We start from the raw sequence: 113,169 nt of genomic DNA, 5'->3' as shown, positions 1-113,169 counted from the left end.
GGCGCGTTCGATGCCGATGCAGGTCTGCCCGGCGTTGGTCATCGCTCCCCAGACGCAGGCCTCGGCGGCGGCGTCCAGATCGGCGTCGGCGTCCACGATCATGGCGTCCTTGCCGCCGGCCTCCAGCAGCACCGGGGTCAGCGACTCCGCGCAGGCCGCCATCACCTTCTTCGCGGTGGCCGTCGAGCCGGTGAAGGCGAGCTTGTCGACGCCGGCCCGGCACAGGGCAGCGCCGACGTCGCCGAGGCCGTGCACCGCGGTGAGCACCGGATGCTCGGGCACCACCTCGGCGAAGCTGTCGACGAGCCACTGACCGACGACCGGGGTGTACTCGCTCGGCTTGAAGACCACCGCGTTGCCGGCCGCCAGTGCGTACGCGATGGAACCGATGGGGGTGAAAACGGGATAGTTCCACGGACCGATCACGCCGACCACGCCATGCGGCTGGTATTCCAGGTGCGCCGAGAATTCGGCCAGGACGAGCCGTGAGCGAACCCGCCGGGGGCCGAGCACCCGGCGGGCGTTACGGGCCGCCCAGTCGACGTGCTCCACCGCGGTCACGATCTCGACGAGTGCGTCGGCGGGCGGTTTGCCGCCCTCGGCGTGCATCAGGCCGGCCAACTCCTCCATCCGCTGCGCGAACAGCCGCCGCCAGCGCAGCAGCCGCTCCCGCCGCTCGGTGAAGCCGAGCCCTGCCCACCACTGGCCGGCGGCGCGTGCCCGCTCGACGGCACGTTCGACGTCCACCGCGGTGGCGACCGGAACGCGTCCCGCTTCGTCGCCCGTGGCCGGGCTGGTGGAGATCAGGTGGTTGCCCTGAACAGTTGGGGTGCCGGGGGGTAGCACAGCCGTCATGGCGGAAGTCTAGACGCGAGAATTACTCGCCGGTAGGGGTGGGGAAACGGGCGAATCCTCCCGGCCGTCCGGGTGGTTGAACCGGACGAACCTCGCGTCCGGCCGACAGTTCCGTTGCCGGCCGCCGTGGAAGATGTGAACACAAAGCACCCGGATGGTTGCCGGTACGCATCCGGCTGGATGGTGAAGGTGGACACCCGCTGGTGAAACCCTGATCCGGGATCGTCGCACGGGTGGAAGGACTGACTGTCCATGGAGGAACATCCGCAATTGATGCCGCTGTTGACGGTGGCCGCCGGGCCGATGCGGGGGCAGCGCTTTCGGCTGCCGCGTCGGCCACAGGTGATCGGTCGCGACCCGGCGGTCGACATCGTCGTGCACGATCCGCACCTGAGCCGTCGACACGTCGAGATCTGGCGGGCCGGGGAGGTTGCCTCTCTGGTGGATCTCGGTTCCACCAACGGCACCTGGGTGAACGACCGCCGGGTCACCGAGGTCGTCCGGCTCAGCGACGGCGACGTGATCCGGATCGGCGGTACCGAGCTGAGGTTCTTCGACCCGGGTGTGGCCCGGACGGACCCGGTGGGCCTGAGCTTCGAACTGCCCCGCCAGGAGCGGCGACCGAACCGACCGCTGCCCGCCACGGTCGCGACACCTGTGGTGCCCGGGCAGCCCGGCGCGGCAGCCGTGGTCGGCGTCCGCCGCTGACGACCGAACCTCGGTCACACGTCGGCCCGGCCGCAGATGGGTGCCGACCATATGGACCGGCGGTGTCGATCGTGGCAGCATGCCGCGGATGGAGACCCAGCAGCAGGTCGTCACCGCGAACGGCATCACCCAGGCCGTCCGGGTGGCCGGACCCGTAGGCGGCGTGCCGGTGCTGCTCGTGCACGGCAACTGTTCCTCGGCCGCCTTCTGGGAGCCGCTGGTGCGCCGCCTGCCGGAGACCGTCCGAGTGGTCGCGCCGGATCTTCGTGGCTACGGCGCCACGCAGACCGCCCCGGTAGACGCCAACCGTGGCCTGACCGACTTCGCCGACGACGTGGCGGCGTTGCTCGACGAGCCGTCGCTCTTCGCCGAGGGCGCCCGGCCCCTGGTGGTCGGTCACTCGCTCGGTGGCGGAGTGGCGATGCGCCTGCTTGTGGATCACCCGGACCGAATTGCCGGGCTGCTGCTCGCGGCACCGGTGTCCCCGTACGGCTTCGGCGCCACCCGCGACCTGGCCGGCACCCCGACCACGCCCGACCTCGCCGGCTCCGGCGCGGGCGCGACGAGCGGCGACTTCGTCGCGCGGCTGGCCGCCGGCGACCGTGGCGCCGAGGCGCGGACCAGCCCGCGCAGTGTGCTGCGGTCCGCGTACGTGGCGGACCCCGCCAGCCTCGGCGACGACGAGGAACTGCTGCTCGACAGCCTGCTCTCCACCGCCACCGGCCCGGACAACTACCCCGGCGACGCGGTGTCCTCGACGAACTGGCCGGGTAGCGCACCGGGTGGCCGTGGCGTGCTCAACGCACTCGCGCGTTTCCGGGTCGCCGAGGAACTGGTGGCCGTGACACCCAAGCCCCCGGTCACCTGGATCCGCGGTGAGTCTGACGTGATCGTCTCGGACACCTCGCTGTTCGATCTGGCGCAGCTCGGAGCGCTGGGCGTGGTGCCTGGCTGGCCCGGGGCACAGGCGTGCCCACCGCAGCCGATGATCGGGCAGATCCGTGCGGTGCTCGACAGGTACGTCGCCGCTGGCGGAAGCTACCGGGAGGTGGCGCTGCCCGGCTGCGGGCACAGCCCACACCTGGAGCGCCCGGCGGAGTTCGTCGCGGAGTTGCTCGCTCTCGCCGGGGTCGCTCCGGCCTGACCAGCCCGGAGCACCCGCCTACCCGCCAGGTGGGTAAACCGGGCATCGGTGACATGTGCCACGGCGCCTCGACAACCGTGCGTCACGTGGCAGACTCGCGCGCATAACCTTAGCGGCCGTTCATGTCGGGCCGTGTCGTTGCGGACAGGGGAGGCCGGGTCGTGGCGCGCGAGTTCACCAGCGTGGGTGTGGTGGGTCTGGGCACCATGGGTGCCGGCATCGTCGAGGTCTTCGCCCGTAACGGCATCGACGTGGTGGCCGTGGAGATCTCCGACGCCGCGCTCGACCGTGGGCGGGCGAACCTGACCGGCTCGACGGACCGGGCGGTGGCCAGGGGCAAGCTCACCGAGGCCGACCGGGACGCCCTGCTGGCCCGGGTCACCTTCGCCGTCGGTCTGGACGCGCTGCACTCGGTGGACCTGGTGATCGAGGCGGTGCCCGAGCACCTCGACCTCAAGCAGCGGCTCTTCGCCGAGCTGGATCGGGTCTGCAAGCCCGAGGCCATCCTCGCCACCAACACCTCGTCGCTGAGCGTCACCGAGATCTCCGTGGCCACCGCGCGCCCCAACCAGGTCGTCGGCATCCACTTCTTCAATCCCGCACCGGTGATGAAGCTGGTCGAGGTGGTACGCACGGTGGTCACCTCAGCCGACGTGGTGGCCGACGTGGAGGCGCTCTGCGGACGGCTCGGCAAAGTCGACGTGACCATCAGCGACCGGGCCGGGTTCATCGCCAACGCGTTGCTCTTCGGCTACCTCAACCACGCCGTCGACATGTTCGAGTCCCGGTACGCCACCCGTGAGGACATCGACGCGGCCATGAAGCTCGGCTGCGGACTGCCCATGGGTCCGCTCGCGCTGATGGACCTGATCGGCCTGGACACCGCGTACGAGATCCTGGACACCATGTACCGGCGTGGTGGCCGGGACCGCCGGCACGCCCCGGTGCCGTTGCTCAAGCAGATGGTGACCGCCGGGCTGCTCGGGCGGAAGTCCGGCCGGGGCTTCTACACCTACGAGCGGCCCGGTTCGCCGAAGGTCGTACCGGACGAGCAGACGCCGACCACGACGGAACCGGCAGTGACCGGCGCAGTCGTGACCAAGGTTGGCATCGGGAGCGCGAGGAGTGAGCTTGCGAGCCCCGCAGTCGTGACCAAGGTTGGCATCGTCGGTTCCGGGACGATGGCGACCGGGATCATCGAGGTCTTCGCCAACGCCGGCTACGAGGTCGTGTCGGTGACCCGGGGTGCGGAGCAGTCGGCCAAGGTCTTCGAGGCGGTGCAGACCTCGCTCAACAAGGGCGTGGTCCGGGGCCGGCTCAGCGAGGCGGACCGGGACGCCGCGCTCGGCCGGATCAACTGGTCGGCGACGCTGGACCACCTGGCCGACGTGGATCTGGTGGTCGAAGCGGTGGTGGAGGAACTCAGCGTCAAGAAGGCCCTCTTCGCCAGCCTGGACGAGATCTGCAAGCCGGGCGTGGTGCTGGCGACCACCACCTCGTCGCTGCCGGTGATCGAGGTGGCGATGGCCACCCAGCGCCCGGCCGACGTGGTCGGTCTGCACTTCTTCAACCCGGCCCCGGCGATGCCGCTGGTGGAGATCGTCCGGACGATCCGTACCTCGGCCGAGACCATCGCGACCGCTCAGGCCGTCAGTGCCACGCTGGGCAAGACCGGTGTGGTCTGCGGCGACCGGTCCGGTTTCATCGTCAACGCACTACTCTTCCCGTATCTCAACGACGCGGTGCGGATGCTGGAGGCCAGCTACTCCACCACCGACGACATCGACCACGCGATGAAGCTGGGCTGCGGTTACCCGATGGGCCCGTTCGAGCTGCTCGACGTGGTCGGCCTGGACGTGGCGCTGGCCATCCAGCGGGAGTTGTACCTGGAACTGCGGGAGCCCGGGTTCGCCCCGGCGCCGCTGCTGGAGCACCTGGTCACCGCGGGTTACCTGGGCCGCAAGACCCGCCGCGGCTTCCGCGACCACACCCGCCGCTGACCGGGGCACGGCAGCTCGACCGTACGCTTGACGACGTGAGTCCCCGTCGCAACCGTCCCCGCCGTGACGACGCGGTGCGCCTCGACACCGAGCGCGCCCGGCACGGCGTCGCCGCGGTCCAGCAGTGGCGGGACGGCGAGTGGCAGGTACGCGGCATCAGCGGCGGCGCGTCCACCAAGACGTACCGCTGCCCCGGGTGCGACCAGGAGATCCGGCCCGGCGTGGCGCACGTGGTGGCCTGGCCGGCGGACGGCCGGGGTGACCTGACCGACCGGCGGCACTGGCACACCGGCTGCTGGCGTGCCCGCGACCGCCGGGCCCCGGTCATCCAGCGCGGGCGCAACGCGCCCCGCCACGGCTGACGACGCGGCCCGGAGTCACCTTCGCGATCTTGGTCACGTCGAGAGCGGAGCGGTGGGCGGCACGGGACAATGGGCGGGTGAGTAAAGCTATCCGTGCCTCCTCGATCCTGCCGGGGCACCGGGAGGACATCGAACTGCACACCGCGGATGAGCTGCGGTTGGTCGGCGAGTTGGCCCGCCCGGTCGACCGGGAACCGGCCGCGACGCTGGTCTGCCTGCATCCGCTGCCCACCCACGGCGGGATGATGGACAGCCACGTCTTTCGCAAGGCGGCCTGGCGACTGCCCGCCCTGGCCGACCTGGCCGTGCTCAGATTCAACACCCGGGGCACCAGCAGCGTGCGCGGCACCAGCGAGGGCAGCTTCGACTCCGCCGTCGGCGAGCGCTTCGACGTCGCCGCCGCGATCGAGTACGCCGAGTTCCACGAACTGCCGAACGTCTGGCTGCTGGGTTGGTCGTTCGGCACCGACCTGGCGCTGCGCTACGGCTGCGACCCGGCGGTGACCGGCGCGATCCTGCTCTCCCCGCCGCTGCGCTACTCCGGCCGGTCCGACCTCGACCAGTGGGCCGAGTCGGGCAAGCCACTCACCGCGCTGGTGCCGGAGTTCGACGACTACCTGCGCCCGGAGCAGGCCCGTGAGCAGTTCGCGGCGGTGCCGCAGGCCGAGGTCGTCGGCGTACCCGGTGCCAAGCACCTCTGGGTCGGCGACGCCGAGACCGTGCTGGACGAGGTGGTCCGGCGGGTCAACCCGGCGGTGCCGGTGCCGCTACCGACCACCTGGGACGGCCCGATGGAGACCGGCGACGCCAGCGCGTACGCCGACCGGACGGTCGCCGCGTTCGCCGACACGCCGGTGTCCGGCCCACCGCAGCGCCGGGCCGACTGAGCTTCACCCGAGCGCCGGGCCTGAGGCCGACGCCGGTCTGCCCTGGCCGGCGGGTCAGCGGGCATCCTGGCGGGGGAGGATCACCTCACGCAGGATGAGCTGGATGGCGGCCACCGTCGGGATGGCGATCAGCGCGCCGATCACCCCCACCAGCGACACCCCGAGCAGCGCGGCCACCAGCGCCGCGACCTCGTTGACCTGCACCGAACGTCGCATGATCTTGGGATAGATGAGGTAGTTCTCGACCTGCTGGTAGATCACGAAGAAGATCACGCAGGCGATGCCGACCGAGAGGTCGGTGGCGAAGCCGACCAGGCTGACGATCACGGCACCGAGGGTGGCGCCGATCTGTGGGATGAGGTCGGTCACCGCGACCACCACCGCCAGCGCGAACGGATATGGCAGGCCGACGATCAGCGCGAACACGAAGGTGCTCGCACCGGCCAGGACCGCGATGGCGAGCGCGCCGACCATGTACGCCCCGACCTTGGTCAGGATCTCGTCGCCGATGAGTTGCACCCGCTGGCGACGGGAGCGTGGCACCAACGCGTAGCCGAGGTCGCGGAGCCGGTCGAAGTAGACCAGGAAGTAGATGGTCAGCACCAGCACGGTCAGCACCCGGAAGACGGTGCCGAAGAGCAGTTGGGCGCCGCCGAGCACCCCGCCCAAGGCCCGGCCGACCACGTCCGCGCTGGCCGCCTCCTGCGCACGCCGCATCAGGTCGAACCGCTCGACCAGGTCGTTCACCGTCTCGTTGCGGCGCAGTGACTCAAGGTAGCTCGGCAACTGCTCGATGAACTGCCCGGACTGGGTCACGATCGGCGGCACCAGCGCCAGCACCCCGGCGGCGAGCAGCGCCAGCACGATCAGCACGACCGTCGCGACGGCCAACCCGCGCGGGAACCCCCAGGACCGCAGCCGGATCACCGCCGGGTGCAGGCCCACCGCGAGGAAGAGCGCGATCACCACCAGGACCAGGATCCCCGCGGCGTTGCGCACCCCCAGATAGACCGCGTACGCGAGCAGCACGCCGAGCGCCCCGGTGAATCCGACCAGGAAACTGTTGCGTCGCAGGGGACGCCCGGGGGTGCCGAAGCGGCCGGAGTCCACCCCTTCCGGACGCTGCGCCCCGCCGGCCGTGGCGGTCTCGCCGGCTGGCACCGCGTTCCTCGTATCCCCGCCGGGGCCTGCCGTCCGCGCGCCCTCCGGCGTCACCTCCCGGGCTCGCGTCGCGTCACCTCGACCTGCCTCGGGCCGGTCGGGTTCGGCCGGTCTCGGCTCGGCCTCGTCGGGCTCGTGCTGTGCCATCCGGTCTCCCCGTCGGTCTTCCGGCGGCCGCCGGATCGTGCTGCCCCGGCCGGCGAGCGGCCTGCGCCGACCCGAGTCGGTGGTGCGGGCGCGCTGGCGAGCTGAGGGCGTGGGTGGCTCAGTGCGGGCAGCCGCCGCGGATCATGCCTGCTTGAGCCGGTCGACGAAGGACCGCCAGGTCGACGGGGTGAACGCGAGCACCGGACCCTGCCGGTCCTTGCTGTCCCGGACGGCCACCACGCCGGGCAGGTTGTCGGCCACCTCCACGCAGTCGGTGTTACCGCTGCGGGTGGAGGTACGCCAGGTCGCGCCGTTCAGGGACATGACTTCACCATCTCGTTGAGGAGTGCGATCGACTGCTGGCGGGACAGCGCCTCGTTGCGCACCGTCTCCCAGCGCGCCAACAGGGTAGCCAGATTCGCCTCGTTGTCGGTCGGCGCGGCGGTCAGTTGGGTCTCCTGACTCGCCACCCAGCCACCGTCCACACCTCGGGCCAGCGAGAACGAGCCGGAGAGGCCGATGTGCAGCCCGACGCTGAGCGGCACGACGTGGACGCTGACGTTCGGCCGCTCGGCGCAGGCGATCAAGTGCTCGATCTGGTGCGCCATGAGCGTCCGGAGACGCTCCTCCCGACGATGGAGGATGGCCTCGTCGACGACCGCTATGAGCTGCGGCGGGTCGGGCTGGTCGAGGATGGTCTGCCGGTCCAGCCGGGCGGCCACCCGCTGCTCCACCTCCTCGTCGCTGAGCAGGTCGTCGCAGCGGATCACCGCGCGGGCGTAGCCCTCGGTCTGGAGCAGCGCCGGGATCAGCGTCGGCTGGAAGACCCGGAGCTGCCGGGCCTGGCGTTCGGCGTCCAGCCAGGGCAGGAACCAGGACGGCTGTCCTTCCCGCTCGGCGATCCGCAGCAGCGACACCAGCAGCCCGCCGGAGGTCAGCACCTTGTCGGCCCGGGCCAGGAGCTGACGGTCGTACGGCCGGGCGCCGGTCTCGACGGCGGAGACCATGGACGCCGAGTAGTGCACCAGTTTCCCGAACTCCTCCTGGTTGTGCCCGGCGGCGACGCGCAGCCGGCGTAGCTGTGACCGGATCAGATCCGCCGTGGTCTGCTCCACACTGCCTCCACAATCGCCTGCCGAGAATCACTCGGCGTCCGTCGCCGGCCTCCGGGTCACGCACCAGGGCCACCACCAGCCTCGATGCCTTCCGACAGTAGCGGTCCCGTCACCAAACTGTCAGCCATGCCGGATTCGTTCGTTGCCCGGAGGGCGCGGACGGGTTCAGGCGGGGGCCGCTCGCAATCCCCCTGCGAGCGGCCCTACCCAGACCCGCTCCGGGAGCATCTGGTGCCGCTCCGGTGACACCAGATGTGTCCGGAGCCCTCCTCGCCGGAGATTGATGTGTCAAACGCGCGCGCCGCCGTGCCGGCTCGACCACCACACACCCCGCTACGGCCGACCTGGTGCTGCCGTACCGACGGGCAGCCCTGGCCCTGCGGGGAGGCGCGACTACTGCTGCGGGCGGAGTACGAACACAACCTGACCGGCCTGTCGATCTACCTCGCCGGCCTGATGCACGAGGCCATGCGCGACCTCTACCACCTCAACCCCCACGACGCCCCCACCCCGCCAGTCCTCTTCTCCCGCTTCCTCGCCTGGACCAGACCCCGCCGCCACCCCCCACCGACTCGCCGATCTTGCAGTTGTGGTCCCTGATTCGTCCACTGACGCCTGGTATGCCGCGACCACAACTGCAAGATCGCGGGTGCGGGTGCGGGTGCGGGTGCGGGTGCGGGTGCGGGGTGGCCTGGCCGTGCCTGGGACAGCGTCCTCGCCGACGTCAGCCGCCCTCGGCGGCGGCTCGCCGTTGGAGGTGGGCCGTAGCCGAGCCGGGCCAAGGCCCAGGGCGAGACGTCAGTCGGAGGTGACCTTGCTGGGCTTGGCGCTGCGCTCGTCGGTGGTCGGCTTGGTCGGGCGCTTGCCGTTCTCGCCGGTGCTGGTGATCTTCGTCGGGGTGGCACCTCGGCCACCCTCGCCGGGTACCGCCGCCACCGTCGGCTCGCCGTCCAGCCCTTCGCTGGCGGTGCCGCCGTCGACGCTTGTCGGCTCGGCTACCGGCTTGTTCGGCGAGGGATCCTCGACCGTGGTGACCGGTTCCGCCGCCGGCTTGGTCGCCGGCCCGGCATCGTCACCGCTCGGACGGTCACCGGCTCGGCCGCCCCCGGCCGGGGCCTCGTCGCCGGGGCGGGTGGCAGCGCCGCCGGAGGGAGCGACCGCCAGCGTGTCGCCGGAGGGTTGAGTGCCGTTCGTCGAGACGCCGGTGGGGTGTGCCCCGTTGGCGGACACTGCGGCAACCGCCGGTGGCGTCGAGCCGTCGGGCGCTGAGGTGGCCTGTAGCCGCAGGCCGAGCAACTTGCGCTCCAGATCGTCGGACTCCTGCCGGGACTTCCACGTCTCCTGACGCAGGTCGGCGAGCTGCTGCTGGGCCTTGGCGATCTCCAGCATCACCTGGGCGAGCTGCTGCCGGCCGGCTGCGGCCTCCTGCTGCGTGGCGGCGAGGTGCTGCTGGGTGGTGGCGAGGTGCTGCTGGGTGGTGGCCGCGTACTCCTCGAACTGGCGGCGGGACGCCGCGACGTGCTCGTCCGCCTCCCGGCGCACGGCGGTGACGTGCTCGTCCGCCTCCCGCCGGGTGGTCTCGGCGTACTGGTCGGCGTCGCGGTGGGTGCTGGCCGCGTACTCGTCGGCCTCACTCCGCACGGCGGTGACGTACTCGTCGGCCTCGCGTCGCTTCGCGGCCGACTCGGTTTCCGCCTGACGCAGCAGCTCACCGACCTGCTCCTCGGCCCGCCCGCGTACCGTGGCGGCCTCCTGCTCGGCGGCCTGGCGGATCTGGTCGGCGCCCTGCTCGATCTCGTTCTTCCGCGCCGTGTACTCGGACTCCAGCTGGGACCGCCGGGTCTCGAAGCCGGACTCCAGCTCGGCGGTACGGGTGCGGATCCGATCGTCCAGCTCGGCGTTGCGGGTCTTGTACTGCTTCTCCAGCTGATCGCGGCGGGCGGTGAACTCGCGTTCGGCGGTCGCCTTGCGCTCGGTCAGCTCCCGGTCGGCCGCCTCGCGTCGGCTGTTCACCTCTTTCTCCACCCCGGCCCGCCAGGCGCCCAGCTCCTGCTGCGCCTGCGCCCGGGCGTGCTGCACGTACGCCTCGGTCTCGCTGCGCATCCGCTGGGCGTACGCCTCGGTCTCGGCGCGGGTGCGCTTGGCCGCCTCGGTCGCCTGGGTGCTCAGCCGCTCGGCCTCCTGGCGGGCCTTGTTGCGGGCGGCCCGGCCGGCCTCGGCGGCGTCGTCGATGATCTGCTTGGCCTCCTGCTGGGCCTTGGCGTGGGTGGCCCGGCCGGCCTCGGTGGCCTGGTCGACCAGCCGTCGCGCCTCCTGCTGGGCCTTGGCGTGCACCTCCTTGGCGGCGTCGCGAAGCTGGGTCGCCTCCTGCTGGGCGGTGGCGAGCGCCTCTCGGGCCGCGTCGCGTAGCTTGGTCGCCTCCTGCTGGGCCCGGCTGTGGATCTCCTTGGCCGCGTCCCGGAGCTGCGTCGCCTCCTGCTGGGCCCGGGCCATGGCCTCCTGAGCGGACTTGCGCAGCCGGGCGGCCTCCTCCTTCGCCGACTTCGCGGCGGCCTCCGACTCGGCCCGGCGGGTCGCGGCCTGCCGCTCCTCCTCGGCCCGCCGAGCGGCCAGGGCGATCTCGAAATCCTTGAGCGCGGTGGCCGCCGCGACGCGGGCCTCCTCGATGATGTGCTCGGCGGCGGCCCGGCGGGCTTCGATCTCCTCGTTGGCGGCGGAGAGGATGTCCTCGGCCTGTTCCTCGGCCAGCGTGAGGATCTGCTCCACCCGCGGCCCGAGGTGTCGGAAGGCGGCCCGGTCGACGACCCCGACCTGCTTGCGCACCTGGGCGAGGTCGCGTTGCAGCACCTCGACCTGACCGGCCAGCTTGTGGATCTGGGTGTACGCCTGTTCCCGTTCGGCCGCGAGCGCGGCGATCTCGTGCTCCGCACGAGCGACGTATCGGTCGACCTGTCGTTTCTCGTACCCCCGCAGAGCGGACTCGAAGCTGGGCTCCGTGGTCACGTCCCCGCCGAGCGCGAACAGTTCCTCGCCGTGCGACATGCTCCCATCCTCACACGCATCGGGCCCTCCTGGGGCGATACGGACGCCCCTGTTGGGACCTACTTCACGGCTCGGGGAAGGCGACGCTGGTAGCCGGCCCGGGCCCCGCGAAACGCAGGGCGGCGCGGGGTGTCACCGGTCGCCCGATGTCACCCCGCGCCGTGGATCATGCCCCGGGTGTGATCAGCTGGTGGTTTCCGCGGCCACCTTGTCGTCCGCCCCGTCCGCCTTCTTGGCCGCCGGCTTGTCGCCCTCGGCAGCGGCGGCCTTGTTCGGCACGCCCGGAACGATGCCGGCCAGGCCGGAGAGCATCTGCCCGAGCTGCGAGGTGACGGCGTCCTTCTGCCGGGTGAGGTCCTCGACCTCGCGGCGCGCCGCCTGGGTGGTCAGCTCGGCCTCGGTGCGCGCCTCGTTGAGCAGGCGCTGCGACTCGGCGCGCGCCTCGTTCAGCGTCCGCTCGGACAGCGCCTTGGCCTTCTCCACCGTCTCGGTGGCGGTGCGCTCCGACTCGACCCGGCGGGCCTCGGCCCGCTGCTCGATCTCCTTGGCCCGGTCCTGCGCGGCGCGGGCCCGCTGCTCGGCCTCGTTGACCAGCTTCTGGGTCTGCGCGACCTGGGCGGCGTGCCGCTCCGACTCCTCGCGCTCGGCCTTCTCCCGCCGCTCCGCGAGCTGCAGCTCCAGGGCCTGGAGGTCCTTGTCGCGCTTGTCGCGGGCGTCGGTGAGCAGCTTGGTCGCCTCGGCGCGCTTCTCCTCGGCCTCGCGGGCGGCCTTGGCCCGCTGCTGGGTGATCTCGCGCTCGGCGGTGGCCCGGAGGGTGGCCACCTCGCGTTCCACTGTGGACTTCAGCTCGGCGACCTCGTGGGCGGTCACCGTACGCAGCTGCTTGGTCTCCCGATCCGCGTCGGCGCGCAGCGTGTCGGCCTCGCGGCGGGCCTGGACGCGCACCTCGGCGGCCTCGCGCTCTGCGGCGGTGCGGACGTTGCCCGCCTCCCGCTCGGCGGTGGCCTTCATGGCCGCGGCCTCGGCGCGTGCCTTGTCGGTGATCTCGCGCGCTTCGAGGCGGGCGGCGGAGAGGATCCCCTCCGACTCGCGCTTGGCCTCGTTGCGGTGGTCGTTGGCCTGCTCCTCGGCGAGCCGGAGGATCTGCTCGACCCGGGTGCCGAGGCCGGACAGCGTGGGCCGGCTGTTCTCCTCCAGCTGCTTGCTGGTGTCGGTGAGCTTCTGCTCAAGGGCAGTCAGCCGCTGCTCGGACTGCCGGAGCCGGCGCTGCGCGTCGTTGAGCGCCTGCTCGGCGTCGGCGCGGTCCTTGTTGGCCTGGCTCAGTGCGGCGTTGAGCCGGCCGATGAAGTCGTCGACCTGACCGGTGTTGTATCCGCGCAGGCCAACCGTGAAATCTGGCTGCGAGTTCGCGTTATCGAAGAACGCGAGAGGGGAGGACTGCTGCTGGGGCATTGGGACATACTGGCAGACTCCCTGGGGTGCTTCGCAAGAGCGTGCCGCCCTTTGCCGCCCGCATTACATGGTCAACTCCGCGCGGTGGCCGACCACCGGCGCGACATGCGATCTTGCCAGCTCCGGGGCGAGCTGGATGGCACGGAGCGTGACGTGGAAAAGGGCCGTGGCGCGGTGGCGCACGGCCCTTTGTTTCCGACGTCGCCCGCTCGCACGAATGGGCGTCAGGGCACCCGTGTGGAAAGCCAATCGGTGATCACCGAATGGCCATCGACGCCTCGGCCTTCAGGTCAGCGTCCACGGAACCGGTTGATGGCCTCGGCGTGGCGGGCGCGCAGCTCGGGGTCGCGTACGCCGAGTCCGTCCTCTGGGGCCAGACAGCGGACGCCGACCTTGCCCTGGTGGGCGTTGCGGTGCACCTCGTACGCGGCCTGGCCGGTCTGCTCCAGCGCGTACGTCCTGGACACGGTGGGGTGGATCTTCCCCAGCGCCACCAGCCGGTTGGCCTCCCACGCCTCGCGGTAGTTGGCGAAGTGGCTGCCCACGATGCGCTTGAGGTGCATCCAGAGGTAGCGGTTGTCGTACTGGTGCAGGAAGCCGCTTGTGGAGGCGCAGGTGACGATGGTGCCGCCGCGCTTGGCGACGTAGACGCTGGCACCGAAGGTCTCCCGGCCGGGGTGCTCGAAGACGATGTCCGGATCCTCCCCGCCGGTGAGTTCCCGGATCCGCTCGCCGAAGCGACGCCACTCGTCCGGATCCTGGGTCTGCTCGTCGGACCAGAACCGGAAGCCCTCGGCGGAGCGGTCGATGACCAGCTCGGCACCCATCCGCCGGCACAGCTCCGCCTTCTCCGGCGAGGAGACCACGCAGACCGGGATCGCACCGCCGTTGAGCGCCATCTGGGTGGCGTAGCCGCCCAGGCCGCCCGAGGCGCCCCAGATCAGCACCACGTCGCCCTGCTTCATGTTCGCCCCGTGGTGCGACACCAGTTGCCGGTACGCGGTCGAGTTGACCAGCCCGGGGCTGGCGGCCTCCTCCCAGCTCAGGTGCGCCGGCTTGGGCATCAGCTGGTTGGCCTTGACCACGGCCAGCTCGGCCAGGCCGCCGAAGTTGGTCTCGAACCCCCAGATCCGCTGCTGCGGATCGAGCATCGTGTCGTCGTGACCGGCCGCGTCCTCCAACTCGACCGACAGGCAGTGGGCCACCACCTCGTCGCCCGGGCGCCAGCGACTCACCCCGGCACCGACCCGTAGCACCACGCCCGCCGCGTCCGAACCGACCACGTGGTACGGCAGGTCGTGCCGGCGGGCCAACTCGGAGGTGCGGCCGTAGCGCTGGAGGAACCTGAAGGTGGACAGTGGCTCGAAGATGCTGGTCCAGACGGTGTTGTAGTTGATGGCGCTGGCCATCACCGCGACCAGTGCCTCGCCCGGGCCGAGTTCGGGTGTGGGCACCTCCTGGAGGTGCAGCGCCTTGCGCGGGTCCTTGTCCCGGGTGGTCATGCCGTCGAACATCCGGGTCTCTTCGGCCCGGACCACCACGCCCCGGTAGCTCTCCGGTACCGGCAGTCCGGCGACACCGGCCAACTCGCGTGCCGGGTCGGCCGACCCGTCCGCCGCCATGATGGCTTCGAGGATGTCCTGCACGGTGACCTCCGGTTCTCGCCGCTCGGCGGCGGGCCTGGGGCTGCCATCGTCGACGCTGGTCGGCGGCGATCACCATGTCGGCCGCCGCCACATCCCGCGCCTTCGGGCTACCTGTGAGGCCGGAGGTTACTGAACGGTAGCTAGGGTCGGAAGCCTCCTGTGAAAAAGTGCATCGGCCGCTGCGCGGAGGTGCATGCTCGCTCCGGCAAGCGCACACCTCCGTGCTCGCGGCGGTCGTGCGCGGCCCTTCGGATCAGTGCGCCGCGGCCGGTTGGACCAGCTCGATCAGCACGCCGCCGGCGTCCTTCGGGTGCACGAAGTTGATCCGCGAGTCGGCGGTGCCACGCTTCGGGTTCTCGTAGAGCAGTCGTACGCCACGCTCGCGCAGCGCCGCGCAGGCCGCGTCGATGTCAGTCACCGTGTACGCCACCTGCTGAACGCCCGGGCCGTTGCGGTCCAGGAACTTCGCGATCGTCGACTCCGGGGTCAGCGGCGCGAGTAGCTGGACGCAACCGCCCTCGGTGCTCGGCCCGACCGCCAGCATCGCCTCCCGGACGCCCTGCTCGGTGTTGGTCTCCGTGTGCACACAGCGCATCCCGAAGGTGCGCTGGTAGAAGTCGATGGCGGCGTCGAGGTCGGGCACCGCGATCCCGACATGGTCGATGCGGCGCAGCCCGATGTCTGTGACATAGTCGGCAGCGGGCTCGACGGGGGAGTTCTCAGGCATGACGTTAGTCTGGCCGAACAATCGTTAAGGCGTACAGGTCGGCACCCCTTCGGAGGCAGGTATGGCTTCGGTGATCGTCAGCGGCGCGCGGACCCCGATGGGGCGCCTGCTGGGCAACCTCAAGGACCTACCGGCGACGAAACTCGGCGGCATCGCGATCTCTGCCGCGCTCGAACGGGCAGGAGTCGCAGCCGACCAGGTGCAGTACGTGATCATGGGCCAGGTGCTCCAGGCCGGTACCGGGCAGATTCCCGCCCGGCAGGCGGCCGTCGAGGCCGGCATCCCGATGTCCGTACCGGCCCTGACGATCAACAAGGTCTGCCTCTCCGGGCTCGACGCGATCGCCCTGGCCGACCAGCTGATCCGGGCCGGTGAGTTCGACATCGTGGTGGCCGGCGGCATGGAGTCGATGACCAACGCCCCGCACCTGCTGCTCGGCCAGCGCGCCGGCTACAAGTACGGCGATGTGGTGATCAAGGACCACATGGCGCTCGACGGGCTGACCGACGCGTGGGACTGCTGCTCGATGGGGGAGTCCACCGAGCGGCACGGCAGCACCCGGAGCATCACCCGCCGGGAACAGGACGAGTTCGCGGCCAGCAGCCACCAGCGCGCCGCCGCCGCCCAGAAGAACGGCCACTTCGCCGAGGAGATCACCCCGGTGGTCATCCCGCAGCGCAAGGGTGACCCGCTGGTGATCAGCGAGGACGAGGGCATCCGGCCGGACACCACCGCCGATTCCCTGGCCAAGCTCCGCCCGGCGTTCACCTCCGACGGCACCATCACCGCCGGCAGTTCCTCGCCGATCTCCGACGGCGCCGCCGCCGTGGTGGTGATGAGCAAGGCGAAGGCCAAGGAGCTGGGCCTGGCCTGGCTGGCCGAGGTGGGGGCGCACGGCAACGTGGCAGGCCCGGACAACTCCCTGCACTCGCAGCCCTCGAACGCCATCCAGCACGCCCTGCGCAAGGGCGGTCTGGCCGTCTCCGACCTCGACCTGATCGAGATCAACGAGGCGTTCGCGCAGGTCGGTATCCAGTCGACCCGTGACCTCGGGATCAGCCCCGACAAGGTCAACGTCAACGGCGGCGCGATCGCGCTCGGCCACCCGATCGGCATGTCCGGCGCCCGGCTGGTGCTCACCCTCGCGCTGGAACTCAAGCGGCGCGGCGGCGGCACCGGCGCGGCAGCGCTCTGCGGGGGTGGCGGACAGGGCGACGCACTGATCATCCATGTTCCCGACCCCACCGAAACCGATCTGTGAGCGAGTCGAACACCCGCGTCCCGGCGGCGGCCACCGGTTCGGTACGCCGCAGCCGGGACGTTCCGATGCTTGTCGAACGGGCCCGCGACGGTGACCCCCGCGCGGTGGCCCGACTGATCACCCTGGTCGAGTCGGGCGACGAGACCGTGCCGGCCATCGCCGCGGCGCTCGCCCCGTACACCGGACGGGCCCAGGTGGTCGGCCTGACCGGCTCGCCGGGGGTGGGCAAGTCCACCACCACCAACGAGTTGGTCAGGGTGCTGCGGGCGCACGGGCACCGGGTCGGGGTGCTGGCCATCGATCCGTCCAGCCCGTTCACCGGCGGCGCGATCCTCGGTGACCGGGTGCGGATGCAGGACCATGCCACCGACCCGGGCGTCTACATCCGCTCGATGTCCAGCCGGGGGCACCTCGGCGGGCTGTCGGCGGCCACCCCGCAGGCGGTGCGGGTGCTGGAGGGCGCCGGCTGTGACGTGGTGCTGGTGGAGACCGTCGGGGTCGGGCAGGCGGAGGTCGAGGTGGCCTCGCTCGCCGACACCACGCTGGTGCTGCTCGCGCCGGGCATGGGCGACGCGATCCAGGCGGTGAAGGCCGGCATCCTGGAGATCGCCGACGTCTTCGTGGTGAACAAGGCCGACCGGGACGGTGCCGACGCCACCGTCCGGGACATCCAGGGCATGATCGCCCTCGGCGAGCGCGGTCCGGGCCAGTGGCGTCCGCAGGTGGTGCGGACGGTCGCCGCCCGTGGTGAGGGCATCGACGACGTCGCCGCCGCCATCGACAAGCACCGCGCCTGGCTGGTCGAGCACGACGAGTTGCGACGTCGGCGTGAGGCGCGGGCCGCCGCCGAGGTCGAGGCGATCGCGCTCGGCGTGCTCCGCGCCCGGATCGGCTCGCTGCGCGACGGTACGCAGCTGCCGGCGCTCGCCGCCGAGGTGGCGGCCGGTGCCACCGATCCGTACGCCGCGGCCGAGACCTTGCTCGCCCAGCTCGCCGGGTAACCGCGTCCACTGCGGACCGCTGGAGACGGTTAGGCTCGCACCGCCGCGCGGATGCGCGGGTACTGCGACGGCCGCTGGGGGACGCATGGACCACGAGATGACGCAGGAGTTGGCGATGACGCCGGACGCGGTGGCGGGCGGGCGTACCCACATCTCGGACGAGGTGGTGGAGAAGATCGCGGTGGCCGCGGCGAAGGCCGTGCCCGGCGTGGTCGAGCTGGGTGGCGACGTCGCCCGGTTCTTCAACGCGGTGCTGGACCGGGTGGGGCTCGACCAGGTCGGCGACGCGCGTCGGGGCTGCTCCGCGCACGTCACAAACGGCGGTGCCGTGATCAACCTGGTCATCGTGACCGACGCCGGGCATCCGGTGCCGGAGGTGACCACGGCGGTGCGGGTCGAGGTGACCCGGGCGGTCGAGGCGTACGGACTGCGGGTCGACGAGATCAACATCCGGGTGGACGACGTGGCCATCGACGGCCCGGCCGCCTGAGTTCGGGCAGCTCACGTTACCGGTCGGTACGAACTGCCTTATCGATCGTTCAGGTAAGGGCTCTACACTCGGTTGCAGTCGAGGACTCGAGGAGGAGCCCGGGGATGAACGCCGACGACATCGCAGCCGGGCGGGCCCGCTGGCAGGCCCGCTACGACTCCGCGCGCAAGCGGGACGCCGACTTCACCACGCTCTCCGGGATGCCCGTCGACCCGGTCTACGGTCCACCGGAGGGTGCCGCGTACCCGGGGTTCGAGCGGATCGGCTGGCCCGGGGAGTTCCCCTACACGCGGGGCCTCTACCCGACCGGCTACCGGGGGCGGACCTGGACCATCCGCCAGTTCGCCGGGTTCGGCAACGCCCGGCAGACAAACGAGCGCTACAAGATGATCCTGGGCGCCGGTGGCGGCGGGCTCTCGGTCGCCTTCGACATGCCCACCCTGATGGGGCGCGACTCCGACGACCCGCAGTCGCTCGGCGAGGTGGGCCACTGCGGGGTGGCGGTGGACAGCGCCGCCGACATGGAGGCGCTCTTCGACGGCATCGACCTGGCCGGGGTCACCACGAGCATGACCATCTCCGGCCCGGCAGTGCCGGTGTTCTGCATGTACCTGGTCGCCGCCGAGCGCCAGGGCGCCGACCTGTCGAGTCTGGACGGGACGCTGCAGACCGACATCTTCAAGGAGTACATCGCGCAGAAGGAGTGGCTGTTCGACCCGGAGCCGCACCTGCGCCTGATCGGCGACCTGATGGAATACTGCGCGGCTGAGATCCCGCGGTACAAGCCGCTGTCGGTCTCCGGCTACCACATCCGCGAGGCCGGCTCGACCGCCGCGCAGGAGCTGGCGTACACCCTGGCCGACGGCTTCGGCTACGTCGAACTGGGACTCTCGCGCGGGCTTGACGTCAACGTCTTCGCCCCCGGGCTGAGCTTCTTCTTCGACTCGCACGTCGACTTCTTCGAGGAGATCGCCAAGTTCCGGGCCGCCCGCCGGATCTGGGCCCGCTGGCTGCGCGACGTCTACGGCGCCACCAGTGAGAAGGCGCTCTGGCTGCGATTCCACACGCAGACCGCCGGCGTGTCGCTGACCGCGCAACAGCCGGTCAACAACGTGGTACGCACCGCCGTCGAGGCGCTCGCCGCCGTGCTCGGTGGCACCAACTCGCTGCACACCAACGCCCTGGACGAGACCCTCGCCCTGCCCACCGACGAGTCCGCCGAGATCGCCCTGCGTACGCAGCAGGTGCTGATGGAGGAGATCGGGGTGACGAACGTGGCCGACCCGCTGGGCGGCTCCTGGTACGTCGAGGCGCTCACCGACCGGATCGAGGCCGAGGCGGAGGAGATCTTCGCCCGGATCCGCGCGCTCGGTGGCGACGGCCCGCACCAGATCGGGCCGATGACCTCCGGCATCCTGCGGGGCATCGAGGACGGCTGGTTCACCGGACAGATCGCCGAGGCCGCGTTCGCGTACCAGCAGGCGTTGGAGAAGGGCGACAAGAAGATCGTCGGCGTCAACTGCCACACCGGAACGGTCGCCAAGGAGTTGGAGATCCTCCGCATCTCGCACGAGGTGGAGTTGGAGCAGCGCCGGATGCTGGCCGAACGCAAGCACGGTCGGGACGACTCCCGGGTACGTGCCGCGGTCGAGGCGATGGTGGCGGTGAGCCGTACCGGGGAGAACATGATCCCGGCGATGCTCGACGCCGTCCGGGCGGAGGCGACCCTCGGCGAGATCTGCGACGCGCTGCGCGCCGAATGGGGCGTTTACCGCGAGCCCGCACGGTTCTGACCTTCGCCCCATCAGGGCGGCTGGGCAGGGGTGACAGTGGCAACTGCGCGGGCCGAGGCTGATCCGAGTTCGGCGAACTGCGTGCGAGACTAGATAACCATGAGCGACCCACGGATCACCTCGTCGATCTTTACCCGCGGCGCGGTCGACCTCAGCGCGCTGCGCACCCCTGCCCCCAGTTCCACACCGGCTCCGGTTCAGGCCGGCCCGCCCGCCGGGGCGCCCGGCGGTGCCGTCGGCGGAGTCACAGTCGTCGACGTGACCGAGGCGACCTTCCAGTCGGAGGTCCTGGAGCGCTCGTTGACCACACCCGTCGTGGTCGACTTCTGGGCCGAGTGGTGCCAGCCCTGCAAGCAACTCTCTCCGGTGCTGGAACGGCTGGCGGTCGAGAGCGGCGGTGCCTGGGTGCTCGCCAAGGTCGACGTGGACGCCAACCCGAGGCTCGCGCAGATGTTCCGGGTCCAGGGCATCCCGATGGTGTACGCGGTGGTCGGCGGGCAACCCGTGGACGCCTTCTCCGGCGTGGTGCCCGAGGCACAGCTTCGTCAGTGGCTCCAGGCCGTGCTCAAGGCCGGCGGGGTGAGCGTGACCGAGCCGGAGGACCCACGGCTCAACGAGGCGGACGACGCGCTGATGAGTGGCGACCTGGACGCCGCCGAGCAGGCGTACCGCAAGATCCTCGCGGAAACCCCGGCGGACGCCGCGGCCGAGGCCGGGCTGGCTCAGGTGGGACTCGCCCGCCGGGTGGCCGGAGCCGATCCGCAGGCGGCGCTCACCGCCGCGGCGGCCGACCCCGACGATGTCGACGCCCAACTGCTCGCCGCCGACATCGAGGTGCTGAGCGGCCTGGCCGATCAGGCCTACCAGCGCCTGGTCGGGCTGGTGCGCCGCACCGCCGGCGACGATCGGGAGAAGGTCCGTCAGCACCTGATCGGCCTGTTCACCATCGCCGGGCCAGAGGATCCCGCAGTCGCCTCGGCCCGCCGGGCCCTGGCCAGCGCCCTGTTCTGAGTACCTGCCACGCCAGCGCGGGCCGGCGTGTCGCCGGCCCGCCCCCACACCACGAGGACGGGAGGCTTAGGTGAGCGCGAGGAGTGAGCTTGCGAGCCCCGCAGTCGCGAACGAAGGCGGCCCATGATGCGCCGGATCGCCGTCCTCGACGCGCCGAGCAACCTCGGTCTGCGCCCGCCGACGCCCACCTCCGTCCCCGGCTGCGGGAAGGCGCCGGGCGCGCTACGGGACCAGGGACTGCTGCCCCGGTTGCGCGCCCGTGACGCGGGCTGCCTGACCCCGCCCCGCTACGACGCCGGTGACTGGCGACCCGGGGACGGCGTCTGCCACGCGCGGGAGATCGCCGACTACTCTGCGGCGCTGGCCGACCGGATCGGCGCGATCATCGACCGGGGAGAGTTCCCGGTGGTCCTCGGTGGTGACTGCTCGATTCTGCTCGGCTCGGCGCTGGCCATGCACCGGCTGGGTGAGGCGGTCGGCGGCCGGATCGGGCTGGTCTTCGTCGACGGCCATTCCGACTTCCGACACCCCGGCAACGCCTCGTACGTGGGAGCGGCGGCCGGTGAGGATCTCGCCCTGGTGACCGGTCGGGGCCAGGCCGACCTGGCGGCGATCGAGGGCCGTCGACCCTACTTCCGGGACGTCGATGTGGTGGTGCTCGGCATCCGTGCCCAGGACGAGTACCGACTCGACCTGCAGGCCGCCGGGATCATCACCCGACCGGTGCCGGCGCTACGCGCCGAGGGCGCGGCGCGTACCGCCCAGTGGGCGCACGAGCAGCTGGCCGACTGCGCCGGCTACTGGGTGCACGTCGACGTGGACGTGCTCGACCCCGCCGTGATGCCGGCGGTCGATGCGCCCGATCCTGGCGGCATCGCCTTCGCCGAGCTGGAGATCCTGCTCGCCGGTCTGGTCGACACCCCGCACTGCCTCGGCGTCGAGCTGACCGTCTTCGACCCCGACTACGACCCGGACGGCGCGTACGCCACGGAGATCGTCAACACCGTGGTATCCGGCCTGCGCCCGGTGACCGCCCCCGGCTCGGCGCCACCTCGGCTGCGTCCCGAGGAGAGGCTCCGTCCCACCCCCGGCCCGCGCCGGGGCCCCGATCAACCCGGCCCACCGGACGCACCGGCGCCGGTCGACCGCGGTCAGGCCGACGACCATCGCCACAGCGACGGTCGCCGGAGTGGCAGTGGCGGCGGCACGGACGGCGGTGGCGCGGGCGACGGCAGTGGCGGTGTGGGTGGCGGCAGCGCGGGCGGCGGTGACCCGGTCGATGGTGGCCTGGCTGATCATGACCTGGCCGATGGTGGTGTAGCCGGTGGTGACCTGGGCGGCACCGCTTTCTCGACGGGGGCCACTCGCCCGGCGACCGCCACCGGCGGGCCGGCCGCCTGACAGAGCGCCGCCGTCTCATCCCGCCGCCGTTCCGGACAGCTTCAGAGTTGTTGCTGCCTGGAGGCCCGCTGACCCAGCAACAACCCCGAAGTTGCTTACCGGCGATCGTTGCGGGGGATCAGCGGCGGTGGGGGCTGAGGGGGTCAGTCGGGTAGGGCGCGGAGGAAGCGCTCGGCGATCGGTACTGCGGTGCCGCTGCCCGAGCCACCCTTCTCGACGAAGACGGCGAACGCCACATCGCCCTGCCAGCCGACGAACCAGGCGTGGGTGTTCTCCGGGTTGTCGTCGTACTCGGCGGTGCCGGTCTTGCCGTGCACCGGCTTGCCCGGCACATCCCGCAGGGCCGTGCCGGAGCCGCTGGTTACCACCTCGCGCATCATCTCCTGGACTGCCGTGACCGCCTCGGGCTTCAACTGCGGCCCCGATTCGGCTACCGAGGCCGGCGCCGGATCCAGCAACAGCTTCGGCGGGACGAACTGGCCCCTGGCCACGGCTGCGGTCGCCGCCGCCATGGCCAGGGGGCTGACCACTGTCGTACCCTGACCGATCGCCGCGGCGGCCTGTTCGGTGGCACCGCCACCGGCGGAGACCTTGCCGGTGAACGCGTCGAGGCCCAGGTCACCCCACTCGCCTTCCAGGCCCAGAGTGCGTCCGGCGGCGGCCAGACCGTCCGCGCCCAACTGGGGGGCGAGCGCGGTGAAGGCGGTGTTGCACGACTTGGCGAAGTCGGTGCGGAACGGCACCTCGCCGAGGGCGAAGTCATCGGAGTTCTTGAAGGAACGTCCGTCCACGACGAATCTCTTCGGGCAGGCGACGGTGGTGTCCGGAGTCACCGCGCCGCGTTCGATCAGCCCGAACGCGCTTACCATCTTGAAGGTGGAGCCGGGTGGCACCTGCGCGGTGAAGGCCAGGTTCTCCCCGGCGGCCCCGGGGCCGTTGGCGGCGGCGAGGACGGCACCGTCGCTGATCCGTACGGCCACCAGGGCGGAGCGCCGGCGTTCGCCGCGCAGTGCCCGATCGGCGGCGTTCTGGGTGGTCACGTCGAGCGTGGTGCGAACCGGCTGGCCGGGCTGGGGCTCACGGCGGAACACCTCGGTGCCGGTCGGTTCCACGGTCCCGTCCGGCCCGGGACGGTTGATCACGACGGCCAGCCCCGGTACGCCGCGTAGCCGTTCGTCCCAGCTGCCCTGCAATCCTCCGTGACCGACGAGGTCGCCGGCGGAGTAGCGGTCGGGGTGGTTGGCGAGGTCCTCGGCGTACGCCGGATCGACGCTGCCGAGCACCGCCCGGGCGAACTCGCGGGTCGGTGCGAGGTCCAGCTTGTCGGTCGGGAACTTCGTCCCCGGCAGGGGGTAGATGCGCGACTTGATCTGCCGGTACGCCTCGTCCCGAAGGGTGACCACCTCGACGAACGCGTCCGGTTTGGCCTCCTTCAGCCGTTTGGGGAGGTCCGACAGGTCGACCGGCGGGGTGATCGCCGGCCGGATGGCGCGGAACGCGGTGTCCAGTTCGCGGACCATGGCCTTGACGTCGGTCACCTCGCTGGGCCGCAACCCCACCCGGACCACGTCGCGCGGTGCCACGATCGGCTCGCCGGCACCGTCCAGCACGGTCGCCCGCGGCGCACGGTCCCGCCGCAGCCCCAACCGGTCACCCCGAGTGAGCTGTTCCTGAACGATCTGCGGCTCCCAGATCACCTGCCACTGGTCGTCGCTGCCCTGGCTGAGTCGCAGCGGACGGTCGTACGCCCAGAGCGTCCCGCCCGGTAGCGTCCACTCGGCGCGGATGGTGGCGGTGGCGGTGTCCCGGACCACCTCCGGATCGCCCTGGCGGGTCAGCGTGAGCGGAGCATCGACGAGCTCGCCGGAGAGCTCCCGGATCTCCCGGACGACGTTGGCTGCGGGAACCTTCGCGCCGGTCGGGTCGACGAAACCGACCGCGTTCAGGTCGCCCTTGCGCCAGCCGTCGAGGAATGCGTCGACGGTGCGCTGCGGGCCGTCCTCGCCCGAGCAGGCGACCAGACCGGCCGCTACGACCAGGCAGGCGACGACGACGGTCAGTGGCGACCGGCTGCGGCGTTGTCGGCGCGGAACGTACATCTCGTGCTTCCTTCTGGTCGGCTGCTCCGCACGCTAGTACGCCGGGGCGACGGCCACTGTCCCGGATGGGTCTGGTCAGGGGAAAAGACGGTCTCGTGACGGTGTGATGAACAACATCAGGCGGGGTACTCCGAACCCGGTCGAACCTCGTACCGCAACGGGTGAAAGGACGGCGTCGGAGATCCGGACGTCCGGCCGGTGGTCCGCCGACGGAAGCACCGATCGGTCGGCCTAGGCTTGGCGGCAGAGTGACCCACAGCGTTGTGGGTCGAGGGGAGTGGCACCGATGGACCGGCGTCCGGCGATCAAACCGGAACCCGACCTCCGGCAGGTTGACACCAGCCGGGACGACAGTTTCGACACGGCGACCGACGGGGACGGTTTCGGTCGGCTAGACACAGGTGTGACCGGGATGACCGGTTCGAGCATCGACACTCTCTACGACCTGGGACTACCGCCGGAGGCGCTGACCGACGACGCGGAGGACGCCGAGTTCGACGAGCCGGTGCCCAACGCCGAGCGCCTGGTGGCCCAGGCGGTGTCGCTGGCCGGTGACGATCATGATGCGGCGACCCTGGTGGGCAGGTTCTGGCGGTTCGCGCCGGACGAGGAGCTGATCGGGTTCACCGCCGAGGAGATGCTCGACGCCGCCCGCGCGCACCGGGAACTGGCCCGACAGCGGGTACCGGGTGAGTTGAAGCTACGGATCCACTCGCCCGACGCGGAGCAGCACCACAGCGTCATCGAGATCGTCACCGACGACATGCCGTTCCTGGTCGACTCGGTGACCGCCCTGCTCAACACCCACCATCTGGACGTCCACCTGCTGGTGCACCCGCTGGTGGTGGTCCGCCGGGAGCCGTTGGGTCGGCTGGTCGAGGTCGCCGCCGACGTGGAGCCGGACGACGCGATCTCCGGCGACCTGGTCGAGAGCTGGATGCGGATCGAGATCGACCCGGTCCGCGACCCGGAGGAGCGGGACAAGCTACGCCGGGAACTGCAACGGGTGCTGACCGACGTGCGGGAGGCCGTCGAGGACTGGCCGAAGATGCGTCAGCGCGCCCTCGCCCTCGCCGACGAACTGGCCGCCGCGCGCACCAGTGACAACCGGCCACCGGTGCCGGAGAAGGACATCACCGACTCGGTCGAGCTGCTGCGTTGGCTCGCGCACGATCACTTCACCTTCCTCGGGTACCGGGAGTACCGGCTGGTGCCGAATTCGGCCGAGGGTGGGCCGGCGCTGGAAGCGGTGCTCGGCACCGGACTGGGCATCCTGCGTCAGGACTCGCCGGACGCGCGGGCGCTGTCCTCGATGACGCCCGAGGCGCACGAGAAGGTCACCGAGAAGCGCCTGCTGATCATCACGAAGGCGAACTCGCGGGCCACCGTGCACCGCTCGGCGTACCTCGACTACATCGGCTTCAAGATCTTTGACGAGGACGGCGAGGTGGTGGGCGAGCGGCGCTTCCTGGGCCTGTTCTCCACCGCCGCGTACCGGACCAGCGTCCAGGAACTGCCGGTGGTCCGACGCAAGGTCGCCGAGGTGCTGGACCGGTCGGGCCTGAGCCTGCGCAGCCACTCGGGCAAGGATCTGATGCAGATCCTGGAGACGTACCCGCGCGACGAGCTGTTCCAGATCAAGACCGACGACCTGTACCACGCGGTCATCGGGGTACTGCGGATGGCCGGTCGCCGGCAGCTGCGGGTGTTCCTGCGCCGGGACGCGTACGGGCGGTTCATCTCCTGTCTGATCTACCTGCCCCGGGACCGGTTCACCACGCAGAACCGGCTGCGTATGCAGGACATCCTGCTGCGTGAGCTGAACGGTGTCGGGGTGGACTACACCACCCGGGTGACCGAGTCGATGCTGGCCCGGGTGCACTTCATCGTCCGTACCGACCCGACGAGCCCGCCCGGCGACATCGACGCCGACCTGCTGGCCGAGGAGTTGGCCGACGCCACCCGGTTGTGGGACGACGACTACCGGCTGGTGCTGGAACGCAAGCTCGGTGACGAGCAGGCCAAGCACCTGTTCGGTCGGTACGCCGACGCGTTCCCGGAGGGCTACAAGGACGGGCACACGCCGTACGAGGCGATGAAGGACCTGGCCAAGCTGGAGCTGTTGGAGGAGCCCGGCCAGCTGGAGATGCACCTGTTCCGCAAGCAGCTTGCGCCGCGTGCCGTCGGCCGGGGTCCGGACGTCGACGAGTCGATGGACGTGCGGTTCAAGGTGTACCGCTACGGCGAGCCGATGATGCTCTCGGCGGTGTTGCCGGTGCTGCACTCGCTCGGCGTGAAGGTGGTCGACGAGCACCCGTACGAGGTGGAACGGGTCGACGGTCGGATCTGGCTGTACGACTTCGGGCTACGACTGCCGGAGGGGCACCAGGAACTGGCCGAGGTGCGCCCGCACGTGGAGAACGCCTTCGCGGCGGCCTGGCGGGGCGAAGCCGAGGTGGACCGCTTCAACGAGCTGGTGCTGCTCGCCGGGCTGACCTGGCGTCAGGTGGTGGTGCTGCGGGCGTACGCGAAGTACCTGCGACAGACCGGCACGGTGTTTTCGCAGGACTACATGGAGTCCACCTTCATCGCGTACCCGCACCTGGCCACGTTGCTGGTGCAGCTGTTCGAGGCGCGGTTCGAGCCGGGGCCGGTCGACGCCGAGCAGCGTCAGCGGCGGGGCGCCGAACTGGTGGCCGAGATCCGCGCCGCGCTGGACGACGTGGCCAGCCTCGACCAGGACCGGATCCTGCGGTCGTACCTGAACCTGATCCAGGCCACCCTGCGCACCAGCTTCTATCAGCGGCCGGTGGGCGGGCGACCCAAGCCGTACGTGGCGTTCAAGCTCGATCCGCAGGCGATCCCCGAGCTGCCCGCGCCCCGACCGAAGTTCGAGATCTTCGTGTACTCGCCCCGGTTCGAGGGTGTGCACCTGCGGTTCGGGCCGGTGGCCCGGGGCGGCCTGCGCTGGTCCGACCGGCGGGAGGACTTCCGCACCGAGGTGCTCGGTCTGGTCAAGGCGCAGATGGTGAAGAACGCCGTCATCGTGCCGGTCGGCGCCAAGGGCGGTTTCGTGCTCAAGCAGAAGCCGGGTGACCGCGATGAGGCGGTGACCTGCTACAAGGAGTTCGTCTCGGCGCTGCTGGACGTCACCGACAACATCGTGGCCGGCGAGATCGTGCCGCCCGACGACGTGGTCCGGCACGACGGCGACGACCCGTACATGGTGGTGGCGGCGGACAAGGGCACCGCCACCTTCTCCGACACCGCCAACGAGATCTCGACGGCACACAACTTCTGGATGGGCGACGCCTTCGCCTCCGGCGGCTCGGCCGGATACGACCACAAGAAGATGGGCATCACCGCCCGGGGCGCGTGGGAGTCGGTCAAGCGGCACTTCCGCGAGATGGGGCATGACACCCAGAGTCAGGACTTCACCGTGGCCGGGGTGGGCGACATGTCCGGTGACGTCTTCGGCAACGGCATGCTGCTGTCGGAGCACATCCGGCTGGTGGCCGCGTTCGACCACCGGCACATCTTCCTGGACCCGGACCCGGATGCGGCCACCTCGTACGCCGAACGGAAGCGGCTGTTCGACCTGCCCCGGTCCACCTGGGAGGACTACAACGCCGAGCTGATCTCGGCCGGTGGTGGGATCTACCCGCGTACGGCGAAGTCGGTGCCGGTGTCACCACAGGTCCGTGCCGTGCTCGGGCTCGACGACGACGTCGACCAGCTCAGCCCGCAGGAGTTGATGAAGGCCATCCTCACCGCGCCGGTCGATCTGTTCTGGAACGGCGGCATCGGCACCTACGTCAAGGCGTCCAGTGAGACCAACGCTCAGGTGGGCGACAAGTCCAACGACGCGATTCGGGTGGATGGGCGCAACCTGCGCTGCCGGGTGGTGGGCGAGGGCGGCAACCTGGGCTTCACCCAGCACGGCCGGATTGAGTACGCCCAGGCGGGCGGCCGGATGTACACCGACTTCATCGACAACGCGGCCGGGGTGGACTGCTCCGACCACGAGGTGAACATCAAGATCCTGCTGAACACCGCGGTCGCCGACGGTGAGCTGAGTGTCCCCGAGCGGGACGAGTTGCTCGCCCGGATGACCGACGAGGTGGCGGAGCTTGTCCTGCGGGACAACTACGACCAGGCCCGGGCGATCAACAACTCCCAGGCCCAGGCGACCTCGCTGCTTCCGGTGCACCGACGGATGATCACGGAGCTGGAGCGTGCCGGCGTCCTGGAACGGTCGCTGGAGGCGCTGCCGCCGGACGAGGAGTTGGCGGTACGCACCGAGTCCGGGTTGACCGCGCCGGAGTTCGCCGTGCTGCTGGCGTACGTGAAGATCGCCCTGGAGAAGGAGATCCTCACCGACGGGCTGCCCGACGAGGAGTGGACCGGTGAGGTTCTGGTCAACTACTTCCCGACGCCGATGCGGGAACGGTTCGCCGACCGGATGAACCGGCACCGGTTGCGCCGCGACATCGTGACCACGGTGCTGGTCAACGAGGCGATCAACCGGGGCGGGATCTCGTTCGTCTTCCGGGTGGTCGAGGAGACCGCCGCGACGGCGGCGGACGTGATCCGGGCGTACGTGGTGGTCCGCGAGGTCTTCGGATTGCGTGAGCTGTGGGACGCGGTCGAGGCCCTGGACAATCGGATCGATCCGGAATTGCAGACCAACGTCTACCTCGACACCCGGCGGCTGCTCGACCGGGCGGTGCGGTGGCTGGTGACCAACCGCCGCTCGCCGATCGACGTGCCGGCGGAGATCGCGCGACTGCGGGACGGGATCACCCGGCTGCTGCCCCAGATGGAGACGCTCTTCTACGGCAGCGAACGCGAGTCGATCGCGGCGCACATCGACTCGATGACCGAGCGTGGGGTGCCGCGTGAGCTGGCCGAGCGCAGTACCCGGCTGATGTACAGCTTCGGTCTGCTGGACGTGGTGGAGACCGCCACCGGCACCGGGCGGGACGTCGGCGAGGTCGCCTCGGTCTACTTCGTGCTCTCCGACCGGTTCCGGGTGGACTCGCTGCTGTCCAAGATCTCGCTGCTGCCGCGCGAGGACCGGTGGCAGACGCTCGCGCGGATGGCGCTGCGGTACGACCTGTACGCCGCACTCGCCGCGCTCACCGCGGAGGTGCTGGACTCCACGCCGGGTGACCTGTCGCCGCAGGAGCGGGTACAGCAGTGGGAGCAGTCGAACGCCACCTCGATCCACCGCGCCGAACGGGCGATGGGCGAGTTCGACGAGTCCCGGGCGGACCTCGCCGCACTGTCGGTACTGCTGCGCCAGATCCGTACCCTGGTCCGCACCTCCGCCGCCACCTGACCACCCGGGGCGGTGGGGTCTGGGGTGGTGGGTCAGGGGATCAGCGAGGCGAAGACGATCACGTTGTCGGGATAGTCGCCGGTCGCCTCGTCGAACTGGCCGCCGCAAGTGATCACCCGCAGGCCCGGCCGGTCGCTGGGGCCGTACACCTGCTCGGTGGGGAAGGCGTCCTTCGGGTACGACGCCACCGAGTCCACCCGGAAGGTGGCCGTCCGGCCATCGGCCCGTTCGACGCTCACGGTGTCGCCGGGTTGCAGGGCACCGAGGGAGAAGAAGACGGCGGGACCGATCGCGGCCGAGTCGACGTGTCCGACGATGACGGAGTTGCCCGGCTCGCCCGGGCTCGGGCCGGGCTCGTACCAACCGGCGAGCAGCGCCTGGTCGAGCGGGGGCACCTGGACGGTGCCGTCGGGGTTGGTGCCGAGCGCCATGATGCCGGCGCGGACTCCGATGCGGGGAATGTTGATGGTGGTGGGGGTGGCGCGGGACAACCCCGTCGGTACCTGCTGCGCGCCGCCGAGGTCGGCTTCGGCGAGTGGGCCGTTCGGGGACGGATCGCTCGTCCCCGCGACGGGCTGCGGCGGGCGCGGCGAGTCGGTGGTCTTCAGCGACGCGCCGATGAGCCCGGAGCCCATCATGGCGAGCAGGACGACGACGGCGGCGCCGACGGCACGCCACGGTCCCCCGTGACGGCCGCCGGCCCGTCCCGTCGTCGCGTCAGGCCGCGAACTCATCGGCCCGACGACGGCGCATCAGCACGAGGCCACCGAGGGCGGCCGCGCCGACCAGGCTCGCCCCGGCGGTGGCCAGGCCACGGTCGGCGCCGGTGGCGATGCCACCGTCGCCACCGTCGACCCCACCGTGCGGCAGGACGACCAACTCGCCCGTGCCACAGGAGCCCTCCAACTTGTACGTGCCGGGCTTGGCGTCCCGGGCGACGTGGGCCTCGCCGTAGTAGACGAAGTCCTTCTTGTGCTCCCAGCTGTCCTTGCCCCGCGCGTCGGCCGCGTCCGCCGCCCAGTCGCGCTTGCCGGACCAGTCAGCCTCGCCGGAGCGGTCTTCGCGCTCGCCCGACCAGTCACTCTCGCCCGACTCGCCCGACCAGTCGCTCCCGCCCGACTCGCTCGACCAGTCGCCCTTGTGCGACTCACCCGACCAGTCGCCTTCGCCGGACCAGTCACGCTCGGCGGAGTCCGAGCCGCTCTCGTGCCGACCGGACCAGTCGCCGGTGGACTCCTCGTTGGCCGAGTAGCCCGCCTCGTCCTGGCTCTTCCAGTCCTTCTTGTCGTGGTCCTTGGAGTCGCGACCGCCCTCAGCGTCCTGGCCGTGCTCCTCGCCCTTCCAGTCGTCGCGGACGTCGGCGCCGCCGCCCCAACCGCCGCCGGACTCGCCCTCGGCGGGCTGCGAACGCTCGTGGCCGGACCAGCCCTCGCTGTCCATGCCGCCTTCAGCAGCGCCGTTCTCCTCGCGCCAATCCTTGTGGTCGCCGCGCGAGTCGCCGTCCCGGGCCGGTTCGAGCTTCACCTTCCCGGTGACCTTGGACCAGACGAAGGGGTGCTCCTGCTCCTCGGGGCAGATCTGCACGAGCTTGACCTCTTCGCCCGCCTTGACGGCGTGCGGCTTGGCGAAGACCTTGCCTTCTTCCGTCTGCGGTTGGCCGTCGGCGTACGCGGCCCCTGGCGCGAACACCAGCAGGGAGGCGCTGCCGAGGGCAGCACCCGCAACGACCTTCCCCAGCATCTTCTTAGCCATGACCTGTGTCACTCCATCCCTGTTGTCCTGCGGCCGGCAACAACCGAGCCAGAACCGACGTTAGACCGTTTCATGACTTATGCAGGGAAAAATTCGTGTTCTGGCATTCGTTCGGTCTGTCGAGCTTTGTCGGTATGCCTGCCCCCGGACGTGCCGGCCTGTCCGGCGCCTGGTGGGATGGGTATGGCAGGGCTTGCCAGGGCACGCCGCTCGCGTTGTAGTGGTGTTGCGGCATTTGCCCGGTAGGGTTTCGAAAATATCGAACCATTGCCATGGAAGCGCTCCCATGCAAGAATCGCAGCACGCGGTGAGCAGAGCCACACCGCGTAGGCAGGTGTCGAGGGCATCCGGTTCGCCGGACGACCACCTGACCGCCGACCGGTGACGCCGGTCGTCGCACCACCACCAACGCCCGTCCGGGTCGGGCGCTCCCGAAGAATCCCGTTGGCGCCGGCGGTCGTCCGCACAGGACGTCCCTCGGGCCACGTGCCGGGCCGTACGCGGATCCGGTCTCGCCCAAGGAGATCAGTGGCATGAATGTGTGGAGAAGGCTGTCCGGTCGACGCCGGGCCGTCGCGCTGGCCGGCGCGAGCGCGCTGGTCGCGGGCGGTTTGGTGACGCTACCGGTGACCGCGGCGCACGCGGCGACGCAGTGCGACGTGGCCTACACGACCAACGACTGGCAGGGCGGCTTCACCGCCAACGTCACCATCAGGAACGTCGGCGACGCGCTCAGCAACTGGACGCTCGGCTTCACGTTCCCCGACGCCAACCAGCGTCTCGTTCAGGGCTGGTCGGCCCGGTGGAGCCAGTCGGGCCGCAACGTGACCGCGCAGAACGAGTCGTGGAACGGCAACCTGGCCACCGGCGCCAGCACCAGCATCGGCTTCAACGGCTCGTGGAGCGGCAGCAACCCCAAGCCCACCTCGTTCACCGTCAACGGGGTGACCTGCAACGGCGGCACGCCGCCGACCAGTACGCCGCCGACCAGTACGCCGCCGACCAGCACCCCGCCGACCAGCACCCCGCCGACCAGTACGCCCCCGACCAGCACTCCGCCGACCAGCCCGCCGCCTCCCGGTACCAGGGTGGACAACCCGTACCTGAACGCCCAGGGCTACGTGAACCCGGAGTGGAAGGCCAAGGCCGAGTCGGTCGCCGGCGGTAACCGGGTGTCGAACATCTCGACGGCGGTCTGGATCGACCGGATCGCGGCGATCGAGGGCACCGACAACAGCCAGTCCAACGGCCCGATGGGGATCCGCGACCACCTGGACGAGGCACTGGAGCAGGGTGCCGACTACATCCAGTTCGTCATCTACAACCTGCCCGGCCGCGACTGCGCGGCGCTCGCCTCCAACGGTGAGCTGCAGGCGGACGAACTGCCGAAGTACAAGGCCGAGTACATCGACCCGATCGCGGCGATCCAGGGTGACGCGAAGTACCGCGACATCAGGATCATCAACATCATCGAGGTGGACTCGCTGCCGAACCTGGTGACCAACACCTCCGGCAACCCGGGTGGCACCGTCATGTGCGACACGGTCAAGGCCAACGGCGCGTACGTGCAGGGTGTCGGCTACGCCCTGGCCCAGCTGGGCGCGTTCTCGAACGTCTACAACTACGTGGACGCCGGGCACCACGGCTGGCTCGGTTGGGACAGCAACTTCACCCCGACCGCCCAGATCCTGAAGGAGGCCGCGACGGCCTCCGGCAGCACCGTCAACCACGTGCACGGGTTCATCACCAACACGGCGAACTACTCGGCCCTGATCGAGCCGTACGCGAAGGTCACCGACTCGGTGAACGGGCAGACGGTGCGGCAGTCCGACTGGATCGACTGGAACCAGTACAACGACGAGCAGAGCTTCGCCCAGGCGTTCCGTCAGGAACTGGTCCGGCAGGGCTTCCCCAGCAGCATCGGCATGTTGATCGACACCTCCCGTAACGGCTGGGGCGGCCCCAACCGGCCCACCAGCGCGGGCCCGACGACCAACGTGAACACCTACGTGGACGGTGGCCGGGTCGACCGCCGCATCCACAAGGGCAACTGGTGCAACCAGTCCGGTGCGGGTATGGGCGAGCGGCCGAAGGCCGCGCCGGCTTCCGGCATCGACGCCTACGTCTGGGCCAAGCCCCCGGGCGAGTCGGACGGCTCCAGCCGCGAGATCCCGAACAACGACGGCAAGGGCTTCGACCGGATGTGCGACCCGACCTACACCGGTAACGACCGCAACGGCAACAGCATGAGCGGTGCCCTGCCGGACGCCCCGATCTCGGGCGCCTGGTTCGCGGCCCAGTTCGCCGAGCTGATGGCCAACGCCTACCCGCCGCTGTCCTGACGGACACAGGCACACCCGCCGCCGACAGTAGGTGAGGCGCTGCGGCGGCAGGTCACCCGGGCCCCTGGTCCGACCGCACCGGTCGGACCAGGGGCCCCTCGCGCCGCCTGCGCCACGGTTGCCGTCACCCGCTCGACGGCGTTGGCATGCCGCAACCGGCTACCGCCGCCGCGGCGAGGGCGCACCGGGGCGCGGGCGGATCAGGGAACCGTCTTCTCGATCGCCGTCCGGCCGGTCTCGTCCAACTCGCGCCGGGCCCGCTCGATGTTCTCGGCGGTGAGGTCCTGCCCCCGAGCCATCACCAGGTCCTCCGGCTCCCAGGGCTGCTCCGCGCCGGTGCGGATGTTGTCCCCGCCGGCACCGGTGCCGGTCCCCGTCGCGCCGGTCCCGGCGGCGTACGGATCGGCGATGATGTCGTCGGTCGGCCCGCTTCCGGTCGGATCATCCGGTTCGGCGAACGTCGGATTGTCCCGGTCGGGACCGCCCCCGGTCATCAGCTGAGGGATGGTGCTGTCGTCGTCGACCGCCGCGGCCGCCTCGGGGCGCTCCTCCAGCGGTCGTTGCCGATCACGATCCGTCATCGCTGCTGCCCTCCTGTCCGCGGCGCTCTCCGGCCCTGTTGGGCGTACCCGCCTCGCCGGTGGCCATGCCTGCGGCGGTACGCCGAAGGCGGGTGCCCCCGGATCCGGGGGCACCCGCCTTCGGGTGAAACGTCGTGGTGCGGGCGAGTCAGCGGCCGAGCACCCGGTCGAGGAAGTCCCGGTACTCGCGTACCGCCACCCGCAGCTGCTCAGTGTCGGACGAACCGGCCTCCTGCCAGCCGCCGAGCTTGTTGCGGTGCTCGGCCAGCGCGGCCGAGAGCGCCTCCATGGCCTCCTCCACCAGCGACTGCGCCTCGCCGGCAGCCGCCCGGGGGTCATCCACGAAGCGCAGTTGGACGTCGCGCCAGCGGTCCCGGAAGCCCTGTGCGGTCGTGTCGTCGAACAGCGTCGCCGCCCCGGCCGGAGCCGCCGCCCCGGGGCTGGCCGTGGCCTCGCCCGAGGTCTGCGTGTCGGGGTCGACCATCGTGGGTGTGGCGCTGCCGAAGCCGGCCCCGCCCGCCGCCGCCGTGTCGTCGTCCGCCGTCGTCCGGAGGGAGCCGTCGTCCGTCGCCCGGTCCACGTCGACGGGATTGTCGGTCAGCCGGTCGTCCGCCGCATCGTCGGCGGCGGAAGCCTCGGCGTCGTTGTCGTCGAGGTCATCGTCGTCGCCGGTCCGGTTGAACTCGGCCGTCGGGTCCGCCCGCCGTCCCTCCCGTTCCCCGTCGACCGCACCGTCACCAGGTCGGGCGGTGTCCTCCTCGCGCGGGTCGCGCTCGTCCTCGGGGCGCGGACTGGCCAGTGCGGACGCGGCGACCGCGCCACCGACCGTGGTCGCGCCGAAGGTGGTTGGCACCGGACCCGGCTCGTTGAACTCGGCCCGCTCGCTGTCGGAGCCGGGACGGCCGTCCCAGGGGCGGCCCCGGTCGGCCTCCGACCGGTCGCGATCCGTCGGCTCGTCGACGATGTCGGCCCCGTCGTCAGTCGTCCGGTCGTCCTCAGTGTCCGGCACCGCCACCGGGGCGGAGCGTACGGTCTCCGGGTGGTCGTTGTTGAGCTGCTGCTCTTCCTGCCGCATGGTGATCTCCTCAGCGGTTGGTGGCGTCGTGGGCGGCGTCGGGGTGGCGCTGTTCCGGCGCTCCGGCAGCGACCGGCGGCTCCTCGCCGAGCAGGTCGCTGAAGAGAGCGCGGTAGTGGACGACGGCCTGGCGGAGATCCTCGGTGCTGGCCTCGCCCCGGGAGTTGCGCAGATGGATCTCGTGTGCGTCGCGGTAGTGACCCAGCGTGCGCGCGTGTTCGACGGAGAGATGGGCGATCTGGTCGTCGAACTCACCGGTGGGGTATCCGCGTTCGGCGATGAGCCGGCTGACCAGTTCGTCGGCCTGCCCGACGGTCTCGGCAGGGGAGTCGACGAAACGTACCTGGAGCTCCTCCCACGCCTCGGTGTACCGGGCCCGGGACTCGGGCGTGAGCGGGACCAGTTCGAGTTCGGCGTGCCGGCGTTCCCGGTCCCGCAACTCGCGCTCGGCGGCGCTGCGACTGTCCTGCTCGGCGACGACGTGGTCGTACTCGGGGCCGAAACGCTGCCGGAGCGCCCGGCGGCGGCCGGCCACGACGACGGCGGCGGCGATGGCGGCGACCACCAGGATGACGAGGACGATGACGATTATCTGCGTGGGCGACATGGCTCCTCCTTCGCCTGCAGGTATTCCCGCCACGCAGTGATCGCCAATCCCGTTTCGGCGCACTTTCCTGGCCCGACCTGGCTGCCGGCGGGGCGGAAACCGACAGGCGGTTCGTCGCCGGGACGTTCGGCAACGTACCGGTAGTCTCGACGGACGGTAGTGCGACCGGCGCGGATTACGTATCCTGCCCAAGGCGCCCGAGCCGGCGTCCCGGCGGGACAACCGGGGTGCGCCCCGGCGACGACGCTGCCCGGCTGTGCCGGAGCCCTTCCAGCCACCCTTCCGGGCGAGGTCCGATTGAACACCCGCGACTGGCCGATCCGCTCGAAGCTGACCGCGTTGGTCGTCGTGCCGGTGACCGCGCTGCTGGCACTGTGGATCTTCGCGACCACGCTCACCTTCGGGCCGGCGCTCGACCTGCTCGCCGCCCGTACTCTCCTGTACGACCTCGGCCGGCCGGGTGAGACCGTGGTGGCCGAGTTGCAACGGGAGCGACGGCTCTCCGTGGTCCATCTCGCCTCGCCGCGCACCGAGTGTGGACAGCCGCCGGCCAACTGCGTGCTACCGGCCCTGGTGGAACAACGGGCCCGCACCGACGCGGCCATCGCCGAATTGCGTCGGCGGGTCAGTGGGGAGCAACTGCGGGACGCCGCCGGAGAGCTGCTCGAAGCTCGGCTCGATCGCTTCATCGGCGAGCTGGACGCGTTGCCGGCCGGGCGCGGCTTCATCGATCGTCGGGATCTCGACCGCGCCGGTGCGGTCGGCCTCTACAGCGGAATGATCGCCTCTGCCTTCCAGACCTTCACCGCCCTGGCCAACCTTCCGGACCACGACCTCAACCGTGAGGCGTTGGCGCTGACCAGCCTCGGTCGTTCGCGGGAACTGCTGGGCCAGACCGACGCGCTGCTGGCCGGTGTGTTGACGGCCGGCAGGTTCGCCGAGGGCGAGCACACCTTGCTCGTGCAGGGCATTGGCAATCAGCGGTTCCTGGCCGAGGCCGCGGTGGCCGACCTGCCCGAGGCGGACCGGACCGCGTACCAGCGGCTGACCGAGCAGGAGGCGTTCGGTCGGTTACGGGCGATGCAGGACGACATCGTGACCGCGGATCCGTCGGCCCGGCTGCGACTCGACCCGCAGGCGTGGCAGACGAGCTACGACACGGTGCAGCAGTCGCTGCGAGACTTCGAACTGACCCAGGCGGACGGACTGGCCGACCGGTCCGTGCCGATGGCGGTAGGAACCATGGTGCGGCTGGCCGCCGCCGGACTGCTCGGCCTGATCGCCGTCGTGCTCTCGCTGGTGGTGGCGGTCCGGGTCGGCCGCTCCCTCGCGCAACGGTTGACCCGGGTACGCGGCACCCTCGCCGACGCCGAACGGCGCCTGCCGGAGGTGGTGGACCGGCTGCGCAAGGGCGAGCAGGTCGACCTGGCGCGGGAGGCGTCGGTGGCCGATCAGGGCGCCGACGAGATCGGCCAGGTCGCGCAGGCGTTCACCGAGGTGCACCGGGTCGCCATCCGTTCGGCCATGGTCGAGGTGGGCCTGCGGCACGGCCTCAACGACGTCTTCCTGAACATCGCGCGGCGCAGCCAGGGGCTCGTGCACCGCCAGTTGGCCTTGCTCGACCGGCTGGAGCGCGATGCGGAGGACCCCGATCACCTGGCCGAGCTGTTCCGCGTCGACCACCTCGCCACCCGGCTGCGGCGGCACGCGGAGGATTTGGTCATCCTCGCCGGTGCCGCGCCGGGGCGGGGTTGGCGTAACCCGGTGGCCATGGTGGACCTGATCCGTGGGGCGATCTCCGAGGTCGAGTCGTACGACCGGGTCGACATCACCACAGTGCAGCCCGCCGGCACGGTCGGCCGGGTGGTGGGGGACATCATCCACCTGCTCGCCGAGCTGATCGAGAACGCCACCACGTTCTCACCGCCCGATTCCCGGGTCGAGGTCTCCGGTGCGCATGTGGCCCATGGCTACGCCCTCTCCGTCACCGACGAGGGTCTCGGCATGAGCGAGGCGGCCATCGACGAGGCGAACCGGAAGCTGGCCCGGTCGCCGGAGTTCGATCCCAGCGAGACCGCCCGGCTGGGGCTGTTCGTGGTGGCGCGACTGGCCGCCCGGCACGACGTCCGGGTGCGGTTGCGTCGGTCGGAGGGGACCGGCCTCACCGCTGTGGTGCTCATCCCGACCGAGCTGATCACCGAGGAACCGTCGCCGTTGCCCGGCCCGGAGGCGCTGGCCGGCGACGACCGGGGTGCCACGCCGGAGCAGCGGCGGCTGGTCCGCGCGACTCGGCTGACCACGGTGCCCCGGCCGCGAACCCGCACCGTCGAACGCGGCACTGCGGTGTCGTCCGGCGGCCCAGCCTCCGGCGTTCCGACGTCCGGCGCGGCTGCCCGGGCTCCGGGCGGACGCTCGACGGTCGGGCCGGCGGAGGCCGACGGTCTGCCCCGTCGGATCCGTCGCCGCGCCGCCGCCGACCCGTCAGACCCGTCGACCGCGTCGGGCACCGAGCCTGTCACCGTCCCGTCCGATACCGAGGCGGCTCCCGCCGGCCCGCGCGCCGCCAAGACCGGGACGGAACCACAACGAGCACCGACGCGGCCACCCGGGGCCGGTTCACTCGAACCTGGTGCCGGGGCGTCGGCCGGGCCAGCCCCAGCCCACCCGGACGCGCGCCGGGGGCTGGATGCGCCCACGATCCAGCTGCCGGCGATGACCGCTCCGCCCGCCCGGACGGCCGCGATCGACGGTCCGACCGTCCGACAACCGTCGGTGGCAGCCCGGCCGCACCGAGATCCGACGCCCCGAAGCCCGGAGGAGGCACGGCGGGTCATGTCGGCGCTGCAGGCGGGCACCGCCCGGGGCCGGCGGGACGCCGCCCGCAGCTCGAACCCGGAACCGGGCGGACCGCCACCACCCGAGAACGCGACCGACCGGGCAGTGCCGCCTCTGGCGGCGCCGGACCACCAGTCCGGCGCAGCTGCCGTGGGCCCGACCGGCGAGGCCGGGTCACCGGTGGAGGTTCCCGACCGGACCGGGGCGGACCCGGCGGGCCAAGACCGGACCACCGCACCGCCCGGCTCTCCGCCGGGCACCACACCGGCGTCGGTGAATTCCCCGACCGCGACTGAGAGGGACGCCTGATGCAATCGACGAGGCAGAACGCAGATCTCGACTGGTTGCTGGACGATCTGCTGGAGCGGGTACCGACCGCGCGGCACGCCGTGGTGCTGTCGGCGGACGGACTCCTGCTGGGCTCCTCCGCCGGCATGGACGCCGCCGACGCCGAGCACCTCTGCGCGCTGGCGTCCGGCCTGTCCAGTCTCGCCCGGGGCGCGAGCCGGCACCTCACCGGCGGACCGGTCCGGCAGACCGTGGTGGAGATGGAGTCCGCGTACCTCTTCGTCACCGCGGCGGGGCAGGGCGCGTGCCTGGCGGTCGCCAGCGACGCCGACGCGGACATCGGCCTGGTGGCGTACGAGATGGCGATGCTGGTGACCCGGGTGGGCGAGAACCTGCAAGCGCCGGCCCGAGCATCGGTGGGTGCCACCGATGCGGACTGAGTTAACCGAGCATCGACACGAGTGGCTCGACGACGAGGCTGGGCCGGTGGTGCGGCCGTACACCCTCACCGGTGGGCGCGTCCGTCCCAGCACGGACGGATTCGACCTGGTCGCGTACGTGTTGGCGAAGCCGGACCCGGACCTCGCCGCCTACCCGGAGCTGTATCCGGAGCACCGGCTGCTGGTGGAGTTGGCCGGCAGCGGTACCCCCGTCGTGGAACTCGCCGCGGACCTGGACCTGGCGGTCGGCGTGGTCCGGGTGCTACTTGGTGATCTGCTGTCCCGGGGACTGGTCGCCGTACACCAGCCACCGCGCGCCACGTACCTGCCCGACAACAACATCCTCAAGGCGGTGGTCGATGGACTCCGTGCGTTATAACGGCGATCAGCGGGGACATCGGGTGCCCATCGCGCTGAAGATCCTCATCGCCGGCGGCTTCGGCGCCGGCAAGACAACGCTGGTTAGCGCGTTGAGTGAGGTCCGGCCGTTGCAGACCGAGGAGATCCTGACGGGCGCGGGCATCGACACCGACGACGTCTCCGGGGTGGAGGCCAAGTCGACCACCACGGTGGCGATGGACTTCGGGCGGATCACCATCAACGACGACCTCCAGCTGTACCTCTTCGGTACCCCGGGACAGGACCGGTTCTGGTTTCTCTGGGACGAACTGGCGTTCGGTGCGCTCGGCGCGGTGGTGCTCGCCGACACCCGGCGGCTGGCCGACTGCTTCCCCTCGATCGACTATTTCGAGCAGCGGGGCATTCCGTTCGTGGTGGGGGTGAACTGCTTCGACGACTCCCGTCGGTTCAGCCTGGAGGCCGTGCGTAGGGCCCTGGATCTGGACCCGGAGGTGCCGATGGTGCTCTGCGACGCCCGGGACCGGCAGTCCGGCAAGACCGTGCTGATCTCCCTGGTCGAGCACGTCGCCCGGCATCGGGGCGAGCCGGTGCCGACGGCCTGAGTCGACCGGCCGGAGGGCGTTCCGGTGCGTCCACGGGCGGCCGGATCGCGGTGGGGAGGTCTAATCCGCCGGTGCCGGGGGAAGGCTTCAGAGATGGGTTCGACGGAAACGAGCGGAGGGCGGCAGCCGGTGGCAGGTCGAGGCGAGATCGTTCACATCGGCGGGTACACCGCGCCCAGCGGAGGGCGCGGCACCGGCATCGTCGCCGCGCGGCGGGAGCCGCGCACCGGCGAGCTGACGTCGCTGGGCACCGTCGCGGTCACCCCGTCGCCCTCCTTCCTCGCCCGCCACCCGACGCGGCCCGTGCTGTACGCGGTGAACGAGCTGCCCGACGGCCAGATCAGCGCGTGGCAGGTCGGGGCCGACGGCGACCTGTCGTCCATCGGCTCGTGGCCCACGGGTGGGGCGGAACCGTGCCACCTGGCGGTCGCGCCCGACGGCGGGCACCTGTTCGTGGCGAACTACGGTGGCGGCAGCGTGACGGTCTTCCCGCTCGATGCGGACGGTGTGCCCGGCGAGCGCACTGACGTGGTGGAGCACCAGGGGCACGGGGCCGACCCCGACCGCCAGGAGCGTGCGCACGCTCACATGGTCTCGCCGGGCCCGGGTGGGTCGCCGTTGCTGGTGGTCGATCTGGGCACCGACTCGATCTACCGGTACGACCTTGACGCCGCCAGCGGACGACTGGTGCCACGAGCGCCCCGGGTGCGAACCGCGGCCGGGGTTGGTCCTCGGCACCTGGCCCGGCATCCCGACGGGCGGCGCTGCTACGTCTCCGGTGAGCTGGATGGTTCGGTGCTGGCGTACGAGCTGATCGACGGGGCGCTGCACCAGCGGGGCCGGGTCGACGCCAGCGACCGGGGCGGGCATGTGCAGCCGTCCGAGATCGGAATCGGTCGGGACGGTCGCTTCCTCTACGTCGCCAACCGGGGAGTCGGCACGGTGACCGTCTTCGCCCTCGGTGCGGGCCTGCCGGAAATCGTGGCCGAGGTGGAGACCGGCGGCGAGTGGCCCCGCCACTTCGCGCTTGTCGGGGAACACCTGTACGTCGCAGACGAACGGGCGGACATGGTGCGCATTTTCCGGGTGGAGCCGGCCACGGGTGTGCCGGTGGCGGTCGGAGAGCCGCTGCCGATTGCGAGCCCAACTTGCGTTCTGCCCTGATCGTGGGCCTCAGACATAGATACATCCACATTGCGGCGCTGAGTCATTACTCAAAGTTACGGAATCGGGGTAAACTGTTTCTCCTCTGTAACTTTCGTCCGAACGGCCATGGCAGTCCAACGGTCGGATACGCAAGATGGTCTGCGTGTCAGCAGGCCGCCATCGCATGCGTTCAAGTATTCACGGTGCCGCCGCCGCAGCAGCGGTCGGCGTACTCGTCGTCACCGCTGGTGGGTGGGTGGGCTATCGCCAACTCGCCGGCCAGGACTGCTCGGGCAAGATCGAGCTGTCCGTCGCGGTGGCTAGCGAGCTCGCCCCGGCGGTCGACCAGGCGGCCACCGAATGGGAGGAGAAGGGCGCCGCGGTCGATGGAACCTGCATCGATGTGACAGTCGCCGCCTCCGACCCGGTAGAGGTTGCCGCCGTGGTGGCGGCCAAGCACGGCGCCATCCTGGCCGGGGTGGGGCAGGCCAGCGGCACCGCGGTCAGCCCGGACGTCTGGATCCCGGACTCCTCGACCTGGCTGCTGCGACTCAAGACCGGAGGCGCGGCGGCCTTCGAGCCCGGCAACGGCTCCTCCATCGCGAGCAGCCCGGTGGTGGTCGCCATGCCGGAACCGATCGCCACCCGGTTGGGCTGGCCGCAGCAGGAACTCGGCTGGACCGACCTGCTGACGCGCCTCAACAGTGACCGGCCGCTGAAAACCGGCATCGTGGAGCCGACCCGCGACGCCGCCGGGCTGTCCGGCCTGTTGTCGATGATGACCGCCGCGGCGTCGGCCGGCGGCGAGACCGCCGAGCAGGAGCGCGTCGGCGCGCTGCGCGCGTTGGCCTCGGGTGCCTCGGCGCTGCGCCAGGACCTGCTCGCCAAGTTCCCGACGGCCACCGACGCCACCACCCTGGCCAGCGCCCTCGGTGCGGCGGCGCTGTCCGAGGAGGACGTCATCGAGTACAACGCCCGGAAGCCTCCGGTGCCGTTGGCGGCGCTCTACCTGAAGCCGGCGCCGTTGCCGCTGGATTACCCGTACGCGGTGCTGCCCGGGATCGAGCCGGCCAAGGCGTCGGCTGCGGGGGTGCTGTTCGAGGCGCTGACCACGACGTCGTTCAAGGACAAGCTGGCCGCGCAGTCGTTGCGCGCGCCGGACGGCAACTGGGGCACCGGTTTCAACGCGCCGCAGGGCGCGCCGAGCCCGGCTGGCGGAGATGCCTCCATCGCACCTCCGGCGCAGGGCGGCATCGCCGCCGGTGGGCTGGCGCCGGACGCGGTGGAACGGGCGGTCTCCAGTTGGTCCATCGCCACGCTGTCCGGCCGGATGCTCTGCATCATCGACGTCTCCGGCTCGATGAAGAACGAGGTGCCGACGGCCAACGGCGCGACCCGACAGCAGGTCACCACGGAGGCGGCCCGGCGGGGGCTGAACCTGTTCGACGACTCCTGGTCGATCGGCCTGTGGGTCTTCTCGACCAACCTGGTGGGCTCGCGGGACCACCGGGAACTGGTACCGATCGCGCCACTGTCGCGGCAGCGCAGCGAGTTGGAGCGGGGCCTGGACCGGGTCGTCTCGTCGAGCGGTGACACCGGCTTGTACGACACCCTGCTGGCCGCGTACAAGGACGTCCAGGCGAACTGGGAACCGGGCAAGGTCAACTCGATCGTGCTGTTCACCGACGGCAAGAACGAGGACGCCGACGGCATCTCCCAGAAGGCCCTGCTCGCCGAGCTGAAGCGGATCAAGGATCCGGACCAGCCGATCCAGGTGATCATCATCGGTATCGGCACCGAGGTCAGCAAGTCGGAGCTGGACACCATCGCCAAGAGCGCCGGTGGCGGCGCGTTCGTCGCCACCGACCCCACCAAGATCGGTGACATCTTCCTGCGGGCGATCGCGCTGCGGAAGGCACCCGCCTGACCTGAGACACCCCGAAAAGGGCCTGTGGTACCGGTTTCGCCGGTACCACAGGCTCCTTTCCTGTTGTCCTACGCCTTGGAAACTGACGGCAATACGTCGGAAGCAATTGGTAGTCATGGTTGTCAGGGCAGGATGTCGTCGTGCATCGGCAGACCCGGCCCACCCGGCCAGGCCCGTGCCGTCGGCGAGCGAAGTGGGAGGGCTGGTGACCTCGGCGACGCTGTTGACTCCGGTCAGAACGTCATCGCGACCGCACGACCACCCGTCACCGGGGGGACCGGTGCGCACCGACCAGCGGGCGTACGTCCGCACCCTGGTCGTGCTGGACGCCGCCGTGCTGGCGGTGGCGGTGCTGGTGGGATACGCGGTCCGCTTCGGTGAGGCCGCGCCCCGCGGCCCGGTGCCCTACGTCCTGGTCGCCCCGGCGCTCGTCCTGGCCTGGCTGGTCTCGCTGAAGGCGCTGCGCTGCTACGACGACCGGGTGGTGGGCTACGGCGCGGACGAGTACCGACGGGTCAGCATGGCGAGTCTGCGGCTGGCCGGCGCCACCGCGATCGCGGGTTACGTCGCCGACGTCGGTGTCTCCCGAGGTTTCCTGGCCATCACCTTCGCGGTGGGCACGATCGGTCTGGAGGTGGCCCGGTTCGCTGCCCGTAAGCGCCTGCACCGCGCCCGGTCGCAGGGGTCAGGCTGGTCACGGCGGGTGCTGGTGGTCGGTGACACCGCCCACGTGCTGGAGTTGGTGCACACGCTGCGCCGTGAGCCGTACGCCGGCTACCAGGTCGTCGGCGCCTGCATTCCGGACGCCCTGCTCGCCCCGGTCGCCCAGCGGCTCGGCGACGTGCCGGTGGTCGGCTCGTTCCGGGCCATCCCGGAGTCCGCCGCCGCGATCGGCGCGGACACGGTCGCCGTCACCGCCTGCGGGGAGCTCACCGCCACCCGGCTGCGTCGGCTCGGCTGGCAACTGGAGGGCACCGGCATCGACCTGGTGCTGGCGCCGGCGCTGACCGATGTGGCTGGCCCGCGCATCCACACCCGGCCCGTCGCCGGCCTGCCGCTGATCCACGTGGAGGCCCCCGAGTTCCGTGGCGTCCGCAAACTGGTCAAGGGGCTCGTCGACCGGTCGATGTCGCTGATCGCGCTGGCCCTGCTGCTGCCGCTGCTGGCGGTCATCGCGTTGGCCGTGAAACTGGACAGCCGGGGGCCGGTGCTGTTCCGGCAGACCCGGGTCGGGCAGGGGGGCCAGGAGTTCGGGGTCTTCAAGTTCCGCACCATGGTGGTCAACGCGGACGTGCTGCTGGCGGAGTTGACCGCCCGCAACGAGACCGACGGCCTGCTGTTCAAGATGCGCGACGACCCCCGGGTGACCCGGGTCGGCCGGCTGCTGCGCAAGTGGTCGCTGGACGAGCTGCCGCAACTGGTGAACGTCCTGCTGGGGCAGATGAGCCTGGTCGGTCCCCGGCCGCCGCTGCCCTCCGAGGTCGCCCGCTACGACGGGGACGTCGCCCGCCGGCTGCTGGTCAAACCGGGAATGACCGGGCTCTGGCAGGTCAGCGGACGGTCCGATCTGAGTTGGGAGGACGGCATCCGGCTCGATCTCTACTACGTGGAGAACTGGTCACTCGCCGCCGACCTGACGATCCTGTGGAAGACGGTCGGCGCGGTGGTCAACAGCCGCGGCGCGTACTGACTCGGCGGGCGGGGTCTCCGGCTGCGGGCCGAGCCAGTCCAGGCAGACCACGACGGCGTCGTCGGTGAGATCACCGGCAACGAACGCCCGTAGGTCGCCGAGCAGGGAGCGAACCGCGTCCAACGCCGTCATCGGTGCGGTCCGGCGCAACATCCGGTCCAGCGCCGTCTGGCCGTACCGCTCCGCGCTCCCGGCCGCCTCGATCACCCCGTCGCTGATCATGAACAGTCGGTCCCCGCGCTGGAGCTGGACGAACTGCTCGCGGTAGTTGGTCCCCTCGAACATGCCGAGCGGGAACTGCTCCTCCAGCGGCTGGACGCTGACCTCGCCGTTGCGCAGCAGGACGAGCCGGGGCGAGCCGGCGTCGACAGCGGTGAGCAGCCCGGTGCGCAGGTCGAGTTCGAGCAACAGGGTCGCCAGGTACTGCTCGCCCCGGTGCAGGTCGTAGACGGCCTGGTCGGCCAGGGACGCCTGGTCGGCCAGGGAGATACCGGCCCGGCGGGCGTTGCGCAACGCGCAGGTGGCGAGGGTGGTGAGCATCGACGCGACGACCCCCTCACCCATCCCGTTGATCGTGGCGAGCCAGACCCGCTGACCATCGTCGGACCAGTCGAAGCTGTCGCCGCGCACCGCGTACGCCGGCTCCAGCTGACCGGCGAGGCTGAAGGAGGGACGGAGCCGGCTGCGCCCCGGCAGCAGCTCCCACTGCACCTCGGCGGCGAGGGTCAGGCGGCGGCTGCGCCGGGCCACGCGGTAGACGTCCGTGCCGGCGTCGACGGCGGCCAACTCGTGCGCCAGCGCGGTGGCGACCTCCGCCAGCTCGGCCAGTCGGGCGTCGGTGACCGGCGTCACCCGGAGTACGCCCCGCCGTTCCCCACGCATGCTCACCGGCAGGTACCCGACGCCGTCGGCGTGGGTCGGGCTCTGGTGGTCGAAGCAGCGCCACGCCGGGTGCCCGGGGGTCGTCACCGCCTCCCCACCGCCCAGCGGCAGCAGCGCCGCGAGCCGGTAGTCGACCTGGAGGAGTTCCGTGTCGGCGATGCCGTACTCCTGCTCGAACAGTTCCCCGACGCGCGTCACGAGGAGGTCCACGGGGGCGGCGGTGATGGCCGCGCGGCCCTTGTCGACCGGCTCGGTCATGGTCTCTCCTTGATCACAAGCCCATCCGCCGACGGAATCGGGGTACGCTCAGGCGCACCATGGCGGAACTGCATGGTCCACCGGGACCCGAGATGAGTATGGCTGCCGAGCTGGACGCCGCGGCAGGTGCCCTGCTGACGGTCTGGGACGGTGCGCGGGAGCGGGCAGCCAACCGCATCTCCACCGCCCAGCTTCGCGCCGTCATGCTCGTCGAACGACACGACGGGATCAACCTGCGTCGCCTCGCCACCGGCCTGGACATGCTGCTCTCCTCAGCCAGTCGGCTCTGCGACCGGCTGGTGGCCGCCGGGACGCTGGAACGGGAGCCGGGTCGTGCCGATCGGCGGGAGATCTCGCTGCATCTGACCGCCGAGGCCCGCCGGTTGCTGGCCGAGCTGCGCGACGACCGTCGTCAGCACCTGGCGGCGATCCTGGCCGACATGACTCCCGAGGCCCGGGAGGCGCTGCTGCGCGGGCTGCGCGCCTTCGACGAGGCCGCCCGCGCGCGGGTCGTCCGACCGGTGTCGCCGCTGGTGCCGCAGGCCGAGGAACCACGTGTGGAACAGACCGAAGGCCGGGATGCCGTCGAGGCGGCGTCGCGGGGCTGGGCGGCGGGGGACGCCTCCGTCTTCCGGACGGCCTGACCGGGGGCACCGGACGGGGCCGCACCGTATCGGGCACCGGCGGCGCACCGCCGTCGGTGGTGCCGGCCAGCCGGATGGCCGTCGGATCAGTCCCGGGCCGCGCCGATCGCCAGCATCGCTATGTCGTCGTGTCGGTGGCCGGAACACCACGTGTCGACCTCGTGCAGCACGTGGTCGACAAGCGTGGCCGGGGGCAGCCCGACGCCGGCCGCCAGCGTCCGGCGTAGCCGCCGTTCACCGAAGATCTCTGTGCCGCGCGGGCCGCCCCGGGCCTCGGCGATTCCGTCGGTACGGGTGAACAGCAACTCACCGGGGCGCAGCCGAACGTCGGCGGTGGCGAACCGGGCGTCGGGCAACGCGCCGACCGGCATTCCGCCCACCCGAATCGCGGTCACCGTGCCGTTGGCGCGGATCACGAGGGGCGCCGGGTGCCCACCGCCGGCGATCCGCACCCGCAGCCCACCCTCGGGTCCGACGCGTACGGCACCCAGCAGCAGGGTGGTGAACTGGCCGCGCCGGGCCGCGTCCGGAGTGTCGAGCAGCGCCTGGTCGAGCAGCCGGAGCAGCTCCCGCGGTTGCTGCTCGACCAGACGTAGGGTCTGCAACGACTGGCGTACCCGGCCGGTGAGCACCGCCGCACCGACGCCTTTGCCGCAGACGTCCCCGACGGCGAACAGCGCACCATCGCCGGTCGGCAGCACATCGTAGAAGTCTCCACCGATACGCAGGCTGTCCCCGGCCGCGCGGTAGCCGCCGGCCAGGCTCATCCCGGCCACCGTGGGCAGCCTCGGCGGCAGCAGGCTGTCCTGGAGCACCTGGGCGAGGTGACTCTGTGCGTCGTGCAGTTGCGCGGTGGCCAGTGCGGCACCGGCCCGGGCGGCGAGCTCCCGGACCAGCTCGACGTCGCGGCGGTCGAAGCCGGCCCGCTCAGGTCGGCGGAGCAGCACCAGGGCACCGGCCGTCCGACCGGCGCCGGGCATCGGGCTGACCAGCAGGGTCGCGGGTGCATCGAGGTCCGCCGGGAGCAACGGGTCGAGTCTCTCCGGCCCGAGCGTAGGCCAGGGGCGCGGATCGGTGGTCTCGCCGTCGAGGGCCTCGACGAGACCGGGTACGGCAGCGACCACGTCCCAGTCCACCGTGCCGGTGATCGGCGCGGTGTCGTCAGCGGCGTACCGGACCCAGTGCGGCCGGTACTCGGTCGGCGTCGGTGGCAGGTGCACCACCAGGGCAAGATCGGCCAGATAGGGCACGGGCAGGGTGGCAACGGCTTGCAGCGCCTGGTCACGCTCCAGTGCCAGGCCCAGCCGACGGCCGGCGCGGGCCAGGAACTGGGTACGTCGACGCTCGGCTAGCAGCTCCGTTACCCGGCTGTGCTCGTCGGTGACGTCCCGCACGTACCAGGCGGATCGGTTGCCGCCCAGGGCGCGGCGGACCCCCCGCAGCCGCCGGCCGTGGTGCTCACCCTCGAAATCATCCCCACCTGAGGCGCTCGCGGCCGCCAGCGCCGGCACCGGACAGCCGGCCAGGTCGGCTCCGACGACGATGTCCGGCAGCAACTGCCCAGCCATCGTGTTGACCAACACCACCAGCCCGGCGGCGTCGGTGGTCAGCACCGCCTCGTCGAGCCCGTCGAGCAGCTCACGGGCGAGATCGGTGTCCACGGGAGGCGTGGTGTGCGGTAACTCGGTGGCGGCGCGGCCCGACCGCCCGTCGTCGGCCCATTCGCCGGCCGCACCGGTGAAGGCGCCCTGTCGGGTGCTGGTCACCGGCGGACACCGGGCGCCGGGCGCTGTCGACCAGTACGCATGCCGGTGGTGCACTCCTCGGGGTGACGGTTGGTTGCCTGCGGGCAAGCGTACCGAGCTGTTCCTGAGCGGCTCCTGTCGAGAGCGTCAGAGCCGGGCCAACCATCCGCCGGGGCGGGCGATGATTCGGCGTACCACCGATCCGGCCGCTCCCACCGCGGCGGCCGTGGCACCGAGGGTGGCCGGTCGGACGGTGACCGGCGACCAGGCCGCGGTGAGCACCCGGCGTTCGATCTCGGCGAGTACGGGTGGCCGGAGCCAGCCGGTGAGCGGGGCGTAGCCGCCGCCGAGCACCACCGTGTCGAGGTCCAGCAGGTTGACCACGCTCGCCACGGTGACTCCGATCGCTGTGCCGGCCTCGGCCAGGGCGCGCAGCACGGCGGGGTGCTCGGCGGTGGCGAGCTGGGTCAGCCGGGTCGACGCCCGGTCGGCCGGCAGGTCCGCTCCGGCCAGGCCGGCGGCGGACAGGATCGCCTCCTGCCCGGCGTACAGCTCCAGACAGCCACGGCCGCCGCAGCGGCAGGGTGGCCCGTCCGGGCGGACCGGAATGTGCCCAATCTCGCCGCTCCAACCGCGGGCGCCGCGGAACAGCGCTCCGTCCAGGACGATGCCCGCGCCGATACCTACCTCGCCGGAGATGTGCAGGAAGCTGCCCGGTGCGGCACCGGCGTGCAGTTCGCCCAACGCGGCGAGGTTCGCCTCGTTGTCCACCACCAGGGGCGGCACCCCGTCGACCGTCTCGGTCAGCGGGGGATGGTCGGCCAGCAGCTCCGGCACCGGCACGTCCCGCCAGCCCAGGTTGGGTGCGAGGCGGACCCGACCGGCGTCGTCGACCAGACCGGGCACGCCCAGGGCCGCACCGGCCAGGGTCAGGCCCTGGGCGTTGGCGTCGACGCGAGCCCGGCCGGCCAGTTCGGCGAGCCGGCCGAGCGCGTCGGCCGGGGAGACGGGTCGCAGGTCGGCCCGATGCACCGTGTGGTGCCGTACCTGACCGGCAAGGTCGACGACGCACGCGGCCAGATAGTCGACGTTGATCTCCAGCCCCAGACCGGCGGGACCGTCGCCGGCCAACATCAGACCGCGTGCCGGACGACCGGCGCCGGCCCGGGGCGTCGGTTCCGCCTCGGTGACGAGGCGGCCGGCGACCAGATCCTCCACCACGGCCGAGACGGTGGCCCGGGTGAGGCCGGTGTCAGCGGCCAGCGCGGCCCGCGACGGGGGACGACGGGCGGCGGCGATGCGGCCGAGCACCAGGGCGAGATTCAGCTCACGCAGGCTGCCCTGCCGCACCGCGCCGGCCGGGGCTGCGGGTGGCTTCACCCCTTGACACTGCCACATCACAGTCATTTAATTCAACCACTGAACAAATAGCGGATGACACCACCGGAGGTCTGCCATGGCACCCCGTCCCACCCCTGCCGACAAGTTCTCCTTCGGGCTCTGGACGGTCGGCTGGCAGGGCCGAGACCCGTTCGGCCACGCCACCCGAGACGCGCTGGACCCGGTGGAGTCGGTGCACCGACTCGCCGAGCTGGGCGCGTACGGTGTCACCTTCCACGACGACGACCTGGTGCCGTTCGGCGCGGACGCCGCCACCCGGGACGCCCAGATCGCGCGGTTCCGCAAGGCGCTCGACGAGACCGGCCTGGTGGTGCCGATGGTCACCACCGACCTGTTCCAGCAGCCGGTCTTCAAGGACGGCGGCTTCACCAGCAACGACCGCGACGTCCGGCGGTACGCGTTGCGCAAGGTGCTGCGCAACATCGACCTCGCCGCCGAGCTGGGCGCGAAGACCTTCGTCATGTGGGGTGGCCGGGAGGGCGGCGAGTACGACGTCGCCAAGGACGTCCAGGCCGCGCTGGACCGCTACCGCGAAGCGGTGGACCTGCTCTGCCAGTACGTCATCGACCGCGGTTACGACCTGCGCTTCGCGCTGGAGCCGAAGCCCAACGAGCCGCGTGGCGACATCCTGCTGCCGACCGTCGGGCACGCCCTGGCGTTCATCTCCACCCTGGCCCACCCGGAGCGGGTCGGGCTGAACCCGGAGGTCGGGCACGAGCAGATGGCCGGGCTGAACTTCGTCCACGGCATCGCCCAGGCGCTCTGGCAGGGCAAGCTGTTCCACATCGACCTCAACGGTCAGCGTGGCGTCAAGTACGACCAGGACCTGGTCTTCGGCCACGGCGACCTGCTCAACGCGTTCGCGCTGGTCGACCTGCTGGAGCACGGTGGCACGGCTGGCGGTCCCGGCTACGACGGCCCCCGACACTTCGACTACAAGCCCTCCCGCACCGAGGACATCGACGGGGTCTGGGCCTCGGCAGCCGCGAACATGAGCACCTACCTGCTGCTCAAGGAGCGGGCCGCGGCGTTCCGGGCCGACCCGGAGGTCGCCGAGGCGCTGTCCGCGAGCAAGGTCGCCGAACTGGGCGTGCCGACCCTCGGCGACGGCGAGGGCTACACCGAGCTGCTCGCCGACACCAGCGCGTTCGAGGAGTTCGACGTCGACGCGGTAGCTGCCAAGGGCTTCGGCTTCGTCCGGTTGAACCAGCTCGCCGTCGAGCACCTGCTCGGCGCACGCTGAGGCGGCCGGCATGCCGCTCGTCGCCGGGGTGGACTCCTCCACCCAGTCGTGCAAGGTGGTCGTCCGGGACGCGGAGACCGGGGCCCTGGTCCGGCAGGGCCGGGCACCGCACCCGGACGGCACCGAGGTCCACCCCTCGGCCTGGTGGTCGGCTCTCCAGACGGCGATCGACGCCGCCGGTGGGTTGGCCGACGTCGCCGCAGTTTCCGTGGCCGGTCAGCAGCACGGCATGGTCTGTCTCGACGAGGCCGGCGAAGTGGTACGGCCGGCGCTGCTGTGGAACGACACCCGGTCCGCAGGTGCCGCGGCCGAGCTGATCCAGGAGGCGGGCGAGGGGCAGGCCGGGCCCCGGTTCTGGGCCGATGCGGTGGGCAGCGTGCCGGTGGCCAGCTTCACCGTCACCAAGCTGCGCTGGCTGGCCCGCAACGAGCCGGCAAACGCCGACCGGGTGGCGGCGGTCTGCCTGCCGCACGACTGGCTGACCTGGCGGCTGGCCGGTGCTCTGGGGCTGGACGCGCTGCGGACCGACCGCAGCGATGCCAGTGGCACCGGCTACTGGTCCCCGGGCACCGGCGAGTACCGCCCGGATCTGCTGGAGCGGGCGCTCGGCCGGGTGGTGCGGGTGCCGACGGTGCTCGGCCCCGCCGAGGCCGCCGGCACGCTGGCTCCGGCGGCGCTGTCCGGTGCCGTGGCCGCTGCGGACCCGGGCGCGGCGCTGCTCGGGCCGGGGGCGGGGGACAACGCCGCCGCCGGCTTTGGCGTCGGTGCGCGTCCCGGCGACGTGGTGGTGTCGATCGGCACCTCCGGCACGGTCTTCAGCGTCGCGGACACTCCGGCGGCCGACCCGAGCGGTATCGTCGCCGGCTTCGCCGACGTGACCGGCCGGTTCCTGCCGCTGGTCTGCACGCTTAACGCGGCCCGGGTGCTGGACGCCGCCGCGGCGATGCTGCGGGTCAGTCTGGACGAGCTGGCCGACCTGGCGTTGTCCGCGCCGCCCGGCGCGGACGGGCTGGTCATGGTGCCGTACCTGGAGGGTGAACGTACCCCGAACCGGCCGGACGCCACGGGGGCGGTGCACGGGCTGACCCTGCGTACCTCGACTCCGGCGCACCTGGCCCGGGCCGCCGTGGAGGGGATGCTCTGCGCCCTCGCCGACGGGCTCGACGCGCTCACCGCCCAGGGTGCGGCCGTACGCCGGGTGATCCTGGTCGGCGGCGGCGCCCGCTCGGCGGCGGTGCGTCGCATCGCGGCGCAGGTCTTCGGCTGCCCGGTGGTGGTCCCACCGCCCGGCGAGTACGTCGCCGACGGTGCCGCCCGGCAGGCCGCGTGGTTGGCTCTGGGCACGGGGGAACCGCCGTCCTGGACACCGTCCGGCACCGAGGAGCACGCCGCCGAGCCGGTGCCCGGCATCCGGGAGCGCTACGCGCAGGCCCGGGAACGCCATCTGGACCGGTTGTCCCAGGGTTGATCACGCCGGTTCCCGGGTCGGGTGGCGTCCGCGTGACGAGGAGCCACCCGATCCGGGACCGAGCACGATTTCGGCCGCGCTCGGGGGTGGCCCGGTGATCGGCTCGTTATCCCGTCCTGGTTGGCTGCCCGCATGACCTCGACCACAGGCGGACCCGCGCGGGTTTGGGGCAGCAGCGCGCCGCGCCGGCTCTACAGCGTCGTGGTCTTCGTGCTGCTCGCCTCGCTGGACAACGTGGCGATCGGTCTGGTGCCGCCGCTGTACGGCGCGATCGCCGACTCCTTCGACGTGCCGCAACGGCTGCTCGGCCTGGTCACCGCGATCAGCTTCCTGACCAGCGCGGTGGCGGCGGTCGGTTGGGCGTACTTCGGCGACCGCAGCAACCGCAAGCCGTTGCTGATGATCGGCACGCTGATCTGGGCGGCCGGAACGGGCGGGAGCGCACTGGCCGGGAACTACCCCACGTTCCTGGCGGCGCAACTGCTCGCCGCGGTGGGCCTGGGCGCGGTCGGTTCGGTCGGTTACTCGGTGGTCACCGATCTGATCACGCCGCGCCGTCGGGGCCTGGTGATGAGCTTCTGGGGGCTGTCCCAGGGCGTCGGCACCCTGGCCGGCACCCTGGTCGGCGGACTGCTCGGCGCGACCGACTGGCGTCGGCCGTTCCTGGTGCTCACCGTGGTCGGTCTGGTCGCCACGGCGGCCTACCTGTTCACGTACGACATCCGGCGCGGCCAGAGCGAGCCGGCACTGGCCGGTGCGCTCGCCACCGGTGGGGACTACGACTACCGGATCAGCCGAGCCGACCTGCCCGTCATCCTGGGCCGCAGGACCAACAGGTGGCTCATCCTCCAGGGCCTCACCGCGCAGGCCGCCTTCGGCTCGCTGGTCTGGCTGCCGTACCTGTTCATCGAGCGGGCCAAGGACCAGGGTTATTCGGAGGCGACCGCCATCGTGGTGGGCAGCGTCTTCGCCACACTGTTCCAACTCGGCGGGGCGTTCTCCATCGTCGGCGGGCTGATCGGCGACGCGCTGCAACGGCGTACGCCCTCGGGCCGGGCGATGGTCGCCTCCGTCGGCATCTTCGCCGCACTTCCGTTCTACCTGGTGTTGTTCTTCGTGCCGATGCGCATCGACGTGCCCGACGGCGCCGGCACCGGCGCGGTCGTACGGGCGGTGCTGGCCAGTGTGGTCAGTGAACCGACGGTCGGGCTGAGCCTGCTCGCCGCGTTGCTTGCCCTGGCGCTGACCTCGGCGAACTCGCCGAACTGGTTCGCGCTGATCGCCGACGTCAACCCGCCGGAGCACCGGGGCACGGTCTACAGCCTCGGCAACCTGGTCAACGGGGTGGGGCGGGCGGCCGGCAACGGCCTGGTCGGGGTGGCCTTCAACGGGCTGCGGCTGGCCTTCCCGCCGCCGCTGAACTACGCCGTCGGGCTGGCCGCCTTCCAGCTCTTCTTCATCCCCACCGGCGTCATGTACTGGCTTGCCGCCCGCACCTCTCCGAAGGACATCACCGACGTCCGCGAGCTGCTGCACACCCGCGCCGACAAGCTGTAGGCAGCCGGGGTAGGGCCCGGACGGGCCCCACCCCCGGCAGCTCAGGCGGTACGGACCCAGACGGTGACGTCGGTGGGCAGCGAGCCGTCCTCGTTCAGCGGGGCGCTGCTGTGCACCACCTCACCCACGGGCACCGGGGCGGCGGCACCGAAGTTGGTGGACACCACCAGATCGCCGTTGCGGAACGTCAACACCTCGTCGGTGGAGGAGAGCCACTCCAGGGTGCCCCGACCGAGTCCGTACGCGCGGCGCAGCTGCAACGCCTCCCGGTACAGCTCGTACGTCGAGCCGGGCACCCCGCGCTGACGGTCCAGCGCGTACTCGGCCCAGACCGGCGGCTGCGGCAGCCAGCTCGCGTCGGTCGGCCCGAAGCCGTACGAGGGAGCGTCGGCCTCCCACGGGATCGGCACCCGGCATCCGTCGCGGCCCCGCTGGGTGTGCCCGCTGCGTTCCCAGGTCGGGTCCTGCCGTGCTTCGTCGGGCAGGGTGGTGTGCTCCGGCAACCCGAGTTCCTCACCCTGGTAGAGGTAGGCCGAGCCGGGCAGGGCCAGCATCAGCAGGGTGGCCGCCCGGGCCCGACGCAGCCCGGTGGCGGCGTCCGGCTGCTCGTCGCCGATCCCGATACCGTTCGGTCGGGGCGCACCGATCGGCAGCCCGAGCCGGGAGGCGTGTCGCACCACGTCGTGGTTGGAGAGCACCCAGGTGGTGGGGGCGCCAACCGCGTCGGTGGCCTCCAGCGATCGCGTGATAACCGCGTACTGGGCCGGGGCCGTCCAGGAGGCGAGCAGGTACTCGAAGTTGAACGCCTGGTGCATCTCGTCGGGACGTACGTAGCGGGCCAACCGCTCCGCCGGCTCCACCCACGCCTCGGCCACCAGGATCCGCTCGCCGGGGTAGCCGTCCAGCAGCCGTCGCCAGTCGCGGTAGACCTCGTGCACGCCGTCCTGGTCCCACATCGGCGGGCGGGGCTTGTCCGCCTCCTGCCCGGAGAGGATCTCCTGCGGATCCTGCCAGTCGGCCAGATCGGCCTGCTTGACCAGACCGTGCGCCACATCGACCCGGAAGCCGTCCACGCCCCGGTCCAACCAGAACCGCAGCACGTCCAGGAACTCGGTGCGCACGTCGGGGTTGTCCCAGTTCAGGTCGGGCTGGGCGGTGTCGAAGAGGTGCAGGTACCACTGGCCGTCCGGCACCCGGGTCCAGGCCGGGCCACCGAAGACGCTCTGCCAGTCGTTGGGCGGCTCGGCGCCGCCCGGTCCGCGCCCCTCGCGGAAGATGTACCGCCCTCGCTCGGTGCTGCCGGGACCGGCGGCCAGGGCGGCCTGGAACCAGGCGTGGGCCGAGGAGGTGTGGTTGGGCACCAGGTCGACGATCACCCGCAACCCGTTGGCGTGGGCCTTCGCGATCAGGTTGTCGGCATCGGCGAGGGTGCCGAACAGCGGCTCGACGTCCCGGTAGTCGGCCACGTCGTAGCCGGCGTCGGCCTGCGGGGACGGATAGAACGGGGAGAGCCAGACCGCGTCGACACCCAACTCCGCCAAATGGTCGAGGCGGGCGGTGATCCCGGGCAGGTCGCCGATCCCGTCGCCACCCGAGTCGGCGAACGAGCGGGGGTAGATCTGGTAGATCACCGCCTCCGTCCACCAGCCGGTCGGTGGGGTCTGCTGCGTCGCGTCGTGGTTCAGGGCGTACTCCCATGGGTCGAGCCGTCCAGACCGGCCGGCCGGACGGCGTGCTGGCTGCCGTTCAGTGTGCCCGGACGGGCGCGGTCGAATCACGCACGACCAGCCGAGTGTTCAGGATCACCGACGAATCCTGTTTGATCATGTTGGCGTCGCCGGCCCGTCCGCAGAGCGGGTCGAGCAGCAACTGCGCGGCCAGCCGACCCTGCTCCACCGCCGGTTGGGCGATGGTGCTCAACCCGAGTACCCCGGAGAGGGCGTGGTCGTCGATGCCGATCACGCTGACGTCCTGGGGAACCCGCAGGCCGGCGTCGCGCAGCGCGGTCAGCGCACCCATCGCCATCTCGTCGCAGGCGGCGAAGATGGCCGTCGGCGGGTCGCCTCGGCGGAGGAGTTCCTCGGTGGCCCGGGTGCCACCGGCGATGTCGAAACTGGATTCCACGTCGAGGCTCGGGTCCGGCTGCAACCCGGCCGCGCGCAACGCCTCCTGATGCCCCCGGCGTCGATCCAGGTGGGCGCTGAAGGCGAGTTCGTCGTCGGGATCGCCGGAGATGTGCGCGATCCGCCGATGCCCGAGATCGAGCAGATGCCGGGTGGCGGTCCGCGCCGCCGCCACGTCGTCGATGCGTACGCAGGGCCAGCCGGGCACTGTGGTACCGGAGCTGATGGTGACGCCGGGCAGGTCCAGTGCCGCCAGCGCGGTCACGTCGGTGGCCCGTAGCGGAGTCGCGACCAGCATGATCGCATCCACCCGCTTGTGCAGGTGGGTGGCGTGCAGGACGCGTTGCCGATTCTGCTCCCGCCCACCCAGGTTGTGGAGCAGCAGGTCGTATCCGGCCCGGTGGAAAAAGTCCTCCGCCGCCTCGACGACCACGCCGAAGAACCACCGGGTGATCCGGGGAACCACCACCGCCACGGTGCCGGTCCGGCCGCCGGCCAGTCGCGAGGCACTGGGTGACACGGCGTACTGCAACTGCTCGGCGGCGGCGAGCACCCGGCTGCGGGTCGCCGCCGACACGGTGGGCAGCCCGCGCAGCGCCCGGGAGACGGTGGCCGTGGAGACGCCGGCCAGCCGGGCGACGTCGTCGATCCTCGTCACGTGACACCCCGCTCACGTCCCGCCTGGTGCCGCCGCCCGCGGGCGGCGGCACCACGGCGGATCAACCCTTGACGCTGCCGGCGAGCAGCCCACGAACGAAGTAGCGCTGCAAGGACAGGAACACGATCAGCGGTACGACGATCGAGACGAACGCTCCGGCGGTCAACCGTTGCCACTCGTTGCCCCGGGTACCGGCCAGTTCGGCGAGGCGAACCGTGAGTGGCGCGGTGACGTCGCTGCCACCGGCGAAGATGAGCCCGACCAGCAGGTCGTTCCAGACCCAGAGGAACTGGAAGATGCCGAACGCGGCCAACGCCGGGGCAACCAGGGGCAGCACGATGGTGCGGAAGATCTTCGGGTGGGTGGCCCCGTCGACCCGGGCCGCCTCCATCAGATCCTTCGGTAGTTGCGAGATGAAGTTGTGCAGCAGGTACACGGCGAACGGCAGCGCGAAGCAGGTGTGCGCGAACCACACCTGGGCGAAGTTCTGCGCGCCGTCGAGGTTCCAGGCGGGCATCAGGGTGATGCCGCCCAGGCTGACTCCGCGCGAGAAGAAGCTCAGCAGCGGCACCAGGGCCATCTGCAGCGGCACGATCTGAAGCGCGAAGATGGCGATGTACACCCAGTCCCGGCCCCGGAAGTTGATCCAGGCCAGCGCGTACGCGGCCAGGGCCGCGAAGGCGAGCGGGAACAGCACCGCCGGCAGGGTGATCACCAACGAGTTGACGAAGTAGCTGGCGAGCTGCCCGGACGAGGCGGACTGCCCGAACAGCACCTCCTGGTAGTTCTGGAGGGTGAACTCCGGATCGCGGAAGAACGTCCACCAGCCGGTGGTCTTGATCTGGTTCTCCGGCCGAAACGAGGAGACCAGCAGACCGAAGGTGGGGATGGTCCAGACGACCGCGATGACGATGGCGACCATCGTCGCGGTGTGGGTGTTCAGCCGCTTGCGTACCCGCGCCGCACGGGTCGGCCGGCCGCTGGTCTCCTGTGCTCCGGCGGCGACCGGGGGAGTGGTGGTGGTCATCTCAGCCCTCCCGTCGCTGCTGACGCAGGTTGCGGATCTGGAAGATCACGATGGGGATCACCAGGACGAAGAGGAAGACCGCGAGCGCGGAACCCTGCCCGTTCTGGCCGTACCGGAACGCCTGGTTGTACATCTCGTTGGCGATCACGCTGGTGTCGTAGTTGCCGTTGGTCGAGGTGCGGACGATGTCGAAGACCTTCAGCGTGGCGATCGAGATGGTGACCACCACCACGATCAGCGCCGGCCGGATGCTCGGCAGGGTGATCTGCCAGAACATCTGCCACGGGCTCACCCCGTCGAGGCGGGCGGCCTCGACGATGTCGGCCGGGATCGCCTTGATCGCCGCAGACAGCACCACCATCGCGAAACCGGCCTGGATCCACACCATGATCACGATCAGCAGCAGCGTGTTCAGCGGCGAGTCGAGCAGCCACTGTCGGGGTTCGCCGCCGAGGCTGACCACGATCTGGTTGAGCAGACCGATCTGTTCCTGTTCCTCGCTCCGGAAGGCGTACACGAACTTCCAGATGATGCTGGCGCCGACGAACGAGATCGCCATCGGCATGAAGATCAGCGACTTGGCCACCGCCTCCAGCCGGGCCTTGTCGACAAGCACCGCGTAGATCAGGCCGATCGAGGTGGCGACAAGCGGAACCAGGGTCACCCAGACCAGGGTGTTGAGCAGCACCCGGACGATCGAGTCGTCGGCGAACATCCAGCGGTAGTTGTCCAGGCCCACGAAGTTCTGGCTGCCGCCGTCCATGAAGGACAGCAGGGTGGTCCGCAGCGCCGGTACGACCAGGCCGATCAGCAGCAGCACCACCGTCGGCAACAGGAAGAACGTGGCGAACAGCCCTTCACGGGATCTGGGCCGCCCCTGAGGCAGCGGTGCTCCGCTGGCGGAGGCGGCCACGAATCGCGCCTCGCGTCGCCGCGCGAAGAAGGCCGGCACCGCGTCGAGCAGCACCAGCAGGCCGCCCACCACCACCGCGAAGGCGACCAACCCCCACAGCAGCATCATCAGTTTGGGTGCCTGCTCGGCAAAGTCGAAGTCCATCAACCCTCCCCGGGTCCTCGGTAGAGCCGGTGGGCCGGCCCGCGAACGCGGACCGGCCCACCACCGGAATTACTTCCAGCTGCTCTCGATACCCTGCAGGACGCTGGCGGTGTTCCCGCCGTTGATCCAATCGACCATGCCCTTCCAGAAGGTCCCGGCGCCGACGGCGGCGGGCATCAGGTCGGAACCGTCGAACCGGAAGACCGTGCTGTCGTCCTGGAGGATCTCCACCGACAGCTTGTCGATCGGGTTGGCGACGTTGGCCAGGTCGACCTTGTTGTTCGCGGACACCCAGTCGCCGATCTTCGCGCGGCTGTTGGCGTACTCGCCGGAGGCGAGGTACGTCTGCACCGCCTGCACCTCGGGACGGTCGGCGAAGGCCGTCACGAACTCGCCGCCGCCCAGCACCGGCTTGCCCTTGGCCGGGTCGATGGCCGGGAAGTAGAAGGCGAAGACGTCGCCGTCCTCGGCCACCCGGGTGCCCTCAGGCCACTGGTTGGCGTAGAAGGAGGCCTGCCGGTGCAGCGCGCACTTGCCCTGCGTGATCGGCACGCCCGCCTCCTGGAAGGAGGTGGTGGCGATGCTGCGCACCCCACCGAAGCCACCGTTGACGTACTTGTCGTTCTTCAGGATCGTGCCGGCCCGGTCCAGCGCCTCCGCGACCCGCGGGTCGTTGAAGGGGATCTCGTGCGTGGTCCACTGGTCGTAGACCTCGGGGGTCTGCGTCCGCAGCATCACGTCTTCGATCCAGTCGGTGGCCGGCCAGCCGGTGGCGTCACCGGACTCGATGCCGGCGCACCACGGCTTGACGTCGCTCTGGGCGATCGTGTCGCTGAGCTGGATCATCTGGTCCCAGGTGGTCGGGACGGTCCAGCCGTTCTCCTGGAACATCTTCGGCGAGTACCAGACGAACGACTTCACGTTCGACCCGAGCGGCGCGCCGTAGAAGGTGCCGTTGACGGTGCTGTACTTCAGCCAGTCCGGCGAGTAGTTCTGCTCGGCCATCGCCTTGGTCTCGGCGCTGGCCGGCTTCAGCTGGTTGCGCTCGGCGAACCGGGCGAGCAGGCCGGGCTGGGGGACGAAGGCCAGGTCGGGGGCGTTGCCGCCGTCGACCCGTACGGGGAGCTGAGCCTCGAACTCGCCGCTTCCCTCGTGATTGATCGTGATGCCGGTGCAGTCCTCGAACTGCTTCCAGGACTCCGCCAGGCGGTCGGCCTCGATGTCTCGGATCGACGAGTAGATGTTGACCGTCTTGCCTTCGTGGCCCTGGTAGTCCTCGTACGGGGCGCACTCCGCGGAATCGGCGTTGCTGCTGCCGCCGTTGCTGCTGCTTCCGGTGCCGCAAGCGGTGGCGCTGAGTGCCAGTCCGATCGCGCCAACGATCGCGAGGGCCTGGCGTGGCCTGGCAGAGACCGCCATGCCGTCCTCCTTCCTGTCCGGCGCCGGCCGGGATCGCGTCCGGTTGACCTGGCGCCGGTCCGATGGGCGTTTTCACATGTAAGCGCTTGCATCTCCCTGGGGTCCACCCCTGGAGGGACACGAGCGAGTAACAATCCGGAAACCTGGCGAGAGGCCAAGGATCCACGCCCATCTGCGGGAAAGAGCCCTGTCTATCAGCGGATCCTCCCGCTGATGGACCGGGGCGGTGGAAATTCTCTTCGGCGGAGGTTGGCTGGCGGGCAGCGGAGCACCACTGCCGGGCCGGCGCTGCCGGCGCTGTCCCCGCCGTCGCTGGCCCGCCGTCGGACCAGGGTCGGTCAGCCGTTCAGCTGCCAGATCGAGTAGTTGAGGGCCGCAGCGAAGGTCACCCACGCCCAGTAGGGCAGCAGCAGTACCGCCGCCACCCGGTTCGCCCGGGCGAACAGCAGGACGGTCACACCGATCGCCAGCCACAGCAGGACGATTTCGGCGAACGCCAGCCCATACCGGTCGCCGGCGAAGAAAAGCGGCGTCCAGGCGGCGTTGAGGACGAGTTGGACCGCCCACGCGCCGAGGGCCGCACCGAAGCCCACCCGGCGCCAGACCAGCCAGGCGGCGACCGCGATCGTCAGGTAGAGGACGGTCCAGACCGGGCCGAACAGCCAGGACGGCGGCGACCACGCGGGCCGGTCGAGGTTCGCGTACTGGTCGGCGGCGCCCGACGCGGCCAGGTTGCCGATCACGGCGGCGGCCAGCACGGCCACCGCGAAACCGGCGAGCGCCCACCACTTGCCGGCGCCGTTCCGTCGGGTCTGTTCCGCACTCGTCCGCATGGTAGGTGGTTCTCCGCTGAGTGGCGGCGGCAAACCTGCCGGGCCTAGCTGCCCGTACCGTTTTGAACGGCCCGCCTGGGCCGGCCGCAGCGCGGGGCGGGCACGGTCCCCCAACCGGCTGACGACAAGCACGCCGGGGTCGCCGCGTCCGGTAACTCCTGTCGGGAGGACGGAGTACCGGGCGCGACGACCCCGGCGGGTCCGGTGAGCGGCGCCCTGCGCCGCCAGGTCAATTGAAGATGCTGACCCCACCCGGGCCGACGAGCAGCCCAACAACGATGAGGACGATGCCCCAGAGGATCTGCCGGCGGAACAGCGCGAGAATTCCGGCGACCACCAGTACGACTGCGAGAATCCAGAGAATCAGCTCCATGGTTGCTGAATACCCCCGGCGGCGACTCCGGAAACCTCACTCTGATCAAGGTGATCGCCCAGCTGGAAGACGCTGTATGCCTGCTTGATCACTGGATGGGCCACGTTGCGTACGCGTACCCCGCCCGGGGTCGTGCCGCGTTCGGAGCCGTGGTGGGCGTGCCCGTGCAGGGCGAGTGCGGTCGGCGCGGCGTCGACGGCCTGCCCCAGCTGGTAGCAGCCGAGAAACGGGTAGATCTCCAGCGGCTCTCCGGCCAGGGTGTCCGGCACCGGGGCGTAGTGGGTGAGTGCCACCAGCACGTCACAGTCCAGCGAGCGCAACGCCTCACTCAACCGGTCGGCGCTCTCGGTAGTGGTGCGTACGAACGCCTTCATCTCCGGCTCGCCGAAGTCGCTGGCGCACCGGCCGGCGAAACCGCCACCGAAGCCCTTCACCCCGGCGACGCCGAGGCGGCCACCCGGGCAGTCCAGCACCACCCCGTCGCCCTCCAGCACGGTGATGCCCGCCTCCTCCAGCGTCCCCACCACCTGGGGCACCTGGTCGCACTGATGATCGTGGTTGCCCAGTACGGCGATCACCGGTACACCCAGACCACCGAACTCCTGGGCCACGCAGCGGGCCTCGGCCTCGGTGCCGTGCCGGGTCAGGTCGCCGGCGAGCAGCAGCGCGTCGACGCTGCCCGGCAGTTGTTCCAGGGCCGGCCGAAATCGGCCGACCACGTCCTCGTCCAGATGCACGTCGCCCACGGCGGCGATCCGGATAACCATCGAACCTCCCTCAGGGCAGTTGCTCGATCTCCGTGGGCGCCTGCGCGCGGATCACCCCGATGTCACTGCTGATCGGAACGTCCGGGAAGCGATCGGCCACCCGGCGCAGGATCTCCTCCCGCCGGTGCGCGCTCTCGACCTCCCCGTGCAGCACGAGAGCGCGTTCGGTGCGGACCACGGTGATTCCCTGTTCGGCAACGGCCGGATCTTCGGTGAGCAGCCGGTGGATCTCCGCCTCGACGTACTCGTCGGGCGGACCGGCGCCGGAGTCGAGGTGCGCGGTCACGTTCTCCCCTTCCCGTCGGCCGTGCCGGAGAGCGGCACGACGTCCAGCCTGTCCAGCAGCACCAGGAACGACTCCGCGTACGGCGAGTGCTGCGTCTCCTTGCGTACCCGTTCCCAGTCGATCTGCTCACGCAGCGAGCGGGCCAGCGGCAGCCCCCGAGCGAAATCGCAGTAGTGCTGGGAGAAGCTGAGCAGCTTGTGCACCATCAGTTGGGTGGCCGACAGCACGGGCATGTGGATGGCGTCCACCGGCCGTACGACCGTGTCGGTGAAGGTCTCCTCGGTCACCGGCGTCTCGACCGGGCGGTGGATCAGGTCCACCATCCGACCGCCGTCGTAGACCTTGACCAGCCAGTCCTCCGGGGGCCGCTCGGCGGTGAAACCGGCCTGCCCCAGCGCCTCCAACGCGGCTTCGACGTCGGACTCGCGGATGAGGAAGTCGACGTCGTGCTCGCTGGAGTGCCCGCCGTGCGCGTAGACGGCGAAGCTGCCGCCGAGAGCGAACGGGATCTCGGACTGTTTGAGCACGGCGGCGACCTTCTTGAGGGTGTGTAGGAGAGTCTCGTCGTCGCGCTCGGCCATCTCGCCTCTCCCGTCGATTCGTCGGGGGTGCCACCGGTGGGATCTCCGATCGGTACCCGGCATTCCGGTCGTCCACACCTGCGCCGCGCGCGCAAGGGGACGAAAGGGGTTCAAACCGGATCTATGGTGCACCCTCGTGCGCTCGTCGGATAACCTTTCCAGGGTGGCCAGATCGATGGGAGCGCCCGCTACGACGGGAGTCCGCTGTGCCCGGGGCCGGCTTCGCACCGTGGCCCTGATCGGCATCGACGGCTCGGGCAAGACCACCCAGGCGTATCGGCTCGCCGAGTCACTCACCGCAGCCGGCTTACCGGCCACCTATCACCGCAACGCGGGTGGACGGCGCTGGCTCGGCCGGGCGGCGCACCGACTCGGTCGGCCGGATGCCCAGAGCCTCCTCGGCCGGGACGGAATGCTTTTGGCGGAGTCCGTGCTGCGCTGGTTGGCCATCGCGATGACGCTTGTCGGTGGCTTGTTCAGCGGACGGGTCGCGGTGATGGACCGCTATGCCGCCTGCCAGTACGCCAGCCTGCGGGCTCATGACGGGCACCGCTGGGAGCGGCTGGTCCGGGCCGCCTACCGACTCTTCCCCCGACCGCAGGTGACGTTCCTGCTGACCGTCGAGCCGATCGAGGCGTACCGGCGGATCGAGCGCAGGGGCACCGACCACGAGAGCCTCGGCTTCCTGGCCGCCGCTGACCTGGCCTACCGCACGCTGCCGGAGTATCCGACGTTCGTGCCGGTCAACGCGGATCTCCCGGCCGAGGAGATCGCCCGGGAGATCCGTGGGCACCTGAACGCCTGGCTGGCAGCCGGAGGCGAGCCGACCGACGTCGCGGCACCGGTGACGGAACTGGTGCCGCTTCAAGCCCGTCCGTAGACGGGTACGGCGGCACCGCTGGTGGGCGCCGACTCGTCCGACGCGAGGAAGCGGATCACCGAGGCGATCTCGGCCGGGTCCACCCATCGGCTGTGATCGGCGTCCGGCATCGCGCCGCGGTTGGTCGGGGTGTCGATGACGCTGGGCAGCACCGTGTTGCAGCGGACTCCGGCCGCCTTGTACTCCACCGCCACCGCGGCGGCGAAGCCGAGCACGGCGGCCTTCGCGGTGACGTAGCCGCCGACTCCCGGGAAGGGCGCGACCGCCGCCCGGGCAGCCACGCAGACGACCGCGCCACCACCGGCGGCGATCAGGTGGGGCAGCGCGGCCCGGGTGACCAGATGGGTCGGGCGGAGGTTGAGGGTGAGCATCCGTTCGAAGTCCTCGACCGGCGTCTCGTGCACCAGACCGCCGCTGGCGTATCCGCCGACGAGGTTGACCACGGCGCGTAGCGGTGCCTCGGGATCTCCGGCCGCCACCTCGGCCACCCGGGCGACGTCCTGCGGGTCGGTCAGGTCCGCGACCATCCGGACGGGAGCGTTGGCCTCAGGTCCGCGCAGCGGGTCCGGTTGCCGGCGTTGGGGCGCGACCACTCGCCACCCGGCCGCCACGAACGCGGCGCTGACCGCCGTGCCCAGTCCGCCCGTGGCCCCGGTGACCAACACACTGCGATTCGCCATGACCTGAGGTTAGTGCGATGCCCGATCGGCGGACCGTGAGACCCACCCGGAGGACTCCGGCCGGAAGCGGGCGTGACGGCTGAAGCCGGCGCGGCACGGGATCGCCACCCAAGGAGGCACCGGCCGGACGATCGTCCGGAACGGCCTCTCGACGGCCCTCATGGCGCGCCCGGCCACTCGCCACCCGGTTGCCACGAACGCGGCGCTGGGTCAGGAACGCGACAGCCGGCCGGAGCCCTGGCCGCGGCGGGCATAGGACCGGGGCGCGGATTGTTCATCAGGGCGTGGGGTATTACCACCGGCGTGGATGAACCGAGCGGTCCACGTACGCGTATCAGGCAGTGACCAGGATCGCAGCACGCTGGTGACCCGGGTCGCTGTGCCTATCGGCCGGGCAGTGCTGCCATGGACCGGAACGGACGGCGATCCGTCGATCCGTCGACCTCACGGGGTTCCTGCCGACGACAGCCAGGCAGGGTGCTGACAGCAAACGTGGACGCTGCTCTCAGCTGATTATCAGGCATTCGTGACACTTTCGACCCACGACATGGAATCCCCGACACGTCTCATCTGTTGTGTAGATGTCAGCACCGATGGGCACAGCGGAGGTTACGGGGGAGGGCTGATGGGCGTGGGGATGGCAAGGAACCGGGCAACCGGCGCGAGCGAGGGGACCGTGGGCACCGTGGACAAGAACATCGGAATGCGAACTGACGAGGTCGCCGAGGAACGCGACCTGGTCGGAGTCTACCTGCACGAGATCTCCCGGACGCCGCTGCTGGACGCCGCCAAGGAGGTCGACCTCTCCAAGGCCATCGAGGCCGGCCTGTACGCCGAGCACCTGCTGGGCGAGGACCGCGTCCCCGACGGGGCGACCCGGGAGGAACTGGAACGGCTGATCGCCGACGGGGAGCGGGCCAAGGACCTGTTCATCCGGGCCAACCTGCGACTGGTCGTGTCGATCGCCCGACGTTACGTCCGCTCCGGCATGCCCATGTTGGACCTCATCCAGGAGGGCAACACCGGTCTGGTCCGGGCGGTCGAGAAGTTCGACTACGAGCGTGGCTACAAGTTCTCGACCTATGCGACGTGGTGGATCCGCCAGGCGATCAGCCGGGCGATCGCCCAGCAGGAGCGCACCGTGCGGCTGCCGGTGCACCTGGTGGAGGACGTCAACCGGATGCGTAACGTGGCCCGGCAGCTCACCCGCGAGCTGGGCGGCGACCCGGAGCCGGAGCAGATCGCGGCGGCGCTGGGGGTGACCGTCGAGCGGGTCAACGAACTGGTCCGCTGGTCGCAGGACACCGTTTCGCTGGACACGCCCGTCGGCGACGACGGCGACACCAACCTCGGTGACCTGGTCGCCGACAGCGACGCACCCTCCCCGGAGGAGATCGTGCTCACCGGGTTGGAGCGGCAGCGGATCGAAGGGCTGCTCAACCACCTGGATGACCGTTCGGCCGGCATCATGCGGGCCCGGTACGGGCTGGAGGACGGCCGGGAGCACTCGTTGACCGAGGTGGCTTCGCGGTTCTCGCTGTCCCGGGAACGGATCCGGCAGTTGGAGATCCAGGCGCTCGGCCGGCTCCGCGAGCTGGCCCGAGCGGAGGGCCTGCAAGCGGCCTGATCAGGCGACAACAACGGCGAACGGCCGGCGTCTACCGGGACGCCGGCCGTTCGCCGTTCTTCCTTGTCGGACGCCGCCCACAACGGCACCTCACGACCGGTGGCTCAACGCACCCGACCGTAACCGTACGGTGGCATCAGGTCCACGGGTCGCTTCTCCACGTTGCGGCCGAAGGTCGGTGCGTGGATGACCTGCCCGTCGCCCACGTAGATGGCCATGTGGCCCAGGCTCCGGTAGAAGACGAGGTCGCCGGGGCGCAGCTCACTGCGACTGATGTGGGCCACCACGCCCCACTGCATCCGGGTGTTGTGCGGCAGGGATCGGCCTGCCGCCCGCCAGGCGGCCGAGGTCAGCCCGGAGCAGTCGTAGCTGCCCGGCCCGTCCTGGCCCCAGCCGTACGGCTTGCCCAGCGCGCCGTAGGCGTACCGGACGGCGACGCCGGCCTTGCCGGAGACGGCCGGCGCGTCCTGGGCGTTGCTGGCTCGGTTCGCCGGTCGCTCGGTTGCCCGGCCGTACGCCTCCCGGCGCATCTCGTAGAGCTTGGCGAGATCGCGCTCGATCCGTTTCTTCGCCGACGACAACTCGCGCGACTGCGCCGCCTGACGGCTGAGCGTGACGTCCAGCCGGGTCTTCTCGTCGAGCAGTCGCCGCTGGTCGGCGGTGTAGCTGGCGATGGTGGCCTGCCGTTGCCGGGTCAGGTGGTCAAGCGTGCCGAGCCGGTCCAGTACGGAGGTCGAGTCACCGCCGTGCAGCAACGCGTCGACGGTGCCGAGGTTGCCGGTCTTGTACGCGGTCACCGCCAACTCGCCGACGTCCGCCCGGCTCTGTTCGGCCTGCTGCTCCAGCGGGCCGATCCGGTCCTGCAACCGCTCCACCGCGGACCGGTTCTCCTTGATCTTCTCCCGCAGCTCGTTGTGGGCCTCCACCACACGTTCCAGCTCGACGGAGGCCTTCTCGATCCGCCGGGTCAGTTCGGCGGGGGAAGGTTCGGCCCGGGCCACCGTCGCCGGCACGAGCAGCGCCAGTGCGAGAGCGGCGACCGTCAGGGCGCGCGGCGTGTGCGTCAGGGACGACAAGAGCCCGAATGCTCCTCTCCCGGTGCCGGCGCGGGCGGCTGAGGCTCCGCGACGGCGACGGCCCGGTGCCGTCCTGGTGGACAGCGGCCGGCCGAGCCGACCTGCCCAACCTAGTACGGGACGGGAGTCATCCGCAGAGAAAGCCGGGACCACTGGGAGTGCTGTGGCGGAACACGCAGTGGCAATCAGCGTCAAGCAGGTTATCGGCGACATGTCGGACTGGTCGCTCCCGGCATATGACGTCGGATGCCGGGACGTTTTGACCGACAAGCCGGACTTGGTGGTCTCTTTCCGGCGACGGCGGTTGGTCGCAAGCCTCTGACCATCGGAAACGTCGCAGCCGGAGTGGCGCGCACGGCCCACAATGAATCGCGCGACCGGGATTCCCGCCAACCGGCGTCGATGCGCAGGGCCGACGGAGGCCAACCCGGTGCCACCAGCCGTGGGAGGAGGGGGCGTGAATCCTGATGGCGCGACAACGCGGACGCCACGAACACCCCGAGGCGCCGGCGCCGGGCCGACGTTGCTCTACGCCCGGCCCGGGATCATCGTCACGGTCGACCGGTTCACGGTCGGCCGCAGCACCTGGCGCGTCGCCGAGCTGACCCATCTGCACAGCACCCGGGGGCCGCACGACCGGGCGGCGACCCGGGCCGTGCTGGTCTCGACGGTGGTGATCGGCGGGGTGGGACTGCTGCTGGGGTTCACCGGAGGGCTGCAACGACTCACCGCCGGGGCGTACCTGCTGCTCGGTGCCGTGTTCCTGGTGCCGGTGCTGCTCGCGGCGGCGGGCGACCGCTGGCGGCCACCGGCGTACGAGCTGTGGGGCCGCCGGGCCGGTACCGACGAACTGCTGTTCAGCAGCGACGACGAGCAGCAGTTCGGCCAGGTGAGCCGGGCACTGCGTCGAGCCCGTGAGATGAACAGCTACGGCGGGTGGGAGGACCCGCTGGCCGGTGCCGACCCGTGGCGACCGCGACGGTGAGGGCGGGTCGCTAACCGGCGATCGGCTCGGGCGCCTGCGCCTGTTCCCGCTCCCGCTCCCGCTGCTCGGCGGTGACCAGCGCGCTCACCCGCCGCTCCGCCCAGAAGGAGACGAACGGCACGGTGCCGGCCAGCATCACCAGGATCATGCGCTTGAGTGGCCAGTCGGCCCGGCGGGACAGGTCGAACGCGGCGACCAGGTAAACCATGTAGAGGAAGCCGTGTGCCTGGCCCACGGTCTCCACCACGACCGGGTTGTCGAAGCCGTACTTCAGCGGCATGCCGATCACGACCAGCAGGATCAGCACCACGCCGACGACCCAGGCGATCACGCGGTAGCGGGTGAGGGCAGCGCGCACTTCTCGTCCGTCCTTCCGGGCCCGGCTCAGCCGGGATAGTCACCGGGCTTCGCGCCCGGATTGGCGTTCAACCATGACAGGTAGCGGTTGTAGGCGGCCAGGTCGGCGTCGTCCTCGCCGGGACCGGCGGGGACCCGGGCAACCCGCACCGGACGTCGGATCCCCGTCCGTGGCTGCTCGGCGTCGATCGCGTCGGGAGCGGTCACATCGTCGGGCCCGACGGCTTCGCCCGGCTGGCCGACGGACGCCGACGCGACCGTGTCCCCGGTCGGCGGCCCCGTGCGCAGCGCATGGCGTACCTCGCGCCACCAGACGAAGACCACGAAGCCCGCGAAGATCGGCCATTCCACCGCGTAACCCCAGCTGATGGCGTTGCCCGCGGCGGCCCGGCTGACCTGCCACCAACCGAGACCGAGAAAGGTGGTCACCAGCACGACCATGGCCACGTGGCGAGCGATCCACGCCGGGGTCCAGAGCCGCTTCATGTCACGAGGGTACCGAAACCGGCCGCCTTCTCCGACGCGGTGTCGTAGTGCGTCGTGGTTTGGCGACACCCGAGGCGGGCAACCGTACAGACGCCAGCCCAGGACGGACGAGGGGGCGAGATGACGGCATCGGGACGACAGGACGGATTTCCCGCCGGCGGTACGGAGGTGAGCCCCGAGCAGCGGATTCCCGAGTGGAGCGACGACCGGACACCGGCCCCCGCGCCCGAGGCCGACATGCTCGGCATCGATCCCGCCGAGCTGGGCGAGGAGGATCTCATTCGGGAGATGCAGAGCCTGCACCGCACCCGTCTGGACACGCTGCGCCACGCCACCGACTCGGCGCTCGCCAACCACCTGCGGCGTACCGCCGAGTTGGAGACCGAGTACCTCGCTCGCCACCCGGGGCGCGAGGTCGACCCGAGCCGGCTGCGGGACGCGTGATGGCGTACGCGGAACGGGGGGTGTCCGCGCCCCCGGAGGTCGTCTTCAACACGGCCACCGACCCCGACCGGATCTCCTCGTGGTTGCCGGAGCCGCTGCTGTCGAGTGAACCGGCCCGGGAGGGCGACGCCGGGCAACTGCGGGCGCGCTGGACGGCCCGTGGCGCCGACTGGTCGGCCGAGCTACAGGTGGAGCCGGTCGACGCTGGTGGTTCCCGGCTCCGGCTGGAACTCGGCGGCGGTGGCGGGGACGTCGACCAGCTCGCCGACGAGGCGCTGAACAGCCTTGCCCGCGAGGTGGCGGACAACCTGCAGGCCGGCTGACTCGATCGAACCCCCCGCCGGACTGCGGCGGATCGTAGCGTGACCCGAAGAGGAGGCCGGGTGAGTGACTTGAAGCAGAAGGTGGCGCGGTTGCGCCAGGCGTATGCGCCGCACGAGCACCGCCCGCTCGGTGGCTACCTGGCGGCGATGGGCACCTACGCCGGGGTGACCGGCGCTATCGCCGGCCTGGTGAAGGTGACCGGGCGGAGCGTGCCCGAGCGACCCGCCACGTCGGACGTGGTGCTGCTCGCCATCGCCACCCACAAGCTCAGCCGATTGCTGTCCAAGGATGCGGTGACCAGTCCGTTGCGGGCCCCCTTCACGCGCTACGACCGGCCGATCGGCAGCGGCGAGGTGATGGAGCAGGTACGCGATTCTGGCAGCTCCACCCGCCATGCGATCGGGGAACTGCTCAGTTGCCCGTTCTGCCTGGCCGTCTGGGTGGCCACCGGTCTCACCGGCGGGCTGGTGCTCGCGCCGCGACTGACCCGGCTCGTCGCCACGGCACTGACCGCGGTGGCCGCCTCCGACTTCCTGCAGATGGGCTACGCGGTGGCCCAGCAGGCGGCCGAGGGTGGCGACGAGAAGGATTGACGGTACGTACGACGCGGCCGACCCGGGAGACGGGTCGGCCGCGTCGTTGCTGCTGTCTGACCGGATGCCGGCGGCACGGCAGGTGACCTGGGGCTGCCTGCCTGGCCTACCTCGCGGGCGTCAACCAGCGGCAGAACCGCGATTCAGCGCTGCATTCCGGACCAGCCGCGCGGCGACTCCGGCTCCCGCTCGTCCTCGTCCGCGCCGGTGATGATGTCCCGGTCGACGGCGGTGCGGTCGTGCTCGTTGGCGAAGTCGGGTTCCGGCAGGGTGTCCGTCCCCTCCGGCGGCTGGCCGAGCGCGGGCGGATGGGGGTGCTGATCTTCCTCGCGCTGCGTCATCGTGTTCCTCTCCTCGTCGCCGGTCCCGGCCGGCTGATCAGCCCGCCGAGCCACCCAGCAGGTCGGTCACCTCGTCGACCGCGTACTCGCCCTGTGGCAACGCGTTGAGCCGGGACAGCAGCTGCGCCGGCAGCTCCGCGGCGACCGCGCGGCGGTAGATGTCCACCTGACTGATTCGCTCCTGACCGTGGTAGAGGTCGTCGAGCAGTTCGTCGAGCGGACGGGTGTCCACCTCCTCGGTCTCCACCTCGTCCCCGACTGCGGCAGCCGTGCCGGGCAGGTCGGTGGTGGGCGGATCGAGCGCGGCGGTGTCGACCACGGGCACGTCGGCCAGGATGCTGTCGGGCAGCCGAGCCTGCGTGGTGGGCGCCTCGGTCACGGGCACGTCATCGGTCACCCACCTGAGCTACCCGCCCCCACCCCACCAAAACACCCCACCCCCCACCCACCCATCCGCGTTGATCATGAGGTTGGCGGCACCGTGGAGATCGAACACAGTCGCTAACCTCATGATCAACACGGGTCGGCGGGGGGCGGGGGGCGGTTAGGCGGGGGTGGGGAGGGAGGTGGTGGCGCGGCGGGCGCGGACGGCGGCGGCCAGTTCGGCGAGCACCTCGTCGGTGGTGTCCCAGCCGATGCAGGCGTCGGTGACCGACTGGCCGTAGGTGAGTTCGCGGGTGGGGTCGAGGTCCTGTCGACCCGGTACCAGGAAGCTCTCCAGCATGATCCCCACGATGCCTCGCTGACCGGCGGCGATCTGTGCGGCCACGTCGGCGGCAACCACGGGCTGGTTCCGGTGGTCCTTGCCGCTGTTGGCGTGGCTGGCGTCCACCACCAGCCGTTCCGGCAGCCCTGCGGCGCGCAGCAGGTCCAGCGCACCGGCCACGGACGCGGCGTCGTAGTTCGGCCGGCCGCCGCCACCCCGCAGCACCAGGTGGCCGTCCGCGTTGCCCCGGGTGTGCATGATCGCCGGCGTGCCGGAGACGTCGATGCCGGGGAAGACGTGCGGCACGCCGGCGGCCCGGATCGCGTCGACCGCGGTGCCGATGCTGCCGTCCGGACGGTTCTTCATGCCGATCGGCATGGACAGCCCGGAGGCAAGCTGACGGTGCACCTGGCTCTCCACGGTGCGCGCCCCGATCGCCCCCCACGCGACGGTGTCCGCGATGTACTGCGGGGTGATCGGGTCGAGGAACTCGCAACCCACCGGCAGGCCGAGACGCAGCACGTCGAGCAGCAGCGCCCGGGCTCGACGCAGACCCGTGTTGACGTCCCCGGAACCGTCCAGCCCCGGATCGTTGATCAGCCCCTTCCAGCCAACCGTGGAACGCGGCTTCTCGAAGTAGACCCGCATCACGACGAGCAGGTCCTCATCGACCCGCTCGGCCGCCGCGCGCAGCCGCTGCGCGTAGTCGAGGGCGGCGGCAGGATCGTGCACCGAGCAGGGCCCGACCACCACCAGCAGCCGGTCGTCGGTGCGGTCGAGCACCTGACCGACCGACCGGCGGCCGGACAGCACGGCCGCCGTCAGGTCGTCGTCCAGGGGCAGTTCGTGCAGCAGCAGAGCTGGGGTGGTCAGCGGTACGACACGGTCGATCCGCTGGTCGATGACCCGGTGGTTCTCCGGGGTCGTCACGGTGGGCATCCTTCCGCCGACCGCACCCGGGGCCGGTGCCCGGGTCGAGCCGGCTGCTCGTACGCGAAAGGGCAGGAACGAAAGCTCCTGCCCGGCCGGCTCGACAACGGTGACGTCAGATCATGGTGAAGTCACCGGCCTGCGAGCCGGCTGGCTAAACCATCGATACGAGCGCGTCACGGCGGTAAGCGTACCCGACCGCGCCCGAGCGCTCATCCTCTCGTCGACAAAGCCTCGCCTCGCGTTCATCGGCACCGATGAAACTCCCGGTAACTCCAGCGCCACCCAACGCGGATCACCCGGAGGTCATCCATGGATCGTCGTACCGTCCTGCGCGCCACCGTCGCCGGTGGCGCCGCCGCCTTCTCCGGCAGCCTGTGGGCGGGCGCCGCCGTGGCCGCACCCGCTCAGCCCGGCCCCAGCCCCTACGGCTCGCTCCGGACCGCCGACGGCAACGGCATCCAGCTGCCCACCGGATTCACCAGCCGGGTGATCGCCCGGTCCCGCCAGACCGTCTCCGGGACGTCGTACACCTGGCACGACGCCCCCGACGGCGGTGCCTGCTTCGTCGCCGGCGCCGGCTGGATCTACGTCTCGAACTCCGAGATCACCCCGGGCGGTGGCGCCTCGGCGGTGCGCTTCAACGCCGACGGCAGCATCGCGTCGGCGTACCGGATCCTCTCCAACACCAACCAGAACTGTGCCGGTGGCGCCACCCCGTGGGGCACCTGGCTCTCCTGCGAGGAGGTCAGCCGCGGATACGTCTACGAGACGTACCCGCAGGGCGGCACCGCCGCGGTGCGGCGGGCGGCGATGGGACGGTTCAAGCACGAGGCCGCCGCCTGCGACCCGGACCGTCGGGTGATCTACCTGACCGAGGACGAGAGCAACGGCTGCTTCTACCGGTTCCGACCGAACAGTTGGGGCAATCTTGCCGCCGGCACCCTGGAGGTGCTGGTCGCGGGGAGCGCCACCAGCGGCCCGGTGACCTGGGCGCGAGTGCCGGACCCGGACGGGTCGCCGACGCTGACCCGCAGCCAGGTCTCCGGTGCCAAGCGGTTCAACGGTGGCGAGGGCTGCTGGTACGACGACGGCACCTGCTGGTTCACCACCAAGGGCGACAACCGGGTCTGGGCGTACGACGCGGTCAACCAGCGAATCGATCTGGCGTACGACGACTCGCTGGTCTCCGGCGCCGCGCCGCTGACCGGGGTGGACAACATCACCGGTGCCGGCTCGGGTGACCTCTACGTGGCCGAGGACGGCGGCAACATGGAGATCAACGTCATCACTCCCGCCGGGGTGGTCGCGCCGTTCCTGCGGATCACCGGGCAGTCCTCCTCGGAGATCTGTGGGCCGGCCTTCTCGCCGGACGGCACCCGGTTCTACTTCTCGTCGCAGCGCGGCACCTCCGGCTCCTCATCCGGCGGCATCACCTACGAGGTGCGTGGCCCGTTCCGCTGAGCCCAGCTTGGCGTCGTGGCAGGGCGCCTTCGTCGTTGAGGAGGAGCCCTGCCCGCCCCCGAGTGCGGGAGACGGGGGCGGGGTATGAGGAGCGGCATGACTGACGAGCGAAGCGACCAGGAGCGGGTGGAGTCCCGCGCCCACCTGCTACCGGAAGAGGCAGCGGCCGGCAGCGACGACGCGCATGCCCAGGCCGACGCGATCCTGACCGAGTCCGACGCCCGGGAAGCCGACCAGAACGCCGCCCCCGACACGGTGCTGGAGCGGCGTACGTCGGATCAGACCGTCAACCCCGTCGAACCGCCGGACTGAGCGCTGGCGCCACGCCCTCGACGGGATCCTCGGTAGGTGTGCTGGCGCAGCCAGGCCAGGGGCCCGGTCAACCGCAGTTCCTCCGGGAGGTTGCCCACCGGGTCGAAGGCCAGCGCGGCGTCCTCCCGCGCGCTGAGCTGATCGCCGATGGTGACCTGCCCGAACGGCCGCCACGGTCCGACGGCGGAGGCGACGGCGAGGACCAGCCCGGGCCGGCCGGCCGCCACCGCGGTGGACAGGCCGGACAGGTCGTGGCCCAGGTCGGGTGATTCCGGGTCGGCCAGCGCGGCCAACCAGAGCCGCCGCCGGCCGGCCCGGTACGACATGACCGAGCTGTACGTGCCGGTGAACCGACGTCGGGGCAGTGGCAGGTGTCGCAGCACCGGCGCGGCGGCGCTGGAGCTGACCAGCAGATCGAACGGTCGTCCGGCCTGGTGGTGTATCCGCACCGCCAGGCCGAGCACGTCGGGCCAGGCGTCCGGGGTGGGCGTTCCCTTGGAGAGGCGGACGGTGGCCGGGTAGTGACCGGGCCGGTCGAGCAGTCGGACGCCGGTCGGCGGGCCGGCCGTACCCCAGACGAGCACCTCGCCGGCGAAGGACCGGCCGGCCGGGTGCAGCATCCGTCCCCGGCGCAGCCGGGCCAGGGCCCGGGCCGCTCGTTCGGTGATGACGGCGGGCTGCGGCCAGGTAATCGTCGGCATGCCTTCCGCATACCCAGGGCCGTACCGTCGATGCCGTCTTCCGGCACTGCCGCCTGACGTGCGGTCGTCGCGGCACGGGCCCGCCCGTCGGCGCGGCTCGCCGGTGGGTGTCCCGTGGCCTGCCCGGGCGAAAGATCGGATAGCGTCGGTGCCATGCCCGACAGCGGTTACCCCTGGCCGATCTCGACGACCCGACTGGACAATGGCCTGCGCGTGGTGGTCAGCGAGGACCGCACCGCCCCGGCGGTCGCGGTCAACCTCTGGTACGACGTGGGTTCCCGGCACGAGCCGGCCGGTCAGACCGGCTTCGCCCATCTCTTCGAGCACCTGATGTTCGAGGGCTCCACGCACGTTGCGAAGACCGAGCACATGAAGCTGGTCCAGGGGGCCGGCGGCTCACTCAACGCCACCACCAACCCGGACCGCACCAACTACTTCGAGACGGTCCCGGCGGAGCACCTTGAGTTGGCGCTCTGGTTGGAGGCCGACCGGATGGGCGGGCTGGTGCCGGCGCTGACCCAGGAGACGCTGGACAACCAGCGGGACGTGGTCAAGAACGAGCGGCGGCAGCGCTACGAGAACGTGCCGTACGGGGACGCCTGGCTGCGGCTGCTGCCGCTGCTCTATCCGCCGGGTCACCCGTATCATCACGCCACCATCGGGTCGATGGCCGATCTGAACGCCGCCGACCTGGCCACCTTCCAGGCGTTCCACCGGACGTACTACGCGCCGAACAACGCCGTGCTCACCGTGGTCGGTGACACCACAGTCGACGAGGTCGTCAGCCTGGCCGAGCGGTACTTCGGCGGGATCCCGCCCCGGCCGGACATCCCCCCGGCGCCCGACGGCCGGGTCGTGCCGGCCACCGGAGTGCCCGCCGAGGAGACGGTGGTCACCGAGGTGCCGGCGCCCCGCGTGTACGTCGCGCATCGCACCCACCCGTTCGGCAGCCCCGGGTACGACGTGGTGACGGTGCTGGCCACCGTGCTCGGCAGCGGTCGGGGCAGTCGGCTCTACCAGCGGCTCGCCGACGGTGAACGGATCGCCCAGCCCGATCTGGTCGGGGCGTACGGGGTGGACCTGGCGCACGCCCCGGCACCGCTGATCGCCACCGCGACCGCCCGCCCGGGGGTCAGCGGTGAGCGGTTGGCCGCCGGGCTCGCCGAGGTGGTCGACGAACTGGTGACCGTGCCGGTCACCGCCGCCGAACTGGACCGCGCCAAGGCATTGCTGACCACCGCGTGGTGGCGGCAGATGTCCACGGTGGACGGTCGGGCGGACGCGCTGAGCCGGTACACCACCCAGTTCGGTGACCCGGCCACGGTGTCCGAGCGGTTACCGGCCTGGCTCGCGGTGACCGCCGAGGAGATCGCCGAGGTGGCGGCCGACACGCTCGCCGCCGCCGACCGGGCCACCCTGACCTACCTTCCCGAGGAGAAGCTGTGAGCGCGAGCAGTGAGCGGCCCTCAGTGACCCTGATCGCTGACCGGCCCGGCCCGGGCGCGGCCCGCCCGTACCGTTTCCCCCAGGTGGTCCGCCGCACCGTCGCCGGTGGCGACGTCGTCGCCGCGCACCTGCCCGGCCAGAACCTCGCCGTGGCGATGCTGCTGCTGGACGCGGGCGCCGGCCGTGAACCGGTGGGTCGCGAGGGACTCGGCGGGGTGTTGGCCAAGGCACTGGAGGAGGGCACCACCCAGCGCGACGCCACCGCGTACGCGCTGGCCATCGAGGCGCTCGGCACCGAGTTGGTGACCGGGTTGGACTGGGACACCTTCCAAGCGAGCGTGCAGGTGCCGGTGGGCCGGCTGGGCGCGGCGGTGGAACTGCTCGCCGAGGCGGTGCGCACCCCGAGGCTGGACCCGGACGACGTCCGGCGGGTCCGCGACGACGAGGTGACCGCGCTACGGATGGACTGGGCCAATCCGGGACCTCGGGCCGACGCGGCGTTGCGCGCCGACCTGTTCGGCGCCGGCAACCGTTGGGGCCGCCCGATGTACGGCGACCCCGACTCGGTGGCCGGTCTGGACGTGGAGGACGTCACCGTCTTCCACTCGGAGTGGTTCATCCGTCCGGGCACTCTCGTCGTCGCCGGCGATCTGGACCGGCTCGACCTGGACGCCCTCGCGGCCACGGCGTTCACCGGCACCGGCGGCGGGCCGGTTGACCGGGGCGTACCGATCGACGTGCCGGTGCGTGCCGAGCGGCGGATCATCCTTGTCGACCGGCCCGGATCGGTGCAGTCCACGCTGCGGCTCGGCCATCCCGGACCACACCGGGCGCACCCGGACCATGTGCCGATCGCGCTTGCCGGCACCGTGCTCGGCGGAGCGTTCACCTCCCGGCTGAACCACCTCATCCGGGAAGTGCGCGGTTACACGTACGGCATCCGGGGCGACTTCGCCTCGTCCCGCCGGTTCGGCCGGTTCGCGGTCAGTTCGGGAGTGCAGACGGCCGTCACCGCACCGGCGTTGGTCGAGGCGGTCGGGGAGATCGCGCGTACCCAGGCCGGTGGGGTGACCGAGGACGAGCTCGCGGTGGCCCGGTCCTGGCGAGCGGGCCAGCTCTCGGTCGAGTTGCAGAGCCCACGGGCCATCGCCGGGGCGCTGAGCACGCTTGTGGTGCACGACCTGCCGGACGACTACCACGCCCGGTTGCGGGAGGAACTGCTCGGTGCCCAGGTGGCCCAGGTCTCGGCGGCTGCCGCCACGCACCTGCGTCCGGAGTCGCTGACCCTGGTGGTGGAGGGCGATGCCGCGGTGATCAGGGACGAGCTGGTGGCCACCGGTCTCGGCGAGCTGATCGACCACCCGCCGGCGGGTTGATCGACGAGCCCACCGGCCGGGATTGTGACGTCGGTCGCGGCGTCGGCGGTCCGGGCTGAGATGCTGCGGTCGGCAACGGTGGTGCGGCGGTGTTCTTCCGGCGGAACCGGCCGGCGGGTGGTGACTGTCCCGGCCCGAACGGGCTCGGCCCGGCCGGGGGGATCCCCGGCGGTGGGAAAGCATTCCCGGTCCGGGCACCGGGCTGGGTAGCCTCGCGGGCATGAGGATCGGCATTGTGGGAGCCACCGGCCAGGTCGGTGGCGTGATGCGGCAGGTGCTGGCGGAGCGGAACTTCCCGGCGGAGCAGGTAAGGCTGTTCGCCTCGGCGCGCTCGGCCGGGCGTACGCTGCCCTGGCGCGGCGAGGAGATCACCGTCGAGGACGCCGCCACCGCGGACTACTCCGGGCTGGACATCGTGCTCTTCTCAGCCGGCAAGGGTTCCGCAAAGGAGTTGGCGCCTCGGGTCGCCGCCGCGGGTGCGGTCGTCATCGACAACTCCTCGGCGTTCCGGATGGACCCGCAGGTGCCGTTGGTCGTCGCCGAGGTCAACCCGCACGCCGCCACCGACCGGCCCAAGGGCATCATCGCCAACCCGAACTGCACCACCATGGCCGCCATGCCGGTGCTGCGTCCGCTGCACGCCGAGGCGGAACTGGTCGCCCTGGTCGTCGCCACCTACCAGGCGGTCTCCGGTGCCGGCCTGGCCGGCGTCGCCGAGCTGGACGAGCAGGTCCGCAAGGTGGCCGAGACCGCCACCGGGCTCACCTTCGACGGCGGCGCGGTGGACTTTCCCGCCCCCCGTTCGTTCGCTCAGCCGATCGCCTTCAACGTGCTGCCGCTGGCCGGCTCGATCGTCGACGACGGGTCGGCGGAGACCGACGAGGAGCAGAAGCTTCGCAACGAGAGCCGCAAGATCCTGGAGATCCCCGACCTGAAGGTCTCCGGCACCTGCGTACGGGTTCCGGTCTTCACCGGTCACTCGCTCCAGATCAACGCCCGGTTCGCCCGGCCGATCAGCCCGCAGCGGGCGTACGAGCTGCTCACCGACGCGCCCGGCGTCGCGCTTTCCGACGTGCCGACCCCGTTGCGGGCGGCCGGGCAGGATCCGACGTTCGTCGGCCGGATCCGCGCCGACGAGACCGTCGAGCACGGCCTGGCGTTGTTCTGCTCCAACGACAACCTGCGCAAGGGCGCGGCACTCAACGCCGTGCAGCTTGCCGAGCTGGTTGCCGCCGAGGGCTGAACCACACCGACACCGGGCTTGGCCTTCGCCGGTTGTGGCAGCCGACCGAACTGCGGCTGAGCGTGCGGCACCCGCGCGGTGACCGGCCACGTTACTGGCTGCGGCCGTCGGGTAGACCCCTGGCTGCCCGACACCCAGAGGGAGGCGCCATGACAACGGTCGGAGAGTTCATGACGACCCGGTTGGTGACCATGGACGGCAACGCCACGCTCGTCGCGGCGGCCCAGGAGATGCGCGACTCCGCGATCGGTGACGTGGTGGTGACCGACGGAGACAACGTGGTCGGCATCGTCACGGACCGGGACATCACGGTCCGAGGCGTGGCCGAGAGCATGGACCCGGACACCACCCGGCTGAACCAGATCACCACCAAGGACGTGGTTACGGTGAGTCAGTACGACGACGCCGTCGCCGCCGCCGACCTGATGCGGACGTACGCCGTGCGGCGGCTGCCCGTGGTGGAGGACGGCCGGCTGATCGGCCTGGTGTCCATGGGCGATCTGGCGGTCGAGCGGGAGCCCCAGTCGGTGCTGGCCGACATCAGCGCGGACGATCCCAACAACTGATCGCCTCCACCAACCGAAGCCGGTTCCCGAGCCATCGGGAGCCGGCTTCGCGCGGTTCGGCGCCGCGCGTCCGCCCCGCATCCGGGAACTCGCGGTGGCCGCTTACCGGGTCCACCGGCGCGCGGTCTCACCCCAAGCGGGTGAGGTTGAGCCACCGGGCGTCGGGGACCCCTCCTGCGGGACATGAGCGACCGGGAGGAGGGGCCCGATGGCGGACGCGACCACGCGGTTTTTCGAGGACCTCGACCAGCAGGGGTACGAACCTCTGCTGGCGAAGATTTCCGGAGCCCTGCGCTTCGACCTGCACGAGGGACCGCAGACCACCCACTGGCTGATGCGGATCGACCGGGGAAACATCCAGGTCAGCCGGCAGGACATGGAGGCCGACACAGTGGTCGGCACCAGCCCCGCCCTCTTCGAGGAGCTGGTCACCGGCCGGGAGAACGGGCTGGCGGCGCTGCTCCGGGGGGACATGACGGTCACCGGTGACGCCCGCCTGGTGGTGCAGGTCGAACGGATCTTCCCCAGCTCGCCGCACGCCAGGGGACCGCAGCGCTACCGGAAGGGGGTGAAGTGATGGCGCCCAGCCACACCGTACGGATCCTCGACGGCAACAACTTCGTCGTCAGCGAGGCGACCGGGGACATCGAGGCGACACCTACCGAACCGACGGGACTGTTCTCCATCGACACCCGCTTTCTCTCCAAGTGGGTGCTCACGGTCAACGGTGAGCGGCTGAACGCCCTCTCCTACGACGACCTCCAGTACTACGAGTCGCGCTTCTTCCTGGTGCCCGGGCTGGCCACGCACTACGTGGACGCGAAACTGTCGATCATCCGGGAGCGGGCGGTCGGTGGGAGCTTCCGGGAGGACATCACCATCCTCAACCACGACGAGAAGGCAGTCGACCTGGAGATCCGGATGGATGCCGGCTGCGACTTCGCCGACCTGTTCGAGGTCAAGGACGAGATCCTCAACAAAAAGGGTGAAATCTACTGTGAGGCCGAGCCGGACCGGCTGCGCCTGGGCTACCGGCGCGGCAACTTCAAGCGCGAAACGATCATCTCGTCCTCCGCGCCGGCCCGGTACGACCGCAACGGCTTCGCGTACTCCATCCACCTGGAACCGAACGAGCAGTGGGACACCCGCATCGACGTGCAGACCCTGGCGGTCGGCCCGGGCGGTCGGGACCTGCGTCTCGGATTGCAGACGCACGGCACCGAACGGCTCGCCCTGCAACACGACCTGGAGGAGTGGATCGCCAAGGCGCCGACGGTGAACAGCGAGCACGACAGTTTGTCCGCGACGTACCGCAAGTGCATCGTCGACCTGGCGGCGTTGCGCTTCTCACCGCTGTCGCTTGGCGGTCAGACCCTGCCGGCCGCCGGTCTGCCCTGGTTCATGACCATGTTCGGCCGGGACAGCATCCTGACCTGTCTGCAGACGCTGCCGTTCACACCGCAGCTGAGCGCGACGACGCTGCGGATCCTCGCGGCCCTGCAGGGCACCCGGTTCGACGACTTCCGGGAGGAGGACCCCGGCCGGATCCTGCACGAGATGCGGTACGGCGAGAGCGCCGCGTTCGAGGAGCAACCGCACTCGCCGTACTACGGAGCGGTCGACTCCACCCCGCTGTTCGTGGTGCTGCTCGACGAGTACGAGCAGTGGAGCGGCGACGGCGCGCTGGTCAAGGAGTTGGAGCAGGAGTGCCGCCGGGCCTTCAAGTGGATCGACGACTACGCCGACCTGGTCGGCAACGGCTACATCTGGTACGAGCGGCGCAACACCGACACCGGCCTGGAGAACCAGTGCTGGAAGGACTCCTGGGACTCCATCTCCTACCGCGACGGCACCCTGCCGCCGTTTCCCCGGGCCACCTGCGAGGTGCAGGGGTACGCGTACGACGCGAAGATGCGCGGCGCGCGGCTGGCCCGTGAGTTCTGGGACGACCCGGCGTACGCCGACCAGCTGGAGCGGGAGGCCGCAGCCCTGAAGGAACGGTTCAACCGGGACTGGTGGGTCGAGGACGGCGGCTACTACGCGCTCGCGCTGGATCCGGACGGACGACAGTGCGACGTGCTCAGCTCCAACATCGGCCACCTGCTCTGGAGCGGCATCGTCGACGACGACCGGGCCGAGCAGATCGCCAACCACCTGGTCGGGCCGCGGCTGTTCACCGGCTGGGGGGTGCGGACCCTGGCCGAGGGCGAGGTGCGCTACAACCCCATCGGCTACCACAACGGCACCGTCTGGCCCTTCGACACCTCGTTCTGTGCCTGGGGTCTGCGCCGGTACGGCTTCGCCGAGGAGGCCGCAATGATCGCCAACGGCATCCTGGACGCCGCCCGGTACTTCGACGGCCGGTTGCCGGAGGCGTTCGGCGGTTATCCGCGTGAGCAGACGAAGTTCCCGGTTGAGTACCCGACGGCGTGCAGTCCGCAGGCGTGGTCGACGGGGGCTCCGCTGCTGTTGCTGCGTACGATGCTCGGCCTGGAGCCACACGAGGGGCACCTGGCGGTCGAGCCGCGACTGCCCGTCGGCATGGGCCGGATCGAGGTGCTGGACATCCCCGGCCGCTGGGGCCGGGTGGACGCCTTCGCCCGTGGCCGGGTCGACCTGCACTCGCTGGCCGGGTGACAGGCGTGGCCGGGTTGCCCAATCGGGCGACGGGCGACCCGGCCACGCCCCGGCAGGTCGTGGCGACCACCGTCCCTACCGGTGCGTAACCTACCCAAGGTAAAGTTCCGGGATGCCGGAACTCGTGTATCCGCCCGTCATCGCCGCAGCCAAGACGATGTTCCGGGTCCTCGACCTGAAGCTCACCGTCGAGGGCGATCATCACGTTCCCCGTGCCGGGGGAGCGGTGCTGGCCAGCAACCACGTGAGTTACCTCGACTTCATCTTCTGCGGCCTGGGCGCCCTGGAGTCCCGACGTCTCGTCCGCTTCATGGCCAAGGACTCGGTGTTCCGGCACCGGGTGTCCGGGCCCTTGATGCGAGGCATGCGACACATCCCGGTGGACCGGCGTGCCGGCGCCGACTCGTACGCCGCCGCCGTGGCGGCGCTGCGCTCGGGGGAGGTGGTCGGTGTGTTCCCCGAGGCGACGATCAGCCGCTCCTTCACTGTCAAGGAACTCAAGAGCGGGGCCACCCGGATGGCCCGCGAGGCGCAGGTACCGGTGCTGCCGGTCGCGCTCTGGGGCACCCAGCGGCTGTGGACGAAGGGGCGTCCGCGTACGCTCACCCGCCGGCACACCCCGATCACCATTCTGGTCGGCGAGCCGATGGATCCGGCCGCGTACCCGGACCCCGCCGCGATGACCGAGGAACTGCGTATCCGACTGACCGCGCTTGTCGACCGGGCTCAGCGGGAGTACCCGGACCAGCCCGCCACGCCAGCGGACGGGTGGTGGCTGCCGGCGCATCTCGGTGGCAGCGCGCCTACCCCACAGGAGGCCGCCGCGCTCGACGCCGACGACCGGCGCTCCACGACCCGCTGACCACCGGTCCGACCGTCGCAGGGGCCTACCGCTGGCCGGACGCCGCGTCGTACGGCGGCGCGTCGGCCTGCCTCGGCCGGTAGTAGTCGTCCCGGGAGTGGAACTCCACCGGCAGGGCGCCGGGCAGCAGCACCCGCCCCGCGCCGCTCAACGACGCGGTCCGGGTCAGGCGGGCGAGCGCGTCCCGCTCGGGCGGGGACAGGTCCACCAGCTCCGGCCGGACCAGCCGGAACGTGGCGATTGCGTGGCGCAGCTGTCGGGCGAGCGCGCCGATCCGGTCGTCGGGACCGACCAGGGCGAGTGCCGGCTGCCGGATCGTACGCAACGCGTCGCAGACCACCAGCAAGGTCGCCGGGTCGCCGCCGGCAGCAGGCAGCAATTCCAGCCGGGACGGCCACTGCCAGCGGATCTGCCCGCTGACCAGCCCGGGCGGCCGGGCCGCCCCGCGCTGTCCGGGGCCCACGAGGGCGAGCTGAGCGCCGGCGCCGACGTACGTCAGCCGGTGATCGGTGACGGTGAGGGCGACCGGGGCGGGCAGCGCCCAGGCCCGGTGGGCGTCGCTCGGACCGAGAAGGTATCCGGCCACGTCCACCCGATGGCGGTCGAGCACGTGCTCGCCGAAATCCGGCACCAACTCGTGCCGCCGGTCCAGCACCGGGCCCGTGCCGTCGTCCACCGCGTCGAACCGGTGCGGTGCGATGAAGAACGGGGAGACGTCATCGTGCATCGTCGCGACCTCCGGTGCGGACGGCATCTACCCACGAGCCTCGCCCAGGCGTCCGCCGCTGTCATGACGCCCGTTAGGGGGTCGGCTGATCGGTCGACGCACGCGACCGGTAGATACCAATTTCCTCTGGTCGGACGAGTCCGTCCTCAATCGCCCGGGCGAGCAGCGCCGCCTTCGTGGCGGCCGGTCGGCCCGCCCGCGTGTACTTGATCCTCGCCCGGTCGACGTACTGCTTCACGGTGTGCTCGCTGATTCGCATCCGCCGGGCCACCGAAGCCTTCGACATCGACTGGAACCACAGCAGCAGCGCCTCTCGTTCCTTGTCGGACAGCACCGGGCGGTCCGGCCGCGGATCGCCGACCATCGCGCCGGCCAGCGCCGGCCCGACGTACGGTCGGTCGCTCGCCGCATCGAGCACCGTCGTCACACAGTGCTCCCGCCCCTCGTGCTTGGCCAGGAAAGCCACCGCCCCGGCGTCCAACGCGGCGAGCATCGTGGCGGGGTCGGAGTGCTCGGAGTAGACCACCACGCGTCGTCCGGCGGAGCTGAGCTCGGCCAGCTTGTCGAGCACCAGCCGGCCGTGCAACCGCAGGTCGAGGAGGACCACGTCGGCCTGCGGTGCCGCTCGCAGAACCTCGTCCGGATCGTCGCCGGTGGCCAGCACGGTCAACCGGGGCTCGGTGGCCAACCAGGCGCGCACCCCGTCGATGACAACCGGGTGGTCGTCCACGATAGCCACACCGACAGGCCGCCCCGGCGTCACCGGTGCCAGCGCGTCTGCGTCCATCTGATCTTCCCGTCCCGTTCGTAGAGGTGCTCCACCTGCCCGTCGTCGTCCTCCGGCGGATGCCCGGTGGTGTCCGGGCCCTCCCGGTCGGGTGTGACGAGACTGACCACCACCTCGTCGGGGCCGGAGACCACGGTCAACCGGGCCCAGTCCTGTGCGTCCGCGAGGCCGGCGGTGAGCGGATCCGCCAGGCTGCGGCGAATCCGCACCGGCAACGGTGGCGGTGTACCAATTGTGACCAGGTCGATCGGGAGGCCGTTGCGCTCGGCCAGATCGGCAGCGGCCCGCAACTCGTGCAGCAGGGGGTGGGGCACGTCGTCGGACTCGGCGATCAGGCGACGCAACTGGGCGGCGGCCCGTACGCAGCGGCGCTGCACCTCCGGGTCGGCCGGATCGACCCGTCCCTCGGCCAACTCGGTAAGCACCTCGCTGGCGGCGCGACCGACCAGATTCAGCCGCTCGCCCCGCTCGTGCCGGGCCCGTTCGGCGGCTTCCCGCTCGGCCACCATCGCGTTCGTGGTCGCCGCCGTGGCGGCGCGCTGTCGGGACAGCGCGGCAAGCACCGCCGCACCGGCGAAGACCGCCACCGGCAGCGACGACGTGCCGTAGAGGGCCATCGTGGCCCGGGCCAGGTCGGCGGCGCCCGTCGCACCGTGCAGCACGACGGCGGTCAGCGCGGTGGCCGCGTGCGCGGCCAGCAGTACCAGCAGCCGGCGCACCGGCCGCCCCCAGAGCACCACCAGGAAGAACCAGGCAAGGGTGCCCCACACCCAGTTCGCCGGGCTGAACAGATGTGCCCGGCCCACCGTGGCGAAGACCGCCACGTCGACTGCCAGCAGCAGGCCGGCCAGCGGCGTCGCCGGCAGCGGGGTGTCGTGTAGCAGCCGGATCCCGGCGATCACGCCGAGCGCCGCGACGAGTAACCAGCCCCCCAGCACCACCCCGGGCACGGCCAGCGTCGACCGGGCGGCGAGCACCGCGGGCAGCCCGATGGCCAGGTGCCAGACCAGCGCGATGGTGACCGCGACGATCCGGGCGCCCCGGTCGGAGGTGCGGGCCACCGCGGCGGCGGCCCGCACCGCACCGACCTCGTCGGACGCCGGCCCGGCCACGGGCTTCGGCACCGGGCCTGGCCGGGGCTGCCGCGGCAGGAACGCCGTACGGGCGGCGGTGCCTTCGGCGTACATGGTCGTGCCGGCTCGGACCCCCGTCGCGCTCGCCCCCGGGTCCGTCGACAGCCGCTCAGCCGACATCGGACCACTCCAGCCGGATCCGGGTGCCCCGACCGGGCGCGGAGTCGACGTCGGCACGCCCGCCGATCGTCGCCATCCGGCCGTGTACCGACTCGCGCAGACCGTACCGGTGCGCCGGCACGGTGGCCGGGTCGAAACCGGGACCGTCGTCGATCACCTCGACCGTGACGGTGCCGGCGTACCGCCGCAGTCGCAGTGTCGCCCGTGCGCCGGGGGCATGGTTCACCACATTGGCCAGCGCGGCGTGCGCGCTTTCCGCGACGGCCTCCGCGACAGGTGCGGCCACCGTGCACGGTGGCAGGTCGGTGGCGACCGGCAGGCCGGGCAGCCGGGCGATCACGGCCCGGAGACGCTCGTCCAGTCGGGCGGTCACGTCGTGCGGCACCGCGCGCGCCTCCGCCAGAGCGGCGAGGGTACGCAGGTCGGCGGCACACCGCTCGCGCAGCGCGGTGGAGGACCTGTCCACCGCGCCCTGCCCCACCATGGTGAGCGTCGCCAGCACGGTGTCATGCAGGTCGCGGTTCTGCCGTCGTTCCGCCTCGCGCGCGATCCGGGCGACCATGGCGTCCCGGGCGGCCCGCTGAGCGGCCACGAAGGCTGTGTCCGCCCGGGTGATGCGGCGGCGCATCACCGCGGTCATCATCGCCGTACAGGCGGTCTGGGCGAGCAGGGTGGCCGCGTGCGCCCTGGCCTCGGTCGAGTTCCCGGCCGTGTGCGCACCCGTCGCGTACGCCGCGGTGACCAGCAGCCCGGCCGGAATCGACAGGCGGGCCGGGGCGGTCGCCTGAGCGTTGATCACGGTGGTGCTGGCCAGTACCGCGATCCAACTGGCCTCACCAGGCAGCACCTCGGGTGCGACCAGGACCGGAATCGCCAGGCACGCGGCGCTGGTGAGCGCCACGTCGACGGCGACGAGTGGCGTGCCGACGCCGTCCCGCCAGGCGTGCAGCGCGTACCAGAGCGACCAGCCGGTCAGCGCCGCCACGGCGGGTAGCAGCAGCTCCGGACGTACCGGCGGGGTACGCACGGCGAGCGCCACCACGAGGCAGAACAGGCCGCAGGAGAGCCGCAGCAGCGCCGGCAGTCGGGTGAAGATGAACGCGAACGCGCTGGCGGCCGGACGGTCCACCGTGGCAGGTGACGTGATCGGGTTGGGCAGGGCCGACATCGGGAAGGCGTCCTTTGCGACAAACGACCCGATCCGGGTCCGCGCTGCGGAGATCGACGCCGGAGAATAACACACGGCAGTGGAGCTGATGACCGTGGGTTACGTCGAGGTCGACCCTTGGTCGCCTGTCCGTCACGCTCAGCCGCTGACCCCCTCGCGTAGCCCGACGCAGTCCTGCTGCCAGAACGTGGCCGAGTAGACGAACGTCCCGATCATCCACGGCTCGTACCCGGAGAGCCTGACCACCTGGAAGGCGGGTGCCGGAATGCGCAGCGACGGCCGACGGAAGCCCAGCTCGCCGGCGGCGGCGAAGCCGAGGCGGGCGTAGTACCCGGGATCGCCCTCCAGGAAGACCGCCGGCACGCCCCGCTCGTCGAGCAGGCGCAGCCCGTGTCTGATCAGAGCGCCACCGATGCCGCGCCGCTGCCGGCCGGGCGTGACCGCGACCGGGCTGAGCACCTGCACCGGTACGAGTCGACGCGGAGCGTCGAGCAGGCTGCGGGTGAACATCACGTGCCCCACGACCTCGTCGTCCTCCTCGGCGACCAGGCTGAGGGCTTCCGGGTCGTCGTTCCGCAGCGCCCGCACCAGCGCCGCCACCACCTCCCCATGGTCACCGAAGGCGCTCCGGTGCAGCTCGTGGACGGCATCGTGATCGGATACCAGTTCGTCGCGTAGGTGCATGGCGGTGACCGTACGGCCGGCGTCGCGGCCCAGGCCAGTGATATCCGGCGGAGGCACTGTCAACGTGGCGGTTCAGCCTGATTCGTGGGGTCGAGTCGGAACGTCGGGTGATTGGCCGGGTCGGGCAGGTCGTCCAGGAGACGTCGGACCTGGCCCTTGCCCATCGGTCCCGGTATGCGGCGTCGGCCGTGGTCGGCGACGCCCTTTTCCGGGCGAGTGCGAAGCGACATGCTAATTTACGGATATCGATACTTTAGGGGGTGGCATGAAGATCCGACTCGCGGTCGGGGCCGTACTCACCGCCGGTCTGGTCGTCGGCAGCGTCGGCCTCGCCGGCCTGGCCGGCGCGGTCCCGAGCGCCGAACGTCCGTCCGGTGCCCGCAACGACGCGCCACCCGCGCTGCTCGCCGTCGGCGACTTCGATTTCTCCCGGCCCGAGACGGTGGCCACCGGTCTCCAGGTGCCGTGGGGGATGGACTTCCTGCCCGACGGCAGCGCCCTGGTCGCCCAGCGACCCACCGGGCAGGTGGTGCGGGTCCGGCCCGGTCAGCCGACGGAACCCGTGGTCACCATCTCCGGTGTGACTCCGGTCAGCGAGGGCGGCCTGCTCGGCCTGGCCGTGTCGCCGACCTACGCTCAGGACGGCTGGATCTACGTCTACTTCACCACCGCGAGCGACAACCGGATAGCCCGGTTCCGGCTCACCGCACCGCAGACCCAGCAGCCGATCCTCACCGGGCTGAACCGCGCGGCCATTCACAACGGGGGTCGGATCGCGTTCGGACCCGACGGGATGCTCTACGTCGGCGTCGGCGACGCCGGACAAACCGCCTCAGCACAGGACCCGCAGAGCCGCAACGGAAAGATCCTGCGCATCCGGCCCGACGGTACCGTCCCGTCGGACAACCCGATCGCCGGATCGCCGGTCTACAGCCTCGGCCACCGTCACGTGCAGGGACTGGCCTGGGATGCCCAGGGCAGGCTGTACGCCACCGAGTTCGGTCAGAACACCTGGGACGAGATCAACCTGATCGTCGCCGGTGGCAACTACGGTTGGCCCACCGTGGAGGGGAGGGCGAACGATCCCCGTTTCCGGGACCCGCTGCTCACCTGGACCCCTGCGGAGGCGTCACCGAGCGGTGCGACCATCGCCGGGAACCGGCTCTTCGTGGCCAGCCTGCGCGGCAACCGCCTGTGGAACGTGCCGCTGAACGGGTCCGGCGGCGTCGGCACCCCCACCGCCGAACTGGCGGGCAGCTACGGGCGGCTGCGCACCGTCGAGTACGGCCCGGACGGGTGGCTCTGGGTAACCACCAGCAACCGGGACGGCCGCGGCACCCCGGCCGCCACCGACGACCGGATCCTCCGCTTCCCGCCCCGCGACGCCACCACACCGCCTCCCACCACACCGCCTCCCACCACGCCGCCTCCCACCACCCCGCCGCCGACCACGCCGCCTCCCACCACCCCGCCGCCGACCGTCGGGCCGGCGGCCTGCACGGTGAGCTGGACGGCCAACCAGTGGAACACCGGCTTCACCGCGGACGTCCGGGTCACCAACCGCGGCGCCGCCCTGACCAGCTGGACCGTGACCTGGTCGTTCAGCGGCAACCAGCAGGTCACCAACGCATGGAACGCGCAGGTCACGCAGTCCGGAAGGAACGTGACCGCGCGCAACGCCGCCTGGAACGGCAGCCTGCCGACCAACGGCACGGTGAGCTTTGGTTTCCAGGCCACCTACACCGGCACCAACGACCGCCCCACCGACTTCCGTCTCAACGGCGCCCCCTGCCAAACCAGCTGACCACGCCATCCGAGGCCGCGCCTGGTGCCAGATCGAGCCAATCTTGGAAAGTTCCCGTTCTCCGGGCGAACGGGAACTTTCCAAGATTGGCAGTGACGCAGGCGGGACGGGTGATCCTCCCTGTCCGGCCGGCACAGTCGAGGTGCGTCAGGATGGGGGGATGCTGCGACCACCTCGCGCGATCCTGTTGGACTTCGGCGGTGTCCTGGCCGACGCTCCACGGCAGCCACCGGCACCACCGGAGCTGGTGCGCCGGCTGTTCGACCTGGTGGGCGGTGCCGTGTCGGCCGAGCAGATCGCCACCGACCTGACCGAGGGCGGCCGGGCCTACGCGCGGTGGCGCGACGAAGTCGGCAACTCCGACGATCCGATCGAGCTCCCGCACGCGCAGGTGTGGGCAGACTTCGTCACCGTTACCTGGCCCGAAGCTGCCCGCACGGCGGTCCAGGAGGCGGCGACCCCACTGGCGTACGCGTGGGCGTGGCGACCGGAGTGGCAGGTCCGTCCCGGCATCCCGGAGGCGCTGCGAGCCGCAGCCGGGGCAGGTCTGCCGATGGCGGTGGTCAGCAACGCGCTCTGTGGGGCGGCGCATCGGGACTTCCTCGCCGCTGCCGGGCTGTCCGACCTGTTCGTGGCCGAGTTCTACAGTGACGAAGCCGGGCTCCGCAAGCCCAACCCCCGCCTGGCCTGGCTGGCAGCGGACGCTGTCGGCGTACCGATCGGCGACTGCTGGTTCGTCGGCGACAGCGTGCACCGCGACGTGGCCTGCGCTCGTCGGGCTGGTGCAGGTGCCGCGATCCTGATGCGCTCACCTCGCACCGACCGCGAGCCGTCCCGCCCCGACCTGCGGCCGGACGCCCACACCGAGGACGGCCACGGCCTACTCGCGCTCCTGAGCCGAGGCGGCTCCTCGCCCGAGGAAGACCTGCCCTAGCGTGCCGGTGGCTCCGCCCGCCGTGGTCATCCTCGGGCCGAGCCACCGGCAGCATCCAGCGTTACGACCGGCATCTCGCTGGAGATCGTCGGTCGTGGTGTATCTGTGCGGTAGTGACTACCAGTTCGGTGGCAGGTAGTTGCTCTTCGTAACCCCGCGGTTCTTGGTGATGCGGTAGTTGGACCCGCAGTTCGCCTTGGAGTACCCCCCGATACCCACACCGTTGCCGTAAGCGTGCTTCTTGTTGCCTGTGCTCACGTGCTTGCACTCGGTCCAGGCACGGTAGAAGCCGGTGCCACCCCGACACATGACCCCGTAGGTGGCGGTCCCGGGGGTGCCGTTGCAGTTCGTCGGCAGCGCCTGCGCTGGTGAGGCGGTGACCGCGACAACACCGAGGGTCGAAGTGAGCGCAAGGGTCAGGGTGACCGCTACCCGTTTGGCGGTACCGACCCTGCTTCCCGTCCCGTTATGGCTTGCTCGCACGTTGTTTCCCCCTTTGCCGGTCGGCCGGTTCCGACTTCGGCCTTCGTCGGTAGCTCTGGCGGTGCAGCATTCGCGCCGGCACGCCCGACTGAATCGAAAACCATCACTTTCGGGCGCGCCGAGATCCGCGGACTCGGCAACGCTCCCTTGTGGACGACTTCGCGGTCCACCGCCAGCGCAACCCTTTCAGCAAGCGGGCTAAAAGATCAAGTGCCGTGGACGTACCGACTTCAACCGAGGGAGTGCCAGGTCGACGTTGATCCTGGTTGTGGAGGCGGGTCACGGGCTGCCCGGGTGAGCCAACCTTCGGCCAGCCCGATGGTGCGGCGGTGGCTACCCCGGTTCGCGGCACCGGTGAAGGCGTAGCCGAACCCGGCGGTGGCAACGAGCCGCTCGACGACTCCGCCACCGCTGTATCGTCTGCGCGCCCGGCAGGATTCGAACCTGCGGCCTTGGGATTAGAAGTCCCCTGCTCTATCCGCTGAGCTACGGGCGCAACGTGGTATCGCGCGAGAAGGGTACCGCCGTCCGCCCTCCGCACGGTGAAACGGGTGGTCAGGCCGGGTCGTAGCGGCCGGGTGTCGGCGAGGCTCAGGCGTCCGCGGGGGAGTGGCTTGCGGGGTGTCCGTCCTCGGCCGAGGGCCGGGGCCGCGGCGGGGTCGGGCGGGTGGCCGTCGGTCCGGCGCAGAGGAAGGCTTCGGCCCACCGACCGACCTCGGCGAAGACCTGCTCGCGTACGGCGGGGCCGGAGAGCGTGAGATCGTGCAGGCCGCCGTCGAAGCGGGACACGGTGACGTGCTGGCCGAGCCGGGGAGCCCAGCGGACCATGTGCTCGACGTCGAGGACGGCGTCGGCCAGGGTCGCCGCATCCTGCCACTTCGTGCCTCGGAACGATCGGGTGGAGCAGGCGAGCAGCACCGGCACGGGGATGTCCAACCCGGCACGCAGTCGCCGCTGACCGGTGCGGATGGCGTCCAGCCAACCGGCCCGCACGGGGAAACCGGCAAGCGGCTTCCAGGCCAGGTCGTACGTCCACTCGCCGCGATGGTCGGCGTGCAGGCTCTCGCCGTACACGGTGCCGATCCCGAACGGGAGGATGCGGTGCGGCGCCCTGCGGCCCAGGCGCGCGACGGCGGCCGCGAGGGGTCGCCGCACGAACCAGGGAGCGTTGAGGTCGAAGAAGGGGCTGTTGAGGAAGATCCCGTCGACCAGTCCGGCGTCGCGGCGGGCGTCGGCCCACAGCGAGATGATCAGGCCGCCGGTGGAGTGACCCATGGCCAGCAGGGTGTCGTGCCCGTCCTCGTCCCGGATGATCCGTGCGGCAGCGTCCAGCTCGGGGAAGTAGTCGCCGAGGTCGCGACAGAAGTTCGGGGTCTGGTGCGGCAGCAGGCTACGACCGTACTTGCGCAGGTCGAGAGCGTAGAAGTCCCAGCCGCGCGCGGCGAAGAAGTCAGCCACGTGGGTCTGGAAGAAATAGTCGACGAAGCCGTGCACGTAGAGCACGGCACGTCCGGTGGGCCGCTCCGCCCGGCGGCGGACCAGCGTCGCCACCACCGGACCCTCGTCATCCCTGCCCAGGTCGATGATCTGCCGCTCGTAGGGCGGCCCAAGCACGTCCGGTTCCACCCACCGACGGTACTGCGGCTGGCTACCGGGCGGTAGCCCCCGCCCGCCCGCACCCGGCGGACAGGGGCTACCTCCTGGTCAATCGCCCACGGCCTCGCGCCCGGACGGCTCGTGCGAGGTCGAGGCCCGGCCACGATCCGGGCCGTACGGCGACACCTGGTCGACCGGCACCGAGCGGTGCTCCCGCCGGGCCGAGGACGAACCGCCCTCGACCGGGCCGTCGCTGTCCTGCACCAGCCGGGTTTCGCCGCTCCGGCGCATCTCGGGTTGCTGCACGTTGGGCATGTCGTTTCACCTCCACGGTGGGCGCGCCGGCCGCTCAGGTCCATCGGCCGGCTACGCGCTCACCTCTCGTCGGTCGTCCCGGCCCCGGCCAACTCGTCGGTCGGCGCGACCGGGCCGGGCGGTTCGTTGACCCGCAGGTGCTTGTTGTTGCGGGGTTCCTGCCGGGTCTTCGCGTCGTTCAGCTGACGACGCAGGTCGTCGCGGACGTCGTTGAGCGCGGCGTGCAGGTCCTCCTCGGTCGAGGTGGCGACCACCCGTTGCCGACCGGCGATCCAGCACTCCAGGGTGACCTTCTGACCCTTGGCCTCCCGATCCTTCACCGACAGCTCCATGTCGGTGGCGTCGGCGTGGAAGCCGGCCAGGCGGGCGTCGAGCGTCGTGAACTGCTCGACGATGCGGTTCCGCTCCCGGTCGGAGAAGCCTGCGCCCAGCCGGAGGCACTTGGCCACGGTGGCGGGGTCCTGCACGGCGCTCATCGCCGCACCTGCCCCGTAAGGCGGGTGGAACGGGTACTGGTCATCATCATGATCGCTGACCTTTCGTTCGACGTCGTGCTCACGGGTGCGCTTGCAGGGATCCGTACCCAGGTCGGCTCCGTCCGGAACGTGACCATTTCCGCTGCCTCTTGATCATCGCCGGGTGGCTGCCGGCGGGCCAGGGACGTTCGGCCTACCACAAGGGGACCTTGATCAGGCGTTTGTCCACAGGTGGTCCGGTCGTCCACAGGTGCCGCCTCCTGGGCTGTCTGCGAAGGGCAGCGGGCGGCAGGCTCAGTGGCGAGTCGACTCGCCGAAGCCACGCCCCGGACCTCTGAAGGAGGGACGATGTTCGATACCTATATGACGATTGTCGGAAATGTGCTCACGGCGCCGGAGTGGCGCCGAACCGCCCAGAGCAACACCCTGGTGGCCAACTTCAAGGTCGCCTCGACCGCCCGACGCCTCGACCGCGACAGCGGGCGCTGGGTCGACGGCAACAGCCTGCGGGTGCGCGTCAACTGCTGGCGCAAGCTCGCCGAGGGAGTTGCCGCCTCGGTGATGGTCGGTGACCCGGTCGTGGTCTGCGGCCGCCTCTACACCCGCGACTGGGTCGACGACGCCGGCAACCACCGCACGCTGTACGAGTTGGAGGCCGTCGCAGTCGGCCACGACCTGTCCCGGGGGCGTGGGCGTTTCCTGCGTAACCGGCCCAGCCTGACCACCAGCGCGGTCTCCGACGCCGACGCGGAGCGGCGGGTGCACGGGGAGCCGACCGAGCCGGTGCCGGACGACGAGGCACCGGCCCGACCCGACGACCGCCCGGTCGACGACGACTTCGAGCTGCCCGACATGTCGGGCTACGCCGCCGGTCTCGACGGCAATCTCGACCCAGGGCGGCTCGGCGGATTCGACCCGGGTTCGGGCGGGTCCGAGTCGTCGGGCGGCGGCCGGCTGCCGGCGGGGGAGTTGGACGATTTCGCCGGCGCTGGCGTCTCCGACGAGCTTGCCCCGGTGCCCGCCGAAGCCACCGAGGTCGAGGTCGAGTTGGCGGTGCGCCCGGAGGAATCGGGGGCGGGCGATGCCGCGACCGGGCGCGGTCGTCGAGGGCGCGGACGGCTGCCACAGCCCGTCTGACCACGCGCGAAAGGCGGCCGGTGTGCGCCTGCCGGTGTGCGCCTCGCCAGTGGTGATCAGGTGACCGGGCCGGCGACGTGCCCGGTCGCCTGCCACCCCAGGACAGCGGTGCTCGGGGTGACTACGGCGGGCGGATCCCGGGTGCTCAACTCGGCTAGGCTGGCCGTCCGGGGGTGACATGCCGTGCGACACGCGGGTGCGGTGGCGAACGCGACTGGCCTTGTCGCGGGCTACGCGCTGGACGCCCTGTTCGGCGACCCTCGTCGTGGTCACCCGGTGGCCGGGTTCGGCCGGGCCGCCGCCGCCCTGGAACGTCGCCTCTACCGCCCTGACCGGCTGGCTGGCGGAGTCTTCGTCGCGCTCTGCGTCGGTGCGCCGGTCGTGATGGGTGTGGCCGCCACCGTCGGCACCCGGCATCGGCCGGTGGCCCGGGCGGTGCTGGTCGCCGCTGGCACCTGGGCGGTGCTGGGCGGGCGTAGCCTGCGCCACGAGGCGAAGGCGATGGGCCGGTCACTGCGCGGTGGTGACCTGCCGGTTGCGCGACAGCGGCTCGGGCATCTCTGCGGGCGGGACCCGACGACGCTCGACGAGCCCGAGCTCGCACGTGCGACGGTGGAATCGGTGGCGGAGAACACCTCCGACGCGGTGGTCGCCCCACTGGTCTGGGGTGCGGTCGCCGGGCTGCCCGGCCTGCTCGGCTACCGCGCGGCGAACACTCTCGACGCGATGGTGGGCCACCGTAACGTGCGCTACGCGCGTTTCGGTACGCCCGCCGCGCGCCTGGACGACCTGCTCAACCTGGTGCCCGCGCGGCTGACCGGGCTGCTGACCGTGGCGCTGGCGCCGGCCGGCAAGGGAGACCGGGAACGAGCCTGGCGGGTATGGCGGCGGGACCGCGACGACCATCCCAGCCCCAACGCCGGGCAGTGCGAGGCGGCGATGGCCGGAGCCCTGGGCGTACGCCTGGGCGGACGCAACATGTACTTCGGCCGTACGGAGGTACGTCCGTTTCTCGGTGACGGTCCCCGTCCCGAGGCTCGGCACCTGACCCGGGCCGCCCGGATCTCCCGGGCGGTCGGCCTGGCGGCGCTCGGTCTCGCAGTGGCGTACCCGTTGACCGCGGGCCGACTGATCGGTGCCGCTTCCCGCCGGACGCTTCGATCCTTCCGGACGGTCCGACCGCTTCGGGCGCCTCGACCCCTGCCGCTGCGGAGCGGTCGGTGACCGGTGGGCTGCTGGTGGCCGGGACGACCTCGGACGCCGGCAAGAGTGTGCTCACCGCCGGCATCTGCCGGTGGCTGCACCGGCGAGGTGTGAAGGTCGCGCCCTTCAAGGCGCAGAACATGTCGAACAACTCCGCCGTCGTGCTCGGGCCGGACGGCCGGGGCGGCGAGATCGGGCGGGCCCAGGCGATGCAGGCGGCGGCCTGCGGGCTCGCGCCGGACCTGCGGTTCAACCCGGTGCTGCTCAAGCCCGGCAGCGACCTGGCCAGTCAGGTGGTGCTGCTCGGTCAGGCCGTCGACACGATCACCGCCGGCACCTTCCGGACCCTGCGTCCCCGGCTCGCCGAGACCGCCTACGCGGCCCTGGCCGAGTTGCGGTCGGAGTACGACGTGGTCATCTGCGAGGGCGCGGGCAGCCCGGCGGAGATCAATCTGCGCGACGGCGACTACGTGAACATGGGGCTGGCGCGGCACGCGCGGCTGCCCACCATCATCATCGGTGACATCGACCGGGGTGGCGTGTTCGCCGCCATGTTCGGCACCCTCGCCCTGCTCGACCCCGCCGACCAGGCCCTGCTCGCCGGCTTCGTGGTCAACAAGTTCCGGGGTGACCTCGGCCTGCTCGCTCCCGGGTTGGAGATGCTGCGCCAGCTCACCGGTCGCCCGACGTACGGGGTGCTGCCCTGGGCACTGGACCTGTGGCTCGACGCGGAGGACTCGCTCGCCTACGGCCGGGTCCTGGGTCGCCCGCCCGCCCCGCGCGGCACCGAGTGGCTCGACGTGGCCGTGCTGCGGCTACCCCGGATCAGCAACGCCACTGACGTCGAGGCGCTGGCGACCGAGCCGGGAGTGCGGGTGCGGCTGACCGTCGAGCCGGCCGAACTGGCCGCCGCCGACCTGGTGGTGCTACCCGGCTCGAAGTCGACCGTGGCCGACCTGGCCTGGCTGCGCGAGACGGGTCTTGCCGACGCCGTCACCGCGCACGTGGCGGCGGGCCGTCCGGTGCTCGGCATCTGCGGTGGCTACCAGATGCTGGCCCGCGCCATCCACGACCCGGTGGAGAGCCGGCAGGGCACCGTGCCCGGCCTCGGCCTGCTGCCCATCGAGATCACTTTCGACCACACGAAGATCGTCCGGCCGGCGCGGGGCAGCGCCGCAGCCGACCTTCCGGTCCACGGCTACGAGATCCACCACGGGTACGTCTCGACCGCCGACCCGCAGCTGACCCCGCTGCTGCGGGACACCGGTGGTGCCGGCGAGGGCGCCATGCACGGCGTCGTGCACGGCACCCACTGGCACGGCGCGTTCGAGTCTGACGAGTTCCGTCGCTGGTTCCTCACCCGGGCGGCCCGGCTGGCCGGGCGTACCGGCTTCCGGATCGCGCCGGACACCTCCTTCGCCGCCGCCCGGGAACGCAGTCTCGACCTGCTCGGTGACCTGGTCGAGGAGCACCTGGACACGGACGCCCTGTGGCGACTCATCGAAGACGGCCCCCCGACCGACCTACCGTTCGTCCCACCCGGGGCGCCACCTGGCAGTTAGGGTGCTCAGCCGGCGGACATCGGACCTGTGGTCCACTGTGGCGCGACCGCAGACGCTGGACCCGACGGCCCACCGAGTCAGTTGCGGACGTCGGCGGGCTGGTCGGAGAAGGGCAGGCCGGCCGACGTCCACGCCTCCACCCCGCCGATCATGTCGGTCGCCCGGTGCAGGCCCAGCGCGCGCAGGCTCGCGGCGGCGAGGCTGGAGCTGTACCCCTGCCGGCACATCACGACGATCTCCAGGTCGTACCCGGTGGCTTCGGGTATCCGCCAGTCACTGGCCGGGTCGAGTCGCCACTCCAACACCGTCCGGTCGATCACGATGACGCCGGGTAGGTCGCCCTGTTCCCGACGCTGCGCGTCAGTGCGCGTGTCGATCAGGAGCGCACCCCGGCTCGCGGCCTGCACCGTCTCCTGCGGGGTCAACCGGGTCATGCCCGCGCGGGCCTGTTCCAGCAACGCCTCGACACCGGGACTCATCACGGAATGGGACACGCCACGAGCATGCCGTCCGGTGCGCGGCTGCGCGATCCGAAGTGGCCCGGGACAACCCGATCGGTAACGTCGGTGTCCGTGGTGGTGGTCTTCGAGGCGTACGCCGGACTGGCTCGACGGGTGCTGGCGGGGCCGGCCCGGTTGGGGCGTACCCGGCTAGTGGCCATCGACGGGCCCAGCGGCGCCGGCAAGACCGTCTTCGCCGCGCGCCTCGCCGACGCCCTCGCCGGTGTGACGCCCGATGCGGCCCGGCCGCCGGTGGTGCACACCGACGACCTGCTCGACGGGTGGGATGACCAGCTGACCTTCTGGGAGCGGTTGGAGGAGCAGGTGCTCGCGCCGGTCCGGGTCGGACAGGCCGGCGCCTACCGGCGGTACAGCTGGGTGCGGCGGCGTTTCCTGCCCGCGCCGGTGCCGGTCCCGGTGACGCCGGTGCTGATCGTGGAGGGGGTCAGCGCGGCCCGGTCGTCCGCCGTGGCGGACCTGACCTTGGCGGTCTTCGTCACCGCCCCGCAACCACTGCGGCTGAACCGGGCGGTGGCCCGCGACGGCCCGACGATCCTGCCGGAGCTGCGACGCTGGCACGTCACCGAAAGCGCTCACTTCGCCGCCGACGGCACCGAGGCCCGCGCCGACCTGATCGTCGACGGCGCACCCACCCTGCCGCACGACCCGACGCGCTACTACTGCCGATGCGGCTGAGCACGCCGACCACACCCCGCGTGCTGGGCGGCAGGCCGCGCCGCCGGTGCGTCGTCCCGCGCCGCCGTGCCGTGTCGCCGTGTTGCGCCGCCCTGTCGCCGTGCCAGCCGTGCTGCGCCGTCCCGTTGCGGCCTGTCGTCCGGGCTGCGGTGATGGTCCGCAATCCCCCCGCGGGCCGCGCCGTGCGGTAAGGCCGGCATACGATGCCGGTCATGACCACACCGATCATGACCGAGTCCGACCTGCGGGAGGCCGTCGCGCGGGAGTTGCCTGGCGTACGCGCCGACCTGGAGCGTCTCGTCCGCATTCCCGGCATCGCCTTCGAAGGCTTCGATCACGCGCACGTGGAGCGGTCCGCCGAGGCGGTGGCCGAGTTGCTGCGCGGCTGCGGCCTTGACGTGGAGGTGGTGCGGGCCGGTGGTCAGCCCGCGGTGATCGGCCGGAAGGCGGCACCACCCGGTGCGCCAACGGTGATGCTCTACGCCCACCACGACGTCCAGCCGGTCGGCGACGCGAGTCTGTGGGAGTCCGACCCGTTCGAGCCGGTGGAGCGGGACGGCCGGTTGTACGGCCGGGGGGCCGCCGACGACAAGGCCGGCATCATGGCGCACGTCGCGGCGCTGCGCGCGTACGGTGACCGGCTGCCGGTCGGCGTGGTCGTGTTCGTCGAGGGGGAGGAGGAGTATGGCTCCGACTCCCTGGAGCGCCTGCTCGCCGAGCACCGGGACAAGCTTGCCGCCGACGTCATCGTGATCGCCGACTCGGCCAACTGGGATGTCGGCGTGCCGGCGCTGACCACGTCGTTGCGCGGCATCGTCAACTGCTTCGTCGAGGTGCGCACGCTGGACCACGCCGTGCACAGCGGCATGTTCGGCGGCGCCGTCCCGGACGCGCTCACCACCCTGGTCCGGCTGCTCGCCACGCTGCACGACGACGCCGGGAACGTGGCGGTACCCGGCCTGGTCGGCCGGGAGGCGGCCCGCGTCGACTACCCGGAGGACCGATTCCGGGCCGAGGCCGGGCTGGTTGAGGGAGTGCGGTTGTTCGGCACCGGCCGGATCACCGACCGGCTGTGGACCAAGCCGGCGCTCGCCGTGCTCGGCATCGACGCCCCGGCCACCGGCGAGGCGCCGAACGCGTTGGTTCCGGCGGCCAAGGCCAAGATCAGCGTACGGCTGGCGCCGGGCGACGAACCGAAGCGGGCGTACGCGGCGCTGCGCGCCCACCTGGAGCAGTGTGCACCGTGGGGCGCACAGGTCGAGGTGAGTTTCGAGCACGACGGCGCCCCCTGCGTCATCGACGCCACCGGCCCGATGTTCGACGCGGCTCGATCGGCCTTCCGTACCGCCTGGGACGGTACCGACGCGGTGGAGATCGGGGTCGGCGGCTCCATTCCGTTCATCGCCACCTTCCAGGAGATGTTCCCGCACGCGGCGATCCTGGTGACCGGGGTGGAGGACCCGCACGCCCGGGCCCATGGGCCCAACGAGAGCCTGCACCTGGGCGAGTTCGCCAAGGTCTGCCTCGCCGAGGCGTTGTTGCTGGCCAGAGTGGCTGAGGCGGGTCGCGCGTGAACCCGTAACTTCCTGTCGACAATGGCCGTTTCCGGTGTGTCGGGCGCGGGGCTGTTGTAGCCTCTCGAACATGCGTACGAATGAGGTTCTGGCCCGCCTGGAGGCCGCCGTCATCGCTCTGGGGGACGTCGACGTCTCCGCGTGGCCCGAGGACACGCTCAAGGAACAGCTCGGCGAGCTGTCCGCCGCCCTGGTCGCCCTGGATGCGTCGCTGTCGCGCATCGCCGACGGTGTCCGTGCCCGCGGACTGCGCATCGAGGAGCCGGTCCCGGCTTGACGCCGCGCCGACGTCGGTGGGCGCGGTGACGTCGGCGGCCGTCGTCCTGGTGGCATTGCTGGCGGGTCCGTACGCGGGTCGCGTCGGTTGTCGGTGGTGGCTGGCAGGATGAGGTCGTGCGGTTCCTCGACCTGGCTGCCACCTCGGCGGCCGTCGGCGCCACCAGCGGTCGTCGGGCCAAGGTGGAGCTGCTCGCCGATGCCCTGCGGCGGCTCGACCCGCCCGAGGTGGCGGCGGGCTCCGGCTGGCTCGCCGGTGAGCTGCGCCAGCGGCAGACCGGCGTCGGCTGGGCCAGCCTGCGTGACCTGCCTCCGCCAGCGGCCCAGCCGACGCTGACGGTGTCGGCGGTCGACGCGGCGATCGACGAGATCGCGGCCGTGCACGGCACCGGCTCGCAGGCCCGCCGTCGGGCCCTGGTGCAGGCGCTCTACGCGGCCGCCACCGCCGACGAGCAGCGCCTGCTGACCGGCCTGTTCCTCGGCGAGCTGCGGCACGGCGCGCAGGCCGGGCTGCTCGCCGACGCGATCGCCCGAGCCGCCGGGGTTCCCGTCGCCGTCGTACGCCGGGCGCTGCTGCTCGCCGGTGACCTGCGGGCGGTGGCGGTGGCCGCCCTCGGCGGCGGAGCTGCGGCGTTGGCCGAGTTCGGTCTGCGGGTCGGCCGACCCCTGGCGCCGATGCTGGCGCAGAGTGCGTCCACCGTCGACGAGGCGCTCGCCGCCACCGGGGTCCCCGCGGTGGTCGACGTGAAGCTCGACGGCATCCGCATCCAGGTGCACCGCAGTGGTTCCGACATCGCCGTGTTCTCCCGCAGCCTCGACGAGATCACCGCCCGGGTGCCCGAGGTGGTGGCCGCCGTGCGAGCCCTGCCCGCGCGGGAGGTCGTCCTCGACGGGGAGGCCATCGGGCTGGACGCCACCGGTCGGCCCCTGCCGTTCCAGCAGACGTCCAGCGCCGCCGCCCGCCGGGCCGGGGCCGCGGGTCCCGGGGCGCCGGTCGCACCGGCGGTACGCGCCGCCGCCGAGCGCACCGGCGAGACCGTGCTCACGCCGTACTTCTTCGACCTGCTGCACCTCGACGGGGTGGATCTGATCGACCTGCCGGGCCGGGAGCGGTGGGCGGCGTTGCGCGGCACGGCCGACGCGTCGCTGCTGGTCGGGCGGATGGAGGTGGACGACCCGGAGCGGGCCGGCGCGGCCTTCGCCGCCGCGCTCGACGCCGGCCAGGAAGGCGTGGTGGTGAAGGCGCCCGACGCGCCCTACGACGCTGGGCGGCGCGGCGCCGCCTGGGTCAAGGTGAAGCCCCGGCACACCCTCGACCTGGTCGTGCTCGCCGTGGAGTGGGGCAGCGGCCGACGCACCGGGTGGTTGTCGAACCTGCACCTGGGCGCTCGCGACCCGGGCAGCGGCGGGTTCGTGATGCTCGGCAAGACCTTCAAGGGGCTCACCGACGAGCTGCTGCGCTGGCAGACCGAGCGCTTCCTCGGCCTGGCCGTGGATCGCGGTGACTGGGTCGTCCGGGTCCGGCCCGAGCAGGTCGTGGAGATCGCCTTCGACGGCGTGCAGAGCAGTTCCCGCTATCCCGGTGGGGTCGCCCTGCGATTCGCCCGGGTGGTCCGCTACCGGGACGACAAGACGGCAGCCGAGGCCGACACCATCGACGCCGTCCGGGCGATCCACGCGGGCCGCCCGGCCGGCTGAGCGTCAGGTGGTGGCCGGCGTGTCGGCGTCGGCGGCCCGGTCGCGGGGGCGCTCGTCGAACACCCCGGCGATCCGGCGGGCCTCACGGCGGGCGATCCAGCCGTAGCCGACCACTGTCATCGCCGCGAAGATCCACCATTGGACGACGTAGCCGAGGTTCTGCCAGTTGTTGGCGTGGCCCACCGGCACCGCCCGGAACACCGGGTCGGCGGCCGGCGTCTGCTCGTCGAGGAGCAGGTACGCGCCGTGCACCGGGTACGGCAGCTCACCGGCGAGTTGGGGCACGGAGACCCGGCGGCTCTCCAACCGGCCCTCGCGGCGGGACACCTTCGCGTCGCCGCTCTCGCTGGCGTGCACCCGCCCCTCGACGGTCACCTCGCCGGTCGGCGCGGGTGGCACGTCGGGCTGCGCCACCGCCCCACCCGGGGCGGGTGGGATCCAACCCCGGTCCACCAGGACGGCGGTGCCGTCGGCCAGCACCAGCGGGGTGACCACCTCGAAGCCGACCCGACTGTCGACCGTGCGGCCCCGCACCAGGACGATGTTGTCGGTGTCGTACCGGCCGGTCACGGTGACCCGGGTGAAGGTCCGCTCCGTGGCCGGTGGCGCACCGACCGTGCCGGGGCCGCCGGTCGGCGCGGGCAGCGCCTCGCGCAGCGGCACCGGGTCCATTCGAAGGCCGGCGTCGATGCGCTCGTTGATCGCGGTCCGGCCGTGGTAGCGGTCCAACTGCCAGTTGCCGAGCAGCACCATCACCGTGGCGGCGGTCAGGGCCAGCACGAGGAGGCCCAGCCAGCGCGGCGTCAGCAGGAACCGGTACACGCCACGAGATTACCCGTGTGACCGCAGCCACTGCGCCGAGCCGTCCCGGCGCGAGCGTGCGGTCGTCGCCCTGCGCTGCCGCAGGCAGTGGCGCCGGCCGGAGACGGCGCAGGCAACCTCGTCGTGGCGGAGCGTACCGGCGTCGGGGCGGTCCGCCACCGACTGCCTGACCTGCCGGGGACAGGGCGGCGGAGGGTGCGTGTACGGCGTCCGCTTCAGCTATCGTCACGCGGGCGGAGCGCGCCGACGGTCGGCACGCCGACCGCTCGCGAGGAGTCGATGATGACCGTCGTGCCGCGTCTGGTGCTCAGTGCCCCTTCCTCCGGACACGGCAAGAACGCGCTGGCGATCGGCCTGCTCGCCGCGTTCGCCGATCGGGGCCTCGACGTGGCCGGCTTCAAGATCGGGCCGGACCAGGTCGACGCGGCGTACCTCGGGCTGGCCAGCGGCCGGCCGGGGCGCACCCTGGATCCGCGGCTGGTGGGCGCCGAACGCATCGCCCCGCTGCTGCTGCACGGCGCGGCCGGCACGGACCTCGCCGTGGTGCAGGGCAGCATGGGCCTGTACGACAGCCTGACCGGCCGGAGCGAGACCGAGTCGACCGCCGCCGTCGCCACCGTGCTGCGCAGCCCGGTGGTGCTGGTGGTCGACGTCGCCGCGATGGGTCAGTCGGTGGCCGCCCTGGTGCACGGCTTCCGGGCGTACGACGAACAGTTGTGGATCGGTGGGGTGATCCTCAACCGGGTGGCCTCCGCCCGACACGAGGCGCTGCTGCGGGAGGCGCTCGACGACATCGGCATCCCGGTCTACGGCGCGCTGCGCCGCCAGGACCTGCCCTCGGTGCTGCCGCCCCGTCGGCACGGCGTGGTGCCGGTCCTTGAGGGCGCCGGCGAGGCTGCCCGGGCGGTCCGGCGGCTGGGTGAGGCGGTGACCGCCACCGTCGATCTGGAGCGGCTGCTCGGGCTGGCCCGCTCGGCACCGGCGTTGGGTGCGCAGCCATGGTCACCGCAGAGCACCGACGAGGCGGCCCCGGCCCTGCCCGGCGGTGCCGCGCCTCCGGTGGTGGCGCTGCTCGGTGGACCGGGTGGCAGCTTCAGCCACGCCGAGACGGCCGAATTGCTGCGGGCCGCCGGGGCGGAGGTGATGATGCTCGACCCGTTCGCCGACGAGGTGCTGCCGGCCGGCACCCGGGCACTTGTGGTCGGCGGGGCGCTGCCCGAGTCGTACGCGGAGCAGCTTTCCGCGAACCGGCGGCTCTGCATCGCAGTCGCCGAGATGGCTCGCACCGGGCGTCCGGTGGTCGCCGAGGGGGCCGGCCTGCTCTGGCTGGCCCGGGAACTCGACGGGCTGCCGATGTGCGGGGTGCTCGACGCGATCGGCAGTCTGCGGGACGGGCTGGTGGTCGGCTACCGGGAGGCGACCGCCCAGGGCGACAGTGTGGTCGCCGGCCGGGGCGAGGTGGTGACCGGGCACAAGGAACACCGGGCCGTGCTCAATCCCCGGGGTGGGCAGCGTCCGGCGTGGAGCTGGCCGGGTGGCGCGCCGGAGGGGTTCATCTGGCGGGGCGTACACGCCTCCCAGCTCGTTCCGCACTGGGCCGCGTACCCGAGGATCGCGACCCGGCTGGTGGCCGCCGCTGCGGCCGAGCCGGCCACGGTCCCGGTCGGGGTCGGCGGCGGTGCCCCGGCCGGGCCGGCGGGTGTCGTGCCGGGCGACCCGGCCGGTGCGGTGGCGTCCGGGCCGGCCGCGGGCCCGCCAGCCTGATCGTCAACCGACGATCCGGTCCGACGGTGGGACGAAGTCCCGAACGGGTTTGCCCTTCAGTGCGTCGCGGAGGGTGTTCGACACCGCGACGATCGGGATCTGCGACTGCCCGTCGCCCACCGCGTTGAAGGGATTGTCGGGGTCGGAGATGAAGCTGGCCGCCGCCAGTTCCGGCGTGTAGCCGACGAACCAGGCGGATCGGGTGCTGTCCGTGGTGCCGGTCTTGCCGGCCACCGGGCGGCCCACCGTTCCGCGCACGCTGTCCGCCGTGGACCAGCCGCCGCAACTGCCCTTGGCCGGGGTGTCGCCGGTGGGACAGCGGGCGGCGTCGGTGGCGGCGCGCGCCGCGTCGGCGCTGACCACCTGGCGGCAGCGCGGCTTGGCGACCTCACGTTCGATGCCACCCGGTGTGGTGTAGGTGGTCGGGGTGCCGTCCCGGTTGTAGATGGCATTTACCGGCAGCGCCTCGCAGTAGCGCCCGTCGGCGGCGACCGCGGCGTAGGCGTTGGCCATCTCCAGGGGAGTGGCGTCGGAGACGCCCAGGGTGAAGGCACCCCACTTGTTGGCCTTCGCCGGGGAGGCGTGCTCCCGGTCCACGTCGGTACGCCAGCGCAGTCCCAGCTGCTCGGCGAGCCGGACGGCCCGTTCCGCCCCGACCTGCTCCTCCAGCCAGACGAAGTAGGTGTTCACCGACTTGCCGAAACCGGACCACATGGTCTGCATGCCGCTCATCGCGCCACTGGCGTTGGAGGGTTGCCAACCGTCGTAGACCTCCGAGCGGTAGCTGTGTGGCGCGTTGAAGGTGGTGTTGAGCGGCATCCCGGCGTCGAGGGCGGCCAGCATGGGGAACATCTTGAACGTCGACCCCGCCTGATAGCCGGGCAGGCCACCGCCGCCCATCAGGGGTGCCACCGTGTTCGGGTAGTTGGCTCGCACCTCTGGGCCCGCCTCCGGGTTGGAGCTGAGCGGATTCTCGTCGACCTCAAGCGAGTACCTGCGGTTCACCGCCATCGCCTTGACCCGTCCGGTGCCCGGCTCGGAGACCACGATGCCGTTTGCGAACGGGCTGCCGGTGTTCGACTCGGTGCCGACGTTCTTCTCCGCCGCCGCCTGGATCTTCGGGTCCATGCTGAGCACGATCCGGTACCCGCCCCGGCGTAGCTTGTCCAACCGCTGGAGTCGGTTCTCACCGAACGCCGGCTGGGCGCTCCACCAGTTCTTCAGGTAGTCGCAGAGGAAGCCCCAGCTGTTCCACTTGTCGGGAACGGCGGCGCAGTCGTTTGGCGGGTAGGTCAGCCGGAGTCGGATCGGCTCGCCCTTCGCCGCCTGGGCCGAGTCCGGCGAGAGGTAACCGAGTCGGGCCATGTTGTCGAGAACGTAGTTGCGCCGGGCGGTGGCCTCCTTCTGGTCGGAACTGGCCGGGTCGTACTGGGATGGCGACTTGACCAGCCCGGCGAGGGTGGCCGCCTCGACCGCAGTCAGCTCCTTGGGGGTCTTCGAGAAGAAGATCTCGCTGGCGGCGTAGATGCCGTACGCGCGGTGCCCGAAGTATGCCGAGTTGAGGTACCGCTCCAGGATCTCCTCCTTGCTCAGCTCCTTCTCCAGGTCGACCGCCATGCGCATCTCCTTGATCTTGCGTGTCGGGGTCTGCGCCGTGGCTTCCTGCACCTCCCTCGGGTTGGTGGCGCTGTCGCGCAGCGCCATCCGGACGTACTGCATGGTGAGGGTGGAAGCTCCCTGGGAGACCCCGCTGGATCGGGCGTTGGCCACGAAGGCGCGGGCGACCCCCTTCGGGTCGACGCCGTGGTGCTGGTAGAAGCGGTTGTCCTCGGCGGCCACGATGGCCTGCTGCATGTTGGGCGAGATGTCGGACAGCTTGGTGTACTGCCGGTACTCCTCGAAGAACATGGTCAGCACGGTCTTGCCGTCGGGCGCGTACAGGTAGGAGGTCTCGGCGGGCAGGGCCGTGGTCAGCAGCCGGGTCTTGCTCTCCACGGCGTGCGCGGTGGCCTTGGCGCCGATGCCGGTCACCGCGACGACCGGGTACGCGGCAGCGGCGACGACGACGCCGGCGATCAGCCCGGCACGGAGTAGCGGAACGAGACGACCAGCGGCAGCGAGGGGTCGGTAGCTCACACCGCCAAGTTATGACATTTCCGATTCGTCCATGAGAAATACTCATGAAGTGATCGGTGGTGATGTGGCCCACCCGCCGGGTCGCTGTCCCCCGCGGCGCCTTCCCGGCAGGATCGCGGTCATGCATGGGCAGCTGACCACGAGATCCAGAGCCTCAGTGACCGAGCCGGATCTCGCCCACCACGGTGACGTCGAGGTCGCCGCGGGCCTGGTCGACCTCGCCGTCAACGTGCGACGAGCCCCGCTGCCGCCCTGGCTGGCCGAGCCGATCACCGCGTCGATGGCCCACCTCGCCGCGTACCCGGACCCCCGTCCGGCCCGCGCCGCCGTCGCCGCCCGGCACCGCCGGCCACCGGAGGAGGTGCTGCTCACCGCCGGTGCCGCCGAGGGCTTCGTGCTGCTCGCTCAGGCACTGCGCGGAATCCGTCGGCCGGTGGTGGTGCACCCGCAGTTCACCGAGCCGGAGGCCGCGCTTCGGGCCGCCGGGCACACCGTGCGGCGGGTGCTGCTCGACCCGGAGGACGGTTTCCGGCTCCACCCGGAGCGGATACCCACCGACGCCGACCTGGTCGTCGTCGGCAACCCGACGAATCCCACCTCCGTGTTGCACCCCGCCGCCGACCTCGCCGCACTGGCCCGCCCCGGTCGCGTACTCGTGGTCGACGAGGCGTTCGCGGACACCGCCGCCACGCCGGGGGTACCCGGTGAACCCGAATCGCTGGCTGCCCGCCGGGACCTGCCGGGCCTGCTGGTCGTACGCAGCCTCACCAAGACGTGGGGGCTGGCCGGGCTGCGGATCGGCTACCTGCTCGGCGAGGCCGCGCTGCTGCGCCGGCTGGCCGCCGTACAGCCGCTCTGGGCGGTCTCCACCCCTGCGCTGGCCGCCGCCGAAGCCTGCGCGAGCCCTGCGGCGGCCCACGCCGAACGGGTCATCGCCGCACAGCTCGCGACCGACCGCGAACACCTGGTCGCGCGGCTTGCGGCGCTGCCCGGCGTACGCGTGGCCGGCCGCCCGGCCAGCGCCTTCGTGCTGGTGCGGATCTCCGGGGCCGACCGGATCCGGGACCGGCTGCGGGCGCGGGGCTGGGCGGTACGCCGGGGCGACACGTTTCCGGGCCTCGGCTCCGACTGGCTACGGATCGCAGTGCGGGATCGGGTGACCACCGACGCGTTCATCGACGTGCTGGCCGACATCATGGAGGCATGATGCTGGAGAACACCATCGCGGCCATCGGCCCGCTCGACAAGTCGGCGATGACCGCGGCGAGGCAGTTGCAGGCGCGCCTGACCAAGCCCGCCGGCTCGCTCGGCGCTCTGGAGGAGCTGTCCGTACGCCTCGCCGGCCTGGCGGGCAGCTGCCCGCCGCCGGTGCCCGACCGGGCGGCGGTGGCGATCTTCGCCGGTGATCACGGCGTACACGCCCAACGGGTCAGCCCCTGGCCGCAGGAGGTCACCGGGCAGATGGTCGCGAACTTCCTGGCCGGTGGGGCGGTGGTGAACGCCTTCGCCCGGCAGGCTGGTGCCTCGGTGACCGTGATCGACGTCGGGGTGGCGGCCCCGCTGCCGGTGGCCGACGTCGCTGGCCCGGACGGTGCCGGCGCCCTGCACGGCGCACCGGAACCGGCGGTGCCCCGACTGGTCAGCACACCGATCCGGGCCGGTACCCGGGACATGACCGTTACCGCCGCGATGACCCGGCAGGAGGCACGGACGGCGGTCGAGGTCGGTATCGCCAACGCCGGGAAACTGGTCGACGCCGGCGCCGGGATTCTGCTCACCGGTGACATGGGGATCGCCAACACCACCCCGGCCGCTGCCCTGATCGCCGCCTTCACCGGAGTCGACGCCGCCGAAGCGACCGGCCGGGGCACCGGCGTCGACGACCCGACCTACCAGCACAAGATCGAGGTGGTACGCGCCGCGCTGCGCCGCCACACCCCCGACCCGGCGGATCCGCTCGGTGTGCTGGCCGCCGTCGGTGGGCTGGAACACGCCGCGCTGGCCGGCTTCGTGCTCGGTGCGGCGGCGCGTCGCGTACCGGTGCTGCTGGACGGGGTGATCGCGGTCTCCGCCGCGCTCGCCGCGGCGGCCTTCGCCCCGGACTCCGTGGCGGCCATGGTCGCCGGTCACCGCTCCGCCGAGCCCGGCGCGACTGTCGCGCTGCGCCGACTGGGCCTCACCCCCCTGATCGACCTCGGCCTGCGGCTCGGTGAGGGCACTGGCGCGCTGCTGGCCCTGCCGGTGGTCACCGGCGCGGTCCGGGTGCTGCACGAGGTGGCCACCTTCGACTCCGCCGGGGTGGCCGAGAAGTGAGCCAGCGCACCCTTCGGATTCGCCGTCAGGTGCCGGGCGTCGCCGGTGCGCGGAGCGAGGCGGTATGAGCGAGTTTGCGAGTGAACCATCAGGCGCAGCAGCCGGCGGCTCGGGCGGCCCGAGCGCCAACGCGTACCCCCTCGGGCTGCGGCTGGCCGGGCTCCGCGTGGTAGTCGTCGGTGGGGGAGCGGTCGCGACGCGGCGGGTCCCGGCGCTGCTCGACGCGGGTGCGGACGTACTGCTTGTGGCACCGGACCTCACCCCGGCGCTGCGCGCACACGTCGACGCCGGGCGGCTGCACTGGGTGTCGCGCCGGTTCGCTGCCGACGATCTCGATGGTGCCTGGCTGGTGCAGGTCGCCATCGACGACCCGACCGCCGCAGCGACGGTCAGCGCCGCCGCCGCGGAACGTCGGATCTTCTGCGTACGCGCCGACGACCGGAACGCGGCGACGGCCTGGACGCCAGCGGTGACCCGGTACGGTCCGGTCACCGTGGCGGTGCTCGGCGGTGGCGACCCACGCCGCGCGATGAGCGTCCGCGACGCCATCCGTGCCCTGCTGGTGTCGGACTCCGCCGGTCCCGGGGAACCGCTCAACGCCCCTGCCGGCGGGGGTGACCGTCGCGGCCGAGTCGCCCTGGTGGGTGCCGGACCCGGTGACCCGGAACTGATCACCCTCCGGGGCTGGCGGCTGCTCAGCGAGGCCGACGTGGTGGTCGCCGACCGGCTCGTCCCCGGACTGCTCCTGGACGAGTTGCGCACCGGCGTGGAACTGGTGGACGCCTCCAAGATCCCCTACGGTCCGTCCCGGACGCAGGAAGAGATCAACCGGATCCTGGTGGATCGGGCGTTGGCGGGAGCCTTCGTGGTCCGGCTCAAGGGTGGCGACCCGTACGTCTTCGGGCGGGGCGGAGAGGAACTGCTCGCCTGCGCGGCGGCGGGAGTGCCGGTCACGGTGGTGCCGGGGGTGACAAGCTCGATCGCCGCGCCGGCCGCGGCGGGCATCCCGGTCACCCACCGATCGGTGGCGCACGAGTTCACCGTAGTCTCCGGGCACGTCGCTCCCGAATCGCCGGACTCACTTGTCCGCTGGGAGGCGCTGGCCGGTCTGCGCGGCACCCTGGTGATCCTGATGGGCCTGAAGAACCTCCCCTCGATCGCCAGCACGCTGCTGGCCCACGGGCGGGCACCGGGGACGCCGGCTGCGGTCATCCAGGAGGCCACCACCGGTGGTCAGCGGATAGTCCGCTCGACGCTCGGCGAGGTGACTGACGCGGTGACCGCCGCCGGGCTGCGTCCACCGGCTGTGGTCGTGGTCGGTGACGTGGTCGAGGCACTCGGGGTGGCTGGGCTGACCTGAGCGTTTCGGATGGTTGCGGTTGTTGGCAGGGGCCTCCGTGCCTGGCTTCGTGGGTGGTTGCTGTTTGAGAGCTGGGGGCGACCGTGCCCGGCTTCGGGCGGTCAGGCTTGATCCCTGCGCCGGGCACGGTCGCCCCCAGCCTGACCTGGTCGGCCCCCGTCCGGGCGTCGGCCAGCCGGGGTGGGTCTGCGGTCTGGTGGGTCTGCTGTCTGCTGTCTGGTGTTGTTGGATGTGCCGCTGGCCGGCACCCGGGTGTCGGGTGCCGGCCAGCGGCTTTCTGCTCCCCCTGTGGAGGAATGTCTTCGGTTGTTGTCTGACCGTGGTGGGGGTCAGCTGGCCCAGTGTTCGGCGACGAGGTCGGCGGCCTGCTGTTCCCACTGGGCGTAGTGGTCGGGGTACGCCGACACCTGCACGGTCTGCGCGGCCTGGGTGAGGGGCATGTCCTGCCAGCCGTCGACCTGCTTGAGCCCCTTCAGGAACGCCAGGGTCGCATACTCGGGGTCGGTGATCTGCTCCACCGTGCCCCAACCGGACGACGGACGCTGCTGGAACAGGCCCTGCGAGTCGTGGTCGTTGCGGTCACCCAGGTGACCCAGGTTCTCCAACTTCGACTCCTGCAACGCCGTCGCGATCGACACCACCGCGGCCCGCTCGTCCATCCCGGCCTTCTTCGTCGCCGCGATGATCGCCTTCACATTGCCGACCTGCTCATCGTTCAACTCGATCATCGACTGGTTGGCCGGGGTGCCGTGCGGCAGCAGCTTGCCCATGTCCGGCTTGTCAGCCTGCACCGCCGCGACCGGGGCGGTCTTGACCGGGGTGACATCGGCGTGGGCGGCCACCGGACCGGCGAACAGACCACCGGTGAAGGCCACACCCGCGATACCCAGCACGCTCTTCCGCAGCATCGTGTTCATGACAAAGCTCCATTCGGGGGTCGACGCACGCACACCGAGGGGGACGGGCGCACGCACGCAAGCACCAGAAAGGGCGCTCAAACCAACAGAGGGGGAAAGATCTCCGGCACGCGGGGCGTATCGCCGCTTCACGTCGCCGGGACCATGTCCAACGACCGCCGGCCCGCCATCATTCCCGGGGCCACCCGCCGTGGCGGGCAGTCGTTCACGGCCGTTCGGGAGTGTTCAACGCCCCCACCCCGCCACCCATTCCACCCCGAGCCCCCGACCGCCCAGCAATCTTGGTCCGAAACCGCCCACCCAAGGGCAAAATCGCACCAAGATCGCCAACGGACACCGGCGGAACCGGACACCCGGCACATTCGGGCGGGCCCACACCCCCAACCGCACGCACAGCGCAGCGCGACAGGCCACACGCCTACAACGCGGACCCACGCCCAAAGCGGAACCGGCCGGAGATCAGATGATCTCCGGCCGGTCCGATCTGACCATTCGTTACTGCTTGAGCATGTTGTCCAGCAGCAGCGCGCAGCGGATCACCCCGAGGTGGCTGTACGCCTGCGGGTGGTTGCCCAGGCCGCGCTCGGCCAGCGGATCGTACTGCTCAGGCAACAAGCCGGTCGGACCCGCCGTGTCGATCATTTGCAGGAACAGTTCCTCGGCGTCGGTTCGCCGGCCGGTGCGCAGGTACGCCTCGATCAGCCATGCCGTGCAGATGTGGAAGCCGCCCTCGCGGCCGGGCAGGCCGTCGTCCCAGTGGTAGCGGTAGACGACCGGCCCGCTGCGCAGATCCGCCTCGATCTTCAACACGGTGGAGAGGAAGCGGGGGTCGTCGCCGGCCAGCAGTCCGGAGATCCCGATCCAGAGCGACGAGGCGTCCATGTCCTCGTCGCCGTAGGCGACGCTGTACGCCTCGGCGTGCTCGTGCCAGCCGTACTCCAGCACGTTGGCGCCGATCCGGTCGCGCAGCTCCACCCATTCCGGCCGATCCTCGCCGCCGTGCTGGCGTACCACGTGCAGCGCCCGGTCGACTGTCATCCAGCACATCACCTTGGAGAAGACGTGGTGCCGGGGTGGCAGGCGGGCCTCCCAGATGCCGTGATCCGGCTCGTGCCACCGGCGGCGGACCGCCTCGACCATGTTCTCCAGCACCCGCCACTCCTCGGCGCGTACCGAGCCGCGTACGTCGGCGGTGGCGGCGATCAGGTCGGCGATCGGGCCGAAGACGTCCAGTTGGAGCTGGTGGTTGGCGAGGTTGCCGACGCGTACCGGTCGGGATCCGGCGTAGCCGGGCAGGGTGTCGATGACCGCCTCGGCACCCAGTTCGTAGCCGTCGAC

At 71.4% G+C, this 113,169-nt stretch carries 99 protein-coding genes, 1 tRNA gene and 3 pseudogenes (2 of these 103 running past the window's edge); 54 read left to right on the top strand and 49 right to left on the bottom strand.

Annotated features, from left to right (window positions below; genetic code table 11):
* Nucleotides 1–855, bottom strand: the 5' portion of a protein-coding gene (locus tag ACN26Z_RS25930) for an aldehyde dehydrogenase family protein (protein WP_421463757.1). It extends 642 nt beyond the left edge of the window; only the first 855 of its 1,497 coding nucleotides appear in the window; it begins with the start codon at nt 853–855; its stop codon lies beyond the left edge, outside the window.
* Between the two features lie 252 nt (nt 856–1,107).
* On the opposite strand from ACN26Z_RS25930, the gene ACN26Z_RS25925 reads away from it, so the two are divergent.
* From ACN26Z_RS25925 to ACN26Z_RS25900, 6 genes and pseudogenes are all read left to right on the top strand, one after another.
* Nucleotides 1,108–1,563, top strand: coding sequence for an FHA domain-containing protein (locus ACN26Z_RS25925; protein ID WP_282237022.1), 456 nt, complete (start codon nt 1,108–1,110; stop codon nt 1,561–1,563).
* 79 nt (nt 1,564–1,642) lie between these two features.
* Entirely contained in the window at nt 1,643–2,707 is a 1,065-nt protein-coding gene (locus ACN26Z_RS25920; protein WP_421463754.1) for an alpha/beta fold hydrolase, read from the top strand.
* Between the two features lie 161 nt (nt 2,708–2,868).
* Nucleotides 2,869–3,775 (top strand): annotated as a pseudogene (locus tag ACN26Z_RS25915) (3-hydroxyacyl-CoA dehydrogenase family protein); the annotation flags it as partial.
* 83 nt (nt 3,776–3,858) lie between these two features.
* Nucleotides 3,859–4,707 (top strand): annotated as a pseudogene (locus ACN26Z_RS25910) (3-hydroxyacyl-CoA dehydrogenase family protein); the annotation flags it as partial.
* A gap of 74 nt (nt 4,708–4,781) precedes the next feature.
* Nucleotides 4,782–5,069: a hypothetical protein gene (locus tag ACN26Z_RS25905; RefSeq protein WP_093410615.1), complete on the top strand. Its 288-nt coding sequence runs from the start codon at nt 4,782–4,784 to the stop codon at nt 5,067–5,069.
* Nucleotides 5,070–5,146: 77 nt separating this feature from the next.
* Nucleotides 5,147–5,956, top strand: a complete 810-nt coding sequence (locus ACN26Z_RS25900) for an alpha/beta hydrolase (protein WP_282237025.1) — start codon at nt 5,147–5,149, stop codon at nt 5,954–5,956.
* Nucleotides 5,957–6,010: 54 nt separating this feature from the next.
* Here ACN26Z_RS25900 and ACN26Z_RS25895 read toward each other — a convergent pair whose 3' ends face one another.
* The 3 genes from ACN26Z_RS25895 to ACN26Z_RS25885 form a co-directional block, all read right to left on the bottom strand.
* Nucleotides 6,011–7,264 carry an AI-2E family transporter gene (locus ACN26Z_RS25895; protein WP_421463752.1) on the bottom strand — a complete coding sequence of 418 codons (1,254 nt, stop codon included), beginning with the start codon at nt 7,262–7,264 and terminating at the stop codon, nt 6,011–6,013.
* A gap of 141 nt (nt 7,265–7,405) precedes the next feature.
* Nucleotides 7,406–7,588 (bottom strand): DUF397 domain-containing protein, encoded by a 183-nt coding sequence (locus ACN26Z_RS25890; protein WP_282237027.1) that lies wholly within the window; start codon nt 7,586–7,588, stop codon nt 7,406–7,408.
* Nucleotides 7,579–8,379 (bottom strand): helix-turn-helix domain-containing protein, encoded by an 801-nt coding sequence (locus tag ACN26Z_RS25885; RefSeq protein ID WP_421463749.1) that lies wholly within the window; start codon nt 8,377–8,379, stop codon nt 7,579–7,581. Before ACN26Z_RS25885 ends, ACN26Z_RS25890 begins: the two co-directional genes overlap by 10 nt.
* 285 nt (nt 8,380–8,664) lie before the next feature.
* On the opposite strand from ACN26Z_RS25885, the gene ACN26Z_RS25880 reads away from it, so the two are divergent.
* Nucleotides 8,665–8,979, top strand: coding sequence for a hypothetical protein (locus tag ACN26Z_RS25880; protein ID WP_421463747.1), 315 nt, complete (start codon nt 8,665–8,667; stop codon nt 8,977–8,979).
* 198 nt (nt 8,980–9,177) lie between these two features.
* Here ACN26Z_RS25880 and ACN26Z_RS25875 read toward each other — a convergent pair whose 3' ends face one another.
* The 4 genes from ACN26Z_RS25875 to mce all read right to left on the bottom strand — a co-directional run bounded on the left by ACN26Z_RS25875 (nt 9,178) and on the right by mce (nt 15,246).
* The gene (locus ACN26Z_RS25875) at nt 9,178–11,421 is read right to left on the bottom strand and encodes a hypothetical protein (protein ID WP_421463745.1); all 2,244 of its coding nucleotides are present in this window, start codon (nt 11,419–11,421) and stop codon (nt 9,178–9,180) included.
* A 183-nt stretch (nt 11,422–11,604) separates the two neighbouring features.
* Nucleotides 11,605–12,873, bottom strand: a complete 1,269-nt coding sequence (locus ACN26Z_RS25870) for a DivIVA domain-containing protein (protein ID WP_093410605.1) — start codon at nt 12,871–12,873, stop codon at nt 11,605–11,607.
* Nucleotides 12,874–13,163: 290 nt separating this feature from the next.
* Nucleotides 13,164–14,519 (bottom strand): crotonyl-CoA carboxylase/reductase, encoded by a 1,356-nt coding sequence (ccrA, locus tag ACN26Z_RS25865; RefSeq protein ID WP_421463743.1) that lies wholly within the window; start codon nt 14,517–14,519, stop codon nt 13,164–13,166.
* A 253-nt stretch (nt 14,520–14,772) separates the two neighbouring features.
* Nucleotides 14,773–15,246 (bottom strand): methylmalonyl-CoA epimerase, encoded by a 474-nt coding sequence (gene mce / locus ACN26Z_RS25860; RefSeq protein WP_093410599.1) that lies wholly within the window; start codon nt 15,244–15,246, stop codon nt 14,773–14,775.
* A gap of 61 nt (nt 15,247–15,307) precedes the next feature.
* Between mce and ACN26Z_RS25855 the strand changes: the two genes are divergently transcribed.
* The 6 genes and pseudogenes from ACN26Z_RS25855 to ACN26Z_RS25830 form a co-directional block, all read left to right on the top strand.
* Nucleotides 15,308–16,507 carry an acetyl-CoA C-acetyltransferase gene (locus tag ACN26Z_RS25855; protein WP_396887859.1) on the top strand — a complete coding sequence of 400 codons (1,200 nt, stop codon included), beginning with the start codon at nt 15,308–15,310 and terminating at the stop codon, nt 16,505–16,507.
* A gap of 65 nt (nt 16,508–16,572) precedes the next feature.
* On the top strand, nt 16,573–17,508 hold the full coding sequence (gene meaB / locus ACN26Z_RS25850; RefSeq protein WP_421464726.1) for a methylmalonyl Co-A mutase-associated GTPase MeaB: 936 nt from the start codon (nt 16,573–16,575) through the stop codon (nt 17,506–17,508).
* 97 nt (nt 17,509–17,605) lie between these two features.
* Complete coding sequence (locus tag ACN26Z_RS25845) at nt 17,606–17,998, top strand: Asp23/Gls24 family envelope stress response protein (RefSeq protein WP_373870690.1); 393 nt, start codon at nt 17,606–17,608, stop codon at nt 17,996–17,998.
* A 104-nt stretch (nt 17,999–18,102) separates the two neighbouring features.
* Nucleotides 18,103–19,791, top strand: coding sequence for an acyl-CoA mutase large subunit family protein (locus tag ACN26Z_RS25840; RefSeq protein WP_093410591.1), 1,689 nt, complete (start codon nt 18,103–18,105; stop codon nt 19,789–19,791).
* Nucleotides 19,792–19,890: 99 nt separating this feature from the next.
* Nucleotides 19,891–20,802 carry a tetratricopeptide repeat protein gene (locus ACN26Z_RS25835; protein WP_421463740.1) on the top strand — a complete coding sequence of 304 codons (912 nt, stop codon included), beginning with the start codon at nt 19,891–19,893 and terminating at the stop codon, nt 20,800–20,802.
* Nucleotides 20,803–20,925: 123 nt separating this feature from the next.
* Nucleotides 20,926–21,918 (top strand): annotated as a pseudogene (locus ACN26Z_RS25830) (arginase family protein); the annotation flags it as partial.
* 428 nt (nt 21,919–22,346) lie between these two features.
* Here ACN26Z_RS25830 and ACN26Z_RS25825 read toward each other — a convergent pair.
* Entirely contained in the window at nt 22,347–24,302 is a 1,956-nt protein-coding gene (locus ACN26Z_RS25825; protein ID WP_421463737.1) for a penicillin-binding transpeptidase domain-containing protein, read from the bottom strand.
* A 286-nt stretch (nt 24,303–24,588) separates the two neighbouring features.
* On the opposite strand from ACN26Z_RS25825, the gene ACN26Z_RS25820 reads away from it, so the two are divergent.
* Nucleotides 24,589–29,643 (top strand): NAD-glutamate dehydrogenase, encoded by a 5,055-nt coding sequence (locus ACN26Z_RS25820; RefSeq protein ID WP_421463735.1) that lies wholly within the window; start codon nt 24,589–24,591, stop codon nt 29,641–29,643.
* A 32-nt stretch (nt 29,644–29,675) separates the two neighbouring features.
* On the opposite strand, the gene ACN26Z_RS25815 is transcribed toward ACN26Z_RS25820, so the two are convergent.
* Together ACN26Z_RS25815 and ACN26Z_RS25810 are read right to left on the bottom strand one after the other, a co-directional pair.
* Nucleotides 29,676–30,377 carry a class F sortase gene (locus ACN26Z_RS25815; protein ID WP_421463733.1) on the bottom strand — a complete coding sequence of 234 codons (702 nt, stop codon included), beginning with the start codon at nt 30,375–30,377 and terminating at the stop codon, nt 29,676–29,678.
* Nucleotides 30,361–31,395: a hypothetical protein gene (locus ACN26Z_RS25810; protein WP_421463731.1), complete on the bottom strand. Its 1,035-nt coding sequence runs from the start codon at nt 31,393–31,395 to the stop codon at nt 30,361–30,363. Before ACN26Z_RS25810 ends, ACN26Z_RS25815 begins: the two co-directional genes overlap by 17 nt.
* A 533-nt stretch (nt 31,396–31,928) precedes the next feature.
* Between ACN26Z_RS25810 and ACN26Z_RS25805 the strand changes: the two genes are divergently transcribed.
* The gene (locus ACN26Z_RS25805) at nt 31,929–33,737 is read left to right on the top strand and encodes a glycoside hydrolase family 6 protein (RefSeq protein ID WP_093410573.1); all 1,809 of its coding nucleotides are present in this window, start codon (nt 31,929–31,931) and stop codon (nt 33,735–33,737) included.
* 200 nt (nt 33,738–33,937) lie between these two features.
* On the opposite strand, the gene ACN26Z_RS25800 is transcribed toward ACN26Z_RS25805, so the two are convergent.
* From ACN26Z_RS25800 to ACN26Z_RS25790, 3 genes are all read right to left on the bottom strand, one after another.
* Nucleotides 33,938–34,318 (bottom strand): hypothetical protein, encoded by a 381-nt coding sequence (locus ACN26Z_RS25800; protein ID WP_093410571.1) that lies wholly within the window; start codon nt 34,316–34,318, stop codon nt 33,938–33,940.
* 148 nt (nt 34,319–34,466) lie between these two features.
* Nucleotides 34,467–35,393, bottom strand: a complete 927-nt coding sequence (locus tag ACN26Z_RS25795; RefSeq protein WP_421463728.1) for a hypothetical protein — start codon at nt 35,391–35,393, stop codon at nt 34,467–34,469.
* Between the two features lie 10 nt (nt 35,394–35,403).
* Nucleotides 35,404–36,000: a hypothetical protein gene (locus ACN26Z_RS25790; RefSeq protein ID WP_093410567.1), complete on the bottom strand. Its 597-nt coding sequence runs from the start codon at nt 35,998–36,000 to the stop codon at nt 35,404–35,406.
* A gap of 297 nt (nt 36,001–36,297) precedes the next feature.
* Here ACN26Z_RS25790 and ACN26Z_RS25785 point away from each other — a divergent pair, with 297 nt between their 5' ends.
* From ACN26Z_RS25785 to ACN26Z_RS25755, 7 genes are all read left to right on the top strand, one after another.
* A complete protein-coding gene (locus ACN26Z_RS25785; protein WP_421463726.1) occupies nt 36,298–39,144 on the top strand; it encodes a nitrate- and nitrite sensing domain-containing protein in 2,847 nt (948 codons plus the stop codon).
* A complete protein-coding gene (locus tag ACN26Z_RS25780) occupies nt 39,144–39,563 on the top strand; it encodes a roadblock/LC7 domain-containing protein (protein ID WP_170863617.1) in 420 nt (139 codons plus the stop codon). The genes ACN26Z_RS25785 and ACN26Z_RS25780 overlap by 1 nt, the downstream gene beginning before the upstream one ends.
* Nucleotides 39,553–39,942, top strand: a complete 390-nt coding sequence (locus ACN26Z_RS25775; protein ID WP_421463724.1) for a DUF742 domain-containing protein — start codon at nt 39,553–39,555, stop codon at nt 39,940–39,942. The genes ACN26Z_RS25780 and ACN26Z_RS25775 overlap by 11 nt, the downstream gene beginning before the upstream one ends.
* Nucleotides 39,923–40,525, top strand: a complete 603-nt coding sequence (locus ACN26Z_RS25770) for a GTP-binding protein (protein ID WP_093410557.1) — start codon at nt 39,923–39,925, stop codon at nt 40,523–40,525. Before ACN26Z_RS25775 ends, ACN26Z_RS25770 begins: the two co-directional genes overlap by 20 nt.
* 129 nt (nt 40,526–40,654) lie before the next feature.
* A complete protein-coding gene (locus ACN26Z_RS25765; RefSeq protein WP_282240702.1) occupies nt 40,655–41,689 on the top strand; it encodes a lactonase family protein in 1,035 nt (344 codons plus the stop codon).
* 145 nt (nt 41,690–41,834) lie between these two features.
* Nucleotides 41,835–43,598: a substrate-binding domain-containing protein gene (locus ACN26Z_RS25760; RefSeq protein ID WP_282237041.1), complete on the top strand. Its 1,764-nt coding sequence runs from the start codon at nt 41,835–41,837 to the stop codon at nt 43,596–43,598.
* 205 nt (nt 43,599–43,803) lie between these two features.
* Nucleotides 43,804–45,288, top strand: coding sequence for a sugar transferase (locus ACN26Z_RS25755; RefSeq protein ID WP_421463721.1), 1,485 nt, complete (start codon nt 43,804–43,806; stop codon nt 45,286–45,288).
* Here ACN26Z_RS25755 and ACN26Z_RS25750 read toward each other — a convergent pair.
* Nucleotides 45,217–46,428, bottom strand: a complete 1,212-nt coding sequence (locus ACN26Z_RS25750; RefSeq protein ID WP_421463719.1) for a PP2C family protein-serine/threonine phosphatase — start codon at nt 46,426–46,428, stop codon at nt 45,217–45,219. The genes ACN26Z_RS25755 and ACN26Z_RS25750 overlap by 72 nt on opposite strands.
* Before the next feature lie 92 nt (nt 46,429–46,520).
* Here ACN26Z_RS25750 and ACN26Z_RS25745 point away from each other — a divergent pair, with 92 nt between their 5' ends.
* Entirely contained in the window at nt 46,521–47,072 is a 552-nt protein-coding gene (locus tag ACN26Z_RS25745; protein WP_421463718.1) for a MarR family winged helix-turn-helix transcriptional regulator, read from the top strand.
* 86 nt (nt 47,073–47,158) lie between these two features.
* On the opposite strand, the gene ACN26Z_RS25740 is transcribed toward ACN26Z_RS25745, so the two are convergent.
* Nucleotides 47,159–48,838, bottom strand: coding sequence for a PP2C family protein-serine/threonine phosphatase (locus tag ACN26Z_RS25740; protein ID WP_421463716.1), 1,680 nt, complete (start codon nt 48,836–48,838; stop codon nt 47,159–47,161).
* Nucleotides 48,839–48,964: 126 nt separating this feature from the next.
* The gene (locus ACN26Z_RS25735) at nt 48,965–50,224 is read right to left on the bottom strand and encodes an ROK family protein (protein WP_282237045.1); all 1,260 of its coding nucleotides are present in this window, start codon (nt 50,222–50,224) and stop codon (nt 48,965–48,967) included.
* Between the two features lie 49 nt (nt 50,225–50,273).
* Between ACN26Z_RS25735 and xylA the strand changes: the two genes are divergently transcribed.
* From xylA to ACN26Z_RS25720, 3 genes are all read left to right on the top strand, one after another.
* On the top strand, nt 50,274–51,461 hold the full coding sequence (gene xylA, locus ACN26Z_RS25730; protein ID WP_093410547.1) for a xylose isomerase: 1,188 nt from the start codon (nt 50,274–50,276) through the stop codon (nt 51,459–51,461).
* Between the two features lie 10 nt (nt 51,462–51,471).
* Nucleotides 51,472–52,929 (top strand): xylulokinase, encoded by a 1,458-nt coding sequence (xylB, locus tag ACN26Z_RS25725; protein ID WP_421463713.1) that lies wholly within the window; start codon nt 51,472–51,474, stop codon nt 52,927–52,929.
* A 132-nt stretch (nt 52,930–53,061) separates the two neighbouring features.
* Nucleotides 53,062–54,486 carry an MFS transporter gene (locus ACN26Z_RS25720; RefSeq protein ID WP_093410543.1) on the top strand — a complete coding sequence of 475 codons (1,425 nt, stop codon included), beginning with the start codon at nt 53,062–53,064 and terminating at the stop codon, nt 54,484–54,486.
* Nucleotides 54,487–54,527: 41 nt separating this feature from the next.
* Here ACN26Z_RS25720 and ACN26Z_RS25715 read toward each other — a convergent pair whose 3' ends face one another.
* From ACN26Z_RS25715 to ACN26Z_RS25670, 10 genes are all read right to left on the bottom strand, one after another.
* A complete protein-coding gene (locus ACN26Z_RS25715) occupies nt 54,528–56,171 on the bottom strand; it encodes a glycoside hydrolase family 13 protein (protein ID WP_421464725.1) in 1,644 nt (547 codons plus the stop codon).
* A gap of 61 nt (nt 56,172–56,232) precedes the next feature.
* Nucleotides 56,233–57,267: a LacI family DNA-binding transcriptional regulator gene (locus tag ACN26Z_RS25710; RefSeq protein ID WP_282237047.1), complete on the bottom strand. Its 1,035-nt coding sequence runs from the start codon at nt 57,265–57,267 to the stop codon at nt 56,233–56,235.
* A 61-nt stretch (nt 57,268–57,328) separates the two neighbouring features.
* Nucleotides 57,329–58,294, bottom strand: coding sequence for a carbohydrate ABC transporter permease (locus tag ACN26Z_RS25705; RefSeq protein ID WP_093410538.1), 966 nt, complete (start codon nt 58,292–58,294; stop codon nt 57,329–57,331).
* A 1-nt stretch (nt 58,295) separates the two neighbouring features.
* Nucleotides 58,296–59,351: a carbohydrate ABC transporter permease gene (locus ACN26Z_RS25700; RefSeq protein WP_421463709.1), complete on the bottom strand. Its 1,056-nt coding sequence runs from the start codon at nt 59,349–59,351 to the stop codon at nt 58,296–58,298.
* Between the two features lie 69 nt (nt 59,352–59,420).
* Nucleotides 59,421–60,770, bottom strand: coding sequence for an ABC transporter substrate-binding protein (locus ACN26Z_RS25695; protein WP_421463707.1), 1,350 nt, complete (start codon nt 60,768–60,770; stop codon nt 59,421–59,423).
* Nucleotides 60,771–61,108: 338 nt separating this feature from the next.
* Nucleotides 61,109–61,603 (bottom strand): TspO/MBR family protein, encoded by a 495-nt coding sequence (locus tag ACN26Z_RS25690; RefSeq protein ID WP_421463705.1) that lies wholly within the window; start codon nt 61,601–61,603, stop codon nt 61,109–61,111.
* A 229-nt stretch (nt 61,604–61,832) separates the two neighbouring features.
* Nucleotides 61,833–61,976 carry a GPGG-motif small membrane protein gene (locus ACN26Z_RS25685; RefSeq protein WP_007464364.1) on the bottom strand — a complete coding sequence of 48 codons (144 nt, stop codon included), beginning with the start codon at nt 61,974–61,976 and terminating at the stop codon, nt 61,833–61,835.
* A complete protein-coding gene (locus tag ACN26Z_RS25680; protein ID WP_093410530.1) occupies nt 61,967–62,743 on the bottom strand; it encodes a metallophosphoesterase family protein in 777 nt (258 codons plus the stop codon). Before ACN26Z_RS25680 ends, ACN26Z_RS25685 begins: the two co-directional genes overlap by 10 nt.
* Before the next feature lie 10 nt (nt 62,744–62,753).
* Nucleotides 62,754–63,029, bottom strand: a complete 276-nt coding sequence (locus ACN26Z_RS25675) for a hypothetical protein (RefSeq protein WP_093410528.1) — start codon at nt 63,027–63,029, stop codon at nt 62,754–62,756.
* Nucleotides 63,026–63,673, bottom strand: a complete 648-nt coding sequence (locus ACN26Z_RS25670) for a nucleotidyltransferase family protein (protein ID WP_282101349.1) — start codon at nt 63,671–63,673, stop codon at nt 63,026–63,028. Before ACN26Z_RS25670 ends, ACN26Z_RS25675 begins: the two co-directional genes overlap by 4 nt.
* A 112-nt stretch (nt 63,674–63,785) precedes the next feature.
* On the opposite strand from ACN26Z_RS25670, the gene ACN26Z_RS25665 reads away from it, so the two are divergent.
* The gene (locus ACN26Z_RS25665; protein ID WP_282237050.1) at nt 63,786–64,490 is read left to right on the top strand and encodes a dTMP kinase; all 705 of its coding nucleotides are present in this window, start codon (nt 63,786–63,788) and stop codon (nt 64,488–64,490) included.
* On the opposite strand, the gene ACN26Z_RS25660 is transcribed toward ACN26Z_RS25665, so the two are convergent.
* Complete coding sequence (locus ACN26Z_RS25660; RefSeq protein ID WP_282237051.1) at nt 64,475–65,170, bottom strand: SDR family NAD(P)-dependent oxidoreductase; 696 nt, start codon at nt 65,168–65,170, stop codon at nt 64,475–64,477. The two genes, ACN26Z_RS25665 and ACN26Z_RS25660, sit on opposite strands and share 16 nt — an antisense overlap.
* A 637-nt stretch (nt 65,171–65,807) precedes the next feature.
* On the opposite strand from ACN26Z_RS25660, the gene ACN26Z_RS25655 reads away from it, so the two are divergent.
* On the top strand, nt 65,808–66,797 hold the full coding sequence (locus ACN26Z_RS25655; protein WP_204010848.1) for a sigma-70 family RNA polymerase sigma factor: 990 nt from the start codon (nt 65,808–65,810) through the stop codon (nt 66,795–66,797).
* Nucleotides 66,798–66,901: 104 nt separating this feature from the next.
* Here the strand turns inward: ACN26Z_RS25655 and ACN26Z_RS25650 are convergent, their stop codons facing one another.
* Nucleotides 66,902–67,873, bottom strand: a complete 972-nt coding sequence (locus tag ACN26Z_RS25650) for an NlpC/P60 family protein (protein WP_421463701.1) — start codon at nt 67,871–67,873, stop codon at nt 66,902–66,904.
* A gap of 457 nt (nt 67,874–68,330) precedes the next feature.
* Here ACN26Z_RS25650 and ACN26Z_RS25645 point away from each other — a divergent pair, with 457 nt between their 5' ends.
* Nucleotides 68,331–68,858 (top strand): DUF6232 family protein, encoded by a 528-nt coding sequence (locus tag ACN26Z_RS25645; RefSeq protein WP_282237053.1) that lies wholly within the window; start codon nt 68,331–68,333, stop codon nt 68,856–68,858.
* Between the two features lie 10 nt (nt 68,859–68,868).
* On the opposite strand, the gene ACN26Z_RS25640 is transcribed toward ACN26Z_RS25645, so the two are convergent.
* Together ACN26Z_RS25640 and ACN26Z_RS25635 are read right to left on the bottom strand one after the other, a co-directional pair.
* Complete coding sequence (locus ACN26Z_RS25640; protein ID WP_421463699.1) at nt 68,869–69,216, bottom strand: DUF3817 domain-containing protein; 348 nt, start codon at nt 69,214–69,216, stop codon at nt 68,869–68,871.
* A 26-nt stretch (nt 69,217–69,242) separates the two neighbouring features.
* The gene (locus ACN26Z_RS25635; RefSeq protein WP_282237055.1) at nt 69,243–69,701 is read right to left on the bottom strand and encodes a hypothetical protein; all 459 of its coding nucleotides are present in this window, start codon (nt 69,699–69,701) and stop codon (nt 69,243–69,245) included.
* Nucleotides 69,702–69,821: 120 nt separating this feature from the next.
* Between ACN26Z_RS25635 and ACN26Z_RS25630 the strand changes: the two genes are divergently transcribed.
* From ACN26Z_RS25630 to ACN26Z_RS25620, 3 genes are read left to right on the top strand one after another with little or no spacing between them, the layout of a single operon-like run.
* Complete coding sequence (locus tag ACN26Z_RS25630) at nt 69,822–70,145, top strand: DUF6158 family protein (protein ID WP_421463696.1); 324 nt, start codon at nt 69,822–69,824, stop codon at nt 70,143–70,145.
* Nucleotides 70,145–70,468, top strand: a complete 324-nt coding sequence (locus ACN26Z_RS25625) for a hypothetical protein (protein WP_421463694.1) — start codon at nt 70,145–70,147, stop codon at nt 70,466–70,468. Before ACN26Z_RS25630 ends, ACN26Z_RS25625 begins: the two co-directional genes overlap by 1 nt.
* Nucleotides 70,469–70,528: 60 nt before the next feature.
* On the top strand, nt 70,529–71,062 hold the full coding sequence (locus ACN26Z_RS25620) for a DUF1360 domain-containing protein (RefSeq protein ID WP_093410504.1): 534 nt from the start codon (nt 70,529–70,531) through the stop codon (nt 71,060–71,062).
* Nucleotides 71,063–71,205: 143 nt separating this feature from the next.
* Here ACN26Z_RS25620 and ACN26Z_RS25615 read toward each other — a convergent pair whose 3' ends face one another.
* The 3 genes from ACN26Z_RS25615 to ACN26Z_RS25605 all read right to left on the bottom strand — a co-directional run bounded on the left by ACN26Z_RS25615 (nt 71,206) and on the right by ACN26Z_RS25605 (nt 73,048).
* Nucleotides 71,206–71,403, bottom strand: a complete 198-nt coding sequence (locus tag ACN26Z_RS25615; protein WP_093410663.1) for a hypothetical protein — start codon at nt 71,401–71,403, stop codon at nt 71,206–71,208.
* Nucleotides 71,404–71,440: 37 nt separating this feature from the next.
* Nucleotides 71,441–71,683 carry a hypothetical protein gene (locus ACN26Z_RS25610; RefSeq protein WP_373870692.1) on the bottom strand — a complete coding sequence of 81 codons (243 nt, stop codon included), beginning with the start codon at nt 71,681–71,683 and terminating at the stop codon, nt 71,441–71,443.
* Between the two features lie 264 nt (nt 71,684–71,947).
* Nucleotides 71,948–73,048 carry a 3-deoxy-7-phosphoheptulonate synthase gene (locus ACN26Z_RS25605; protein WP_421463692.1) on the bottom strand — a complete coding sequence of 367 codons (1,101 nt, stop codon included), beginning with the start codon at nt 73,046–73,048 and terminating at the stop codon, nt 71,948–71,950.
* Nucleotides 73,049–73,351: 303 nt separating this feature from the next.
* Here ACN26Z_RS25605 and ACN26Z_RS25600 point away from each other — a divergent pair, with 303 nt between their 5' ends.
* A complete protein-coding gene (locus tag ACN26Z_RS25600) occupies nt 73,352–74,503 on the top strand; it encodes an alkaline phosphatase PhoX (protein ID WP_421463690.1) in 1,152 nt (383 codons plus the stop codon).
* Nucleotides 74,504–74,599: 96 nt separating this feature from the next.
* On the top strand, nt 74,600–74,815 hold the full coding sequence (locus ACN26Z_RS25595) for a hypothetical protein (protein ID WP_282237058.1): 216 nt from the start codon (nt 74,600–74,602) through the stop codon (nt 74,813–74,815).
* Here the strand turns inward: ACN26Z_RS25595 and ACN26Z_RS25590 are convergent.
* Nucleotides 74,782–75,516: a phosphodiesterase gene (locus ACN26Z_RS25590; protein ID WP_421463688.1), complete on the bottom strand. Its 735-nt coding sequence runs from the start codon at nt 75,514–75,516 to the stop codon at nt 74,782–74,784. The two genes, ACN26Z_RS25595 and ACN26Z_RS25590, sit on opposite strands and share 34 nt — an antisense overlap.
* Before the next feature lie 153 nt (nt 75,517–75,669).
* Here ACN26Z_RS25590 and ACN26Z_RS25585 point away from each other — a divergent pair, with 153 nt between their 5' ends.
* The 7 genes from ACN26Z_RS25585 (at nt 75,670) to ACN26Z_RS25555 (ending at nt 83,646) form a co-directional block, all read left to right on the top strand.
* Nucleotides 75,670–76,962: a M16 family metallopeptidase gene (locus ACN26Z_RS25585; protein WP_282237060.1), complete on the top strand. Its 1,293-nt coding sequence runs from the start codon at nt 75,670–75,672 to the stop codon at nt 76,960–76,962.
* Between the two features lie 23 nt (nt 76,963–76,985).
* Nucleotides 76,986–78,338, top strand: a complete 1,353-nt coding sequence (locus ACN26Z_RS25580) for a M16 family metallopeptidase (RefSeq protein WP_093410490.1) — start codon at nt 76,986–76,988, stop codon at nt 78,336–78,338.
* Between the two features lie 220 nt (nt 78,339–78,558).
* Entirely contained in the window at nt 78,559–79,581 is a 1,023-nt protein-coding gene (locus ACN26Z_RS25575) for an aspartate-semialdehyde dehydrogenase (protein WP_421463686.1), read from the top strand.
* Between the two features lie 149 nt (nt 79,582–79,730).
* On the top strand, nt 79,731–80,147 hold the full coding sequence (locus ACN26Z_RS25570; protein WP_093410484.1) for a CBS domain-containing protein: 417 nt from the start codon (nt 79,731–79,733) through the stop codon (nt 80,145–80,147).
* 208 nt (nt 80,148–80,355) lie between these two features.
* Entirely contained in the window at nt 80,356–80,724 is a 369-nt protein-coding gene (locus ACN26Z_RS25565) for an SCP2 sterol-binding domain-containing protein (RefSeq protein WP_093410482.1), read from the top strand.
* Nucleotides 80,724–82,784, top strand: a complete 2,061-nt coding sequence (locus ACN26Z_RS25560; protein WP_421463683.1) for a glycogen debranching N-terminal domain-containing protein — start codon at nt 80,724–80,726, stop codon at nt 82,782–82,784. Before ACN26Z_RS25565 ends, ACN26Z_RS25560 begins: the two co-directional genes overlap by 1 nt.
* Nucleotides 82,785–82,896: 112 nt before the next feature.
* Entirely contained in the window at nt 82,897–83,646 is a 750-nt protein-coding gene (locus ACN26Z_RS25555; RefSeq protein ID WP_421463681.1) for a lysophospholipid acyltransferase family protein, read from the top strand.
* Nucleotides 83,647–83,671: 25 nt separating this feature from the next.
* Here ACN26Z_RS25555 and ACN26Z_RS25550 read toward each other — a convergent pair whose 3' ends face one another.
* From ACN26Z_RS25550 to ACN26Z_RS25530, 5 genes are all read right to left on the bottom strand, one after another.
* Nucleotides 83,672–84,373 (bottom strand): hypothetical protein, encoded by a 702-nt coding sequence (locus tag ACN26Z_RS25550; RefSeq protein ID WP_421463679.1) that lies wholly within the window; start codon nt 84,371–84,373, stop codon nt 83,672–83,674.
* Between the two features lie 73 nt (nt 84,374–84,446).
* Nucleotides 84,447–85,160: a response regulator transcription factor gene (locus ACN26Z_RS25545; RefSeq protein ID WP_093410472.1), complete on the bottom strand. Its 714-nt coding sequence runs from the start codon at nt 85,158–85,160 to the stop codon at nt 84,447–84,449.
* Nucleotides 85,133–86,413, bottom strand: a complete 1,281-nt coding sequence (locus ACN26Z_RS25540) for a hypothetical protein (RefSeq protein WP_421463677.1) — start codon at nt 86,411–86,413, stop codon at nt 85,133–85,135. Before ACN26Z_RS25540 ends, ACN26Z_RS25545 begins: the two co-directional genes overlap by 28 nt.
* Nucleotides 86,403–87,581: a sensor histidine kinase gene (locus tag ACN26Z_RS25535; RefSeq protein WP_421463675.1), complete on the bottom strand. Its 1,179-nt coding sequence runs from the start codon at nt 87,579–87,581 to the stop codon at nt 86,403–86,405. Before ACN26Z_RS25535 ends, ACN26Z_RS25540 begins: the two co-directional genes overlap by 11 nt.
* Nucleotides 87,582–87,719: 138 nt before the next feature.
* Entirely contained in the window at nt 87,720–88,265 is a 546-nt protein-coding gene (locus ACN26Z_RS25530; RefSeq protein WP_421463673.1) for a GNAT family N-acetyltransferase, read from the bottom strand.
* A gap of 265 nt (nt 88,266–88,530) precedes the next feature.
* Between ACN26Z_RS25530 and ACN26Z_RS25525 the strand changes: the two genes are divergently transcribed.
* Entirely contained in the window at nt 88,531–90,069 is a 1,539-nt protein-coding gene (locus tag ACN26Z_RS25525) for a PQQ-dependent sugar dehydrogenase (RefSeq protein ID WP_421463671.1), read from the top strand.
* A gap of 160 nt (nt 90,070–90,229) precedes the next feature.
* Complete coding sequence (locus tag ACN26Z_RS25520) at nt 90,230–91,003, top strand: HAD family hydrolase (RefSeq protein WP_282237070.1); 774 nt, start codon at nt 90,230–90,232, stop codon at nt 91,001–91,003.
* Nucleotides 91,004–91,909: 906 nt separating this feature from the next.
* Here the strand turns inward: ACN26Z_RS25520 and ACN26Z_RS25515 are convergent.
* From ACN26Z_RS25515 to ACN26Z_RS25500, 4 genes are all read right to left on the bottom strand, one after another.
* A tRNA-Arg gene (locus ACN26Z_RS25515) sits at nt 91,910–91,982 on the bottom strand.
* Between the two features lie 95 nt (nt 91,983–92,077).
* Nucleotides 92,078–93,112: an alpha/beta hydrolase gene (locus tag ACN26Z_RS25510; RefSeq protein ID WP_421463669.1), complete on the bottom strand. Its 1,035-nt coding sequence runs from the start codon at nt 93,110–93,112 to the stop codon at nt 92,078–92,080.
* Between the two features lie 78 nt (nt 93,113–93,190).
* Nucleotides 93,191–93,397, bottom strand: a complete 207-nt coding sequence (locus ACN26Z_RS25505; RefSeq protein ID WP_139233244.1) for a hypothetical protein — start codon at nt 93,395–93,397, stop codon at nt 93,191–93,193.
* A 59-nt stretch (nt 93,398–93,456) separates the two neighbouring features.
* Complete coding sequence (locus tag ACN26Z_RS25500) at nt 93,457–93,873, bottom strand: HPF/RaiA family ribosome-associated protein (RefSeq protein ID WP_093410456.1); 417 nt, start codon at nt 93,871–93,873, stop codon at nt 93,457–93,459.
* A gap of 348 nt (nt 93,874–94,221) precedes the next feature.
* Here ACN26Z_RS25500 and ACN26Z_RS25495 point away from each other — a divergent pair, with 348 nt between their 5' ends.
* The 3 genes from ACN26Z_RS25495 (at nt 94,222) to ACN26Z_RS25485 (ending at nt 97,775) form a co-directional block, all read left to right on the top strand.
* Entirely contained in the window at nt 94,222–95,010 is a 789-nt protein-coding gene (locus ACN26Z_RS25495) for a single-stranded DNA-binding protein (protein WP_232511447.1), read from the top strand.
* A 183-nt stretch (nt 95,011–95,193) separates the two neighbouring features.
* Complete coding sequence (locus tag ACN26Z_RS25490; RefSeq protein WP_282237085.1) at nt 95,194–96,234, top strand: cobalamin biosynthesis protein; 1,041 nt, start codon at nt 95,194–95,196, stop codon at nt 96,232–96,234.
* Nucleotides 96,231–97,775 carry a cobyric acid synthase gene (locus tag ACN26Z_RS25485; RefSeq protein ID WP_421463666.1) on the top strand — a complete coding sequence of 515 codons (1,545 nt, stop codon included), beginning with the start codon at nt 96,231–96,233 and terminating at the stop codon, nt 97,773–97,775. The genes ACN26Z_RS25490 and ACN26Z_RS25485 overlap by 4 nt, the downstream gene beginning before the upstream one ends.
* Before the next feature lie 77 nt (nt 97,776–97,852).
* Here the strand turns inward: ACN26Z_RS25485 and ACN26Z_RS25480 are convergent, their stop codons facing one another.
* Nucleotides 97,853–98,254: a rhodanese-like domain-containing protein gene (locus ACN26Z_RS25480; RefSeq protein ID WP_093410450.1), complete on the bottom strand. Its 402-nt coding sequence runs from the start codon at nt 98,252–98,254 to the stop codon at nt 97,853–97,855.
* Here ACN26Z_RS25480 and ACN26Z_RS25475 point away from each other — a divergent pair.
* The 4 genes from ACN26Z_RS25475 (at nt 98,189) to ACN26Z_RS25460 (ending at nt 102,519) form a co-directional block, all read left to right on the top strand.
* Nucleotides 98,189–98,971, top strand: coding sequence for a uridine kinase family protein (locus ACN26Z_RS25475; RefSeq protein ID WP_421464724.1), 783 nt, complete (start codon nt 98,189–98,191; stop codon nt 98,969–98,971). The genes ACN26Z_RS25480 and ACN26Z_RS25475 overlap by 66 nt on opposite strands.
* A 227-nt stretch (nt 98,972–99,198) precedes the next feature.
* Nucleotides 99,199–100,545, top strand: a complete 1,347-nt coding sequence (locus ACN26Z_RS25470; protein WP_421464723.1) for a dipeptidase — start codon at nt 99,199–99,201, stop codon at nt 100,543–100,545.
* A 70-nt stretch (nt 100,546–100,615) separates the two neighbouring features.
* Nucleotides 100,616–100,822, top strand: a complete 207-nt coding sequence (locus tag ACN26Z_RS25465) for a hypothetical protein (protein ID WP_093410448.1) — start codon at nt 100,616–100,618, stop codon at nt 100,820–100,822.
* Nucleotides 100,823–100,938: 116 nt separating this feature from the next.
* Nucleotides 100,939–102,519 (top strand): ATP-dependent DNA ligase, encoded by a 1,581-nt coding sequence (locus ACN26Z_RS25460; protein ID WP_421463664.1) that lies wholly within the window; start codon nt 100,939–100,941, stop codon nt 102,517–102,519.
* Between the two features lie 3 nt (nt 102,520–102,522).
* Here ACN26Z_RS25460 and ACN26Z_RS25455 read toward each other — a convergent pair whose 3' ends face one another.
* Complete coding sequence (locus tag ACN26Z_RS25455) at nt 102,523–103,341, bottom strand: SURF1 family protein (protein ID WP_421463662.1); 819 nt, start codon at nt 103,339–103,341, stop codon at nt 102,523–102,525.
* Nucleotides 103,342–103,623: 282 nt separating this feature from the next.
* Here ACN26Z_RS25455 and ACN26Z_RS25450 point away from each other — a divergent pair, with 282 nt between their 5' ends.
* Nucleotides 103,624–105,105 (top strand): cobyrinate a,c-diamide synthase, encoded by a 1,482-nt coding sequence (locus ACN26Z_RS25450; protein ID WP_421463660.1) that lies wholly within the window; start codon nt 103,624–103,626, stop codon nt 105,103–105,105.
* Nucleotides 105,106–105,108: 3 nt separating this feature from the next.
* Here the strand turns inward: ACN26Z_RS25450 and ACN26Z_RS25445 are convergent, their stop codons facing one another.
* The gene (locus tag ACN26Z_RS25445) at nt 105,109–107,241 is read right to left on the bottom strand and encodes a transglycosylase domain-containing protein (RefSeq protein WP_421463658.1); all 2,133 of its coding nucleotides are present in this window, start codon (nt 107,239–107,241) and stop codon (nt 105,109–105,111) included.
* A 121-nt stretch (nt 107,242–107,362) separates the two neighbouring features.
* Between ACN26Z_RS25445 and cobC the strand changes: the two genes are divergently transcribed.
* The 3 genes from cobC to cobA all read left to right on the top strand — a co-directional run bounded on the left by cobC (nt 107,363) and on the right by cobA (nt 110,914).
* A complete protein-coding gene (gene cobC / locus ACN26Z_RS25440) occupies nt 107,363–108,448 on the top strand; it encodes an Rv2231c family pyridoxal phosphate-dependent protein CobC (RefSeq protein WP_282237091.1) in 1,086 nt (361 codons plus the stop codon).
* Entirely contained in the window at nt 108,448–109,554 is a 1,107-nt protein-coding gene (gene cobT / locus ACN26Z_RS25435) for a nicotinate-nucleotide--dimethylbenzimidazole phosphoribosyltransferase (RefSeq protein WP_421464722.1), read from the top strand. Before cobC ends, cobT begins: the two co-directional genes overlap by 1 nt.
* Nucleotides 109,555–109,618: 64 nt before the next feature.
* Complete coding sequence (gene cobA / locus ACN26Z_RS25430) at nt 109,619–110,914, top strand: uroporphyrinogen-III C-methyltransferase (protein ID WP_421463656.1); 1,296 nt, start codon at nt 109,619–109,621, stop codon at nt 110,912–110,914.
* A gap of 329 nt (nt 110,915–111,243) precedes the next feature.
* Here cobA and ACN26Z_RS25425 read toward each other — a convergent pair whose 3' ends face one another.
* Nucleotides 111,244–111,831, bottom strand: coding sequence for a hypothetical protein (locus ACN26Z_RS25425; protein ID WP_421463654.1), 588 nt, complete (start codon nt 111,829–111,831; stop codon nt 111,244–111,246).
* Nucleotides 111,832–112,326: 495 nt separating this feature from the next.
* Nucleotides 112,327–113,169 carry the end of a trehalose-phosphatase gene (gene otsB, locus ACN26Z_RS25420; protein ID WP_093411309.1) on the bottom strand. Its footprint extends 1,719 nt past the window's final position, so 843 of the gene's 2,562 nt are visible here — the last part of the coding sequence; the start codon falls outside the window, past its right edge; the stop codon is at nt 112,327–112,329.

This window comes from Verrucosispora sp. WMMD703, from assembly GCF_049178935.1.
Taxonomy (GTDB): domain Bacteria; phylum Actinomycetota; class Actinomycetes; order Mycobacteriales; family Micromonosporaceae; genus Micromonospora; species Micromonospora sediminimaris.
This window is presented reverse-complemented; position numbering and strand designations above follow the sequence as displayed.

Excerpts from the sequence above, each read along its gene's own strand:
- ACN26Z_RS25670 (WP_282101349.1), bottom strand. The coding sequence starts at position 63,673 with ATGCCGGGTACCGATCGGAGATCCCACCGGTGGCACCCCCGACGAATC.
- ACN26Z_RS25425 (WP_421463654.1), bottom strand. The coding sequence starts at position 111,831 with ATGAACACGATGCTGCGGAAGAGCGTGCTGGGTATCGCGGGTGTGGCC.
- mce (WP_093410599.1), bottom strand. The coding sequence starts at position 15,246 with ATGCCTGAGAACTCCCCCGTCGAGCCCGCTGCCGACTATGTCACAGAC.
- ACN26Z_RS25745 (WP_421463718.1), top strand. The coding sequence starts at position 46,521 with ATGAGTATGGCTGCCGAGCTGGACGCCGCGGCAGGTGCCCTGCTGACG.
- ACN26Z_RS25810 (WP_421463731.1), bottom strand. The coding sequence starts at position 31,395 with ATGGCTAAGAAGATGCTGGGGAAGGTCGTTGCGGGTGCTGCCCTCGGC.
- ACN26Z_RS25540 (WP_421463677.1), bottom strand. The coding sequence starts at position 86,413 with ATGTCGGCTGAGCGGCTGTCGACGGACCCGGGGGCGAGCGCGACGGGG.
- ACN26Z_RS25625 (WP_421463694.1), top strand. The coding sequence starts at position 70,145 with ATGGCGTACGCGGAACGGGGGGTGTCCGCGCCCCCGGAGGTCGTCTTC.
- xylB (WP_421463713.1), top strand. The coding sequence starts at position 51,472 with ATGCCGCTCGTCGCCGGGGTGGACTCCTCCACCCAGTCGTGCAAGGTG.
- ACN26Z_RS25790 (WP_093410567.1), bottom strand. The coding sequence starts at position 36,000 with ATGTCGCCCACGCAGATAATCGTCATCGTCCTCGTCATCCTGGTGGTC.
- ACN26Z_RS25495 (WP_232511447.1), top strand. The coding sequence starts at position 94,222 with ATGTTCGATACCTATATGACGATTGTCGGAAATGTGCTCACGGCGCCG.
- ACN26Z_RS25480 (WP_093410450.1), bottom strand. The coding sequence starts at position 98,254 with ATGAGTCCCGGTGTCGAGGCGTTGCTGGAACAGGCCCGCGCGGGCATG.
- ACN26Z_RS25585 (WP_282237060.1), top strand. The coding sequence starts at position 75,670 with ATGCCCGACAGCGGTTACCCCTGGCCGATCTCGACGACCCGACTGGAC.
- ACN26Z_RS25720 (WP_093410543.1), top strand. The coding sequence starts at position 53,062 with ATGACCTCGACCACAGGCGGACCCGCGCGGGTTTGGGGCAGCAGCGCG.
- ACN26Z_RS25780 (WP_170863617.1), top strand. The coding sequence starts at position 39,144 with ATGCAATCGACGAGGCAGAACGCAGATCTCGACTGGTTGCTGGACGAT.
- ACN26Z_RS25635 (WP_282237055.1), bottom strand. The coding sequence starts at position 69,701 with ATGAAGCGGCTCTGGACCCCGGCGTGGATCGCTCGCCACGTGGCCATG.
- ACN26Z_RS25695 (WP_421463707.1), bottom strand. The coding sequence starts at position 60,770 with ATGGCGGTCTCTGCCAGGCCACGCCAGGCCCTCGCGATCGTTGGCGCG.
- ACN26Z_RS25705 (WP_093410538.1), bottom strand. The coding sequence starts at position 58,294 with ATGACCACCACCACTCCCCCGGTCGCCGCCGGAGCACAGGAGACCAGC.
- ACN26Z_RS25735 (WP_282237045.1), bottom strand. The coding sequence starts at position 50,224 with ATGACTGTGATGTGGCAGTGTCAAGGGGTGAAGCCACCCGCAGCCCCG.
- ACN26Z_RS25605 (WP_421463692.1), bottom strand. The coding sequence starts at position 73,048 with ATGCCCACCGTGACGACCCCGGAGAACCACCGGGTCATCGACCAGCGG.
- ACN26Z_RS25795 (WP_421463728.1), bottom strand. The coding sequence starts at position 35,393 with ATGCGGCAGGAAGAGCAGCAGCTCAACAACGACCACCCGGAGACCGTA.
- ACN26Z_RS25530 (WP_421463673.1), bottom strand. The coding sequence starts at position 88,265 with ATGCACCTACGCGACGAACTGGTATCCGATCACGATGCCGTCCACGAG.
- ACN26Z_RS25520 (WP_282237070.1), top strand. The coding sequence starts at position 90,230 with ATGCTGCGACCACCTCGCGCGATCCTGTTGGACTTCGGCGGTGTCCTG.
- ACN26Z_RS25805 (WP_093410573.1), top strand. The coding sequence starts at position 31,929 with ATGAATGTGTGGAGAAGGCTGTCCGGTCGACGCCGGGCCGTCGCGCTG.
- ACN26Z_RS25855 (WP_396887859.1), top strand. The coding sequence starts at position 15,308 with ATGGCTTCGGTGATCGTCAGCGGCGCGCGGACCCCGATGGGGCGCCTG.
- ACN26Z_RS25505 (WP_139233244.1), bottom strand. The coding sequence starts at position 93,397 with ATGCCCAACGTGCAGCAACCCGAGATGCGCCGGAGCGGCGAAACCCGG.
- ACN26Z_RS25560 (WP_421463683.1), top strand. The coding sequence starts at position 80,724 with ATGGCGCCCAGCCACACCGTACGGATCCTCGACGGCAACAACTTCGTC.
- ACN26Z_RS25685 (WP_007464364.1), bottom strand. The coding sequence starts at position 61,976 with ATGGAGCTGATTCTCTGGATTCTCGCAGTCGTACTGGTGGTCGCCGGA.
- ACN26Z_RS25750 (WP_421463719.1), bottom strand. The coding sequence starts at position 46,428 with ATGACCGAGCCGGTCGACAAGGGCCGCGCGGCCATCACCGCCGCCCCC.
- cobT (WP_421464722.1), top strand. The coding sequence starts at position 108,448 with ATGCTGGAGAACACCATCGCGGCCATCGGCCCGCTCGACAAGTCGGCG.
- ACN26Z_RS25565 (WP_093410482.1), top strand. The coding sequence starts at position 80,356 with ATGGCGGACGCGACCACGCGGTTTTTCGAGGACCTCGACCAGCAGGGG.
- ACN26Z_RS25465 (WP_093410448.1), top strand. The coding sequence starts at position 100,616 with ATGCGTACGAATGAGGTTCTGGCCCGCCTGGAGGCCGCCGTCATCGCT.
- ACN26Z_RS25600 (WP_421463690.1), top strand. The coding sequence starts at position 73,352 with ATGGATCGTCGTACCGTCCTGCGCGCCACCGTCGCCGGTGGCGCCGCC.
- ACN26Z_RS25770 (WP_093410557.1), top strand. The coding sequence starts at position 39,923 with ATGGACTCCGTGCGTTATAACGGCGATCAGCGGGGACATCGGGTGCCC.
- ACN26Z_RS25680 (WP_093410530.1), bottom strand. The coding sequence starts at position 62,743 with ATGGTTATCCGGATCGCCGCCGTGGGCGACGTGCATCTGGACGAGGAC.
- cobC (WP_282237091.1), top strand. The coding sequence starts at position 107,363 with ATGCATGGGCAGCTGACCACGAGATCCAGAGCCTCAGTGACCGAGCCG.
- ACN26Z_RS25690 (WP_421463705.1), bottom strand. The coding sequence starts at position 61,603 with ATGCGGACGAGTGCGGAACAGACCCGACGGAACGGCGCCGGCAAGTGG.
- ACN26Z_RS25590 (WP_421463688.1), bottom strand. The coding sequence starts at position 75,516 with ATGCCGACGATTACCTGGCCGCAGCCCGCCGTCATCACCGAACGAGCG.
- ACN26Z_RS25570 (WP_093410484.1), top strand. The coding sequence starts at position 79,731 with ATGACAACGGTCGGAGAGTTCATGACGACCCGGTTGGTGACCATGGAC.
- ACN26Z_RS25550 (WP_421463679.1), bottom strand. The coding sequence starts at position 84,373 with ATGCACGATGACGTCTCCCCGTTCTTCATCGCACCGCACCGGTTCGAC.
- ACN26Z_RS25555 (WP_421463681.1), top strand. The coding sequence starts at position 82,897 with ATGCCGGAACTCGTGTATCCGCCCGTCATCGCCGCAGCCAAGACGATG.
- ACN26Z_RS25660 (WP_282237051.1), bottom strand. The coding sequence starts at position 65,170 with ATGGCGAATCGCAGTGTGTTGGTCACCGGGGCCACGGGCGGACTGGGC.
- ACN26Z_RS25870 (WP_093410605.1), bottom strand. The coding sequence starts at position 12,873 with ATGCCCCAGCAGCAGTCCTCCCCTCTCGCGTTCTTCGATAACGCGAAC.
- ACN26Z_RS25800 (WP_093410571.1), bottom strand. The coding sequence starts at position 34,318 with ATGACGGATCGTGATCGGCAACGACCGCTGGAGGAGCGCCCCGAGGCG.
- ACN26Z_RS25525 (WP_421463671.1), top strand. The coding sequence starts at position 88,531 with ATGAAGATCCGACTCGCGGTCGGGGCCGTACTCACCGCCGGTCTGGTC.
- ACN26Z_RS25895 (WP_421463752.1), bottom strand. The coding sequence starts at position 7,264 with ATGGCACAGCACGAGCCCGACGAGGCCGAGCCGAGACCGGCCGAACCC.
- ACN26Z_RS25835 (WP_421463740.1), top strand. The coding sequence starts at position 19,891 with ATGAGCGACCCACGGATCACCTCGTCGATCTTTACCCGCGGCGCGGTC.
- ACN26Z_RS25920 (WP_421463754.1), top strand. The coding sequence starts at position 1,643 with ATGCCGCGGATGGAGACCCAGCAGCAGGTCGTCACCGCGAACGGCATC.
- ACN26Z_RS25615 (WP_093410663.1), bottom strand. The coding sequence starts at position 71,403 with ATGACGCAGCGCGAGGAAGATCAGCACCCCCATCCGCCCGCGCTCGGC.
- ACN26Z_RS25820 (WP_421463735.1), top strand. The coding sequence starts at position 24,589 with ATGGACCGGCGTCCGGCGATCAAACCGGAACCCGACCTCCGGCAGGTT.
- ACN26Z_RS25775 (WP_421463724.1), top strand. The coding sequence starts at position 39,553 with ATGCGGACTGAGTTAACCGAGCATCGACACGAGTGGCTCGACGACGAG.
- ACN26Z_RS25925 (WP_282237022.1), top strand. The coding sequence starts at position 1,108 with ATGGAGGAACATCCGCAATTGATGCCGCTGTTGACGGTGGCCGCCGGG.
- ACN26Z_RS25575 (WP_421463686.1), top strand. The coding sequence starts at position 78,559 with ATGAGGATCGGCATTGTGGGAGCCACCGGCCAGGTCGGTGGCGTGATG.
- ACN26Z_RS25700 (WP_421463709.1), bottom strand. The coding sequence starts at position 59,351 with ATGGACTTCGACTTTGCCGAGCAGGCACCCAAACTGATGATGCTGCTG.
- cobA (WP_421463656.1), top strand. The coding sequence starts at position 109,619 with ATGAGCGAGTTTGCGAGTGAACCATCAGGCGCAGCAGCCGGCGGCTCG.
- ACN26Z_RS25630 (WP_421463696.1), top strand. The coding sequence starts at position 69,822 with ATGACGGCATCGGGACGACAGGACGGATTTCCCGCCGGCGGTACGGAG.
- ACN26Z_RS25815 (WP_421463733.1), bottom strand. The coding sequence starts at position 30,377 with ATGAGTTCGCGGCCTGACGCGACGACGGGACGGGCCGGCGGCCGTCAC.
- ACN26Z_RS25595 (WP_282237058.1), top strand. The coding sequence starts at position 74,600 with ATGACTGACGAGCGAAGCGACCAGGAGCGGGTGGAGTCCCGCGCCCAC.
- meaB (WP_421464726.1), top strand. The coding sequence starts at position 16,573 with ATGCTTGTCGAACGGGCCCGCGACGGTGACCCCCGCGCGGTGGCCCGA.
- ACN26Z_RS25470 (WP_421464723.1), top strand. The coding sequence starts at position 99,199 with ATGACCGAGTCCGACCTGCGGGAGGCCGTCGCGCGGGAGTTGCCTGGC.
- ACN26Z_RS25890 (WP_282237027.1), bottom strand. The coding sequence starts at position 7,588 with ATGTCCCTGAACGGCGCGACCTGGCGTACCTCCACCCGCAGCGGTAAC.
- ACN26Z_RS25545 (WP_093410472.1), bottom strand. The coding sequence starts at position 85,160 with ATGGACGCAGACGCGCTGGCACCGGTGACGCCGGGGCGGCCTGTCGGT.
- ACN26Z_RS25840 (WP_093410591.1), top strand. The coding sequence starts at position 18,103 with ATGAACGCCGACGACATCGCAGCCGGGCGGGCCCGCTGGCAGGCCCGC.
- ACN26Z_RS25450 (WP_421463660.1), top strand. The coding sequence starts at position 103,624 with ATGACCGTCGTGCCGCGTCTGGTGCTCAGTGCCCCTTCCTCCGGACAC.
- ACN26Z_RS25825 (WP_421463737.1), bottom strand. The coding sequence starts at position 24,302 with ATGTACGTTCCGCGCCGACAACGCCGCAGCCGGTCGCCACTGACCGTC.
- ACN26Z_RS25655 (WP_204010848.1), top strand. The coding sequence starts at position 65,808 with ATGGCAAGGAACCGGGCAACCGGCGCGAGCGAGGGGACCGTGGGCACC.
- ACN26Z_RS25665 (WP_282237050.1), top strand. The coding sequence starts at position 63,786 with ATGGGAGCGCCCGCTACGACGGGAGTCCGCTGTGCCCGGGGCCGGCTT.
- ACN26Z_RS25875 (WP_421463745.1), bottom strand. The coding sequence starts at position 11,421 with ATGTCGCACGGCGAGGAACTGTTCGCGCTCGGCGGGGACGTGACCACG.
- ACN26Z_RS25845 (WP_373870690.1), top strand. The coding sequence starts at position 17,606 with ATGACGCAGGAGTTGGCGATGACGCCGGACGCGGTGGCGGGCGGGCGT.
- ACN26Z_RS25535 (WP_421463675.1), bottom strand. The coding sequence starts at position 87,581 with ATGTCGGCCCTGCCCAACCCGATCACGTCACCTGCCACGGTGGACCGT.
- xylA (WP_093410547.1), top strand. The coding sequence starts at position 50,274 with ATGGCACCCCGTCCCACCCCTGCCGACAAGTTCTCCTTCGGGCTCTGG.
- ACN26Z_RS25500 (WP_093410456.1), bottom strand. The coding sequence starts at position 93,873 with ATGAGCGCCGTGCAGGACCCCGCCACCGTGGCCAAGTGCCTCCGGCTG.